89 protein-coding genes, 1 pseudogene and 5 riboswitches (2 of these 95 cut by a window edge) are annotated in these 86814 nt (G+C 46.8%); of the genes and pseudogenes, 60 read left to right on the forward strand and 30 right to left on the reverse strand.

The genetic code is table 11. The features are described from left to right. The 3 genes from MKY22_RS02085 to MKY22_RS02095 all read left to right on the forward strand — a co-directional run. Nucleotides 1-59: the 3' end of a S8 family peptidase gene (locus tag MKY22_RS02085; protein ID WP_341086236.1), read on the forward strand. The gene continues 2842 nt to the left of window position 1, outside the view; only the last 59 of its 2901 coding nucleotides appear in the window; its start codon lies beyond the left edge, outside the window; it ends in the stop codon at nt 57-59. Nucleotides 60-204: 145 nt separating this feature from the next. Then, the gene (locus tag MKY22_RS02090; RefSeq protein ID WP_341086237.1) at nt 205-2775 is read left to right on the forward strand and encodes a HAMP domain-containing sensor histidine kinase; all 2571 of its coding nucleotides are present in this window, start codon (nt 205-207) and stop codon (nt 2773-2775) included. A gap of 196 nt (nt 2776-2971) precedes the next feature. Next, complete coding sequence (locus MKY22_RS02095; RefSeq protein WP_341086239.1) at nt 2972-4510, forward strand: GGDEF domain-containing protein; 1539 nt, start codon at nt 2972-2974, stop codon at nt 4508-4510. A gap of 76 nt (nt 4511-4586) precedes the next feature. Here MKY22_RS02095 and MKY22_RS02100 read toward each other — a convergent pair whose 3' ends face one another. After that, nucleotides 4587-5225, reverse strand: coding sequence for a FusB/FusC family EF-G-binding protein (locus MKY22_RS02100; protein WP_341086241.1), 639 nt, complete (start codon nt 5223-5225; stop codon nt 4587-4589). Between the two features lie 123 nt (nt 5226-5348). On the opposite strand from MKY22_RS02100, the gene MKY22_RS02105 reads away from it, so the two are divergent. From MKY22_RS02105 to MKY22_RS02115, 3 genes are all read left to right on the forward strand, one after another. Then, entirely contained in the window at nt 5349-6083 is a 735-nt protein-coding gene (locus MKY22_RS02105) for a hypothetical protein (RefSeq protein ID WP_341086243.1), read from the forward strand. 64 nt (nt 6084-6147) lie between these two features. Further along, a complete protein-coding gene (locus MKY22_RS02110; RefSeq protein ID WP_341086245.1) occupies nt 6148-6597 on the forward strand; it encodes a general stress protein in 450 nt (149 codons plus the stop codon). 28 nt (nt 6598-6625) lie between these two features. Beyond that, the gene (locus MKY22_RS02115; protein WP_312453069.1) at nt 6626-7075 is read left to right on the forward strand and encodes a universal stress protein; all 450 of its coding nucleotides are present in this window, start codon (nt 6626-6628) and stop codon (nt 7073-7075) included. 40 nt (nt 7076-7115) lie between these two features. On the opposite strand, the gene MKY22_RS02120 is transcribed toward MKY22_RS02115, so the two are convergent. After that, on the reverse strand, nt 7116-7307 hold the full coding sequence (locus MKY22_RS02120) for a hypothetical protein (protein WP_035411129.1): 192 nt from the start codon (nt 7305-7307) through the stop codon (nt 7116-7118). A 134-nt stretch (nt 7308-7441) separates the two neighbouring features. On the opposite strand from MKY22_RS02120, the gene MKY22_RS02125 reads away from it, so the two are divergent. From MKY22_RS02125 to MKY22_RS02175, 11 genes are all read left to right on the forward strand, one after another. Beyond that, the gene (locus MKY22_RS02125) at nt 7442-7885 is read left to right on the forward strand and encodes a MarR family winged helix-turn-helix transcriptional regulator (protein WP_023466958.1); all 444 of its coding nucleotides are present in this window, start codon (nt 7442-7444) and stop codon (nt 7883-7885) included. 30 nt (nt 7886-7915) lie between these two features. After that, nucleotides 7916-10582, forward strand: coding sequence for an MMPL family transporter (locus MKY22_RS02130; RefSeq protein ID WP_341086253.1), 2667 nt, complete (start codon nt 7916-7918; stop codon nt 10580-10582). Nucleotides 10583-10627: 45 nt separating this feature from the next. Beyond that, nucleotides 10628-11476 carry an MBL fold metallo-hydrolase gene (locus tag MKY22_RS02135; RefSeq protein WP_341086254.1) on the forward strand — a complete coding sequence of 283 codons (849 nt, stop codon included), beginning with the start codon at nt 10628-10630 and terminating at the stop codon, nt 11474-11476. Between the two features lie 313 nt (nt 11477-11789). Further along, on the forward strand, nt 11790-12494 hold the full coding sequence (locus tag MKY22_RS02140) for a hypothetical protein (protein WP_035411117.1): 705 nt from the start codon (nt 11790-11792) through the stop codon (nt 12492-12494). Nucleotides 12495-12604: 110 nt separating this feature from the next. After that, nucleotides 12605-13765 carry an ROK family transcriptional regulator gene (locus tag MKY22_RS02145; RefSeq protein WP_056063838.1) on the forward strand — a complete coding sequence of 387 codons (1161 nt, stop codon included), beginning with the start codon at nt 12605-12607 and terminating at the stop codon, nt 13763-13765. A gap of 420 nt (nt 13766-14185) precedes the next feature. Then, nucleotides 14186-14668 (forward strand): hypothetical protein, encoded by a 483-nt coding sequence (locus MKY22_RS02150; RefSeq protein WP_035411111.1) that lies wholly within the window; start codon nt 14186-14188, stop codon nt 14666-14668. Nucleotides 14669-14697: 29 nt separating this feature from the next. Next, nucleotides 14698-14823 carry a YgdI/YgdR family lipoprotein gene (locus tag MKY22_RS02155; RefSeq protein WP_251137651.1) on the forward strand — a complete coding sequence of 42 codons (126 nt, stop codon included), beginning with the start codon at nt 14698-14700 and terminating at the stop codon, nt 14821-14823. Next, complete coding sequence (locus MKY22_RS02160) at nt 14820-15992, forward strand: galactokinase (RefSeq protein WP_341086260.1); 1173 nt, start codon at nt 14820-14822, stop codon at nt 15990-15992. Before MKY22_RS02155 ends, MKY22_RS02160 begins: the two co-directional genes overlap by 4 nt. Continuing rightward, entirely contained in the window at nt 15993-16991 is a 999-nt protein-coding gene (gene galE, locus MKY22_RS02165; RefSeq protein WP_341086264.1) for a UDP-glucose 4-epimerase GalE, read from the forward strand. It begins immediately after the preceding gene. 29 nt (nt 16992-17020) lie between these two features. Next, nucleotides 17021-18517 (forward strand): UDP-glucose--hexose-1-phosphate uridylyltransferase, encoded by a 1497-nt coding sequence (locus tag MKY22_RS02170; protein WP_341086266.1) that lies wholly within the window; start codon nt 17021-17023, stop codon nt 18515-18517. Beyond that, nucleotides 18514-19518: an aldose epimerase family protein gene (locus MKY22_RS02175; RefSeq protein WP_341086269.1), complete on the forward strand. Its 1005-nt coding sequence runs from the start codon at nt 18514-18516 to the stop codon at nt 19516-19518. The genes MKY22_RS02170 and MKY22_RS02175 overlap by 4 nt, the downstream gene beginning before the upstream one ends. A gap of 80 nt (nt 19519-19598) precedes the next feature. Here MKY22_RS02175 and MKY22_RS02180 read toward each other — a convergent pair whose 3' ends face one another. The 7 genes from MKY22_RS02180 to MKY22_RS02210 all read right to left on the reverse strand — a co-directional run bounded on the left by MKY22_RS02180 (nt 19599) and on the right by MKY22_RS02210 (nt 26452). Continuing rightward, on the reverse strand, nt 19599-20099 hold the full coding sequence (locus MKY22_RS02180; RefSeq protein WP_341086271.1) for a methylated-DNA--[protein]-cysteine S-methyltransferase: 501 nt from the start codon (nt 20097-20099) through the stop codon (nt 19599-19601). Nucleotides 20100-20177: 78 nt separating this feature from the next. After that, nucleotides 20178-21575 carry a dihydrolipoyl dehydrogenase family protein gene (locus MKY22_RS02185; protein WP_341086272.1) on the reverse strand — a complete coding sequence of 466 codons (1398 nt, stop codon included), beginning with the start codon at nt 21573-21575 and terminating at the stop codon, nt 20178-20180. A 1-nt stretch (nt 21576) separates the two neighbouring features. Further along, nucleotides 21577-22794 (reverse strand): dihydrolipoamide acetyltransferase family protein, encoded by a 1218-nt coding sequence (locus MKY22_RS02190; RefSeq protein ID WP_341086273.1) that lies wholly within the window; start codon nt 22792-22794, stop codon nt 21577-21579. Between the two features lie 13 nt (nt 22795-22807). Further along, entirely contained in the window at nt 22808-23806 is a 999-nt protein-coding gene (locus MKY22_RS02195) for an alpha-ketoacid dehydrogenase subunit beta (protein ID WP_341086275.1), read from the reverse strand. 1 nt (nt 23807) lies between these two features. Continuing rightward, a complete protein-coding gene (pdhA, locus tag MKY22_RS02200; RefSeq protein WP_214861397.1) occupies nt 23808-24857 on the reverse strand; it encodes a pyruvate dehydrogenase (acetyl-transferring) E1 component subunit alpha in 1050 nt (349 codons plus the stop codon). 13 nt (nt 24858-24870) lie between these two features. Further along, entirely contained in the window at nt 24871-26013 is a 1143-nt protein-coding gene (locus MKY22_RS02205; protein WP_341086282.1) for a Glu/Leu/Phe/Val family dehydrogenase, read from the reverse strand. A 37-nt stretch (nt 26014-26050) separates the two neighbouring features. Beyond that, the gene (locus MKY22_RS02210; RefSeq protein ID WP_341086283.1) at nt 26051-26452 is read right to left on the reverse strand and encodes a thioesterase family protein; all 402 of its coding nucleotides are present in this window, start codon (nt 26450-26452) and stop codon (nt 26051-26053) included. Between the two features lie 331 nt (nt 26453-26783). Here MKY22_RS02210 and MKY22_RS02215 point away from each other — a divergent pair, with 331 nt between their 5' ends. The 12 genes from MKY22_RS02215 (at nt 26784) to paaX (ending at nt 37179) form a co-directional block, all read left to right on the forward strand. After that, nucleotides 26784-28061: a phenylacetate--CoA ligase family protein gene (locus tag MKY22_RS02215; RefSeq protein WP_341086286.1), complete on the forward strand. Its 1278-nt coding sequence runs from the start codon at nt 26784-26786 to the stop codon at nt 28059-28061. 18 nt (nt 28062-28079) lie between these two features. Continuing rightward, nucleotides 28080-29051, forward strand: a complete 972-nt coding sequence (gene paaA, locus MKY22_RS02220; protein ID WP_341086288.1) for a 1,2-phenylacetyl-CoA epoxidase subunit PaaA — start codon at nt 28080-28082, stop codon at nt 29049-29051. Between the two features lie 14 nt (nt 29052-29065). Then, nucleotides 29066-29410 (forward strand): 1,2-phenylacetyl-CoA epoxidase subunit PaaB, encoded by a 345-nt coding sequence (gene paaB, locus MKY22_RS02225; protein WP_023466991.1) that lies wholly within the window; start codon nt 29066-29068, stop codon nt 29408-29410. Next, nucleotides 29407-30192 (forward strand): 1,2-phenylacetyl-CoA epoxidase subunit PaaC, encoded by a 786-nt coding sequence (paaC, locus tag MKY22_RS02230; protein ID WP_341086293.1) that lies wholly within the window; start codon nt 29407-29409, stop codon nt 30190-30192. The genes paaB and paaC overlap by 4 nt, the downstream gene beginning before the upstream one ends. Before the next feature lie 14 nt (nt 30193-30206). After that, nucleotides 30207-30701 carry a 1,2-phenylacetyl-CoA epoxidase subunit PaaD gene (gene paaD, locus MKY22_RS02235; protein ID WP_290778763.1) on the forward strand — a complete coding sequence of 165 codons (495 nt, stop codon included), beginning with the start codon at nt 30207-30209 and terminating at the stop codon, nt 30699-30701. Between the two features lie 15 nt (nt 30702-30716). Further along, nucleotides 30717-31040 carry an EthD family reductase gene (locus MKY22_RS02240; protein WP_290778766.1) on the forward strand — a complete coding sequence of 108 codons (324 nt, stop codon included), beginning with the start codon at nt 30717-30719 and terminating at the stop codon, nt 31038-31040. Beyond that, nucleotides 31018-31797: an enoyl-CoA hydratase/isomerase family protein gene (locus MKY22_RS02245; protein WP_341086300.1), complete on the forward strand. Its 780-nt coding sequence runs from the start codon at nt 31018-31020 to the stop codon at nt 31795-31797. Before MKY22_RS02240 ends, MKY22_RS02245 begins: the two co-directional genes overlap by 23 nt. A gap of 5 nt (nt 31798-31802) precedes the next feature. Then, complete coding sequence (locus MKY22_RS02250; RefSeq protein WP_058703594.1) at nt 31803-33311, forward strand: aldehyde dehydrogenase family protein; 1509 nt, start codon at nt 31803-31805, stop codon at nt 33309-33311. Nucleotides 33312-33385: 74 nt separating this feature from the next. Further along, nucleotides 33386-34252, forward strand: a complete 867-nt coding sequence (locus MKY22_RS02255) for a 3-hydroxyacyl-CoA dehydrogenase (protein ID WP_341086308.1) — start codon at nt 33386-33388, stop codon at nt 34250-34252. Then, complete coding sequence (locus MKY22_RS02260) at nt 34249-35457, forward strand: acetyl-CoA C-acyltransferase (protein ID WP_290778775.1); 1209 nt, start codon at nt 34249-34251, stop codon at nt 35455-35457. Before MKY22_RS02255 ends, MKY22_RS02260 begins: the two co-directional genes overlap by 4 nt. Next, on the forward strand, nt 35454-36221 hold the full coding sequence (locus MKY22_RS02265) for an enoyl-CoA hydratase-related protein (protein WP_290778778.1): 768 nt from the start codon (nt 35454-35456) through the stop codon (nt 36219-36221). The genes MKY22_RS02260 and MKY22_RS02265 overlap by 4 nt, the downstream gene beginning before the upstream one ends. A gap of 73 nt (nt 36222-36294) precedes the next feature. Then, a complete protein-coding gene (gene paaX / locus MKY22_RS02270; protein WP_023467002.1) occupies nt 36295-37179 on the forward strand; it encodes a phenylacetic acid degradation operon negative regulatory protein PaaX in 885 nt (294 codons plus the stop codon). A gap of 56 nt (nt 37180-37235) precedes the next feature. Here paaX and MKY22_RS02275 read toward each other — a convergent pair whose 3' ends face one another. Then, nucleotides 37236-37775 (reverse strand): gamma carbonic anhydrase family protein, encoded by a 540-nt coding sequence (locus tag MKY22_RS02275; protein WP_035399020.1) that lies wholly within the window; start codon nt 37773-37775, stop codon nt 37236-37238. 90 nt (nt 37776-37865) lie between these two features. Between MKY22_RS02275 and MKY22_RS02280 the strand changes: the two genes are divergently transcribed. The 4 genes from MKY22_RS02280 to MKY22_RS02295 all read left to right on the forward strand — a co-directional run bounded on the left by MKY22_RS02280 (nt 37866) and on the right by MKY22_RS02295 (nt 40549). Next, nucleotides 37866-38804, forward strand: coding sequence for an NAD(P)H-dependent flavin oxidoreductase (locus tag MKY22_RS02280; protein ID WP_290778783.1), 939 nt, complete (start codon nt 37866-37868; stop codon nt 38802-38804). 137 nt (nt 38805-38941) lie between these two features. Beyond that, nucleotides 38942-39370, forward strand: coding sequence for a DMT family transporter (locus MKY22_RS02285; RefSeq protein WP_058265576.1), 429 nt, complete (start codon nt 38942-38944; stop codon nt 39368-39370). Between the two features lie 15 nt (nt 39371-39385). After that, nucleotides 39386-40054 (forward strand): Crp/Fnr family transcriptional regulator, encoded by a 669-nt coding sequence (locus MKY22_RS02290; protein ID WP_341086313.1) that lies wholly within the window; start codon nt 39386-39388, stop codon nt 40052-40054. A gap of 12 nt (nt 40055-40066) precedes the next feature. Then, nucleotides 40067-40549, forward strand: a complete 483-nt coding sequence (locus MKY22_RS02295) for a DMT family transporter (protein WP_214856060.1) — start codon at nt 40067-40069, stop codon at nt 40547-40549. Between the two features lie 76 nt (nt 40550-40625). Here MKY22_RS02295 and msrA read toward each other — a convergent pair whose 3' ends face one another. Together msrA and MKY22_RS02305 are read right to left on the reverse strand one after the other, a co-directional pair. Next, nucleotides 40626-41156, reverse strand: coding sequence for a peptide-methionine (S)-S-oxide reductase MsrA (msrA, locus tag MKY22_RS02300; protein WP_056063762.1), 531 nt, complete (start codon nt 41154-41156; stop codon nt 40626-40628). Between the two features lie 94 nt (nt 41157-41250). Beyond that, nucleotides 41251-41354, reverse strand: a riboswitch (SAM riboswitch). A 62-nt stretch (nt 41355-41416) separates the two neighbouring features. After that, entirely contained in the window at nt 41417-42595 is a 1179-nt protein-coding gene (locus MKY22_RS02305; protein WP_341086319.1) for a M20 metallopeptidase family protein, read from the reverse strand. A 77-nt stretch (nt 42596-42672) separates the two neighbouring features. Between MKY22_RS02305 and MKY22_RS02310 the strand changes: the two genes are divergently transcribed. Continuing rightward, the gene (locus MKY22_RS02310; RefSeq protein ID WP_029340705.1) at nt 42673-42966 is read left to right on the forward strand and encodes a putative quinol monooxygenase; all 294 of its coding nucleotides are present in this window, start codon (nt 42673-42675) and stop codon (nt 42964-42966) included. Nucleotides 42967-43024: 58 nt separating this feature from the next. Here MKY22_RS02310 and MKY22_RS02315 read toward each other — a convergent pair whose 3' ends face one another. Together MKY22_RS02315 and MKY22_RS02320 are read right to left on the reverse strand one after the other, a co-directional pair. Beyond that, a complete protein-coding gene (locus tag MKY22_RS02315) occupies nt 43025-45379 on the reverse strand; it encodes an SH3 domain-containing protein (protein ID WP_341086321.1) in 2355 nt (784 codons plus the stop codon). A 150-nt stretch (nt 45380-45529) separates the two neighbouring features. Then, nucleotides 45530-46075 (reverse strand): GNAT family N-acetyltransferase, encoded by a 546-nt coding sequence (locus MKY22_RS02320; protein ID WP_341086323.1) that lies wholly within the window; start codon nt 46073-46075, stop codon nt 45530-45532. Nucleotides 46076-46344: 269 nt separating this feature from the next. On the opposite strand from MKY22_RS02320, the gene MKY22_RS02325 reads away from it, so the two are divergent. From MKY22_RS02325 to MKY22_RS02335, 3 genes are all read left to right on the forward strand, one after another. Then, a complete protein-coding gene (locus MKY22_RS02325) occupies nt 46345-46674 on the forward strand; it encodes a DMT family transporter (protein ID WP_341086324.1) in 330 nt (109 codons plus the stop codon). Then, entirely contained in the window at nt 46671-46988 is a 318-nt protein-coding gene (locus tag MKY22_RS02330; protein ID WP_023467016.1) for a DMT family transporter, read from the forward strand. Before MKY22_RS02325 ends, MKY22_RS02330 begins: the two co-directional genes overlap by 4 nt. A gap of 128 nt (nt 46989-47116) precedes the next feature. Next, nucleotides 47117-47860: a general stress protein gene (locus MKY22_RS02335; RefSeq protein ID WP_341086329.1), complete on the forward strand. Its 744-nt coding sequence runs from the start codon at nt 47117-47119 to the stop codon at nt 47858-47860. A gap of 111 nt (nt 47861-47971) precedes the next feature. Here the strand turns inward: MKY22_RS02335 and MKY22_RS02340 are convergent, their stop codons facing one another. Then, the gene (locus MKY22_RS02340) at nt 47972-48787 is read right to left on the reverse strand and encodes an aldo/keto reductase (RefSeq protein ID WP_214856053.1); all 816 of its coding nucleotides are present in this window, start codon (nt 48785-48787) and stop codon (nt 47972-47974) included. Nucleotides 48788-48919: 132 nt separating this feature from the next. On the opposite strand from MKY22_RS02340, the gene MKY22_RS02345 reads away from it, so the two are divergent. After that, nucleotides 48920-49945: an iron-containing alcohol dehydrogenase family protein gene (locus MKY22_RS02345; protein ID WP_341086331.1), complete on the forward strand. Its 1026-nt coding sequence runs from the start codon at nt 48920-48922 to the stop codon at nt 49943-49945. 54 nt (nt 49946-49999) lie between these two features. On the opposite strand, the gene MKY22_RS02350 is transcribed toward MKY22_RS02345, so the two are convergent. From MKY22_RS02350 to MKY22_RS02385, 8 genes are all read right to left on the reverse strand, one after another. Beyond that, the gene (locus MKY22_RS02350; RefSeq protein WP_341086332.1) at nt 50000-50962 is read right to left on the reverse strand and encodes an EAL domain-containing protein; all 963 of its coding nucleotides are present in this window, start codon (nt 50960-50962) and stop codon (nt 50000-50002) included. 178 nt (nt 50963-51140) lie between these two features. After that, nucleotides 51141-51404, reverse strand: coding sequence for a DUF1294 domain-containing protein (locus tag MKY22_RS02355; RefSeq protein WP_445298364.1), 264 nt, complete (start codon nt 51402-51404; stop codon nt 51141-51143). An 18-nt stretch (nt 51405-51422) separates the two neighbouring features. Next, nucleotides 51423-52160: a TPM domain-containing protein gene (locus MKY22_RS02360; RefSeq protein ID WP_023467022.1), complete on the reverse strand. Its 738-nt coding sequence runs from the start codon at nt 52158-52160 to the stop codon at nt 51423-51425. Then, entirely contained in the window at nt 52157-52750 is a 594-nt protein-coding gene (locus MKY22_RS02365) for a LemA family protein (RefSeq protein ID WP_058705206.1), read from the reverse strand. Before MKY22_RS02365 ends, MKY22_RS02360 begins: the two co-directional genes overlap by 4 nt. A 107-nt stretch (nt 52751-52857) precedes the next feature. Continuing rightward, a complete protein-coding gene (locus MKY22_RS02370; RefSeq protein ID WP_341086336.1) occupies nt 52858-53694 on the reverse strand; it encodes an undecaprenyl-diphosphate phosphatase in 837 nt (278 codons plus the stop codon). 357 nt (nt 53695-54051) lie between these two features. Then, nucleotides 54052-54864, reverse strand: coding sequence for a ZIP family metal transporter (locus tag MKY22_RS02375; RefSeq protein WP_290778010.1), 813 nt, complete (start codon nt 54862-54864; stop codon nt 54052-54054). A gap of 51 nt (nt 54865-54915) precedes the next feature. Continuing rightward, complete coding sequence (locus MKY22_RS02380) at nt 54916-55245, reverse strand: YolD-like family protein (protein WP_023467027.1); 330 nt, start codon at nt 55243-55245, stop codon at nt 54916-54918. Beyond that, nucleotides 55229-56551, reverse strand: a complete 1323-nt coding sequence (locus MKY22_RS02385) for a Y-family DNA polymerase (protein WP_341086344.1) — start codon at nt 56549-56551, stop codon at nt 55229-55231. Before MKY22_RS02385 ends, MKY22_RS02380 begins: the two co-directional genes overlap by 17 nt. A 175-nt stretch (nt 56552-56726) precedes the next feature. Between MKY22_RS02385 and MKY22_RS02390 the strand changes: the two genes are divergently transcribed. Continuing rightward, nucleotides 56727-57365 carry a pentapeptide repeat-containing protein gene (locus tag MKY22_RS02390; RefSeq protein ID WP_223041296.1) on the forward strand — a complete coding sequence of 213 codons (639 nt, stop codon included), beginning with the start codon at nt 56727-56729 and terminating at the stop codon, nt 57363-57365. A 68-nt stretch (nt 57366-57433) separates the two neighbouring features. Here the strand turns inward: MKY22_RS02390 and MKY22_RS02395 are convergent, their stop codons facing one another. From MKY22_RS02395 to MKY22_RS02420, 6 genes are all read right to left on the reverse strand, one after another. Continuing rightward, nucleotides 57434-58189: an MBL fold metallo-hydrolase gene (locus MKY22_RS02395; protein WP_341086347.1), complete on the reverse strand. Its 756-nt coding sequence runs from the start codon at nt 58187-58189 to the stop codon at nt 57434-57436. A gap of 60 nt (nt 58190-58249) precedes the next feature. Next, a complete protein-coding gene (locus tag MKY22_RS02400; protein WP_029340721.1) occupies nt 58250-58738 on the reverse strand; it encodes an arsinothricin resistance N-acetyltransferase ArsN1 family A in 489 nt (162 codons plus the stop codon). A 123-nt stretch (nt 58739-58861) separates the two neighbouring features. After that, the gene (locus MKY22_RS02405; RefSeq protein WP_023467032.1) at nt 58862-59398 is read right to left on the reverse strand and encodes a 1,2-dihydroxy-3-keto-5-methylthiopentene dioxygenase; all 537 of its coding nucleotides are present in this window, start codon (nt 59396-59398) and stop codon (nt 58862-58864) included. Nucleotides 59399-59414: 16 nt separating this feature from the next. Further along, a complete protein-coding gene (locus MKY22_RS02410; RefSeq protein WP_341086353.1) occupies nt 59415-60035 on the reverse strand; it encodes a methylthioribulose 1-phosphate dehydratase in 621 nt (206 codons plus the stop codon). Next, nucleotides 60032-60691, reverse strand: coding sequence for a 2-hydroxy-3-keto-5-methylthiopentenyl-1-phosphate phosphatase (locus tag MKY22_RS02415; RefSeq protein WP_058714037.1), 660 nt, complete (start codon nt 60689-60691; stop codon nt 60032-60034). Before MKY22_RS02415 ends, MKY22_RS02410 begins: the two co-directional genes overlap by 4 nt. Next, nucleotides 60688-61878, reverse strand: coding sequence for a 2,3-diketo-5-methylthiopentyl-1-phosphate enolase (locus MKY22_RS02420; protein ID WP_058714038.1), 1191 nt, complete (start codon nt 61876-61878; stop codon nt 60688-60690). The genes MKY22_RS02415 and MKY22_RS02420 overlap by 4 nt, the downstream gene beginning before the upstream one ends. 70 nt (nt 61879-61948) lie before the next feature. Further along, a riboswitch (SAM riboswitch) is annotated at nt 61949-62050 on the reverse strand. A 204-nt stretch (nt 62051-62254) separates the two neighbouring features. Beyond that, nucleotides 62255-62358: riboswitch (SAM riboswitch) on the forward strand. A gap of 78 nt (nt 62359-62436) precedes the next feature. Between MKY22_RS02420 and mtnK the strand changes: the two genes are divergently transcribed. From mtnK to MKY22_RS02505, 17 genes are all read left to right on the forward strand, one after another. Beyond that, the gene (gene mtnK / locus MKY22_RS02425) at nt 62437-63603 is read left to right on the forward strand and encodes an S-methyl-5-thioribose kinase (protein ID WP_341086359.1); all 1167 of its coding nucleotides are present in this window, start codon (nt 62437-62439) and stop codon (nt 63601-63603) included. Further along, complete coding sequence (gene mtnA, locus MKY22_RS02430; protein WP_341086361.1) at nt 63600-64649, forward strand: S-methyl-5-thioribose-1-phosphate isomerase; 1050 nt, start codon at nt 63600-63602, stop codon at nt 64647-64649. The genes mtnK and mtnA overlap by 4 nt, the downstream gene beginning before the upstream one ends. 11 nt (nt 64650-64660) lie before the next feature. Beyond that, nucleotides 64661-65743, forward strand: a complete 1083-nt coding sequence (locus MKY22_RS02435) for a sugar ABC transporter substrate-binding protein (protein ID WP_029340727.1) — start codon at nt 64661-64663, stop codon at nt 65741-65743. After that, nucleotides 65740-67248: a sugar ABC transporter ATP-binding protein gene (locus MKY22_RS02440; protein ID WP_341086364.1), complete on the forward strand. Its 1509-nt coding sequence runs from the start codon at nt 65740-65742 to the stop codon at nt 67246-67248. Before MKY22_RS02435 ends, MKY22_RS02440 begins: the two co-directional genes overlap by 4 nt. After that, nucleotides 67245-68249 carry an ABC transporter permease gene (locus MKY22_RS02445; RefSeq protein ID WP_029340729.1) on the forward strand — a complete coding sequence of 335 codons (1005 nt, stop codon included), beginning with the start codon at nt 67245-67247 and terminating at the stop codon, nt 68247-68249. The genes MKY22_RS02440 and MKY22_RS02445 overlap by 4 nt, the downstream gene beginning before the upstream one ends. Nucleotides 68250-68613: 364 nt before the next feature. Then, nucleotides 68614-69570: an AAA family ATPase gene (locus MKY22_RS02450; protein WP_035410946.1), complete on the forward strand. Its 957-nt coding sequence runs from the start codon at nt 68614-68616 to the stop codon at nt 69568-69570. Next, a complete protein-coding gene (locus MKY22_RS02455) occupies nt 69567-70649 on the forward strand; it encodes a DUF58 domain-containing protein (protein ID WP_290777980.1) in 1083 nt (360 codons plus the stop codon). Before MKY22_RS02450 ends, MKY22_RS02455 begins: the two co-directional genes overlap by 4 nt. Next, nucleotides 70646-72718: a transglutaminase family protein gene (locus tag MKY22_RS02460; RefSeq protein ID WP_341086372.1), complete on the forward strand. Its 2073-nt coding sequence runs from the start codon at nt 70646-70648 to the stop codon at nt 72716-72718. The genes MKY22_RS02455 and MKY22_RS02460 overlap by 4 nt, the downstream gene beginning before the upstream one ends. Nucleotides 72719-72758: 40 nt before the next feature. Then, nucleotides 72759-72860, forward strand: a riboswitch (purine riboswitch). A 129-nt stretch (nt 72861-72989) separates the two neighbouring features. Further along, nucleotides 72990-74510 carry a glutamine-hydrolyzing GMP synthase gene (guaA, locus tag MKY22_RS02465; protein ID WP_051353615.1) on the forward strand — a complete coding sequence of 507 codons (1521 nt, stop codon included), beginning with the start codon at nt 72990-72992 and terminating at the stop codon, nt 74508-74510. Between the two features lie 156 nt (nt 74511-74666). Next, on the forward strand, nt 74667-75608 hold the full coding sequence (locus MKY22_RS02470; RefSeq protein WP_341086373.1) for a tyrosine-type recombinase/integrase: 942 nt from the start codon (nt 74667-74669) through the stop codon (nt 75606-75608). Between the two features lie 87 nt (nt 75609-75695). After that, entirely contained in the window at nt 75696-76367 is a 672-nt protein-coding gene (locus MKY22_RS02475; protein ID WP_341086374.1) for a helix-turn-helix domain-containing protein, read from the forward strand. A gap of 213 nt (nt 76368-76580) precedes the next feature. Then, nucleotides 76581-77837, forward strand: coding sequence for a DEAD/DEAH box helicase family protein (locus MKY22_RS02480; protein ID WP_341086375.1), 1257 nt, complete (start codon nt 76581-76583; stop codon nt 77835-77837). Between the two features lie 210 nt (nt 77838-78047). Continuing rightward, nucleotides 78048-78635 carry a recombinase family protein gene (locus MKY22_RS02485; RefSeq protein ID WP_341086378.1) on the forward strand — a complete coding sequence of 196 codons (588 nt, stop codon included), beginning with the start codon at nt 78048-78050 and terminating at the stop codon, nt 78633-78635. Nucleotides 78636-78974: 339 nt separating this feature from the next. Continuing rightward, complete coding sequence (locus MKY22_RS02490; protein WP_069941017.1) at nt 78975-79766, forward strand: sce7726 family protein; 792 nt, start codon at nt 78975-78977, stop codon at nt 79764-79766. A gap of 13 nt (nt 79767-79779) precedes the next feature. Further along, the gene (locus tag MKY22_RS02495; protein ID WP_341086382.1) at nt 79780-80736 is read left to right on the forward strand and encodes a sce7725 family protein; all 957 of its coding nucleotides are present in this window, start codon (nt 79780-79782) and stop codon (nt 80734-80736) included. Further along, the gene (locus MKY22_RS02500) at nt 80733-81830 is read left to right on the forward strand and encodes an RES family NAD+ phosphorylase (protein WP_341086385.1); all 1098 of its coding nucleotides are present in this window, start codon (nt 80733-80735) and stop codon (nt 81828-81830) included. The genes MKY22_RS02495 and MKY22_RS02500 overlap by 4 nt, the downstream gene beginning before the upstream one ends. Before the next feature lie 254 nt (nt 81831-82084). Beyond that, the gene (locus MKY22_RS02505; RefSeq protein ID WP_341086387.1) at nt 82085-82873 is read left to right on the forward strand and encodes an HNH endonuclease; all 789 of its coding nucleotides are present in this window, start codon (nt 82085-82087) and stop codon (nt 82871-82873) included. A 179-nt stretch (nt 82874-83052) separates the two neighbouring features. Here MKY22_RS02505 and MKY22_RS02510 read toward each other — a convergent pair whose 3' ends face one another. Further along, nucleotides 83053-83604, reverse strand: coding sequence for a hypothetical protein (locus MKY22_RS02510; protein ID WP_341086389.1), 552 nt, complete (start codon nt 83602-83604; stop codon nt 83053-83055). A gap of 224 nt (nt 83605-83828) precedes the next feature. Between MKY22_RS02510 and MKY22_RS02515 the strand changes: the two are divergent. The 4 genes and pseudogenes from MKY22_RS02515 to MKY22_RS02530 form a co-directional block, all read left to right on the forward strand. Further along, nucleotides 83829-83906: pseudogene (locus tag MKY22_RS02515) on the forward strand (GMP synthase (glutamine-hydrolyzing)); the annotation flags it as partial. A gap of 110 nt (nt 83907-84016) precedes the next feature. Then, the gene (locus tag MKY22_RS02520) at nt 84017-85048 is read left to right on the forward strand and encodes an acyltransferase family protein (RefSeq protein ID WP_341086391.1); all 1032 of its coding nucleotides are present in this window, start codon (nt 84017-84019) and stop codon (nt 85046-85048) included. A 69-nt stretch (nt 85049-85117) separates the two neighbouring features. Then, nucleotides 85118-85219, forward strand: a riboswitch (purine riboswitch). Nucleotides 85220-85354: 135 nt separating this feature from the next. Further along, nucleotides 85355-86659 carry an NCS2 family permease gene (locus tag MKY22_RS02525; protein ID WP_341090056.1) on the forward strand — a complete coding sequence of 435 codons (1305 nt, stop codon included), beginning with the start codon at nt 85355-85357 and terminating at the stop codon, nt 86657-86659. 84 nt (nt 86660-86743) lie between these two features. Beyond that, a protein-coding gene (locus MKY22_RS02530) for a proline dehydrogenase family protein (protein WP_341090058.1) crosses the window boundary here: on the forward strand, nt 86744-86814 show its start. The gene runs 841 nt beyond the window's last position; the window shows 71 of its 912 coding nt (coding positions 1-71); it begins with the start codon at nt 86744-86746; the stop codon falls past the right edge of the window.

Genomic DNA, 86814 nt, shown 5'->3' on the forward strand with positions numbered 1-86814 from the left:
ATACACGCGGACAAGTGAGTCCTGTAACGTCTGTGACAGTGAAAAAAGCGAAAAAATAAGAGTATGAAAAGACCTTTTTTCGGGTACATTCCGAGAAAAGGTCTTTTTTTGTACATCTTAGCTGTTGCTTCGAAAGCGTTTCTATTATATTAAAAGAAACAAATGAAAAAGCATCATTCAATGAATGATGAGGAGGATACATTCATGATGAATTGGATTCGGCGACGAATCGGTCGGCAGTTGCTGACGGTTTTTTATGCGGTACTGATCGTAGTATCGATTACTTCGTTCTTTGTCTATGACTACATGGAAGGGCGAATTGAAACGTCTAAACAAAATTTAGAAACGATCAGTGAACAAAATCGCCGAGCCAACGATTTATGGGACAATTGGCAAACGGTTCAGTTCGGTTTACGAGGGTTTGTCATCTTTGGAGACCAGGAACGGTTTGACGAAATCCAAGCGCTCCGTACAGATATCAAAAGTGAGACCGATTGGTTCATGCGAAACGCAAAAACGGATGAAGAAGAAGAATTCGCGGCACAAATGACGAATTTATATGAACTGTACTATGACGTCTTATTTCCGCTGACCCAGTCTTACGTCAATGAAAAAAAGGCGAATCGGATCAATGAAGACTTTTTACAGGGGGATAGTCTATTTTCCTTACCAATTGCGAAACGACTCGTTGAACAAGGACAGTTAAAGCCAACTGCAGACGGTTCGATCGATATTACGCCAGATATTGAAAAAGCATCTGCAGCGCTTGACGAATACCGGACGAATTTAAGTCAACAGCAAGAAACCGCTGTCGGGGAATTGCGGAGTGAAGTTGCAAAATCACAATGGATTTGGATCTCAAGTATCGTTATGCTCGTCGCATTCATTCTTCTATTCGTTCACCCGTTCCTTCGCCGGATGACGTGGCAGTTGTTACGATTAGTAGACGATAATCAAAAACTTGCTCGCAAGGAACCAATTGAAATCGATAAGACGACAGAAAAACGTCCAGACGAAATCGGATTATTACGTGCTTCCTTTAATCGGATGGTCGTGACGACGAATGCTCATACGGATGCGATGCAAGGTAAAAATGAAGAATTGCAAGCGCAAAGTGAAGAATTGCTCGCGCAACAAGAAGAGTTACAGGCGCAACAAGAGGAACTCGAAGAAGCGTATCAAACGACGAAAAAGAATGAGGAAAAGTTGCGATTACGTAGTGAACTAACAGAGGCACTTGCCGTTCGCGAAACTGTCGAATCGTATCCAGCAATCGTTCAAAAGATGATCGATATCACTTCTTCAGAGTACGGTGCTCTATTACTTTATGAAGAAGGGCAGTTTATGGGTGCAACAACAAACGGCATGACGATGGACTATTTAAAAGATCTCCTGAAAGATGAGATGTCCGTCATCAATCGATCTGTTCGCAAGATGGAATTCGTTCAATCGGAGAAGCGCGTTACACGTGAAAAAGAGCATCCGTATTCCTTTAGTACGTATGAGGTGACGATTCCGGTTCAAGATCCAGAAACGCATGAATTGATTGCTGCCATCTATCTCGTTCGCTACAAATCTGCATATAAAGGACAACAGCTGACGGATATTCGCGAGTTTGCGCAACAAATGACGCTTTCACTTCTACGGACGCGTTCTTATGAAGGAATGCGTCAGGAAAAAGAAAAGACCGAGCAAGTGTTGGACTCAATTCGAGAAGCGATCATTTATCTCGAGGATGGAAATGGAGAGTTATACGTCAACCGTCCATTGTTTGACTTGATTCCAGAACTTCAAACGGAATTCACAGTAGATCGGACGTTACCTTCGAGTGAGTACGTCATTGATGTGATGCGTCAGTTGGTGGATGATGTTGAAGCCTTTAATACGTATCTGGATTTAATTCGTTCCGGTAAGATTTCACCGGACAAAGTCCGATTTGATGTTCGAAACAATACGGCGCATCTAGAAGTCTACGCGGAACGCATTGATGTCGTCGGGGGATGGAAGGGAATCATTCTCGTCTTACGGGATATTACCCGGGAAACAGAAGCCGATCGTCTAAAAACAGAACTTGTCTCGACTGTGTCACATGAATTGCGAACGCCGCTCTCATCGATTTACGGTTTTACAGAGTTGATGCTAAATCGAAAGATCGATGACTCAAAACAGCAGAAGTATCTAGCGACGATCCATAATGAGACAGAACGATTATCGAACCTCGTCACGGACTTCTTAGACGTTCAACGGATGCAGTCGGGTGGACAGTTGTACCAAATGGCACATCTTGATTTGCTCAGCCTAACTGAACAAGTGATGTCCCTGTATGACGCTTCAAGTGAACGACACGATCTTCATTTGCAATTGCTCAGTCCGGATCGTCCATTCATATTAGGAGATGAAGACCGGATCAAACAATTGATGAGTAACTTGATCAACAATGCAATCAAGTATTCTCCCGATGGTGGACGTGTAGATGTCTGGATCGATACGAAAGATGATCAAGCCATCATTGAAGTGAAAGATGAAGGAATTGGAATTCCTCACCATGCATTTGCCCACTTATTTGATAAATTCTATCGTGTCGATAATTCCGATACACGTCGAATCGGTGGAACTGGACTCGGTTTATCGATTTGTAAAGAAATCGTCAAAGAACATGAAGGCGTCATCCACGTCGAATCTGAAGTCGGTAAAGGCAGTCGCTTCATCATCGTCTTACCGCTCAGTTTAAGTGAATCGATCGAGTCGACAGAAGAGAATCGACGTTCTAGTTAAAGAAAACATGATGTATTTCTGTTAAACCGTGTTCAAATCGCTTAGGTGTGAACACGGTTTTTGCTTGTGTTTAAAAAGAGTGATCTTTTCAAAAAATTCAAGAAAATAAAAAAAGAGTGAATAAACAGCAACCGTGAACCGATATACCTACAGGACAAACGAACTATGGTTAAAAAAGGAAGGGGGGGACTCGTCAATGTATCAAAAATGGTTAGGTGTCGTCATCGGTTGGTTACTCTTTCATATCGGCTGGGTGACGTGCGTTGGAACGGATACATCCATCGGACAAGTCGTCAACAGTCTGTTCACGATTGGTGGTGTAACGATCTCCCTCTATTTGATTTGGCAGATACAACGACGTCAGACAAGACGCTCTTTTACCTATCGTTTATTTCTTCTTTTATTGTTGGCTAACGCCATGCTTGGATTAGGCGAATGTGGACAGCTTCTATATTTACTACAAGGACGAATACGAACGGAATCGTTTGACTGGATCGATTTGATCTTTAGTCTTCAAATCTTGATTTATTTGATCGCTTTTGGTTATTTTCTTCGCAATCGACGACGTGAGGTCAACTTGCGTGTTTTTTTGTTTGATGAATTCATCATTCTAGTCGTTGCAGGATCTCTCTCATGGCACTATTTAGTGACACCGTATTTAGAAGCGAATACGCTGCTGACGATCGAAACGATTTTATGGCTCCGTTATCCGATCGGCGATTTATTATTACTCGGTGGAATGATTGTCTTGTTTTTTGGTTTGATGAAGCGTGGCAATGGTGGCTCGTTGTTATTAATTTTACTCGCTTTTCATTTTCAGTTACTTGCCGACCTTCTATACGTCGTGCTAGAACGATTTGATTACCCCATCCCTTCGAGTTGGCTCGATCCGTTATGGTTAGCGACTGTCATGATCGTCGGATTAGCAGCTTATCGTTTTGATGCTGAGGAATCATTCGTCAGCTTTGATGTCGCTTGGAAATGGATCGATGTCTTGCGTTTGATTACGCCATACGTATTCTTGTTAATTCTATTCGTGACGATGGCACGGCAAACAATCAGTTGGAATGGTTTGACGATTGGTCTGATGATTGCGATTCCGTTATTAATTTCCCGTCAAATTCGGATCGTCGTTGATAATCAACGACTGCGTGAAAACCTTGAGGCGAAGGTAGAGGAACGGACGGAAGCACTAGCATCTGCCATGGAAGAGATGCGGCACATGGCGTATCACGATGCTTTGACAGGGTTACCGAATCGGTATCTGTTTGCACGATTGTTTCAAGATGCCTTGTACCGAGCGGAAGCGAGTGAAGGACAAGTCGGATTATTCTTTATCGATATCGATCACTTCAAAGAGATTAATGATACGTACGGACATCGTGTCGGAGATCAGCTCATCATCGACGTCACGGCACGCTTACAAAAGAAACTACCGCCTAATACGGTCATTTCGAGACAGGGTGGGGATGAATTCATCGTCTTATTATTTGACGTTGAACAAGAATCAGAAGTCGTGCAGTGTGGAGAGCACCTGGTTTCCTTGTTTCGACAGCCGTTTCATCATGGCATCATCCCACTTCCTGTGACGGCAAGTATTGGGGGCGCGATTTATCCTACACATGCAGCCTCTCGATCGGACTTGATCGAGCAGGCAGATCTTGCAATGTACGAAGCAAAACGTCGGGGGAAAAATCAATTTTGTATGCATGATTCGACGGTAACGAAGGTATAAATGAAATCATATACTAAAACACGCTCGTATACTGATCCAAACGGACCAGTCATACGAACGTGTTTTTTGATGCATATCATTTCTTTTGCGAACGGGCTAAGAACGTTTCAATAACGTCCGGCTTGGTCACTGCTTGATTACAAGCATCACTATCGATACACATATAATGACCAATCGTTTGATGCTGCTCAGTCGAACGGCGTGTCGTGACAGTTACGAGTGTAATATCACTATACGTATGACAAATCGCACAAATCCCTTTTTGAATCGATGGTAGATAGGTACCTTCTACGCCAATCCATTCACCATTCAAGGGATAGACGAAATATTTTTTCCGATTTCCGGTATCGTTCCAGCTTAAAAACGTCGTGTGTGTCCACTCAAAGGAGTGAAGTGGCGGAACGTGTAGCTTTTTCGTTTTTTTAAAGAGCTGTCGGATTCGTGATTCAGAGATGGTCGGAAATGGTTGGACGAACGGCTCCACACGTGTCAAATATATGAGAAGATCCTGTTCGGATTCAGCGTCACGAATGTTCGTCAGCAAGATTTCCTGTTCCGGTGTAAGTATTGGCAATAGATCAAGTATCTTTTCAGCGGCACTGTACCGAACAGCATCACGAACATCGGGGTCATGAACGGCTGCGAATTGATGTTGCAGCAGCTCGACTTGATTCCGAATGAAATTGTATTGATGGGGTAGTAAAAATGCGTCCATTCTCGTTCCTCCTTTTCCTTTCATCATACCGGAATTTGGCAACAGAACAAAGCGACATTTTAGTTTTTCGGACTCCTACAGCGGGAATTAAATAACAGACTGAATGAGGAGGTTAAAAGGGAGGTGCAGTATTTAACATTTTTACGCTTGATGAATATAGGAGCATTCCTCTTTGCAATGCTAGCACGCGTCGTTTGGCAACATCCGATGACCATTCTTAAGTTACCTCTTGTTCCTGCACCATTCTTTGACGCCATTGCCGGTGTCGTGTTTACGACATTATTGATTTGGTGTATTCGACCGGTACGTGCCTTCCCTGCGGATCGAGAACTGATTGAAGATATCGGAGGATGGCTTGCATTATCACTCGTGACGCTTGGAATCAGTAGTATGAGTGGCCCCCCTTGGGAACTCGTCTCGACGACGATTTCTTTCATCAGCCTTTGCTTAGTCTATATGAAAATTCAACACCATCCCCGGCGTTCGCCGTGGATGCGCTCTCCATTTTCAGTGTTGCTTGCCTGGATCAGTACGATGCTATTGATTTTACCATTTCGGATCTTGTCGGATTTTCAGTTCACTTCTCTATTCAGTCTTTCCGAAACCCAATGGAGCACGATTGTGCTCGCATTAGCTGTTATCGGTGGACTCCTGTTCATCGCAATCCATTCAGATTGGGTATTTGGTCTCGCACTCATCTGGTATTTAGCTGGACTATTGTTTAACGAACGTCTCATTCTCTTGCAACAAATCGTAGCGGGAATTGGCATAATGTGTATTTTACTCCTATGTTATTACGTCTTTCAGAAACGTCAACGTCTTTTTCGACAGCATTCACCTAAGTCTTCTTCGTCCTAGTTATGTTTTAGGTGAATTTGGGGTATATCCCATATAGCTGTTATAAAAGGGGGAGGCGTGCATCATGGGGAAAAAACAATGGATTGGTGTCTATCAGAATGAAACGGATTTAATTCGTAAGATCGAGGATTTACATTTTGCAGGTTATCTAGAAGAGGATCTATATATCGTGTTGCAAGACAAGACTGACATGGCGATGTTACGTGGGCAATCGGCGGCGCAACTCGTCTCTGGAAAACGGACGCTATTTGAGCGATTTACAGGCAAACCGGCTTCGGCCGAGGAAATTCAAACCGCCTTCACGGAACTCGGATTACCGGAGTCGGATATTCGTCAACATGTCTTACGTGTCCAGCAAGGCGATTATGTCCTGTTGGCAGACGAAGCAGGGGCTTCTCGTCCTGCGCCGGAACCAAAAAGTATTCTGGAAACAGAGCCAGAGGGAATCGAAGCGGAACGAAAACTTGATCACGAAAACCGTGCCCTTGAAAATGAAAATGATCGGATGTTGTAAGAGAGTCGTGCGGAAAGGATGAATCTTGATGGAGAGCCAATATCATACGATTTTGGTAGCAGTCGATGGATCAGAGACAGCAGATTTAGCATTTGAGAAGGCAGTGAAATTTGCCAAACTTGATCATGCTAAACTCGTCATCGCCCATGTTATCGATATTCAGACGTTTGCTAACGTACGTGCCAATAAACGTTTCATTGATCAAAACGTTACCGAATATGCACAAGAATTGCTCGATCGTTACGAAAAGCGGGCACGAGAAGCAGGTGTCGAGAAAGTTGAGCTGATCATCGAAAACGGCTCTCCGAAAACACTGATTCCAAAGGTCATCGCACCACGCGTTGGTGCGGGTCTGATCGTCTGCGGAGCAGTCGGGACGAATGCGATGGAACGAATCATGATTGGGAGTGTTTCTGAAAACATTTCCCGTTATGCAAAATGCGATATCTATATCGTCCGTCCGAAAACCTTGAAGTGACATAAAACAGCACACATCAGCCGATGTGTGCTGTTTTATGTCACGTTAGAAAGTAATAGAAAATGCCTAATAAAATCAGAATGATCGGGAGAAAAATGAAATACATCCAAGACATATTTTTTGCCGAAGTCTTGTGATCGTACTGCTCTTCTGCTGGTTGCTTAGCAATCCGCAACGTAAAGATGAGTCCGACGAGACAAATGACTAATGCGATCCAAAATAAAGTCAACATAAGCATGCTCCTCTCTTCCTTTATCATACAGAAATTGGTCATGTTCTGCATCGGTAAGTTGTGACAGTTTAGAGTTGACAGACTTCTAGTTGAGGGGCTAAACTAACTTCATAAGTTTAGGGGGTAAACTAAAAATGAAAGACAATTTACGTGAAGCAGTCCTCCTGTTTGAAGAAGTCATGATCCACGGAACAGAACGCGTGTTGAAGTCGGTCGAAGCACCCGTTTGGCAAATGTACTCACCGGAACAACTTCATGTGTTGAAGCTCGTCGGAAAATATGGACCGATTTCGTCCGGACGTCTCGCGGCAGTACAGGGTGTTCACAAAAGTGCCATCTCGAACCGGCTGAAAAAGTTGACGGAAAAAGGTCTCGTCATCGTCGAACGTCGAGAAGATGATCACCGAACGAAGTACATCTCTTTGACGGAAGCAGGTCGGTTAGTGGCAACTGAAGCGGAGCAAGAAATCTATACGTATTTGGAGAATTTGATTGAAGGAAAAGTCGAAGAAGAAGAAATCATCCAGTTCATTGAAACCTTCAAAAAGATTAAAGAGATTTTGCAGTTGAATGATTAAAAACAGACAGAGGGAAGAGGAGAATCAGACATGCGACAAATCGTCAAATGGCGCTGGGCAATTCTTGCATTATTGCTCATCGTCACAGTAGGTTTACTATTTACGGCACCAAACTTGGCAAAACAAGCAGAGGACGCAGGGGCGATTCAGCTTGCAAATGATGCTGATTCACAGCGAGCAGCTGATATTTTAGAAAAAGCGGGAGCAAGCGAAGAAACGATCTCGCTTGTCATTCCGCTCAAAGACAAAGTCAGCGATGCCGATCGAAAGTCGATCGGGCAAATCGTTCAGGATTTAGAAGCACTCGATCGTCCGGTCACGGATGTGCTCGATCCGTTTGAAAACAAAGAGACGGAAGGACAGCTCGTCTCAAAAGATAAAAAGACGGTCCTCGTACCGATCACAGTCGACGGTTCGCAAGAAGAGATCGTCAAACTGGCAAAACAAATCCGGACGGATCTTTTACCAAAGGATCAAAGGATTTATCTAACGGGTGAAGCGTTAATCAACGATGACGTTAATACGAGCTCGCAAGAGGGACTGAAGCGGACGGAACTGATTACCGTCGGATTGATTTTCGGACTGCTTCTGCTCGTCTTCCGTTCCATCGTCACACCGTTCGTACCACTTGTGGCAGTGGGCTTTACGTACCTGATCAGCCAATCACTCGTCGCCTTTTTCGTCGACTGGTTCGGATTCCCGGTATCGAACTATACGCAAATCTTCCTCGTTGCCATCCTGTTTGGGATTGGGACGGATTACTGTATCTTGCTACTGAGCCGGTATAAGGAAGAATTGACGGCAGGACACGATGTCGAGACAGCGATCGTCAACACGTATAAGACAGCAGGGCGTACGTTACTAATCAGTGGTCTTGCTGTTCTTGTCGGTTTCTCAGCGATTGGGTTTGCGGACTTCCCAATCTTCAAATCATCGGTCGCTGTTGCGGTTGGGATTGCCGTCCTCTTACTCGTCTTATTTACACTTGTCCCCTTCTTCATGGCGACACTCAAAGAAAAATTATTCTGGCCGTCAAAGAAGGCAGCGAGTCACCAAGATAGCAAACTGTGGTCACATTATGGTGGGTTATCGATCCGTCGTCCGTTACTTGCGATGATCATCGTTGCGATCGTCACGGTCCCGACACTCTTTACGTACGATGATGACCTCTCGTTTAATACTGTCGATGAGATTGGTGCGAAGTATGATACGGTCAAAGGACTGAATGCGATCTCGGATGGATTTGGAGCAGGTGAGTCGCTCCCGGTCAATGTCATTCTTAAGAGCGACAAAGATTTGATTACAGAAAAGACAGTTCCTTATGCGGAACAGTTGAGTCGTGAGCTCGTGAAAATCGACGGGGTCAAATCGGTTCGTTCGATTTCTCGTCCGACAGGCGAAATCATTAATGACTTCTACGTCGATCGTCAATTAAAACAAGTTGCTTCAGGCATGAAGAAAGCAACCGCCGGTCTTACGGACGTTCAGTCTGGTCTGACGACAGTTGAAGACAATCTCAACGGTATTACAGGACAACTACCGGCAGGAGACACGGCTTCAGCAGGAGCAAGTCAGTTGCAACAAGCAGCAGACGGACTTGGACAGATCAATCAACAGTTGACGCTCGTCGGTCAAGGTCTGCAATCGACTCAGAATATCCCGCAAACCATTGGGACATTAAATGCCTTGTCTGGTCAATTGAGCCAAGTTCAAGCTGGCATCAGTCAAGCAGCAAGTGGAATAGCCTCACAAGGAGCACAAGCCGGTCAACTTGGAAGTGGGCTGACACAACTTGCGGATGGTGTTGGTCAAGCAAACACAGGGCTTGCGAAAATTAGTAATGGTCTAGATGACATTTCGAATTTGTTAACCGAGATGGGACAAGCGACATCGATCCGTGGGACAGGTGTGTTCGTGCCAAAAGATACGTTATCGGACAAGGCCTTTAAGCCAGCAATTGACCGTTACGCGATTGATCAGCAAACCGGATTGAAGTTTGAAGTCATCCTCGAAGATGATCCGTATTCACCAGAAGCGATTCAAACCGTCGCTGCAATCAAAAAGACGACAGCGAATACGATTAAAGGGACACCGTTTGAAGACAGCACTGTCGTATATGGCGGAATTTCAAGCGTCAACAGTGACTTGAATGATACGTCGAAAGCCGATTTCAAGCGAACAGTGACCGTCATGTTGATCAGTCTCTTTGTGATTTTAGCGATCATGTTCCGTTCGTTGATCATGCCATTGTTCATGATTGGTTCGTTATTGCTGACGTATTATACGTCGATGTCGATCGCTGAGCTGATCTTCGTCAACGGTCTTGGATATGACGGCATCAGTTGGGCGGTTCCGTTCTTCGGATTCGTCATGTTGATTGCCCTTGGTATCGATTATTCGATCTTCCTACTCGATCGTTTCCGCGAAGAGACGATCAAGGGACTCGATACGAAGGAAGCGATGTTCCTGTCGATGAAAAAGATGGGATCTGTCATCATCACGGCAGCGATCATTCTTGCAGGAACGTTCGGAGCGATGATGCCGTCTGGTGTCTTGAGCCTCGTTCAAATCGCGACGATTGTCATCACAGGTCTACTTTTGTATGGACTAATCGTCTTACCACTCTTGATTCCAGCGATCACAGTTTCGTTTGGTAAAGGGGTCTGGTGGCCGTTTCGATCAAATGCCAAAAAATAAGTTTTTCATGACGTATACTAAGAGCAGAGTATAAGGAGGTAGAACATGCAACACTTCAAACGACTGACTTCACGGATTTGGTATCAGACACCGGTCAGCGAGACGGATCGCCCGATTCTCGCCGTCGTGCGTGGGGAGAAGCATCAATTAATGATTGACGCAGGAAACTCGTCAGCCCATGCCGCTTTGTTTTTAGAAGAAATGAAAAAACACAATCTTGGATCACCTGACTTATTGGCATTGACCCACTGGCACTGGGATCATATTTTTGGAATGAAACATCTCCGTCTGCCATCGATGGCAACACAGCAAACAATCACTCGCATGAAAGAGATGCAACCATACGCTTGGACGGATGCAGCGTTACAAGAACGAATGGATCAAGGGATCGAGATTCCGTTTTGTGCGGATGCGATCAAGCTCGAGTTTGGTACGACACGCGATATTGAAGTCGTCTTACCGACGATTGGCTTTACTGGACAATTGGAAATTGACTTAGGTGGCGTGCAGTGCCAACTGATTGAAGTCGAAAATGATCATTCTCCTGGTAGCCTACTCGTCTACATTCCGGAAGAACGCGTCGTGTTCTTAGGAGACGCGATGTATGCGGATATCTTTTCATCGAAGTGGAATTATACGGTCGAACGGACGAAGCGCTTACTCGCAACAATCGATCGTTTAGAAGCCGATTATTATGTCTGGTCGCATGGAGAAGCGATGCCGAAGTCTGAATTTGAAGAAGAGGTCAACATATTGCGTCGAGCCATTCGTGTAACGGAAGCGACCGGAGGACGACTGAAGGATATGCGGATCTTATATGCAGAAGAGACAGGACGATCGTTGACGGAAGACGAAACCGAAACATTGATCTATTTTGCAAATGGAGTGAAATGACAGATCGTAACAAGGGATAAAATGGAGGACGTTGAAATAAAAAAGTACTACGAGCTTGTTAAAGGGAGCGGTACTATATGACAAAGCCAAAATTCGAACGGGATGAAACCATCGATCGCGTCTTTTTTGGAAAAGCGGGCATCTTTTCATTTTTGGTTATCGTGGGAGGCATTCTATATCTACTATATGATTTGTACGTACAATGATCGGAACGCATGCGTTCCGATTTTTTGAATTCAGGGGAGTGCACGAAAACCAGATATTGGGTAATGACTTGCGTGAGACTGTTAGTGAAAGTGAGAGGAGATGTCGGATGAAACGAATTCAAATTGCGGATTTTGATCGACGCATGCCATCGATTGAATTGGTCGAAAAGGATGATCACTATGAAGCGATGCTTGTACCGAGTTATGACCATACGTATCCTTCGACACAAATCCGGACGATCCGCTTAGCGGATATCTCCGTCAATCTGTTTGTCACCCCGGAAGAAACACTACTTGTTTCTGCGCTTTTTCATAAACCGGTTCAAGTGACGGATATCGTTTCCTGGATGCAGTTGTATACGATTAGTTTTGCCCAGTCGGATGAGACTGGTTATTTCGTCGAACAAGCAGATGAAATTTTAGAAGTCGTCTTGTATCAGAAACATCCGATCGTCATCGCGACACGTGGTCAGGATCGATTGTATTACGATACGACGGGAGCAATCGAGGTCCGGCGGGCGACGAATGAATCGGTCGGCGAGCGTCCCTTGCTTTATTTGAACGGGGAAGCCTGGTATGGTGTCCCGCGCTTGTCGTTCAATCGAATGAAGGATGAGTTGCACGTCAATGGAACGTTTTTATATGCGGACTATATGGACGCACACCATGGAAAAATCGGTTTCTTTCGCGAGAATGATCCCTCTCTACCAATCGTTTTGCTCGTCGGTCAGGCAATCGTTGAGATTGAACTGACCGAGAATCCGGACGGTTCACGCGTCCTGATTTTAGAACAACCATATGACGAAGCATGAAAGTGCACAAAAACCGTTCAGCAGATGAACGGTTTTTAAGTGAGACCGTGAAATCCCTTACAAAATATGCGAAGATAGTAAAGAGACAGACCAAAGGGGTTGATGGGGACATGGCGAAAGAAACACCGCGTAATTCTAAATGGATGCGTTCCTATAATCGGGCACTCGTCTTGCGACTGATTCGGATGCATCAACCGATTTCGCGGGTTGAGTTAGCACAACGGACGAACTTAACGAAGCCGACGGTATCGAACATCGTCAGTGAATTGATTGCAGAACAACTCGTAACGGAGCGAGAGCTTGGGATATCAAATGGGGGACGAAAACCGATCATGCTCGAACTCGTCGCAACAGAACAGTACGTCATCGGCATCGATGCGACGAGTCACCAATTCATCGGAGTCGTCGCGGATTTAAGTGGTAATACGATTCATGAGTCCGAAGCCGTGGGACGTTTTGAGACGAATGAAGAATTGATTGAAGCGATTGGTCGATTATGCGAGACCTTGATTGCACAGACACAAGGACGGGGAACGATTCACGGTATCGGGATCTCCGTCCACGGGATGGTCAATCCGGAGACAGGTGTCATCTTGTTTGCACCACGTTTCCACCTGCATGACGTTGAGTTGAAGGTACAACTTGAAGCACGCTTTGACTATCCTGTCTTCATCGAAAACGATGTTCGAGCACTCGCTTCGTTTGAGCTATTATTCGGTGAAGGTGTTGGGGTCGAACAATTCTTTTATCTCTATGCCGGGGAAGGCATCGGGGGTGCTTATGTGCTCGATGGACAGCTTGTCGACGGACAACATCATATTACGGGAGAGGTCGGACATATGCGTCTTGATCTCGATGGACCGATTTGTTCGTGTGGGAACAGAGGATGCCTAGAAGCATTAGCAGGCGAAAAAGCATTGTTACGGGATTATGCTGTCGTGGATCCGCAAGTCATGACGATTGCTGATTTGCGCAAACGGTTAAACGAACGCGATGAACAAGCAGTTCGTACATATGAACGGGCGGGGGAATATATCGGAATCGGTGTCTTGAATACGATTCATCTCCTGAATCCACGCCGGATTTTACTTGGGGGACCGATGTTTGAGCTCGCACCCACGATCGTTGATCAAATCAAGGAACGGGTCGAGCACACGGCGTTGACCGCTGCTTCACGTGAAACCGATGTCAAGATGGTTCCGTGGGGTGAAAAACAAGGAGCACTCAGTGCGGCTGCCCTTGCGACAAATAGTTTATTTCAAACGATTTAATGAAGGCTGACTCAAAAAAAGAATGACGCGTCTTTTCACGCCCTTTCCTCAGGCGAGACACAAGCCAGTTTTCCTGCTCCGTTGAAGCAGGAAAGCGGGTCTTGTTCGTCTCTGACAGCGCATAAATGCGCTTTTCCTGTAGGAGTGGCGCGAAACGCGTCATTCTTTTTGTTACGAGATAAGGATGGCAGATCATCATTCTGCCATCCTTATCTTTGTAGAGACTGACTTTTGAGTCAGCCCCTTGTTATTCAAAAAATAATTTATTGAAACCGTTTACAAGTTAAAAACCAATGTGCTATAGTCGATATAAAGTTAGATAATAAATTTAATTTACTAAGTTCGTGGTCAACTAAGTGGAGGTGGATGCAGGTTAGCAGGGGCTAATCAAGCTGAAGCAGGAAAGGGAGGCATCGCGCAATGGAACCACACGATCCATGGGTTTCGTACCGTGAAGCTTTCGGGCGTTACGGAGCAATCCGCGGTTTTTATTTTCATCGGTCAACGCAACAGATGACAGAACAGGGTCCAGGCGATGTCCCGACAGACGAGCAGGATATCGTGCTCGTCCGACCACGACGTGACGGTGTGTTTCAATTCCGGATGTCATCGGTACAAGGGGTCCTGACGATCCGTTCATCCGAGCTACACATTCGAAAAAATGAGAGCGGATACATTGAATTACGCGCACTCATGCAACACATGCGCTCTGCCGGTTGTTTGACGCTGGGTGGAGAGTTATATCTCTTCGTGCGACCGGACGTCGATACGCTGGCATACCGTCTTCGATTGATCGCCCGTGTATTGATTCAGCTACAGGGAATGCCGATTCAGACGAAGGTGATCGAAGAATGGTGCCGACAAGCACTAATCGAAGGGGAACACGCTAGACGATACGCTTGACTACTTACACATAAAAGGGGAGCTCTTACATGAAATTCAAAAAAACGAAACTCGTTGCTGCAGCATCAGTCCTAACATTATCCGCATTCCTCGCCGCTTGTGGTGGCGAAGACGAGCAACAAACGAAAACAAAAGACGGTAAGACGATCGTATGACAAACCAGACGTTAGAAGCACAATTTGAACAGCGGTTTGGCTCACCGTCGACGCATCGCTTTTTTGCCCCGGGTCGGATCAATTTAATCGGTGAGCATACGGATTACAATGGCGGTCACGTCTTTCCGTGCGCGTTAACGTTCGGTACGCATGCGATCGCGCGAAAACGAGACGATCAACGTTTCCGCTTCTACTCGCTGAATTTTGAGCAGGACGGCATCATCGAAGTCGCACTCGAAGAACTGGCGTATGACGCGAAGCACGGTTGGGCGAACTATGCGAAGGGTATGATTTCAGTCCTACAGGAAGCAGGATACCGAATCAATACAGGATGCGACATCTTGATTCAAGGTGACATCCCGAACGGAGCCGGTCTTTCGTCATCCGCTTCACTTGAACTCGTCATCGGAGTCTTGCTCGATCGATTGTATGGATTAGACATTCCACGTCTTGATCTCGTTCGGTTTGGTCAACAGGTCGAAAACCGTTATATCGGCGTCAATAGTGGTATCATGGATCAATTTGCGATCGGTATGGGGAGAGCGGGAGCGGGATTGTTGCTCGATTGTGAGACGCTCGACTATACGTATGCCCCACTCGATTTGACGGGATATACGATCATCATCATGAATACGAACAAACGCCGTGAACTGGCAGATTCGAAATATAATGAACGCCGGGCGGAATGTGAGGCAGCACTCGCTTATCTCAATCAGTTCACATCACGGGAAACGCTTGGACAATGGACGACGTCAGAATTCACGAAAGTCGCATGGGAAGACGAAATCTTGATGCGTCGTGCCCGACACGCGATTTCAGAAAATGAACGAACACTTCAAGCACTAGCGGCACTCGAAGCGGGAGAACTGAAGACGTTCGGTCAGTTGATGAATGCGTCACACGTCTCGTTACGGGAAGATTATGAAGTGACAGGGATTGAACTCGATACACTCGTCGAAGCCGCTTGGGAGCAACCGGGCGTGCTCGGCGCACGGATGACAGGTGCTGGTTTTGGTGGCTGTGCGATTGCGATCGTTGAAGACGAGGCAGTCGACGCGTTCAAACAAGCTGTCGGCGAACAATATGAAGCAAGGATCGGTTACCCAGCGACGTTCTATACGGCGGCGGTCGGTGACGGAGCACGTGAAATCGAACGGGAGGTCATCTAAATGGCAACTTTAGTCGTAGGTGGAGCTGGTTATATCGGCTCCCATGCTGTCTATCAATTGATTGATGCCGGAAAGGATGTCGTCGTCATCGACCATCTGCAGTCCGGTCACCGTGAAGCGGTTCATCCGCAGGCACGTCTATATGAAGGAGACATACGCGATCGTGCTTTTCTCGATCGTGTCTTTACGGAAGAGGCGATTGAACAGGTCATCCATTTCGCTGCTTTTTCACTCGTTGGCGAGTCGATGACGGAACCATTACGCTACTTTGATAACAACGTTTACGGAACACAAGTGTTGCTCGAAGCGATGATTGACCATGACATTAAACAGATCGTCTTTTCTTCGACGGCAGCCACATACGGGGAACAGGAGCAGATGCCGATTCTCGAGACAGCGGAAACGCGTCCGACGAATGCGTATGGTGAGACGAAGTTGATGATGGAGAAGATGATGCGATGGTCTGAACAAGCATATGGCTTACGTTATGTCGCATTACGTTACTTCAACGTTGCGGGTGCGCGTGTAACAGGAGAAATCGGGGAAGATCATACGCCGGAAACCCATCTGATCCCACTCGTCCTCGAAGTTGCCAACCGACAACGGTCAGAAATTTCGATCTATGGCGATGATTATCCAACGCCTGACGGTACCTGCATTCGTGATTACATCCATGTCGAGGACTTGATCGACGCACATATGCGAGCACTTGATCATTTGGCTGATGGAAACGAGAGTACGGTCTTTAACCTCGGTTCAAGCCAAGGGTTTTCCGTTCGGGAAATCATTGAAGCAGCTCGTCGCGTGACGGGACATCCGATTCCAGAACGGATCATTGAACGTCGTGCAGGGGATCCGAGTATCTTAATCGCCGGATCTGCCAAAGCAAAAGAAGTTCTCGGCTGGACACCACAACGCACCGACATCGAAACGATCATCCGTGATGCTTGGAATTGGCATGCACATCATCCAGAAGGGTACCGGACGAGCGTTCGTTAAAGAGAGACAGAATGAGGAGAGTGACGGCGATGAATGAACTTATCCAACAGTTAGTAGCGCAAGCGATCCAGGAACGATTGATTGAACCGGAAGATATGATCTATACTCGGAACCGGATTCTAGCACAAGTCGGTCAAGATGACTTTGAAGAAATGACCGACGTACCATCTCGCCCGATTCCAGATATATTGGATGACATGATTGAAGTGTTGATCGTAAGTGGACAGTTACCGGCACGTCTTGAAGACAAAGAGCAGTTCGCAGCAGATGTGATGGATATCTTCGTCGCCCGTCCGTCTGACGTGACAGCGACGTTCCGTCGTCTGTACGCTGAATCACCGGTAGCGGCGACAGATTACTTCTATCAACTGAGTCAAGCGAGCAATTACATCCAAACGAAGCGGATCGCTAAAAATAAACGCTATCAAGCGGATACGGCTTACGGGACGATCGATGTCACGATCAACTTATCGAAGCCGGAAAAAGATCCACGTGAAATCGCGGCAGTTCGGACGGAAGCACCGACGACGTCGAACTATCCGACCTGTCTGTTGTGCGTCGAAAATGTCGGCTACGCGGGTCGTGCGAATCATCCGGCCCGTGCGAATCACCGGGTTGTTCCGCTGACACTGATGGAAGAATCGTGGGCACTGCAATACTCACCATACGTCTACTACAATGAACATAGCATCATCCTGTCGCAGGAACATCGTGACATGGTCATCAATCGGGATGCATTTGCAAGGCTGATTGCCTTCGTTGAGCAGTTTCCACATTACTTCGCTGGTTCGAACGCTGACCTGCCGATCGTCGGTGGATCGATCCTGACGCATGATCATTATCAGGGCGGACGCTATACGTTTGCGATGGACCAAGCAAACGCTTTAACATCCTTTACGTTCCCGGATCAGCCGACAGTCACTGGGGAGACATTACACTGGCCACTGAGTGTGTTGCGTCTGAAGAGTAAAGATGCGTCGGCATTACTCAATGCTGCGACGACCGTCTATGAGACATGGTTGATGTACACGGATGAGAGTCAAGAGATCCGTTCACATACAGGCGAGACGCGACACAATACCGTGACGCCGATCGCTCGTCAACGCGACGGACAATTCGAGCTCGATCTCGTCTTGCGGAATAACCGGACGTCAGCAGAACATCCGGACGGTATTTTTCATACACATGCCGATATTCATCACATCAAACGGGAAAATATCGGTTTGATCGAGGTGATGGGACTGGCAGTCTTACCGGCACGTTTGCTCCAAGAATTGCAACAGGTCGAACAGTTCATCACAGGCGAAGTCGACGAAGTAGCAGCCGCTCATGCTGACTGGGCACAGGAACTAAAACAAGCGTATGTCGGACAACATGTCACGACATACGTCGAGCAAGCAGTTGCTGCAAAATTCGTACGTGGTCTTGAGGACTGTGGTGTCTTTAAACAGACAGAGGAAGGTCAGGCGGCGTTCGGGCGATTCGTTCAACTCGTGACGCGCCAACCAGTGGAGGAACAACGATGACACGACTACTTGAGAAAGAGTTGATTCGACATACATTACGTCAGGAAGGTATCGAAGTGACACTCTGGAACTATGGCGGCATTATCCAGGACATCCGGACGATTGATCGGGATGGTCATTTGGAAAGCGTCGTCTTAGGTCTAGAGACGGTGAAAGACTATCAACAACACTCGCCGTACTTCGGGGCAATCGTCGGACGCGTCGCTGGTCGAATCGGGCAGGCACGTTTCGAAGTAGAGGGAAAAGTCTATCCGCTCGTCGCAAATGACGGGGCGAATCATCTGCATGGTGGAATTCACGGATTTGATCAAGCGTGGTTTGATGTCATCGAAGCGACGGATACATTATTCCATTTGCGCTTAAAAAGTCCAAACGGAGAAGAAGGTTATCCGGGAACAGTTACACTCGATGTGTTTTATCGACTAAAAGATACGACATTGACACTTGAGATGTCGGCGGTGACGGATCAGACGACACCACTCAATCTGACGAATCATACGTACTTCAACTTATCGGGAAATGCGAAGCGGGATGTGTTAGATCATGTCTTGACGTTACCAAGCGACTGCTACTTACCGGTCCAGCCAGACGGCTTACCGACAGGGGAACAACGGGTCGTCTCCGGAACCCCGTTCGATTTCCGGAACGGTCAGTCGATTCGTGACGGGATTACGCTTGAGCATCCCGAGACGATTGCTGTTGGAAACGGCTATGATCATCCCTTCGTATTACGGGATGACACACTTCGACTTGAAGATCCGGTGTCCGGTCGTTTCGTCGACGTGACAACGAATCAGCCGACGGTCGTGCTCTATACGGGAACGCAACTGCTGACCGATTATACAGTTCATGGTGTTCCTGCTCGACCGTCGCTCGGTTTATGTCTTGAAGCACAAGTGCATCCAAATGCAATCCATGAATCTGATTTTCCATCAATCCTGTTATCACCTGGTGAGACCTACCACTGGAAAACAGCTTATCATTTTAGTGTAGTATCTTGAAATAAGCCCCGCTTCCCGTGTCCAATTGGACAGGGAAGCGGGGCTTATTTGTGGTAGAACAGGGAAGGAAAAGTCTCAATTCACAGACGTTGCTCGAGCGCGAGTAGCGTCCGCTTCATATTTAGTCCGCCATGATAGCCAAGCAAATCGCCTTTTTTGCCGATAATCCGGTGACACGGGATCGCAAGCAGTAATCGATTTTTGCCGATTGCCGTGCCAATCGCGCGAGTAGCGTTCGGTCGGAAAAGACGTTCCGCGATATCGGAGTAGGTGGCGGTTTGACCGTACGGTACCGCACGTAGAGCATGCCAGACTTCAAGTTGAAACGGAGTACCGACTGGTGCGATCGGAAAGGAGAGTGTCGTCGACTGCTGATTCAAGTAGGCCAGCAGTTGCTCCGTATATGGAGCAAGCGCGGTGTCAGAAGCAATCCGATCGGCTCGGGGGAAGTGTTTCCGCGACCAGTCGTCGAATAACTCCTCCGGTTCATCCCAAGCGCCAACATAACAGAGACCATCTGCTGTAGCAGCGACCGGAAACGTATGCGTATTCCAGTGCAAACGAGTGAAGTACAGTTCCATGACATGTTTTCCTTTCTACACGAAATGAAGTGATGAATCCAAAAGAGGTGCTTCTGACGCAGAGGCACCTCTTTTGGATTACGCGCGCGAACCGACTTGTTGCCGCGGTGGAAGATGGATTGATTGACCAAATAAGGCTTCCATCGATTCCGTCAAGGCTTCGCCCCGACTCGGATGGGCCATGACAGGGAAGAGAAGATCCTCCCGTTTTGCTGTCAGTTCCAGCGCTTGGGTGAATTGTCCGACGAGACGATGGGCATCGTCCCCAATCATGTGAATACCAAGGATCAGTGATGTTTGCTCGTCAGCAATGACCTTGACGAACCCACTGCCACCTTCAATCGTCGTCGCTCCGTTTGCATTCAGCGGGAACTGTCCGCTCTGAACAGCATGTCCAGCTTCGACTGCTTCTTGTTCCGTCATCCCGACCGAAGCGATCGGTGGGAAGGTCCGTAGAACCGTCGGATAATACGGTGTCGTTGAATCGACGTCTTGACCAGCCAAGTGAGCTGCCGTTCGCTTCGCTTCATGAATCGCACGGATGGCGAGCTGTGGACCTGGTGTGACATCACCAATTGCGTAAATATGCGGTTGATTCGTTCGTCCAGTTGCGTCAACTGGAATCGTCCCGTCTTCTGCAAGCGTCACACCAATCCGTTCGAGACCGAGTGTCAAACTGTTCGGGATCCGGGAAAGAGACTGGAACAGATAGGCACCCTGATAGGCGACTTCTTCTCCGTTTTTCATGATGGTGACGGTCGCGTCCGATGAAGCCTCGATACGTGTCACGACATCCGACACGAGACGGATTTTTTGTTTTTTGAATGTCCGCTTCAGTTCCTTTTCAAGGCTTGGCTCGAGTGACAATTGATCCGCGAACAACGTCACCTCTGTCCCAAGTGCATGAAAACAGGCGGCCGCTTCGAGTGCTAGCGTGTCAGATCCAATGATCAATAAGCTCTCTGGTAGTTGCTCGAGTTGATAAAGCTGTTCGGCATTCAAGCGGCACGATTCCTCGTGCTGGATGCTGTGACTGCCGGTCGCAATGATGACGTCCTGGAACCGGTACGTATCAAACTGATGTCCCGACTCGACGCCGATCCGGTCCTCTGACAGGAAGGAGGCTGCACCAGAGATATGCTCAATCTGATTCGCCTGACAGAGGGCGACCACGCCTTGACGTAATTGTTGCACGACACGATTCCGGTAAGCATTCAGTTTGCTGAAATCATGGACAGCAGGGGCGGTGAATCCAAGGTCTTCAAGGTGCGGCAAGCGTAACATCTCTTCTGCTGCATGTGCATAGACCTTGGACGGGATACAGCCTCTGTTCAAACACAGTCCACCGAGTTCAGCTTGTTCAATCAATGTAACGTTTCGACCGCCTTGTGCTGCGCGAATCGCTGCCGTATAACCTGCGGGACCTCCACCGATGATCAGGAGATCCCGTTCTTGTGTAAGTTCGCCAACAACCATGTTAGATCAACTCCAAAAGTAGGGTAGTCGGATGTTCAATCAGTGACACGAATCGGTTCGTAAAGGCAACAGCCGTTGCCCCGTCTGCGACACGATGATCGAACGACATCGACAAATTCATCATCGAGCGAACGACGATTTGATCATTCTCATCGACACAGGCTCGTTTTTTCGTCTTATGGAAGGCAATCAGTGCTGTCTCCGGATAGTTGATGATCGGTGTTGCTCCCGTACTACCGAGTGGACCGACATTACTCATCGTAAAAGTGCTTGGTTTTAAGTCCGCTGCGCGCAAGGCACCGTTTTGAGCACGTTGTTGCAACGCGACCAATTGTTCATGCAGTTCCGTCAGTGAGAGCTGATCGGCATGACGGATGACCGGAACCATCAACCCGTCCGGTGTTTCGGTTGCCATGCCAAAGTGGAAATCCTGCTCTAATCGAATACATGCATTTGCTTCATCGAGTTTGGCATGAAAGACAGGATACTCTTTTAAGGCAACAATCAAGGCTTTAATGAAGAAGGCGTTGACGTTGATGTTTCGTCCAGCTGCTTTCCATTCGGCACGTAGTGCAAGCAAACGCGTCATGTCGACTTCCTCGAAGTGAGTGACATGGGGAATCGTGTACAGCGACTGGGTCATTTTTTTCGCGATTTGCTTGCGAATGCCGCGGAACGGAATCGTTTCCGGTGAGGTCTCTTGGTACGTGACCTCTTCAATGATCGGCGAAGCTGTCTCTTGTGGAGCAGTAGCAGTCTGGACGAAGCGAAGCACATCGTCCTCCGAGACGCGACCTGATGGATCGGAAGCCGTGACAGTTTCGATATCAATCCCGTGATCACGAGCGATTTTTCGTGTATATGGTGTCGCAAGGACCCGTTTTGCTGGAGAAACTTGAACAGGTGGGGCGGTGACAGCAACCGATGCTGGTTCAGGAGCGGGCGACGCTTCAGGTGTTACCGCGACTGGCATGTCGGAAGCGTTACTTGCTTCGATGTGCAATAACGTCGTACCGACTTGCACCGTCTGACCGACCGGGATGATGATTTCCTTGACGATTCCGGAGACGGGAGCCGGTAGTTCGGCGACCATCTTATCGGTCGCGACCTCGACGACCGGTTGATCCGTCGTGACATGGTCTCCGACTTGAACGAGATAATGGGCGATTTCACCTTCTGTCATTCCTTCACCGACATCATGCAATTTAACTTCGATCATGGCATTCAGCTCCTTAAAACTCGACCGTACGCTGAATCGTCGCAAGGACACGTTCTGGCGTCGGAATGTAATGGTCTTCGAGGGCGAACAGCGGGACCGGAACATCAAAACCGGTCACGCGGGCAATTGGTGCCCGTAAATAAAGAAACGCCGTATCGTTGATCAACGTGACGAGATCATTCCCGAGACCACCCATTGCTGCGGCTTCATGGACGATGACGGCACGACCCGTCTTTTGAACGGAAGCAGCGATCGTTTCCCGATCGAGCGGATAGAGTGTTCGTAAGTCGAGGACTTCGCAAGAAATCCCGCGTTCTTGAGCAGCCGTTGCTGCCTTTTGGGCTATTTGAACCATTGCTCCCCAGGCGATCAACGTCACGTCCGTCCCTTCGCTGACGCAGCGCGCTTTTCCGATTTCAACGGTATACGATTCGCTCGGTACGACTTCTTTGAATGAGCGGTAACTGCGCATCGACTCAAGGAACAACACGGGATCTGGATCTTCAATCGCAGCAATCAATAACCCTTTTGCATCGTATGGCGTCGCCGGGCAGACGACCTTGAGACCAGGCATCGATGTAAAGAGCGCTTCTGTGCTGTCGGAATGGATTTCCGGGGCCCGGATGCCGGCACCATAAGGCGCACGGATGACCATCGGCACACTGTACCGTCCCATCGTTCGCATCCGGATCCGGGAGACGTGCGTCATGATTTGTTCATAGGCAGGGTAGATGAAGCCGAGAAATTGAATCTCGACGATCGGTTTAAAGCCATTGATGGCAAGACCGATCGACGTACCGACGATGCCGGCTTCACTGAGCGGTGTATCGACGATCCGGTCTTCCCCGAACTCTTCTTGTAAGCCGTCCGTCGCTCGGAAGACACCACCGTTTTTTCCGACGTCTTCTCCAAGAACGAGGGTTGTCTCATCCTCCGACAATTTTGTCCGCAGGGCATCCGTGACAGCTTGAACGAGTGTCATCTCTGTTTGACGATTGATTGGTGTTGCCATCTCATTTCCCCCTTGCTAGCAGATACGCTTCTTTTTGTTGCTGGACATCAACCGGTAAGGTCGCGTACGTATGGTCGAACAGATCATTGACGTCTGGTGCCTTGAATTGCTCCATCGCAGTTACTGCCGCTTCGACTTCTGCCTGGTGCCGTTCCTGCAGCTGTTGCATCCAGGTTTCGTCAAAGTAGCCTTGATGTTGTAAGAACTGTTCAAGTCGATCGAGCGGATCGACCCGGTCACGCGAGCGGGCTTGATCACGGTATTTCGTTGGATCGTCTGCTGTCGTATGCGCACCAAATCGCCATGTGACGGCTTCAATCAATGTTGGTCCACCGCCAGAACGGGCACGCGCAACGGCTGCTTGCATCGTGAAATAGACGGCAAATGCATCGTTCCCATCGATTCGGACGCTTGGCATCCCGTAGGCGATCGCTTTTTGTGCGATCGTTTCGGAATGCATCTGTTTTTCGATCGGAACAGAAATCGCGAATTGATTGTTTTGGTTGAACAGAATGACTGGTGCTTGGAAGACACTCGCGAAGTTCATCCCTTCGTGGAAGTCGCCTTCAGACGTCGCCCCGTCACCAAAGTAGGCGACCGCGACGTTCGTCGTACCTTTTCGTTTTTCCGCCCACGCGGCGCCGACGGCATGCGGAATTTGCGTCGCAATCGGAACGGCAGGAGGGAAGATGTGTTTCTCAGACGGCACGCAACCTTCGACACGACCGTTCCAGTAGAGAAGGGTCCGCACCATGTCGGCACCGAACGTCAACGTCGCACCGTGATCTCGGTACGTCGGGAATAACCAGTCCTGCTCTGACAACGCCAGTGCACTACCGACTTGCGCTGCCTCTTGTCCTTCGAACGGTGCATAAGTGCCGAGGCGCCCTTGGCGTTGTAAGTTGATCGCCTTCCGGTCGAACGTCCGGATCCGATGCATCTGTTCATATAGGGTGAGGGCGAGCTCTTTCGTCAGATCGTGTTCTTTTGAGGCGTCGATGATACGACCTTCTTCATCGATGATGCGTTGAATCGGAAAATGTTGCTCCATGTCAGTCCCTCCTTCAGTGGTTACGGATATCCCATTTTGGTTTTGTCGTATTCGTGAAGATGTTGTTGTGTTTTGCCCGGATCTGCATCCGTTTTTCACACATCCGGTTCGCGGCTTCGACCGTCGTGATGTTTTCTGCTTGCGACTCCTTGAAGACTTCGAGCACGGCGTCATAGATGTGACGCGTCTTCAGGAGAACCCGTTCGTGATTTGCTCCGTACAGTTCGTCAGCGACTTGGATCAATCCACCACCGTTGACGATATAGTCTGGTGCATACAAGATGCCGCGATCCATCAAGACGTGCGCGAGCTGTTCATCTGCAAGCTGATTGTTCGCCGAACCGCAGATGGCTTTGCACGGTAAGAGGACGATATTTTGGGCGTGAATGACACCGCCATATGCACATGGAACGAAGACATCAGCATCCGTCAGATGAATTTCGTGAGGTGAGACGACGCGAACTGTGCCAGGTGCCATTTCGGCTTGGGTCACGATTGCTGCGAGCGCGGCTTCATTGACGTCTGAAACATAAATCGTCGCACCGGCGAGTAACAGTTGTTCGGCGACTTTGAAGCCGACCTTTCCAAGTCCTTGAATCGCATAAGTCGCGCGACTTAAGTCGTCCGAACCGAATAACGTCTCGATCGTCGCCCGCAGTCCATAGACGACACCTTCAGCCGTCGGGATCGATGAATCCCCGCTTCCGCCAAAGGCTTCCGGAATGCCGACGATGCGTGACGTCTCCCGGCTAGCATGAACGAAGTCATCCATCGTCGTGCCCATGTCGGTTCCCGTGTAGAAGCGACCACCGAGTGAATCGACGAAGCGACCGAAGGCGCGAAAAAGCTCTGGTGATTTATCTGTTGCCGGATTGCCGATGATGACGGCTTTACCACCACCAAAATCAACATCAGCGGCAGCGCATTTATACGTCATGCCACGTGACAGGCGGAGGACATCGTCAAGTGCTTCATCGACAGAAGCGTAAGGCGCCATGCGGCAACCACCGAGAGCGGGACCGAGCGTCGTATCGTGGATGGCGATGATTGCTTGTAACCCTGAGACAGGGTCGTTGCAAAAGACGACTTGCTCGTGACCCGCGATTTTTTCCATGATCGAGAGCGTTGGATTCGTAGATGGGTTTAACATGTTCATAGTAGAGTCCTCCTCTATCAAATATAAGTAAGCGCTTTCATTTTGTTGGAGCATTGACTTGCAATTTTTCTTGAATCCGGCTTTTTTCTAAAATGAATTGTGTTACTTCTCCTGTTCCAATGACCGCTTGTCCGTCTCGGACTTCGATGTCAGCGTCAACGCGACGTGCTGTGACGCGTGTTACTGTAGCGGTCACGATCAATCGTGCGCCTTCAGCTGCCATGCCAACATGCTTCAACGAAACCGCACCCCCGACACCTTCTTCGTCTGCCTCTAAGTAAGGCAGGATAAGTTGACGTGCTGCCCATTCCATATGGTAGACCATCGAAACAGTCGAGTATGCGGGATGAACCAATTGACCTTCAAATCGTGCAAACATATCTTGCGAGACGACCGCTTGAATCTCTGCTGTATCCCCGACAGCTAAACCTGGCTTCATCGTGATCCCCCTTCACTACAACGAATCCTCATTCAACCAAGTGGTCTTACCAAAAATAGTATAACACTTGTCACACGATATTTTATCAACCCGTTACAAAATGAGCAAATCATTTCAAAAATATTTTCCAAAAAAAGACTGTCTATCATGAAATCTCTTGTTTAATGTTGATTGATTTATCGATAAGGTGCGTTGAAGTGATAGAGTGAGAATCGTTTGGGAGCATTTAACAAAACAAGATTGACAACATTGTGAACGTATCGTACGTTAAATATATAACTAAAAACAAACGACCGTTTTATTATTGTATACATGATGAGGAGGTGCAGATATGTACGATCAACATCACGAAACGATGGATGCTCAAACGCGGGAGCAGCTACAAATGGAGCGATTGCGCCAAACGATGGAACACGTCACGCGCGTCCCGTTCTATCAAGAACGTCTGCAGACCTTACAGATGACGGCGAACGATTTTCAAACGATCGAGGATCTACGAAAGTTTCCCTTCACACGTAAACAAGATTTACGCGATCATTATCCGTTCGGACTATTTGCCGTCGAACGAGAAGAGGTCACCCGGATTCATGCCTCGTCTGGAACGAGCGGTAAACCGACCGTCGTCGGATATACGCAAGAAGATTTAGATGACTGGGCCGGTGCCGTGGCACGCAGTTTAGTCTTAGCCGGTGGATCACCAGCTGATTTGCTGCACAATGCGTATGGTTACGGATTGTTCACAGGTGGTCTCGGGCTTCATGCAGGAGCAGAAAAACTAGGCATGACGATCTTACCGATTTCCGGTGGCAACACGGATCGCCAAATCACATTGATCGAGGATTTCCGACCGGACGGAATCTGTGGGACGCCTTCGTATATTTTACGATTGGCAGAACGCATGATTGAACGTGGTATCGATCCGCGGAAAACAGGTATGCGTTATGGCATCTTTGGGGCCGAGCCCTGGTCTGAGGAGATGCGGCAGACACTCGAACAGACCTTTGATCTGCAGGCACTCGATATTTACGGACTCAGTGAAATCATGGGACCGGGTGTCGCAATGGAGTGTCAAGAGCAGGCAGGTCTGCATATCATGGATGACTTATTCATTACGGAAGTCGTCGATCCCGTTACGGGGGAACCGTTACCAGATGGCATGGTCGGGGAACTCGTTTTTACAAGCTTAAAAAAGAAAGCGCTTCCAATCATTCGATACCGGACAGGCGACTTAGCTTCGATCACGCGTAAAGTGTGTGCTTGTGGTCGGACGACGACACGAATGTCACGTGTCAAAGGGCGGACGGACGACATGCTGATTATCCGAGGGGTCAACGTCTTTCCGTCAGAAATCGAGCGGGTCTTGCTCCAACAACCGGACGTGACGCCACATTATCAAATCCATCTCGTACGTAAAGCCGGACTCGATGCTGTTGAGCTACATATCGAATTCGAAAATATCTCAGAACGACAAATGCGTTCGATATGTGACGCCATCAAGTCAGAATGTCTCATTTCCATTGATCTCGTCTGTCACCCGCATCAAGGGTTACCACGATCGGAAGGTAAAGCCGTCCGAGTCGTTGATCGACGCTCGACATCACTCGTCTGATTCAAAGGAGGAACTAGCATGTATGATGCAACACAACTGTTCGAACCCGTCCAACTGACGGAAGACGAAAAATTAGCACGCTTCAAGGAACGAATCGAGCAAGGTGAAAAGATCGAAGCCGATGACTGGATGCCTGCTTTTTACCGAGACACACTGATTAAACTGATTTCGATGCACGGTATCAGTGAAATCATGGGTGCACTTCCGGAAAAAGAATGGGTTCCAAAAGCACCATCGCTTCGACGAAAACTTGGCATCATGGCGAAGGTCCAGGATGAAATGGGGCACGGGCAATTGTTGCTTCGTGTCGTTGAGGATTTGATGAAGCCGTATGGCAAGACACGTGGGGATTTGATGGATGATTTATTTACGGGACGATTGAAATTTCACAACGTCTTCCACATGCCGACACGGTCATGGGCCGATGCCGGAATGATTGGTTGGCTTGTCGATGGGGCGGCAATTATCACGCAGACGAACATGCTCGGCGCTTCGTACGGACCGTACGCGCGTGCCTTGCAACGGATCTGTGCAGAGGAAGTCTTCCACGCACAACATGGGGAGTCAATCATCATGGTACTCGCAGAAGGAACACCGGAACAGCGGGCAATGATTCAAGAATCACTGGATGAGTGGTGGGAATCCTTGTTGATGTTCTTTGGACCAGCCTCGAAAGAGACGACCGGGACATCAAAACAGGACGTGACGATCGCTTATAAGATTCGGACGAAAACGAATGAAGAGCTCCGACAAAACTTCTTTACGAAGTACGTGCCACGGATTCGTTCACTCGGACTCGTCATTCCAGACCCGACGTTACGTTTTGATGAAGAGACAGGGCAATGGGAATATGCGCAGCCAGACTGGACAAAATTCAAGACAATTATCCAAGGGGGAGGACCACGTTCGAAAGAGCGACTGGATCTGCGCCGGACATCTTACGAAAATAACGCCTGGGTACGGGATGCACTCGCTGAAACGAAGGCATGAGAGGGGAAAGCACGATGAACGAGACGTTTTATCACGAATTCGAAGTCTTTAGCAAACGGACGCCGAACGCGGCGTTCACGCATCAATTCAGCTTGCTCGCTCCGAACAAGGAGATGGCACTGTTGATGGCGCAAGAAAATTTCATGCGCCGGGAACCGGTCGTCGACATTTGGGTCGTCAAACGCGAAGATATCCGTGGTTTATCACCCGATGAGAAGCAGATGCTCCAACGCCTCGATAATAAGGACTACCGGACAACGAAAGGATACGGCTACTTGAAGAAAAAATGGCGTCATTACGAGCAACAGATGCTCGATGAAAAAGAGATCATGTCTTGGCAAGGAGGCGATTCCAAATGACGGAACAAGAACGGACGGCACTCGCCTCCTTACTGTATCAACTCGCAGATGATGACTTTCTCTATGCGTATCGTGGTTCGGAATGGCTCGGGCTCGCACCGCATATCGAAGAGGACGTCGCTTCATCCTCGATCGCGCAAGATTCGATGGGGCACGCGGCGATGTATTACCAACTCCTTGAGGAACTTGGTGAAGGGAATGCTGATGCGTTAGCCCACGTCCGCTTGGCACACGAACGGAAGAACTCGATTCTTGTCGAACGTGTCAATGGACCCGGCTACTATATGGAAAAACCCGAATATGACTGGGCATTCGCTGTCGTCCGGAACTATTGCTACACGGTCGCGAAAAAGATTCGGATTGATGCCTTGAAATCGAGCAGTTACGAGCCACTCGCTACGGCTGCCGTCAAGATCAACATGGAGTTGTACTATCATTTGCTGCACTGGCAAACGTGGTTCACCCAGCTCTACCAATCGACGGAGACGGCGCGACAGAAGATGGATGCAGCCTTAGAAAAAGTCCTTTATGACTTCGGTGACATGTTCGATTATGGTGAATACGGCCAACTGATCGAAGAGATGCGGTTGATTGAAGGGCAAGGGATTTTACTTGATCGTTGGTATCAGACGATCACACCGTTACTCGTCGAATTGAACGTGACCCTCCCAGAAATGCAGATGACACGCAACGGGCGGGACGGCGATCACACGGAAGACTTGAATGACGCGCTTGCGACACTCGGAGAAGTTTACTTGATTGATCAGATGGCGACGTGGTGAAAGGAGAGGGAAGCATGACGACGACACTCCATCACGCGATCCGGGAAGCCCTGAACGGGGTGAAGGATCCGGAAATTGATAGTGTCAGTATTTTAGATCTTGGCATGGTCGAGACGATGGACGCGGAAGCGACGGAGCATGGTTACCTGGTGCGCGTCACGCTTCTCCCGACGTTCCTCGGTTGCCCGGCGCTCGAAATCATTAAAAAAAACACCGAATCCGCCTTGCAGGTGATTCCGAATGTCGAACAGGTCGACGTCCAGTTCCGGTTTGATCCACCGTGGACATCGGACCGGATCACGGAACAAGGCATGCAAGGATTGAAGGAATTCGGCATCGCTCCTCCTCGGTTTGAGCAAGGGAAGTGGGAGATTGACTGTCCGTATTGTGGATCGACGTATGTGACGATGGAAAACTTATTCGGACCGACAGCATGTCGAAGTATTCTCTACTGTAAATCGTGTAAAAATCCATTCGAGGCGATGAAACCCGTCTCTACTCTCATGTGAAGGAAGGTAATCAATATGGCAAAATTAATCGCACTGTACAAACATCCGGAAAACAAGGAAGCATTCGATCAGCATTACTTTGAGGTCCATGGTCCATTGACAGCAAAAATTCCAGGACTGCAAGAAATGATTGTCACGAAAATCGTCGGCTCACCAATGGGCGGAGACGGAAAGTACTACTTGATGTGCGAGATGATCTATGAAAGTCAGGAAGCGATGCAAGCAGGTATGCGTTCGCTCGAAGGAAAAGCGTCCGGGAAAGACTTGATGAGCTTTGCGGGGGATCTCGTCACATTGATGATTGGTGAAGATGTCCATGCCGACACAACAGTACGTTAAGACGGAAATGGTCGATCGGATCGGTCGGATTCGACTCGACCGAACGGCACGATACAATGCGCTGAACCGAACGATGGTCCGGGAAATCGTCGAGGCGATGGAGACGTTCGACCGAGACGAACGGGTGACGGTCATCGTCTTGACCGGAAACGGAAAATCGTTCTCAGCGGGCGCCGATATCGAGGAGATGCTCGAGGCGACACCGATCTCGATGGAACTCCTCGATCCGTTCGCGGACTGGGACCGGATCAGTCGAATCAAAAAGCCGATCATCGCAGGTGTCCACGGTTTCGTCCTTGGCGGCGGCTTTGAACTGGCACTCGCTTGTGATTTAATCTACGCCGATCCCGAGACACAGTTCGGATTCCCGGAAGTCGGACTCGGCGTCATGCCAGGAGCAGGCGGGACGCAGCGCTTGACGAAATGCATCGGTCGGACGCGAGCGCTCGAGTGGCTCTTCACCGGAGACCGGATGAGGGCAGAGGAAGCGGAACGACTCGGTATCATCAACCGGGTGACGGCTGATGTCGAAGCGACGGTGCTGGCGATGGCAGAGCGGTTATCGAATCAACCGAGCATGGCGTTGCGGTTGATTAAGGACGCGGCAAACAAAGCCGTTGATTTATCGTTACAGGATGGGATGGAGCACGAACGCCGTAACTTCTATCTCTTGTTCGCGACAGCCGATCAAACAGAAGGCATGCTAGCATTTCTCGAAAAACGATCACCGATTTTCAATCAACAGGAACAGGAGTGAATACAATGTCGACAGTACATGAAAAAACACTTGAAATGAAACGGTCCGTCTATCATTTGCTCATCAACGGCGAACAAGTCGAGGGTGCAACAGGCGAGACATTTAAAACATATAATCCGGCAACAGGTGAAGTGATTGCGGAAGTTGCAAAAGCGTCGAAGGAAGACGCCGATCGCGCCGTTCAAGCCGCACGCGATGCGTTTGATCACGGGAAGTGGAAGATGTGGCCGGTCGGCCGTCGGGCACAAATCTTGAATAAGATTGCGAGCATCATGCGTTCCCGCTTCAACGAAATCGTCGAACTGGAGATTCTTGATACAGGGAAATCACTGGCAGCGGCGCAAGGACAAGTCACGCAAGCGATCGAAGACTTCGAGTTCTATGCGGGTGCAATCGTCGGCCACCGTGGTGTCGTCAATAACGTACCGGGACAATTCCATAACTACACGGAAAAAGAAGCGGTCGGTGTCTGTGCACAAATCATTCCGTGGAACTATCCGTTGATGATGGCAGCTTGGAAAGTCGCACCAGCAATCGCAGTCGGTTGCTCGGTCGTCGTCAAACCAGCGACATTGACACCATTGACAGCGATCATTCTCGGTGAGATTTGTCTAGAAGCTGGCGTACCAGCAGGTGTCGTCAACGTCATCCCGGGATCCGGACGCGAAATCGGCAACCATCTCGTTGAGCATCCTCACGTCGATAAAGTCGCCTTCACGGGCTCGACGCCAGTCGGTAAAGACATCATGGGACGTGCGTCCGAGACGTTAAAACGAGTCACACTCGAACTCGGTGGGAAATCACCGAACATCGTCTTTGAAGACGCGGATGTGACAGCAGCTGTTGATGGTTCGTTATTCGGGATCTTCTATAACAGTGGTCAATCGTGTGAAGCGCGCTCGCGCCTGTACGTCCACGAAGAGATCTACGACGCGTTCATGGAACAGTTCGTCGCGAAGACAAAACAACTCGTCCTCGGTAATCCGTTTGATAAAGGGACACACGTTGGAGCGATCATCGACCAACAGCAGGTCGACGTCATCGATGGATACGTCCAGTCGGCGAAAGCGGACGGCGCAACGATCGTCACAGGTGGTCACGCGACAGCACCAGAAGGATACGAAAAAGGGTTCTGGTACGCACCGACGATCATCACGGACGTCACGCACGAGATGAAAGCGGTCAATGAAGAAATCTTCGGACCGGTCGTCGTCGTCATGCCGTTCAAAGATGAAAAAGAAGCGATTCGCCTAGCGAACGATACATCATTTGGACTCGGATCAGCCGTTTGGACGAAAGATGGCGCGAAAGCGACACGTGTCGCGAATCAAATCAAAGCCGGCATCGTCATGGTCAACTGTCCGTTCTCTGCCTTCCCGGGCACACCGTTTGGTGGCTACAAACAATCAGGATTCGGTCGAGAACTCTGTATCGAGACGCTTGATCTGTACACGGAAACAAAAAGTATCTTGTCGTATTACGGCAGTCGTCCACTCAATCCGTTCGGACTATAAGCAAGAGGGAAGGCTGGAGTTCCGTCGGGAAGTCCAGCCTTTTTTAACAGCACAGGGGATAAGGGGGAATTCAGATGGTAGAACAACTCGTCGTCGTCGGATCCGGCGTCATGGGACGTGGTATCGCTTATGTGGCCGCACACCGCGGATTTCAGGTGACACTCGTTGATATTAAAGAGGAATACGTCAAAGGAGCACTGCAAGAATTAGAACGAATCGCGGAAAAAGGCATCATCCGTGGCAAGATGACGACAAGTGAGGTCGAGGGACTGTTCGATCGACTGCATCTGTCGACCGACCTAGCTGAGGCGGCACAACAAGCGGATCTCGTCATTGAAGCAGTACCGGAACAACTTAGCATCAAACAGCAAGTCTTTGAAACGCTAGAAGCGAATGCACGTCCGGACTGTTATTTCGCGACGAACACGTCGACGATGAGTCCAACGGAAATTGCGTCCTTTACGAACCGGGCGGACCGGGTCATGGCGATGCATTTCTTCAATCCGGTCCATCTGATGCCACTGATCGAGCTCGTTCGTGGTCTTGAGACGTCGGATGAGACGGTCACAGCTCTTGAACAGGTAGCGCGTCAGATGCAGAAGGAAACGGTCGTCATCCGTGAGTTTCCTGGGTTCGTGACTTCGCGGATCAGTGCGCTCGTCGGAAACGAAGCGTTCTACATGTTACAAGAAGGACTCGGGACACCAGAAGAGATCGATAAAGCGATCAAACTCGGCTTAAACTACCCGATGGGACCATTTGAACTCGGGGACTTGGTCGGACTCGATACCCGGCTCCATAACTTAAAGTATCTGCATGAGAAGCTCGGCGAAAAATACCGTCCGGCACCACTACTCGAACAGTATGTTAAAGCGGGCAGACTCGGTCGTAAAACCGGTCGTGGCGTCTATGACTATACGAATCGCGAGGTGACATCATGAAACGGGTCGCCATCATCGATGCCGTTCGGACACCGATCGGTCGCTATAATGGCGCGTTGCGTCAGGTTCGTCCAGATGACTTAGGAGCACGCGTCATCGAAGCGTTGCTTGAGCGTAATCCACAAGTCGATCCGAAGACGATCGAGGAAGTCATTTTTGGCAATGCGAATCAGGCGGGAGAAGACAATCGCAACGTCGCCCGGATGTCGGGATTACTAGCTGGTCTACCGGTCGAAGTCGCCGGTACGACGATCAATCGCTTATGTGGATCTGGACTGGACGCCGTCATCGCGGCAGCGCGTGGGATTGCCTTAGGTGAAGGTGATATCTATATCGCTGGTGGAACGGAAAGCATGACGCGTGCACCGTTCGTTCTCGCGAAGCCGGATCAGGCCAACCCACGTGGCAACCAGACGATGTACGATACGACGATTGGTTGGCGCTTCGTCAATGATCGTTTAGCAGATCAATACGGAACGGATTCGATGCCAGAAACAGCTGAGAACGTCGCCCGTCAGTACGGAATCTCGCGCGAAGCACAGGACGACTTTGCGTTCGAAAGCCAGCAACGCGCAAAACGAGCCATCGAGGCAGAGCACTTCACGGACGAACTGGTTGCGGTCACACAAACAGACCGGAAAGGTAACGTCAGCGTCTTCGACCGCGATGAACATCCTCGTCCTGAGACGACACGTGAGAAACTGGCGACACTTCGTCCGTTATTCCCAAATGGTACCGTGACGGCGGGGAATGCTTCAGGTGTCAACGACGGTGCGTCGGCGTTGTTATTGATGAGTGAAGAAAAAGCAAACGAACTCGGTTTGACGCCGCTCGGGTATTACCGGGCGAGTGCGACGGCAGGGGTCGAACCTGCCATCATGGGGATCGGACCGATCGACGCAACGGAAAAAGTCCTCCGACGGGCAAGGTTGACGGTCGAACAGCTCGATCAAATCGAGTTGAACGAAGCGTTTGCGGCTCAAAGTCTTGCCTGTATCGAAGCACTTGGTTTACCAAGCGAAAAAGTCAACGTCAACGGCGGTGCGATCGCCTTCGGTCATCCACTCGGTGCGAGTGGGGCCCGGATTTTGACGACATTATTGCATGAGATGCGCCGGACGAACCGGACCTATGGTCTCGCGACGATGTGTGTTGGAGTCGGACAAGGGATCGCACTCGTCGTCGATCGGGAGGGACTCGTATGATTCACTTAGAACGAGAAGGCTATATCGCAATCGTCCGGATTGATCGTCCAGAACGTTTGAACTGTCTCGATTATCCGACGCTTGTCGCTTTGCAAGAACAGGTCGATGCGTTATCGGTCGACCCGGAAGCGCGGGTCGTTCTGTTTACGGGAACGGGGAAAGCATTTAGTGCGGGTGCCGATTTAAAAGAACGCGTGCATTTAAACGAAGAAGAAGTCCGGCGTAATGTCCTTGCGATCCGGAATGTCTTCACTTCGATCGCACAATTGCCGCAACCAACAATCGCAGCCGTCAACGGTCACGCGCTCGGCGGTGGGTTCGAGTGGATCCTTGCCTGTGATTTCCGTTTTCTCGTCGAGGATGCACTCGTCGGCTTGACGGAAACTAGCTTCGGGATCATTCCAGGAGCCGGTGGAACACAACGCTTGCCACGACTGATTGGGGAGACTCGGGCAAAGGAATTGATCTTCACGGCGAAAAAAATCGATGCGATGACAGCAGAACGATACGGACTCGCGACAGCCGTCGTCGCTCGGGAAGCGTTGATGACGACGTGTCTTGAGTTTGCCCATCAAATGTTACAGAATGGTCCGATTGCCTTGCGCCAAGCGAAGCGAGCGATTGATCAAGGGCGGGATGTCTCACTCGAAGAAGGACTACAGCTCGAAACGGAAGCCTATGAAGTCGTCATTCCGACGGCTGATCGTCAGGAAGCGCTACAAGCCTTCGCTGAAAAACGAGCACCACGCTTTGAAGGAAAATGAGGATGGTCGACGTTTGAAATAACCCGTATACTAACGATACACACTATGAACGACTGAAGAGAGAGTGAATACCATGAGTGCGAACACCCAATCGATGATCTTTACGATTTACGGCGATTATATCCGCCATTACGGCAATCAAATTTGGGTCGGGAGTTTAATTCGACTCGTCAAAGAGTTCGGACATAACGAGCAGGCCGTTCGGGTTGCTGTGTCCCGAATGGTTAAACAAGGCTGGCTCGTCTCCGAGAAACAAGGAAATAAAAGCTTCTATTCATTGACACCACGTGGGGTGGAACGGATGGAGGAGGCCGCACGCCGGATCTACAGATCAACACCGCACGACTGGGACGGGAAGTGGCGGACGCTGATGTACACGATTCCGGAGGATAAACGCCAGATTCGTGATGAGCTCCGCAAAGAACTGACGTGGAGTGGGTTTGGCAACTTATCGAATGGGGTTTGGATCTCACCGAATCCACTTGAAAAAGAGGCGGAACGATTGATCGCGTCGTACGAGATCGAAGAGTATGTCGATTTCTTCGTCGGTGAATACCACGGTCCGAAGCAGGATCAATCCCTCGTCGAGCGTGCGTTTCCGCTGGAGGAATTGCAGGAGCGTTACGAGACGTTCATCACGGATTACAGCCGGCAATACATCGTCCATCAAAGTCAGCTCCAACTCGGAGAAATGACGGATGAACAGTGTTTCGTCGAACGGACGATGCTCGTACATGAATACCGGAAGTTTCTATTCACAGATCCCGGATTACCGCAAGAACTGTTACCAGATGCGTGGAGCGGACATCACGCGGCGCTCTTGTTCGAACAATATTACCGATTGCTCGCACAACCAGCGAGTCGGTTCTTCGAATCAATCTTTGAAGAGACGCACGATGTGTCGCAACGCAGTGCCTCGTACGATGCGGCGGAACATCCGCTGTTTGCGGAACGGTGAGCATTTATTCGAATGAAAAGAGCGGGACGGATCAGTTGATCCGCCCCGCATTCGTGTCATTCAGATGTGTTCTGTTCAGCAGATTCTGCGAGAATGTTTCGGAAGGCATATCCTTTATCGACATAAGAATCAATCGACTCCTGAATCATCGCAAGATCCGCTTCTGTTAGTTCACGCACGACTTTACCGGGTGAGCCGATGATCAACGAACGGGGTGGGAAAACTTTTCCCGATGGAATTAACGTATTCGCCCCGATGATGCATTCTTCACCGATCTCTGCGTGATCAAGAACGGTCGCACCCATTCCGACGATCGAACGACGTCCGATTTTGCAACCGTGTAAAATTGCGTTATGTCCGACCGTTACTTCATCTTCAATGACGACGGGTGCCCCTTCATACAGATGAATCGTCGCGTTGTCCTGGATACTGCATCGTTTCCCAATCGTAATCGGTCCTTCGTCACCGCGTAAGACAGCGTTGAACCAGACGGTAGACTCGGAACCGATCGTGACGTCTCCGATCAGATAAGCGCCAGGAGCGATGAATACATCGGAGGCAACGTTCGGATGAATCGATTGATACGGAATCTTCATAACAGAATACCTCGTTTCTATAATAAGATGAACTACTATTCATTCCATGTCAGTATAGCATGTGAGTGAAGTCGAGAACGGAGGAAAGACATGTTTCCGATTTGTGAGCTCTTTAAAATTCGATATCCTTTGATCCAAGGAGGAATGGGTAACATTAGTCATGCGGCGCTGACGGCAGCGGTTTCGAATGCCGGGGGACTCGGAACGCTCGGGTGCGGGACATTGTCGGTCGATGAAGTGGCGTCGCGGATTCACGAGACACGAATGCTGACGGATCAACCATTTGCTTTGAACATCGCGATTCGGGTGTCTCCTTATACGGAAGCACTGATTGATCTCGCGATTGCAGAAAAGATCCCGGTCGTCTCCTTATCGGCAGGAAACCCGGCACCGTACATAGCGCGACTTCAAGCTGCCGGCATCAAAACGATCGCGGTTGTCGCTTCAGTCAAACAGGCGTTAAAGGCAGAACAGGCGGGCGCTGATGTACTCGTAGCGGAGGGAGTTGAAGCGGCAGGTATCAATTCACCGCTCGAGTTGACGACGCTGACCTTGATTCCGCAACTCGTCGATCGGGCCAACATTCCGGTCCTGGCAGCGGGTGGGATTGGTGACGGCCGTGGACTGGCAGCTGTTCTGTTACTTGGTGCGGCTGGTGCCCAGCTCGGAACACGATTGATCGCGACGGAAGAGGCGAAGGTTCATTCGGCATACAAGGCGCACTTAATGGATGCGACCGATACCGATACACGTATCATCGGACGTTCCGTCGGATTCGTCCGACGTGTCCTTGATGGTCCTTACGTCGAACGACTCACAGCAGAGACACCTGCTGCTTTTCTCGATCAGACGAATGAGTCGTATCATATTACGGGCGCTCTTGAGGGCGATGAGGAGAAAGGGTATGTCAACGCTGGACTGGTTGCGGGATTGATTCATGATGTGCCGACTGTTGCGGAGTTGTTTACGCGCATGATGGCGGAAGCAGAGGAACAGCTGAAACAAACGACGACTCGTTTTACGACATGAGTATATAGTGAGGGACCCGTGATGCCACTTGTGGACAGCGGGTTTTTTCATGTTTTTTTGAAAATGGGACATTTGTCCTTTTCAAGTAGGGCACGAGTAAGGTCTACTCTAGTGTAGAGATTAAAGGAGGAGATGACGTGCAAGGAGTCGTGTTTGCTTTGATGAGCGGTCTGTTCATCGCCCTGCAAGGCATATTCAATGCGCGCCTTGCGACAGGCGTCGGACCGTGGTTGTCCGTATTGATCGTCCACTTTGTGGGTCTGATGGGTTGTTTAGTCATTTACAGTTTCGTACGAGATCGGAAAATCGGTGGCTTCCGTCAGTTACCGTGGATTTATGCAAGCGGCGGTTTGATTGGCGTGCTAGTCGTCGTAACGGAACTGACAGCAATCCAAAAACTCGGGATGACATGGGCGATGTGTTTATTACTCGTCGCACAGATTTTATGTGCGTTTGTGATTGATTTAAAGGGATGGTTCGGTGTCTTAAAAAAACAAGGAAATCGTGGTCAGTGGGTTGGTGTGGGTCTCATGCTTGCAGGAGTTGCGATTTTCTCACTTGCCTAAAGGGAGGGAATAAACATGGAAACCGTCATTCAACAGTACGGACTGGATACGATTTTGACGGAAGAGACGCGCGCTAGGTTGCGTCAAGAAACCTTCCAAAAAGGGGAACTCCTCTGTACGACAGGGGCAGCGATCGACCGGATGTACTTCATCGTCGCAGGCAAGGTCAAGATATCTGCTGCCTCGTCAGAAGGGAAACAGCGGATTCTGCGATTCAAGACACCACTGACAGTGATCGGTGACGCTGAGTTCATCAACGAACGGGAAGTATTGAATACGGTCGAAGCGGTGACCGACGTCGAGGTGTTGAGCGTACCGTATGCGATTTTACGCGAGCACAATACGACGAACGTCTTTCTGCAATTTTTATTACGCACGATCACAGCCAAGTGGTATGCCGACTCGAAATCAGCGTCGCATCACGTGTTGTATACCGTCGAAGAGCGATTTGCAGGGTATTTGTTATCGATCGCTTCTGAAGCCAGTGACAGTTTGTTTTATCAGGAGATGCGGACGTCGAACCTGCATGACGTCGCTGACTGGCTTGGAACGAGTTATCGCCATCTCAACCGGATCATCACGAAATTATGTGAAGAGGAGATTCTCGTTCGACGACGCGGGAAAATCATCATCGTCGATTTGGAGCGGATTCGCGAGAAGGCGAACGGTAACAGCTATGAGTAAGGAGGAACGAACATGGTAATAGGAATCGTGTGTGCCGTGTTGGCAGGGATGTTAATCAGTTTACAGACGGTATTGAATGCTCGGATGAGTGACGCGTTCGGTGCTTGGGCGACAACGACGCTGGTCTTCTTCGTCGGTTTCATCGGAGCAAGTGTCACGTATGTTCTGTTTCGTGGTGGAACAATCGGACAGATCCAAAACGTATCGCCACTCTATTGGTTTGGTGGACTTGTCGGTGTCGGCGTCGTTTTTTGTGTCATGCGTGGGATTCAGTTGCTTGGTCCGTCCATCGCGATCTCTGTCGTTCTGATTTCGCAGTTAAGCTTTGCTCTTGCTGTTGATACGTTCGGCTGGTTCGGTTTACCACAAATTGATTTATCGTTCGGTCAGCTCGTCGGTCTCGCCGTCATGGTATGTGGGATCTTCGTTTTGAAGCGGTATCAAGTCGTCGCGCCGGAAGAGAGGGCGAAGGATCAAGTAGAACGTGTTTCATGACTTATTTTTTTCATAACAATGAAACAGGTCAGCAAACAAATGTTTACTGACCTGTTTTTTATATGCATTTTTTGAATTAGACCGTCGTCGTATCTTTCCATTCCTGTTCGATGAAGGCATCACGACCAGAAGCAGCACGATCTTTTTTGTAGTGTTCTGGATTTTTCTTATGGAAGTCTTGATGGTACTCTTCCGCTGGATAAAATTCAGAAGCGGCATCAATCCGCGTCACGATCGGTTGTTTGAAACGGTTGCTTGCAGCAAGAGCGTCACGGGAAGTAATCGCAGCTTCATGCTGCGCATCCGTATGATAGAAGATTGCTGGCGCGTACTGCGTACCGCGATCTTGGAATTGACCTTCTGCATCCGTCGGATCCGTTTGGGGCCAGTAGAGTTCAAGTAAACGCTCGTACGGGAACAGGCTCGGATCAAACGTGATTTGGACGACCTCGAGGTGTCCCGTCGTTCCTGTTTTGACTTGCTCGTATGTCGGGTTATCGACGTGTCCGCCCATGTAACCTGATACGATTCCCTCGATTCCTGGTAATTCTTCAAATGGTGTCACCATGCACCAAAAACATCCACCTGCAAATGTTGCTTTTTCCATCTGTCTCTTCCTCTCCGTGGGAAATCCCCATTGTATGTCTGACAGCGAGAAAACGAAAACGACTCCTTCGCTTGGTTGCAAAAGGAGTCGCCGCTTTTTATCAACCAAAGCTTTCGCTTTGCTGGTCGTAGCACCTTGCTATGCGCAGGTTGCTGGGACGTCATCGATCCAGATCTCTCGGTCCACTCTTGATAAGGGTATATGAAGTTGATGTCATTCGTTATCATTGTTGTGATGATACCATTCACAAAGAAATAAAGTCAATCCTTAGAATTTAAGGCACGTAAAACGGTTGCTCCAAGTGTCTTCGCACCGATCAACAACGCTTGTTCATTGATCTCGTACTGTGGATGGTGCTGCGGATAGTTGACGCGACCGTCCGTATAGCCAGAGCCGGTAAAGAAATAACTACCCGGGACGTGTGTTAAGTAATGTGCGAAGTCGTCCGCCGCCATCATTGGTGTGAGTGCCCGGACGGATGCTTCCGGTAAGAAAGCAGCAGCTTCCTGAACGAGTTTTGTCTCATCCGGGTGATTCCAGAGCGCCGGGTAACCAGTCGTGAAGTCGATTGAATAGGTAGCACCGATGCCGGCACATGTCGTTTTGGCGACAAGATCGACTTCTTGCCGGAGCTGATGCCGCAGTGTTTCATTGAACGTCCGGATTTCCCCGACGATGCGTGCTTCACCCGTGACGATGTTCGGAGCCGTTCCCGCATGGAAAGAACCAATTGCAAGAACAGCAGGCTCAAACGGATCGACCCGTCGACTAACGAGATGTTGTAAGTTGCAGACGAGTTGCGCTCCAGCGACGAGCGCATCTTTTGTTTTGTGCGGTGCTTGCGCATGACCACCTTGACCATGGACGATGATTTCGAATTCGTCGATCGCACATAATGTATGTCCTTCCCGAAACCCAATCGTGCCAACCGGTAAATCATTTTCGAGATGTGTCGCGAAAATTGCATCGACCCCTTCGAGGACGCCGGCTTCGATCATTTGGATGGCTCCACCGGGAAAGACCTCTTCTCCATGCTGGTGGATGATCCGAATCGTTCCTTGCAATTGATCGCGTAACGGATAGAGTGTAGCAGCAAGGGCCATCACGATCGCCGTATGACCATCGTGTCCACATGCATGCATGACCCCGGGATGGATCGACCGGAAGGCAAGCGTCGTCTCTTCTTGAAGTGGTAAAGCATCAAAATCGGCACGGACCGCAATCGTCGGACCAGGCTGTTTGCCTTCGATCGTCGCGACGACACCACGACCTCCGACGGCTGTTTGATAAGGGATGCCCTGCTCCGCGTAAAAGTTTGCAATTCGTTCTGATGTGCGGACTTCCTGGAAAGAGAGTTCCGGATGTCGATGAAAATCACGACGTAACGCGATCATCGTCGGTTCGAATTGTTCAAGTGCTTCAAAAAGTTGAGTTTGCATCTTCAAGCTCCTTTGACGTGTGTCTTTTCGTGAAAATGGGTACAGATACAGGTAATCACGAAAGGGGATAATGAAACATGGGAGAAATCGTCGTCAACGCTGTACTTACAATCAAAGCAGGACTTGCGGATCAAGTCTTCCCGATTCTACAAACGGTTTATCATGCCTCACAAAAAGAAGAAGGGTGCTTACGTTATTCCTTACATCAATCGATCGAGGATGAGCATCAATTCATGCTGTATGAAGTGTATCGTGATGAAGAGGCACTTGAAGCGCATATCGCATCCGATCACTATAAAGCCTACCGTGAACAGATCGAGTTATACTTGATGGATCGACAAGTAACGAAATACGTCGAGATGACATTTTAACGTATTGCGATAAGAAGAGACGAACCCGTCGATTTCGACGGATTCGTCTTTTTTTGTCTTACATCGATTTAAATCCGAGGAAATGCTCTTGCCAACGCGGTTCGTAAATCGAGTTGATTTGAAGCTGTGAACCGCCTGCATGGATGAAGTGTTCGCTATCGAGCATGATTCCGATATGCGATGGACCATCTGTATAAGTGTTCTGGAAGAAGACGATATCCGAGCGTTTACCGCTTGCAATACTCGTCCGGCGATTTGTAAAGAAAGCACCGTACCAGTAGCCACGAACGTTCGTCCGACCACCGTATTTTCCGGCCTTGTTCGTCGCGTAGTGAATCAAACCGGAACAGTCAAAACCACCGTTCACGGCATCTTGCGAACCCCATGTGTATGGTGTGCCGATATGTTGGACTGCTGCTTGGATCAGCTTTTCACCACGCGTATTATTCTTTTTAACGACCCGTTTATCGGACGTGATCGTCACGGCGGATACAGGAAGATAAACAGGTGTCCAGCCTGACTGGATGACATAGAAGTTTCCGACTCGATGACGCGGATAAACCCGTTTGCCTTGTTCAACGAGTCCGCTACCTTTTGGACTTGTCGGACTCGCAAAGAACGACGTCGTCTGTTTGACCGTATAGATTTTCGCTCGGTCGATCGCTTTTTGTGTCAGTCCCATATCGGGTTTGCTCGTGCTGATATAAGGGTTGAGGACATAACCGGTTTGACCATTTGCCAGGCGAACTTGCCAAAAGTCATCATCAATCGATTTCAGACCAATCAGTTTTGTTCCTTTCTTCAAATAGGCAGCTGGGCGACTGTAAGCAACGTCGGCAGAGAAGAGTGGCGTCTGGTCCAGGTGGACATAAAATGTCGTTCCTTTTTTTGCTTTTGCCGTCGGCTTGTTCAGTCCGATGCGACTCGAATCGACGAAACCAAAGGTGTTTTTATATTTGACGCGTGTATAATAACCGCTTTTTCCGTAGATCGAAATCGAGGCCCCTTTTTTGAATGTGCCGATTTTTTTACCCGATAGTTTTGCCTGCGAACGAATGACGACATCGTCTTCCGTCACGTAGCGTTGGCCAGTGACGTCATACAGATCCGGCTTTTTCGTGACGAGATCCGTCGTCTTGACGTAACCGTAGACCGATCCTTTTTTCAAGCGTGTGTAACTGCCGCTTGTTCCGTAAATCGTTAGCTTATCAGCTCGTTTGACGGAATACATGATTTTGCTCTTCGTCGACGCAGATGTGTAGACGGACAAGTTGCGTTTCGCGTATCGTGTCCCGGTTGATGCATAGACTTTTCCAGTACCGAGATCAGCTGTCTTGACGTAAGCATGAACTCCACGGAAGATGATCCGGCTATAGGCACCGCTTGTGCCATACACCGTCAGCAGCGTATTCGTTTGATGTTGCTTTAAGACAGGACTTGAAGATTTGGCATCCGAATAGATCGGTGTAGCACGCTGAACATAGAGGCGTGCAGTCTTCGGATAGTATTTTAACGTACCGAGATGTGCCGTCAACACATAGGCATACTCGTCGTTTCGTTTGATTCGTGTAAATGACCCCTCGATGCCGTACGTCTGAAGAGAAGTATTCACAGGAAGCGATTGTACGACTTTTCCTTTCGTAGTCGCAGTAGCATAGACCGTCGTCTGCTGTTGGACGTAACGTAGCCCTGTTTCCGGATGGTTCACGACCTGCGCATCTGCTAAATCAGTTGTCAATACGAAAGCGTAACCCGTCTTAGTCGCAACACGCGTAAAAGTACCGATCGTACCGAACGTTTCGAATGCTTGATTTTGAGTGACGGCTGTCTTCGTGCTCGTCGTCTTCGGCTCAACGAAAAGAGAAGTCGTTCGTTTGGCATAACGCGTCCCAACTAATTTCGGAAGTTGCTCGAGTTGTGCCGTCGGTACGTAGACGTATTGCTCGTTCCATTTCAGACGCGTGAACGTGTCGAAAGTGCCGTATGTATCGATTCGCTGATAGGCGGGAAGTGTCGTCACGACGGTGGGGTCAAATGGTGAAGCAACTAATGAGAGTGGACTTTTCGACATCAGCGTAGCTTGTTTTTGAAAGACAGGTGCTGTTTGCGTTAACGCGTTTGTTGCGACATAAGCAGCGCCTTCTTGCCAACTGACACGAGTGAAGTCACCGTCCGTGCCAAGTGTCTTCAATGTCGTTCCTGCTGGTAGTTGTTGAATGACCGTTGTGGAATCAGCCGTTTGTAGCAACGCAGCATCCTCTTTCAAATAAGCCGCCCCGGTCGTCTCGGTGACTGTTTGTGTTTCTGCTGTCGGTTGAGCAGGTGGCGATTCAGCGAGCGCGGGTGCGGGTAAAACCGAGCTCAACATTAACGTTGCGGCAAGTCCAGCAACATAAGCAGTCCATTTTTTCATCAAGAGGTTCACTCCAATTCTTAAAATTTGTCATTATGAATAGTGTAGCATGCGCTTGTTTAAAAATTGATAAAAATCAAAAAAATAGGAGATTGTCCATAAAAAAACGGTATGCCTTGGCACGCCGTTTGAAGTCATATGTTAGTTATCTTATTCGTGATCCACTTGCCATTCCCAGTCAAGCATGCCGTAAATCAAGGAATCGCGCCAGTGGTCTTCGAGATAGACCGTCTCGCGGAGCTGTCCTTCCTTCGTCATGCCGACCTTTTGCAACACGCGTTCGGAAGCGACGTTCCGTGGGTCACACGTTGCCGTGATTCGGTGTAGTTCTAGTTTTTCGAAACCGAATTGGAGAAGGAAAGAGGCAATCGACGTCGCGTATCCGTTCCCCCATTCATCAGGCGAGAGGACGTATCCGATTTCGGCGATTTTATTCTCAACGTCTGTGATGACGAGTTCACCGGCACCGATGACGACGTCACTTGGAAACGTCACGGCAAAGACATAACGACGTCTTGGTGTCTCGAGTTCACTTTCAAGCGCATCGTGTAGGAATTGTTTCGTATCCGTTTCGGTATTCGGTCCCCACGACTGGAATTGACTGACGATGGGTTGTGAGGCATAAGCGTGAACCGCTTCTACATCTTCTGGTGTAAAACGACGAATCCGAAGTTGATCATTGATTTTATACCGCATGCAGCATCCTCCTCTTTCAGATGAAGTCACTTTGATTCTATTTGACAGATGGGGAACGGATTCCTGTTTGACATAGGAAAAAGGGCGTGCTAGGGTGGTTGTATCGAATGGAATAGGGAGTATCCTCTAGGGTTCCGTACGGCTGGACCGAGGGAGGAACATGGACGTTTGTCCATGCAACGGAGGGATAAAAGCCCGGGAGTAAAGCGAATCGTCTCGCTTACTCCCGGGTTTTTTCATTTGAATTTACCTATCAGGAGGCAATTACTATGGCAAAGTATTGGATTGGCATCATCGTCGCATCATGTTTTGAAGTGGGCTGGGTCATCGGATTAAAACATGCGGCAACACCACTTGAGTGGGCTGCAACGATCGTCTGTATCATCGTTAGCTTTACCGTGCTAATTAAAGCGAGTAACCATTTACCAGTCGGAACGGTCTATGCTGTCTTCGTCGGTCTCGGAACAGCAGGAACGGTCGTGACGGATATCGTCTTGTTCGATCAAGCCGCTTCCGTGATGAAATTAGCATTGATTGTTGTCTTACTCGTCGGCGTCATCGGTCTGAAGTTAGTCAGTGGAGAGGAGAAATCAGCATGAGTTGGATTTATTTAATCATTGCCGGAATCTTTGAGATGTTTGGTGTCGTCTTGATCAATACGTTCAATCAAAATAAGAATGCGAAGAATCTACTGTTGATGGGAACCGGATTCGGACTCAGTTTCCTATTCTTAACGCTTGCGATGAATGGTTTACCGATGGGAACGGCGTATGCGGTATGGACGGGAATCGGAGCAGCGGGCGGTGCGATTCTCAGCATGGTGCTCTATAACGAATCAAAAGACTGGAAGCGACTGGTTTGTATCGGTCTCGTCTTAAGTGCGACGATTGGTCTGAAACTCGTCGGCGAATGATTGTTTACATGTCAAACAGATGACGTTTTAACGGAACGCATATTTTTTGGCATATTTTAACGCAAAAGAGGAAATACTCCTTATAGAAGTCACGCATGACAAATCGTGTTAATAAGGGGAGAACATCCATGAAAACAAAACAATATATCGGAACGTTCTATTCAGAGGAAGAATTGATTTCAAAAATGGACGAACTGCACATTCAAGGACACCGGGAGGAAGACTTCTACGTCATCGTCAAGGAGAAGTCGAACATCGCACTCGTCCGTAGCCAAATGGACGCAGAAATCGCGACGACGAAACCGTCTTGGATTGATCGGATTCGTGGGAACAAAGGTCGTGATCAAGAAGTCGATGATCTGTTCGGGTCACTTGATCTATCAGACAATGAAATCGAACAACGCAAAACGGAAGTCGAAGGTGGGGGCTTCGTTCTGTTACTTGAAGTCCAAGACATCCAGTTCGATCCACATTTAAATACAGACAATACGCATCCTGACGTAAAAGTCCGTTATGGTAGTGGCGAAGAGACGCATACGTCATCAGATGCGAACTCCAATGCACAGCTCGGCTCCGGTAATCCGCTTGATGTTGATAAAGATTCGAAGGAAGAGCATGCAGAGATTGATTTGCACCGTGCCGGTACGGATAAGATGCCGCAAGACGATCAGGCAATCGATCATTCAAAAAAACTCGACGGAAACCGGGAACCGGACATCGCGATGCGTCGGGATGACGATTTCCGCCGGCCGGAAACAGAACGCGAGGAAAAAGAACATGATGCAACGCAAGACGGCGAAGAACATCGTCAATCGAAACATCAATCGGATGACATCGCCAAGCAAGACCATGGAAATAATTTAGACCGCTAAAATAATAGATTAGAATCACGCATCAGGGTCATCATCAAAGAAGGTACCTTCCGGAACAATTCCGAAAGGTACCTTCTTTTTGTATGGAGATTAAACGAGAATCGTCTCGTCTTATTTATGATCCGGATTTGATCCTGTACGCACGTTGGCGTTCAATTGATCGATGGCTTGCATATCAGCGTCTGACAAGCTGAAGTCGAAGACATCAAGATTTTCGCGAATGCGGCTTGGCGTGACAGATTTCGGAATCGCGACGATATCGTGTTGCAAGTGCCAACGGAGGACGACTTGAGCTGGCGTTTTCTGATGACGATCGGCGATATCGACGATGACCGGATGCGTTAACGCGTCGCGTCCTTTCATCAACGGACTCCAAGCTTCAACGACGATACCGTGCTTGCGGCAAAAGTCTCGGATCGCTTCTTGGCTAAGGAACGGATGGAGTTCAATCTGATTGACGGCAGGAACGATTGATCCTTCGGCTAAAATTCGTTCCAAGTGCGGAATATGGAAGTTCGAAACACCGATGGCACGCGTCTTTCCTTCTGCATAGAGATGTTCGAGTGCCCGCCATGTCTCGACATAACGATCCTCTTTTGGCATCGGCCAATGAATCAGGTACAAATCGACGTAATCGACACCAAGCTTTTGCAGACTCGTCTCGAAAGCGGCAAGTGTCTCTTCATATCCGTGATCGGAATTCCAGACTTTCGTCGTTAGAAAGATCTCTTCTCGGGGAATGCCCGAGTCACGCAGCGCGCGACCGACACCTTCTTCGTTCTCGTAAATCATCGCCGTATCGATTGAACGATACCCGGCGCGGAGTGCTTCACTGACCGCTTCATATACTTCTTCTTCCGGTACTTTAAAGACACCATATCCGAGTTGGGGCATGCTGATGCCGTTATTTAACGTAATCTGTTGCATCGATTCATCGACTCCTTTGTAGTAAATTCTTCTCTTTTCTAGTGTACGCGCTCCTCCTGTAAAAATCGAATGATTGCCGAAGTGAGTTCTTTTGCGTATACTGAGCGATAACAAATATTAGGAGGCGATCCTGTGATTCGACAAGCTGTTTTACAATACATACATGAGCAACACGCACTCGATCAACTCGAAGAAGTGATAGGTGATCGTTCAGCAGTCCTGATTCATGGACGTCAAGCCTACGAAGCAGCTGCTTTTGCTTTACCGGATGTTCCCCGCTTTTTATTTGAAGGACATTGTACGGATCAACAGGTGGCATTCTTCAAACAAGTATGTGCTCCGTATGATGTGATTCTCGCACTCGGAGGTGGGAGTGTCATCGATACGGCAAAACAGGTCGCGTTTCAATTACAACGTCCTGTCATCGTCATTCCGACGATTGTCTCGAACTGTGCCCCGTGGACTCCGCTCAGTGTCATGTATAACGAACAGGGACAGTATATTCGATTTGACACGTTTCCTGTCGTGATTGAAGCTCTTTTACTCGATCATCGTATCATCGCAACGAGTCCGTATGATTATTTTGTCGCCGGACTCGTCGATACGCTAGCAAAATGGTATGAAGCACGTGCCTTGAGTGGATCTACAGCAAGCGATCCCGTCATCGAGACGGCACTCCGGACAGCTGAGCGATGCAAGGACCTCATTTTGTCGACGAATGTGACAGAAGGGCGTTTTCGTGAATATCCAGCTGAAATCCAATACCTCGTCGAGACCGTCATTCCATTAGCTGGAAGCATTGGAGGTTTTGGTGATGCGGCGACACGCGGTGCAATCGGACACGCGGTACATAACGCATTATCTCCTTATCCAGAAACACATGCGTTCTTACATGGGAGTAAGGTCGGTTACGGGTTACTCGTCCAAGAGAAGCTGCTCGGACATGATGATGATTATGAAGAGTTGCGTGACTATCTTCTTGCACAAGAACAGCCGACGGCACTCGCAGACTTCGCATTATCGCTCGATGTCGTCGAAACACTTGCTTTACGGACATCGAAAGAGGAACTGTGTCGTCTGTTGCGTCCGATCGTGTCAGTGGAACAACTAGTGGATGCTATTACACGGAACGAGACGGTTTTCGTTTCAACGACTTAACATAAAAAGACGCACATGTGCCGAATAATCATCAAACGGTCCATGTGCGTCTTTTTATTGTGCTTTCGCAAAGCGAGCATAAGGAGCTGGGCGACCGAGTAGGTATCCTTGACCAAGATCGAAGCCGAGTTCGCGGCAAAGATCGAGTTCTTCTTGCCGTTCGATGCCTTCCGCTAAGATTTGAATCCCCATTTCTCGTGTCAGATGGCGGGCTTTTCGTAAAAAGGCTTCGTTTTCTGAGTTCGTATCGCAGTGATCGATGAAGGAACGATCAATTTTAATATAATCCGGTTGAAGTAAGGACAACATATCGAGTGTCGAGAAACCAGCGCCGACATCGTCCAGTGCTACTTGAATGCCTTGCTTTTTATACTGTTCGAAGACGTGTTTCAAATGGTTGACGTCTTCAATTTTTTCCGTTTCGACGACTTCGAAGACGAGCCGACTCGGATCGACTTGATAACGTTCGACGATCTCAAACGTATGGCGCAGGCAGTACTCCGGATTATAGATCGTCGAAGGGAGAAAGTTGATGAACGTTTTTGTTGTGCCACCGATATGATGCGTCGCACGGATGGCTTCTTCACGCGCCCGCTGATCAAGACGGGAATGAAGTCCCATCTTCGAGGCCGTCGAAAACAAGACACCAGGCGAGATAGGCGTGTTATCATCTGCTGCTCGCAATAAGGCTTCGTTCGCGACGAGCACGTTGCGCTGGATATCATAAATCGGCTGTAAATGACTCGTCATGACCCCATGCTGGATGAAATCAATCGCAAACCGATGCTTCAGTTGCTCTAGAAGTTCTGAAGCTAGGATGGGTGCTGTCACGTAACGCGATTGTGTGGCGCGACACGACACCGGATAATCCGCTACACGTAAGAGCGATGTCAGTAGCTGTTCGAGCTGTTCGAACGATTGATAGGAATAGATTTCTGGCGTTGGTGATTGAATATGGAGTGCTCCCGCTTCAACAAAACGGATTGATGTCGTACATTCGGCGCAAGGATGCCACATAAAGGGATGTCCACCTCTCAGTACATCAAAAAAAATGTATTTATTAAATTGGTTAAATTCTTTACCCTAAGAGAAAAAGAATTAAACCTGTTCTTCATAATCATTGACCTCATACAAAAAAGAGAAGGGAACGACGGACACAATTCCGTACGTTCTCTCCTCTATCGGTCACATTCTTTCATTGTGAAGTGTAAACAAACCAGAAAGTGAGATGCAAGACAGCGGCTATTGGAACGAGCCATTGGAACTTCGCTTTCCGTGTCTTGTGCCGAACTGTGTACATACCGATCCAAGAACCGAGCGCACCACCGAGGAAAGCAATCGTCAATAGTGTCGCTTCGGGTGTTCGGTAAGCATGTTGTTGCGCTCGATGTTTATCCTGCCACATCGAGACAAATCCGATGAGTGTCAGGAGGAGGTAATACCCTAAGATGATCCTCATGAAAAAACGACTCCTTTTCTACCGTTCGGCACCACCACCGCCGGAACTTCCGCCACCACCACGACTGCCACCATTTCCACCGCCGCCACGCATGATCGCGGAGAAGATGTTCAAAATCGCGAAGAAGAACATACCACCGGTGAACTTCATATCGAGGAACAATAAGATCAGTAATCCAGCACCAATCAGAATCTTCGTCCAAAGCGGAAGTCCGTCGTCATTTTGTGTTTTCGGAGGATCCTGTGACTCAAGCGACTGGTCCTTTGAAATGACACTGACGACCGCTTTATATGTTTCGGATGCTGCTTTTCCATACTCACCGTTTTCCTTGTAAGGAACCGCATACTGATCGAGAATACGTCCGGCTGTGATGTCTGTCAAAATCCCTTCGAGTTTATAACCGACCTCGATCCGGAATTGGCGATCCTTTTCGTTCGGAGCGACGACGACAAGAACACCATTGTCTTTTCCTTCTTGACCGATGCCTTGGCGCCGGAACGTTTCATTGGCGTAAGAGCTTAAATCCTGTCCCTTTAAATCGGGAACCGTCTTGAGAACGACTTGTGCCGTCGTATATTGTTCGAGTTCCTGACCGAGTTGCGCGAGTTCGGCTTCTTCCGAAGGGGTGAGCAGCTGAGCATCATCCTGAATGAAGAAGGCTGCTCCCGTTCGTTCTGAAACGGCACTAGCTGTTGGAACGAAGAGGAAGAAGACGAGGAACGCGCTCAATAGAAGTCGCGTCCACCGCCGAATCATTTCGAATCACTGTTAAAGTCGACGGTCGGATTTTCCCGGTCGCTGTCTGAAATCTCGTAATATGGTTTTTTCTCGAATCCGAAGGCGGATGCGTAGAGTGTCGTTGGGAAACTCCGACGTTTTTTGTTGTAGAGGGTTACAGCATCATTGTAATCCTTGCGGGCGATCCCGAGACGATTTTCTGTTCCTTCCAGCGTGTCCATCAAGGATTGGAACCGTTCGCTTGATTTTAGTTCTGGATAAGTCGTCTGCAAGGCAATCAATCCGCGAAGCGAAGACGTGACTTGTTGGTCAGCTTCAATGCGTTGCTCGGTTGACGCAGCACGTGCAAGACCAGCTTGGGCTTCTGCGACTTTACCGTAGACTTTTTCTTCTTGACCCGCGACACCTTTAACGGTTTCAACGAGGTTCGGAATTAAATCCGCACGACGCTTGATTTGGTTGTCGACTTGCGACCATTTATTCGATACATCTTCTTCTACATTGACGAGGCTATTGTATTGTCCGATTGCTAAAAAGGCAATCACGGCAACAATAACGACTCCGATGATTAATGGGAGTTTTGATCTACTCCGACTTCTGCGTGCCATGTGGCATTCACTCCTTTAATTATGTCTCATCCCTATATACCCTTAAGCGACTGAATTAGTTTCAAAAAAATGAAAAACCGTCAGCTAAAATAGCTAACGGTTTGAACTTACATGTAGACGATGACAGCTAAGATAGCCGCTAAGACAAGACGGTAGATGGCGAACGGAACGAGTTTGATCTTGTTGATCAGCTTCAAGAAGAAGCGAATCGATAAGAGGGCAAACACGAACGACGCAACGAAACCGACAGCATAGAATGCGAAGTGGTTCGGTTGAATGTTATCCCAGTTCTTAACGAGCGAAAGGAAACTAGCACCGAACATGATCGGTACAGCCATGATGAACGTAAAGTCAGCTGCCGTCCGGTGATTCATCCCGAGGAAGACCCCTCCGGAAATCGTTGAACCAGAACGGGAGAAGCCAGGCCAAAGGGAAATACATTGGAACAGACCGACGAGTGCTGCTTGGCGATATGTAATCTGATCAAGCGATGTCGTTTTTGGTTCCTTTGGTCCGAATTTATCAGCTGCGATCATCAAGAGGGCACCGACAGCAAGACCGATGATGACCGTTTCAATCGAGAAGAGGTTCTCATCGATGAAATCTTCGAATAACAATCCGAGAACAGCTGCTGGTAGAAGACCGATCAAGACGTGACGTAGCTTTAACTTGTGTGTCCCTGATGCGTCATGTTCGCCTTCAATCTTATACAAACCGATCAAGCTGAAGAGGCGTTTCCAAAAGACGACGACGACCGCAAGAATCGATCCGAGCTGAATGACGATTTTAAAGGTGTTCGCCGAATATTTACCGAGAAAATCGGTAGTTTGCAACCACATGTCATCGACGATGATCATGTGACCTGTGGAAGAGACTGGTGCAAATTCCGTCATCCCTTCGACGAAACCAAGTAAGAGCGCTTTTAAAAGTTCAATGATTGTCATGATAATCTCCTTCTATATGATGTGCTAGTTAAAAACATATCATGTTTTATTCTTGTGAGATAGAACTAATTGGAATATCGGGCGCAGGTCTGAGAGACGATCGGACGTGTAAGACGCGTTGTCCGATTTAAATTTGTTTGAATAAGATAATAGATGGATTTAGATGTCATCGAATAGATCAGGAAATTCGATCATTTCCATTCATACTAAAACAGCATGAAGGAAAGGGAAATCTTTCTGTTAAGACACAAGGTCAGAAAAACTTCAAATCGGACGGTTTTATTAGAATATGCCTAAATTTATAAATAGAAAAACGAGCAGGAGACGATATCGTCCACTACTCGTTTTGAAACGGGCTCATCCTAAAGCGACGTCAAGAATCATCATGACCGTAAAACCGACCATCAGACCAAGTGTTGCTAAATCGGATCCGTTCTCTGCTTGTGATTCCGGAATCAATTCTTCGACGACGACGAAAATCATCGCTCCGGCAGCAAACGATAACGCATACGGTAGAAGCGGTTGAACGAAGAAGACGGCAGCTGCTCCGACCATCGCGGCAATCGGTTCAACGATTGCTGACAATTGACCGTAATGGAAGGCGCGCCGACGCGACATGCCTTCGCCACGTAATGGAATCGACAGGGCAGCCCCCTCCGGCATGTTTTGAATCCCGATACCGAGTGCAAGCGTCAAGGCACCGGCGACGGTCGCCCCGTCCATGTTCAAGGCGGCGGCACCAAAAGCGACACCAATCGCAAGACCTTCGGGAATATTATGCAACGTGATCGCAAGAAATAATAACGTCGTTTTCTTGAGTCCTGTCGAAGGACCTTCCGCTGTTTCGAGTGATGCAGATAAGTGCAAATGCGGTGTGACGAAGTCGAGTAGACGAACGAAAAATCCACCAGCGAGAAAACCGATGGCGGCAGGAATCCAAGCGATTCCACCATCTTGCTCTGTGAACTCGATCGCAGGAGCAAGCAACGACCAAAACGACGCGGCAATCATGACGCCGGCAGCAAAACCGAGCATCATGTTCATGACGCGTTTTTCAATCGTCGTAAAGACGAAAACGAGTGCCGCACCAAGTGCGGTTAACCCCCAAGTCATCATTCCGGCAAGCAATGCTTGCACGACGACGGGGAGGGAAGTAAACCAATCCAACATGACTATTCCTTCTTTCCGGGCACGATTTAAAGCATCCATCTGTATGAGAGCTTACCCGTTTTCGATCCGGACGATTCGTGTGAAGGGAATTTCAATGACTTCACGTCCGCGCAGAAAGAGAACGGAACGTTCGGGTTCTAGTCGTTCGACGAAACCGACGACCGTCACGTAGCTACTTTCCTTATAATACGTGATTTCAAGTTCGTTTCCTTCTATTAAAGCTTCTTGGAGCAGAAAGTGCCATGATTCTTGTAGCTGTTCATCAATTTCAGGCAAGTCGAGCTGATGCATCTGGACATAGTATTCCCGCAGCAATTGCAAATGTTCTGGCATGAGAAAAGGAATCCATTTTAAATTTCCCCGATCACGATACGCTGTCATGACGATCACCTCCCGGATGACCGCCGACAAAACGAAGGCGACGTTTGGCGACACTCGTATCAAGAAACGAGACAGCGAGGCGAATCGTTCCTTTTCCGTAGCGAATGTTGACGACATCCATTGCTTTTAATAACCGTCGCCGTTTCCAGAGCCGCGCATTATCCTCGAACAAAGACAACTGTAAAATGCCTTGATCGGCAGTCAAATGCCCCACTGCGACGGATAAAAATCGAACAGGTTCCCCATCGAGCCAATTCGGTTCGAATAATTGTAAGACGTGACGCAAAATGATGCGTTCATCGGATGTCGGATAAGGCAACCGTACTTGACGGGAGAAACCACTTCGGACGACGTTTCGAGAATAACGGACACCGATGTGAACGGTCCAGCCGACTTGATTCGAAAAGCGACAACGTGCGGCAACATCCTGTACCAGTTCATTGAGCACATTCCGGATGCGTTCGAACTGATAATAGTCCTGCATTAAGGTCACACCGTGTCCAATCGTCCGTTGAGGAGCTTTCTCGAACAGATGACGTGGGGGAAGCAGTGTCGGTGACGCGTCGAGTCCCCAAGCGTGATGCCACAGTTCGGCACCGATGACACCGAAGCGTTCGTGTAACTCTTCAACGGGGCGCATGGCAAGATCACCGATCGTTTCAATCCCCAACATCTGCAGATGTTGTTCCATGCGATGTCCAACTCCCCACATCTTTCGAATCGGAAAATCATGAAGACGTCGTGCGACATCAGCATATCCACATCGCGCGATGCCTTCTTTTTTCCCGATTAAATCAAGCGTCAGTTTCGCGATGACGTTATTTGGACCAATCCCGATGCGGACGTGGATGCCGGTCTGTTTCAGGATTGCTTCTTTAATTTTGAGGGCAGCTTGCAGGTCGGAACCAAATAGGCGATCGGTTCCGGTCATGTTAATGAAGCTTTCGTCAATTGAATAGACGCGGATGGCTTCAGGTGGGGCGAATTGGTGCAGGACATCCAGGACACGAATCGACGTCTTCATATAAGCGAGCATACGTGGTTCGACAAGTCGAATCGTACGACGAACAGCGTATGGCAATTGCTCGATTTCATATAATCGACCGGCTGTCTTGATTCCAAGTGCTTTTAAGGCAGGGGTGGCAGCGAGAATAACGGACCCGCTTTGTTTTAAATCGGAGACGACCGCTAGGCGTGTCGTCAAGGGTGGGAGATTGCGATACTGGCATTCACAGCTGGCGTAGAAGGACACACTGTCGACGCAAAAAATACGTTTATCTTGTGGTAAAACGACGGAAGGAAACATCTGAATCACTCCTTTACATAAAAGAACGTATGTTCTTATTTGATTTTCCTTGACTATAGCATGGTCTCAAAGTGTCTCAAAATAAAAACTGTTGAAAAAAGAGGAATTCGAACGATTTCTCCTCATATAAAAAGAGTTTGGTACACTAAGGGAGAGAAAAAAGGGGGAACCTTCATTGAAAGAGACCGTTATCCGTTTACCAGAATTACCGAAGACACTTCAGTCAGAGACGTTCGATCAAGTCGAAATCGATGACCCGTATCTGAAAGGAGCGCGTTATGAGAAAGAGTCGATGCCGAGTGAACTGACAGAACGCATCGATGCCTATCAAGTGTGTTTTCAAAATGTCTCGTTCGCGAATCTTACCTTTGACCGTGGTTCGTTCGAAGATATTCGTTTTGAGCAATGCGACTTAACCGGATGTCACTTCCAAGAAACTCGTTTTCACCGTGTGTCCTTCGCCGGATGCCGGATGACGGGTGTTCAGTTCGAAGATTGTACGCTGGACCATTTAACGATTCAGGAAGGGCTTGCGGATTACGTACAGTTCATTCGCAGTACGGTCCGTCATCAACACTGGAGCGAAACGACGATGAAAGAAGCACAGTTCTTCGAAGTGAAGCCGACCCATTGGAAACTCGAAGCGGTCCGGCTTACGGATAGTCAATGGATTGAAACACCGTTAAAAGGTCTTGACCTCCGGCAGACGGAACTCTCTGGTATTACGATCGATCCGCGATTTTTACCAGGCGCTGTCATTACGGAAGAGCAAGCAGTCGCCTTTGCTCGCTTGTTAGGTCTTGTCATTCCATAACAAAAAGAAGTCCTGCTTTCGATTGTTACTCGAAAAGCAGGACTTCTTTTTAGTGAAGGTTACTGTTCTTAAAATGACATCGTTTCGCCATCCTCTGGAATCAGGAAATGGGCAGAAAGGTGGAAGGCGGCTAAAAAGTCAGCAATCATATCACGTCGCAAGAGACAGTGGTTGACGGACTCGAGGTGCGAGACGATGATCGTCGCTTCCGCCGCCGCTTCGTGTACGGCAAGGAGATCACGCTGTGACATCGTAATCGGCTCTCCGGTCAAGAACTGGGCGGCGCCACTGTTGACGACGATGATATCGGGTGTATGTTGTTCGATTGCATGCGCGACCTCGTCGCACCAAATCGTATCACCGGCGATATAAAGTGTTGGTTCGTCCGGATGGGTGAGGACGAGCCCAGACACACGTCCCATCCGTTCGCCGATTTCACCGACACCATGCTGTCCACCTGTTCGATGGACCTGGATATCACCGATCGTTACACCAGAATCGAAGGAAGAGACGTTCGTGAAGCCGGCTTCTCGGATGTGCTGGGCGTCTTCTTCTTGCTGCGCATAGAGTGGCAAATGCTTGGGTAGAAGTTGTTTAGCAGCATCATCGAAATGATCGGCATGCAGATGCGTGACGAAGATGGCGTCAGGATCGAGCAGTGTGTTGACATCGACCGGTAAGTCGACGAGTGGATTGGCGACGGCATTTGGTGTTTGACCGAAGGGAGGCAAGCTGCTTTTTTCGCCGAGGAACGGATCAATTAGTAAGACTTGATTGGCATACGTGACAACGAGTGTTGCATTACGAATTTGTTGAATATCCATTAGGTTCATCCTCTCTCAATGACTCGGATTGACTATTCCCCGTCTGGCATTCAATGAATCCTATCGCAAGCGTTTCTCCATCGCCATGACGTCGACATATTCACCGTTCAACTGTCCTTGCTCCTTAAACGTTCCGACGATCCGGAATCCAGAGCGGATATAGAGTTTTTGTCCGATTTTATTGAATGGGAAGGTGAAGAGAATGAGTTTATGCATCTGATGATCACGGGCGTGTTGCTCAGCCGTTTCAAGCAAACGTGTGCCAATCCCTTGTCCACGATGAGTCCGGGTGATATAAACCGAAATCTCACCGACGGATGCGTAGACAGGACGCGGATTATACGGATCGAGGGAAATGAAGCCGAGGACACCTGTGTCATCTTCAGCGACATATCCGGCATATCGATCGGTGCGTTCTGCATACCACTGGGTCATGAAGGATAAGTCCTTTTGGTCGGTCTCAAGCGTTGCGATTCGATCTTCGATGCCTTCGTTATAGATGGCGAGAATCGCTGGTAAGTCGTGTTCCGTTACGGGACGAATATGCATACGCTCACTTCCTCATCGCTTTTCCTTCATTATATCGGTTACGTGTCAATGTAGTGATATGTTTGTGCGATAAGAAAAGCGCTGATTTCCTTCACATAAAGGAAATCAGCGATTATATCGTTCTTAAGAGACCGTTGACGTCTCGTTTTCATAAATCGGAACCCAGCCGTCTGTCGTGACGAAGATCCGAACAGCAACGACTTTACGATCGTCTTGAAGCGTAAAGTAGTGGCGTGTGTTAACAGGAACGGAAATCAAATCACCAGGATTGAGTTCGATGTTATAGTAGCCGACTTCTTCGTCTTTGATCGCGAAGACGCCATGACCGCTGACGATGAAACGAACTTCATCATCCGTATGGTGATGTTCTTTCTGGAAGTTGACGAGCAACTCATCAAGGTTCGGTGTCGTATCCGAAAGTGAGATGATGTCAGCTGTCTGATACCCACGACGTTCTGATACGTCTTTGATTTCTGGAGCGAACGTATCGAGAATCGTTTGTTTGTCTGCATCCGTCAGTGTGAAGTTTTCAACGAGAGGCGCTGGAAGTTTCGAAACGTCCCACTGTTCGTAAAGAACGCCGCGTGACGCGAGGAAGTCAGCGACTTCCGTTTGATCCGTATACCGTGTGTTTGTTTCTTGGAATAAGACTGTTGCCATGAGATGATTCCTCCTTTTAATGAGTGGATTGACGGCATGATTGCAACGTCAACGTGTAATTGAATAAAAACTCGAAGGCTTCGAGGTGTTTCTTTGCTTCAAAGGCGGTCGGTGCCCAGACCGTGATCCCGTGATTGCGGATCAGGACAGCACCACTGTCTGCTGTGACATGAGGTGCAAAAGCAGCGGCAAGCGTCGGAATGTCCGCATGATTCGGAATGATCGGTACCGTGACCGTCGCATCCTCTTCCCAGTGTCCGAGTGCCTTGATGATTTCTTGACCGGAAAAGGTGATACTGCCTTGATCGCCATAGAGTTCCGAAATCACATTGTTCGCAATCGTATGGACATGCAGGGAACAACCGGCGTCCGTTCGATTGAACACTTTGACATGGAGTAATGTCTCAGCGGAAGGACGCCCGGATTGCTCACCGATCAATTGACCGGTCGCATCGACATGAACGAAGTCGTCAGGAGTCGTCTGTCGCTTATCTTTCCCGCTTGCTGTCACAAGAAATTCAATCGGAATAGCAGACGTCCGAATGGCGAGGTTACCACTCGTACCAGGGAACCAATCGCGCGCCGCAAGCTCTTGTTTGATGGCGCGTAGCTCTTCATACCGTCGCATGAATGTCATGTTGTCACCTCCGCTCGTGTTAAATCATGAACGATATCGTGGAACGTCTCAAAAGGTGTATAGGCGATATCATTCTCTTCACACAACGTGATCAGATAATCACGGGCATAGACACGATCCGCTTGTTTTGCGAGTTCGAAGTCCGTCACCGAGTCACCGATGACGATGATGACGTCACCGTCTTTACGTAGTGTCCGGGCAACGGACGTTTTACAACAGCCGCACCCGTTCGTGCAATGGGCATCGCAGGCGTTTGGCCAATCGATATGGACGAATGGACCACTGAAATCGGCGACGTTACAGTAAATCTGTTCTTGGTCGAGGAATGGCGCTAAGATTGGTTCGACGAAAAAGTCCATTCCACCGCTGACGATCGAAAAATCGATGCCTTGACGACGACTGTACTGCAGTAACTCCGAAAATCCGTCGCGAATGACCGCACGCTCCAACAAAAAGTCAAGATAGGCTGTTTTTCCGTCAGACGGCAGAAGTGCGAACATTTGCCCGACACCACTCTGAATCGATAACGTCCGGTCGAGTACGCCGTGTTTCAACGGTTCGAAGTCACTCGCTGGCGCAAATGCCTGCATGAGTGCGATGATGTTATCTTGCGTCGTCACAGTACCGTCGAAGTCACAAAGAATCCGTACGGTCATGACTTGATCCCCCAAGCGTCGAGGGCGATTCGTAATTCTTCATGACGCGATGCTGCCGTCGATAGGGATTCATTTGCGAGTGCCGCATCGAGTGCCTGACGGAAAGCGATGACACCAGCCGCAGCACCTTGCGGATGACCATGTACGCCGCCGCCAGCGTTGATGACGGAATCGATCCCGAAGTCCCGTACGAGTTGAGCGACGAGTCCAGGATGAATACCGGCTGAAGGAACCGGGAAGATCGATTTCGTCTGACCAAGACGGGTCGCTTCGACCGCGATACCACGAGCGACATCCTTTGGCAAAGCGACATTGCCGTAAGGAGACGGGAATAGCGTCAAGTCTGCTCCAGCAGCACGCGGTAAAGTGCCGAGTAAGACAGGAGCTGCGACTCCGTGATTCGGGCTAGCAATCAACGCACCGCTATATGCCGGATGATTGAAGATCGGAACGTTGATTTCCGGATCACTCGCCAGTTCGCGTAAGACGTCGAGTCCGTATGTGAAGGTATTCAGCAAGAAAGCAGTCGCTCCAGCATCAATCAATCGCTTGGCTTGATCCTTGAGCGTAAAGACGGGACCACTGAGTGTGATCGCATATAACGCACGTTTACCGGTCCGTTGGAAGTGAGCATCGATGACCTCACGTCCGATCCGTGCCCGGTCAATCGTCGGTGTCAACGGATTGTCGTATAGGATCTCATCGTCTTTGACGAGATCAATCCCACCAGCGAGTTGTCCTTCGAGTTGATCACGAAGGAACGATAAATCGCGTCCGATGACTCCTTTGAAGATGCTCATTAATAATGGGCGATCTTCGACACCGATCAAGGAACGGACCCCTTCGATCCCGAATTTCGCACCTGGAAAGTCCGACGTAAATGTATCGGGTAGTAGCAATTCCGTTAATTTGATTTCACCGTCGAGTGAGAGTTTCCCGAAGACGGTCGTCAGAATCGCAGAAAAGTCGCGCGATACATTGTGTTCCGGGTAACGAATCGTGATATAGCCTTTACCATCGCGCTCTTCGGTATGTACGACTTCCCCTTTGAACGAGGCGAGTTGTTGTTGTTCGAGATGATTCAGTTCCGTCCAAGAACCGACTGTCAGACCAAGCGCGAGTTGTTCAGCGCGTTGCTCGAGTCGATCACGGGCAGTCAATTGATAAGTAGCAGTGATATAAGCCATGTCTTTCCTCCTTCAACAAAAAAATGGTCTCTCGTCAGCGACAAGAGACCATGAATGATTCGAACGTGGACTCTTATCTGTCAGCTTAGTAGCTGCAAGAATTAGCACCGTGCCAAAAGGTCGGTTGCTGCGACATCGTAGGGCTTGTCCCTCCGTCTGCTCTTGATAAGAATTGGATGAAATTGTGAAATCTAATTGCAATTTTTACATGAGAATCGTGACTTGTCAAACTTTTTTAGAAAATTTATTTTTTTGAAAATACTCTTTCTATAGATGACTTAAAAATGATGTCCGTTTCTGCTTGATTTCGATTTGACAGCGAGGAAGTCGATTGCGTAAGATTCAAATCAATATCACACACGACAACTACATACGACTCTTATCGCGAGTTGGCAGAGGGAATTGGCCCGATGACGCCGCAGCAACCGACCACTTGGCACGGTGCTACATCCAACAGACGTTTCGTCTGAGAGATAAGAGGACGCAGTGACTTTCCTGCGCCTCTTTTCGATGACGAAAAGAGGCGCTTTTTCGTGTATCACATAGGGGGAAACTGAGATGACATATAAAGCATTCACAGAACAGGACGCGATTGATCGTGTTCGGACATTAGGACTGATCGGCGATGGAGCCGTCGAAGCAGAAGAGATTGGCGACGGGAACCTCAACCTCGTCTTTCGGATTCGAGAAGGCGAACATCGCTTGATTCTAAAACAAGCACTCCCGTACGCGAAAGTCGTCGGTGAGAGCTGGCCACTATCACTCGAGCGGGCGTGGATCGAGCAATCCGCACTCCGTGAATTCGCCCGGCATGCCGTGCCGTTCGTACCGCGTGTCTTTCATGCTAGTCACGACGAGGCGTATACGGTCATGGAAGATCTTTCACATCTGACAATCGTTCGAAGCGGTTTACTCGCAGGTGAACAGTATCCGTTGCTTGCGGAACATATTGGTTCTTATCTCGCTCGGACTTTATTCCATACATCGGACTTTGCGCTTGGTCCGGTTGAAAAAAAACGTGTCGCCCGAACGTACTACAATCCGGACTTGTGCGACATCACGGAAAAATTAATCTTCACGGATCCGTTCCATGACGCGGAGACGAACGAGATTGAAGCCGGGCTTGAAGAAGAGGTGGCACGTCTGTGGGCGGACGATGAGTTGAAACGCGAAGTCGCAAAACTCGAAGCGCTTTTCATCACAAAAGGAGATGCGTTGCTACACGGCGATCTACATACAGGAAGCATCTTTGCTTCGGCAACGGAAACGAAAGTCATCGATCCAGAATTCGCCTTTTATGGTCCATTCGGATTCGATGTCGGACAGTTCATCGCCCACTTATTCTTTGCAGCATACCCGGATTATTCAGCACTTCGTGATGCCCGGATTCGCGACATCGATACGTTCTGGCTGACGTTCGCTTCGACGTTCCGCGCCTTATGGGAACGCGAAGCCGTCGAACCATTCCGGACATCGGGACTCGTCGACGATGTACTGAGCACGATTCTACAGGATGCACTCGGCTTTGCCGGTTGCGAACTGATTCGTCGGACGATCGGACTCGCACCGGTCGCTGATTTAGAAACGATTAGTTCTATGACGGAACGACTAGAACGAAAACAACATGCTTTACGTTTAGGATCGGCGTTAATCAAACGTCGGACCGAGTGCCGGACATTTGATGATTTACGAAACTTCGACGTAACGGAGGAACTTAGCCGATGAGTACATTCGTTCAAAGTATTCGTTATGAAGACCGTGTCTTGACGATTCTCGATCAGACACGTCTACCGCAGGAAGAACACTATGAAGTCATTACCGATCTTGCACAAGCGGTCGAAGCGATTAAACAACTGCGCGTCCGAGGGGCGCCTGCGATCAGTTTATTTGGCGGATTCGTACTCGTTCAAGAGGCGTACCGGTTTGAAGCAGAACTGTCGATCTATAAGCAGATTTTGCTTGAGACATCAGCGACGTTACTCGCGACACGACCGACGGCTGTTAACTTACGAAATGTCCTTGATCAATTGAATCCAATCATTCAAGACGGGACGTCGGTAGAAGAGATCCGCGAACGGCTCGAGCAGCGGACGATTGCCTTATACGACCAGGATGCGCAGACGTCACGTCAAATCGGGATTCATGCACTGGAATTGTTCCAGTCAGGCAACCGGATCCTAACGATCTGTAATGCTGGATCGATTGCGACCGCTGCTTATGGAACAGCACTTGCGCCGTTCTATATCGCAAAAGAACGCGGCATTGAATTATCTGTTTTTGCGAGTGAGACGCGACCATTACTGCAGGGAGCACGACTGACGACATGGGAGCTACAACGTGCCGGCATCGATGTCACGTTAATTACGGACAACATGGTCGCCCATACGCTGAAAGAAAAACAGATCGATGCGATCATCGTCGGTGCCGACCGCATTACACGAAACGGAGATACCGCGAATAAAATTGGGACGTTCCAATTGGCATTGCTCGCGCAAGCTTTTGGTATTCCGTTTTACGTCGCAGCACCGCTCTCGACGTTCGACTTCTCGCTCGTTTCCGGAGACGCGATCGAAATCGAAGAACGTGATCCGCAAGAAGTGACGACTGTCCAAGGTGTCGCGACAGCACCGGAAGGCGTCGCTGTCTTCAATCCGGCGTTTGATGTCACACCACACACATTCATCACGGGCATCATCACCGAACTTGGTGTCATCACGCAACCGAATGAAGAAACGATTGAACAATTAACAGGGCTTCAACCCCTCGGATAAGGAGATATGTCATGAAGAAACTAGCTTACGCCGTCCTAGCACCGGCACTGTTACTAGCGGCTTGTGCGAATGGAGAAGCCACGACGACGAAGGTCGTCAAGGATGTACCAAAAGGGGTTCAATCGGACGTCAAGATCGCCGTCATCCGCAACCTAGCATCGGATGATCATACGAAACAATTCCTTGATGGCGCACGAAGTGAAGGCGAAGCGCTTGGCTTTAAAGTCAGCACGTTCATTTCGGAAGGTAACGACGTCAAGTTCAAGGAGCTTGTCGCGCAAGCGATTCAGCAAGATTATGATGGGCTCATCATCTCGCATGGTAAGGAAGACTACGCCTATGACATGATTAAACCAGCGGTCGACAAAGGGCTGAAGGTCGTGACGTTCGATACGGTCACGAAGAAAAAAGGAACGGCGTTAAAAGGTGTGACGGAAACATTCCAAAACGATCATCAACTCGCGAAGCTATCGCTTGATGAAGTGACGAAGGTGACGGACAAAAAGCCGGTCCGTGTCATCAAACTTTGGTTCGGACCAGGTTTTGCCCCGCTCGATCGTCGTCAGGAAATCTATAAGACGTACGAAGCAGACGGTAAGATCAAAACGCTTGAGACGGTTGGACCGACAAACTTCCAAGATGTCCAAGGGGATATTGCAACGAAGATGAATGCGATTCTCGCGAAATATCCGAAAGGAAGCATCGATGCGGTTTGGGGAGCGTGGGACGAAGTCGCAAAAGGGGCTTACAAATCGCTCAAGGATAATAAACGTCAAGAAATCCCGCTAATCTCGATCGATGTCTCGAATCAGGATATCAACCTGATGCGTGAAAAAGGCAGTAACTGGGTCTCGACGAGTGCGGTGGATCCATTCTTGATTGGACAAACGGACATGCGATTACTGGCTAAGAAAATCGCTGGCGAGAAGACACCAGACAGCTTTGATCTCGACGCGAAACTCGTGGAGCAGAAGGCGTTGAAGCAGGATACGACGATGTACAATCTCGATACGATCATCAAAGGATGGAGTACATCGGACAAATTCAATGAACCGTGGATGGACCGGTTGCGTGACGTCCATAAAAAACAATGACGTCTACCAATCATCACTTGAAGATGACCGGGATTTCACTGGCGTTTCCAGGAGTGCAAGCCTTAAAACAAGTCTCGTTTGAAGTGAAATCCGGTGAAATCCACGCGCTTGTCGGTGCGAATGGTGCCGGTAAGTCGACGTTGATGAAAGTCTTATTCGGAGCGGAAACGGCGGACGAAGGAACGATCTGTCTCGACGGGAAGGAGTTGTCCATCACATCACCACGTGACGCGAAACAGATTGGAATCGACCTTGTCCAACAAGAGGTCGATGTGGCGCTTGTCCCGTATTTGACGGTCGCTGAGAATATCTGTCTCGATCTGTTGACGGACGGAACGATGACTGGCTTCGTATCCCAACGCCGTTACATACAGCGTGCCAAGGAAGCGTTAGCGACATTACAGGCGGATATTTCCGTCAAGACACGTGTCGAGGAGTTGCGGCTTGCTGAAAAGCAACTCGTACTGATTGCTCGCGCCCTCGTCCAAGAACGCCGTTTTTTGATTTTAGATGAACCAACGGCACCTCTCAGTCAGGCGGAAACAAGCCATCTCTTTTCAGTCGTGCGTCGTTTAGCCGAACGAGGGCTTGGGATCATCTTCATCTCGCATCGTTTACAGGAACTATATGAGATTTGCGACTCCATCTCGGTCATGCGCGACGGTCAACTCATCTCACGACATCTTTTGACAGACATCACGAAGGAAGCTGTCGTTGAGCAGATGCTCGGGCGTCAGCTTACGTCTGTTGCGAAAACGTCACGGGTAAATGCAACGAACGTATTGACCGTCGAGAGTGCTACGAATGCGGACGTCCACGATATCTCCTTGACGGTTCAAGCAGGTGAAGTCGTTGGTATCGCGGGTCTTGTCGGTGCCGGTAAAACGGAATTATGCAAAGCATTGTTCGGTGATCGCCCGTTTCAGGAAGGGGAGGTTCGGATAGGTGGAAAAGCCCATCGCCTTCGCAATCCACAAGCTGCGATTCAAGCGGGAATCGGTCTCGTTCCAGAAGAACGACGAAAAGAAGGAATTCTTGTTGCCGATTCTGTCGCAGAAAACCTAACAGCAGCGGCAGCTCATGATTTCGTCAACCGCTGGGGGCTGATGGATCGTCGCAAAGAAGCAGATCAGGCATCGCAATGGGTCAAGGAGCTGGGCATTAAAGTGGCAGACGTGAAACAGGAAGTAGGTCAACTATCCGGTGGGAATCAACAAAAAGTCGCCATCGGAAAATGGTTACTGACCGATGTTTCTGTACTCGTCTTGGACGAACCGACAAAAGGTGTCGACGTCGGAGCCAAACAAGATATCTATCGTCTGATTGACGGACTCGCGCAACAACAAAAAGGGATCCTTTACGCGACGAGTGAATGGGATGAACTTTTGACCGTCACGGACCGAATCTACGTCATGTTCGATGGACGGATCGTCCATGAAACGAAGACGGCGGATACATCAGAAGAAACCTTGTTGTGGTATGCGACAGGAGGAGGGCAACGATGAATGAGGTAGTATCAAAACAAACGAACCGAGGGAAGGGTTTACGTCCTGTCCTCGGATTCTTGAACGACTGGGGGATCGTCCTCGCGATCCTTGCCCTCGTCCTGTTTTTTGCGACGACGGCTCCAACATTCCTACAAGGGACGAATTTAATTAATATTTTACGAAGTATCTCCATCGTGACGATTATCGCGATCGGCTTGACGGTCTCTTTGACGGTCAATGGATTTGATTTATCGGTCGGGTCGACCGCGACGCTTGCGAGTTCTTTCGTCGTCTCGTTCTTCGTCTGGTACAGTCTACCGCTCGGTGTCTCGATTGGTTTAGCACTTCTCTTATCTCTTAGCGTTGCTCTGGTGAACATCTTACTCATCGTCTGGTTTAAGATTCCGGATTTGTTTGCGACGCTTGCGACGATGTTCATCGTCGAAGGTGTCGCGATGACGTATACCGGTGGTGGTTCAATCAGTGCCGGAATGCCGCGCTTGGACGGTACACCAACAGTCGGCACGATTCCGGAGGCATTCGCGAAAATCAGCCAGGCACCTTGGATCATCGTCATCATGCTCGTCGTCGTCGCTGTGACACACGTCTTCTTAAGCCATACGCGACACGGTCGTTTTCTCTATATCATCGGCGGGAATCCGGAAGCCGCACGACTGACAGGAATTCGTGTCAACCGCTACCGGGCACTCGCGTATCTGATTGCTGGGTTACTTGCGGCGGTCGGTGGGATTTTGCTTGCGTCACAAGTCGGATCGTCACAAATCAATGCCGGTTCCGGTTATCTGATGCCAGCGGTCGCAGCCGCATTCATCGGCTCGTCGTTCGCAGGACAAGGGAAGCCGAATGCGCTTGGCACACTCGTTGGGGCTTGTCTCGTCGGGATTCTTGAAAATGGTCTTGTCATGTTGTCTGTTCCATACTATTCGTTGAATATCATCAAAGGGCTGGTCCTTGCGGTCGCACTCGCGACGACCTATGCGCGGTATCGGAAAAAATAATTAAAATTCGACGTTTCATTTATAACATATTCGGTAATATTCAATATATGAAAGGATGGTGATGCACATGAATGATTACCAATGTAGAGGGAACGATCGCATGTCGCTTCTGAAAGAAGAGGATCACCGGACTTGACGAACGTTGTCCATTGACACGGATGTATTCGTGTTTTACGTGCAACTGCACGATTCAAGAACGGATTACGGCATGTGTTCGTTCCTGAAACAAATAAGGGGAAACGCTACGGCGTTCCCCCTTTTTCACGTGCTTGAAACTGCTCGTATTTCTTTAAAAGCATAGCGGAATATGAGATGATATAAAAAGTCAGAAAATTCAACTACTATGAGAGCAAGGGGCCTGACAATGCGAACATACACTAAGGAGATTCAAGCGATTATCGACAACGTAGAGAAAGTCATCATCGGTAAGGAAGATGTCATCACACAATCATTGGCAGCACTACTAGCGGGCGGTCACGTCCTATTAGAAGACGTACCGGGAGTCGGGAAGACGATGCTCGTCCGTGCGTTCAGCCGATCGATCGGGTTGACCTTCAAACGTGTTCAGTTCACGCCAGACCTACTTCCGTCAGATTTGACGGGTGTATCGATGTATAACCAGAAAACTAGCCAATTCGAATATAGACCGGGTCCTTTAATGGGGAACATCGTCTTAGCCGATGAGATCAACCGAACATCACCAAAAACTCAATCTGCCTTACTCGAGGGAATGGCGGAAGCGAACGTCACCGTCGATGGTGAGATTCATACGCTTCCGAATCCCTTTTTCGTCATGGCGACACAAAACCCGATTGAACATGAAGGAACGTACCCGTTACCAGAAGCACAACTTGACCGTTTCCTCGTCAAAGTCAAAATGGGTTATCCTGATTTCCAGCAAGAAATGAAGTTGCTCACGCGTTTTGAACGGGATGAACCGATCGAAACACTCGAAGCTGTGATTGGTCGCGAGCAATTGCTCCAGATGAAAGAAGACGTCAAGAACGTCCATGTCTCACAGCCCGTCAAAAAATATATCGTCCATCTCGTCCAAGCGACACGGACGAATGGATCACTCTACCTCGGTGCGAGTCCTCGTTCTTCGATCGCCTTGATGAAGGTCGCGCAAGCGTGGGCGTACATGGAAGGACGCAGTTTCGTTTTGCCGGATGATGTTAAACATCTCTTGATTCCAGTCCTGTCACACCGCCTGATTTTGACAGCGGATGCGCGTTATCACGGTCAATCGTCGGAACGGATTTTGGAACAGATCAAAAAAGAGGTTGCTGTACCCATCCAACAAGACGTGGAGTCCCTATGACGAAGTGGCAAATTGGTTGGCGTTACGCTGTATTACTTTTGACGACGGCAGCCTTATGGGCATATGCGCGCGTTGATGGCGGAAATGTCGCTTCCTTGCTGTTTTACGTCATGGCTGGTTTGACCGTCTACTGGACTCTCTTCCTCATTTGGCCCGTCACGCAGGCACTTGCGACACGCGAAGTATCGAACAAGATGCTCGTTGCTGGAACCGATATCCCGGTTTCCTTACGGGTTCGTCGACGTTTTCCGTTTCTCGTCGGAGCCGTCGAAGTGACGGAGGTGATTCCGAACGAACTCAGTGAAGAAAAACTCGATATTAGCCGTCCACTCCGAGCCCATTACCGGAAGACGGAGCAAATCGATTACACGATACCATCGATTCGTCGAGGGGTGTATCAGATTCCAGGCTGTATCGTCGAAATCACGGATCCATTCGGGTTATTCAAGCGGAAGCGGATGTTTCCGGTCGAGACGTATCTTGCGATCGAACCGGCACGACTTGCCGTTCAGCTTCCCCATGAGGAAGACCGTGGCGATGGGGGAATCTCACCGGTGTCACTTGATCTTCGCCAGTCGTCCTTTACCGTCGTCGGGGTCCGGGAATACGTCAGTGGGGATCGGATGAATCAGATTGACTGGAAAGCGACAGCGAAACGCCAAGGGTTGATGACGAAGACGTTCGAACGAGAGCAAGAACGGGAGACGACGATCGTCTTTGATGAGGGAACGGAGGCAGGTGAAGCCTTCGAACGTGTCATCTCGATGCTCGCAGAAACGACGGATCAGTTGAACAAACGACGACTGAGCTATCGGATCCATCTCGTCGGGCATGCCGTTCAATCATTGTCGTTACCACTTGAAGGAGCGAAACTGACGCATTACCTGATGACGGCGCAACCGAGTCGGACGCGAACGTTCATCGAGTCATGGGAGTATTCGTCTAAGGCGCTTCGATTGAGCGGGAACGTCCTCTTCATCACACCGGATCTTGAATCGAACAATGAACTATGGATTTCGAAGATTAATCAAGAAGCCACCGTTCATGTCTATACACCAGAACGGAGGGGAGTGCGATGATACGACGATTAATCTGGAACGCCATCGCAGCAGCCCTTTTGACTTGTTTCATGCCACCACTTCTCGAACTGACTACATTCGAGCATCTTTGGTCCTTCTTACCGATGCTGTTCCTGCCTTTACTGTTATCGCCTCTCGCGCGACGTTACTTCTTACTTGGCAGTCTCGCGGGGCTACTATTGTCGTTCTACTTGATTTTGACGCCGGGAGCAGCACCGTGGGGCATCTTTACGGAAATCAGCTCAGATGTTCAAAGTGTCATCAATGGTGAGTTACCGGGACGACCAGCCTTTGCACTCTCGATCGGACTAATCAGTTTCTTGATCGCTTATTTAGCACGGCGGACATTCCCGAATCGCGGATTTGTGTTTGGCCTTGCCTTCGGTGTCATCGGATTTATCGCCTATTGCGATACGTGGACGGATTATTCGGGAGAGACGTTCATTCTCTATCCGATCATTCTATCTTTATTATTACTCTATGCGACGGAAGTTAACGAACGACCGCGCGCTTCTTACGTTCGTCCGCTAAGTGCTTTATTCATCATGGGTGCTGTCATCGTCGCTGCTGTCCAAAGTCCTGTCATCAATGCGACATGGCAAGACAGTTGGTACGATTTGACGTCTGGTCTTGAAGGGGAAGGAGAGCCGACAAATGCGATTCAGAAGGTCGGATACGGTAACAATGATGAGCAACTCGGTGGACCGTTTCAGATGGACGATCGAGAAGTTTTCCAAGTCGAAAGTGAAGGGAACCGCTACTGGCGAGTCGAGACGAAAGATATCTATACCGGCAAGGGGTGGGTGCTGTCGGAATCGAATCCGGAAATCGATGCGCGTGGTTTCTTCTCGCATTTCGGAAAAGAGGTCAAGACAAGAAATGAGACGGCAACGTTTGAGATGGCACGTGAATTACCATTCGTGCCATATAACGGTGACAATGTAAGGGTCGAAGTGAATCAGCAACGACAAAATGTGTTGGTTGACCTCGAGAATCAAAAAATTTCGTATCTCGACGAGGCGGATCGTCAACGAAACTATCGAATCGACTATTCGTACCCACTCTTTACGGAAGAACAGCTCCAGACAGATGAACCCGTCAATTTATCGGATAGAGAAACAGAACGGTATCTCCAACTGCCGGAAGGTTTACCACAACGAGTTCGTGATTTAGCGGAACAAATCGTCGAGGGTGAGGAGACACCGTGGGACAAGGCGCGAGCGATTGAAAACTATTTCGAAGAAGAAAACTTCGAATATAATACGGAGGAAGTCGCCGTACCAGGAGAAAATCAAGATTACGTCGATCAATTCCTGTTCGAAACGAAGCTCGGATACTGTGATAACTTCTCGACGTCCGCCGCTGTGTTGCTTCGGGCAGCTGGATTACCCGCACGCTGGGTAAAAGGGTTCACGGGAGGCGAATCCGATGTCATCGGATCCGCCGTGACCAGTTATACGGTACGAAATAAAAATGCCCACTCGTGGGTCGAAGTCTACATTGAAGGACCAGGCTGGATACCGCTTGAGCCGACTGTTAGCTTCGACGGAGCAGGTCAATATACGATTGACCGAGAAACGAACAACGAGACGGAGCAAACAAATCCACAACGCGAAACAGAAAATAATACAGAGACGACGACACCAAATCGTCCGCAGGAAAATCTTCTCGACGAAGAACAGACGACTAGCGCCGGACAGACGGAGCAGAAGTTAATTCCGTTTTGGCCAATCTTCCTGACGGCACTCGCTCTCTTGTTCCTCTACCTGTTCCGAAAACCAATCATTCGAACACTCGCGATTCTCTTCTTCCGGAGACAAATCGAGCGACCAGAAGGATTCCGCCGGATGTATCGCTACCTCTTGCGACGTCTTGATAAAAAAGGATTCCATTATCAAGATGGTCGGACGCTTGCGGAACTGGCGTACGAAGTCGATGGGTACTACGAGACGTACGCGATGCGACCGTTGACGGATGCTTACGAGCGGATGGTTTATGGTGGAGAATCATTGTCGGCTGAGAAAAAACGTGAATATTTCGAAAATATCATTCGTCATGTAGAGGGTTGATATTTACGAAACGATACAGGTACAATGGGAACAACGTAAATCACACACATGCAATCTCCTTTGTATATACTCGCGAATATGGCGCGAGAGTCTCTACCGGGTCACCTTAAACGACCTGACTATGAAGGAGCAGACCCTTCGTATACATTTTTTTGTGAAGCGGCCTGCTCTTTTTCCATTTTATCCATGGGCGAAGAGCGGGCTTTTTTCATAGGGTACGCATGAAATCAGAAAGGCGGGAACAGATTTGGAAGCACATTTGGACCAGGAAATGATTCTCGTCCTCGATTTTGGAGGACAGTACAATCAATTGATCACACGTCGTATTCGGGACCTTGGTGTCTACAGTGAATTGCATTCGCATAAAATCACTGCAGCAGAAGTAAAGGAAATCGCACCTGCTGGTATCATCTTCTCAGGTGGTCCACGTAGCGTCTACGCAGAGGATGCGTACCGGTGTGACCCGGAAATCTTCGACCTCGGTATTCCAATCTTCGGGATCTGTTACGGCATGCAGCTCATGTCACAACATTTCGGCGGAACAGTGGAACGTGCGGGACATCGTGAATATGGAAAAGCCACATTGACGTTACAAGACCCGTCACCGATGTATGCGAACCTACCGCTAGAACAAACGGTCTGGATGAGTCACAGTGACCTCGTCACATCTGTGCCAAACGGATTCGTCGTCGATGGAACGAACGTGTCATGTCCAATCGCTTCGATCAAGAACGAAGAGTTGAAAATGTATGGTGTGCAGTATCACCCAGAAGTAAACCATACGGTCTTCGGAAAAGAATTGCTCAAGAACTTCCTCTTTGAAGTCTGTAAATGTGCAGGCGACTGGTCAATGGAGAACTTCATCGAAATCGAAGTAGCGAAGATCCAAGAACAAGTCGGCGATAAAAAAGTTCTTTGTGCCCTTTCAGGTGGTGTCGACTCGTCTGTCGTCGCAGCCTTGATCCACAAGGCAATCGGTGATCAATTGACATGTATGTTCGTCGATCACGGTTTACTGCGTAAGGGAGAAGCGGAAAGCGTCATGAAGACATTCGCGGATCACTTCCACATGAACGTCATCAAGATTGATGCTCAGGATCGTTTCCTCGACAAACTCCGTGGTATCTCGGATCCGGAGCAAAAACGTAAAATCATTGGTAACGAGTTCGTCTACGTCTTTGATGAAGAAGCTTCGAAGCTGACGGATATGGACTTCCTTGCCCAAGGTACGCTCTACACGGATATCATTGAGAGTGGTACGGATACGGCACAAACAATCAAATCACACCACAACGTCGGTGGATTGCCAGAAGACATGCAGTTTGAATTGATCGAACCGATCAACACGTTGTTCAAGGATGAAGTTCGTGAACTTGGGAAAGAACTTGGCCTTTCCGATGAAATCGTATGGCGTCAGCCGTTCCCAGGACCAGGTCTCGGAATTCGTGTCCTCGGTGAAATCACAGATGAGAAACTCGAAATCGTCCGCGAATCTGATTTCATTCTTCGCGATGAAATCAAAAAGGCGGGACTCGAGCGCGAAATCTGGCAATACTTCACAGTCCTTCCTCCAATCCGTTCGGTTGGTGTCATGGGCGATGAGCGGACATACGACTATGCTGTCGGAATCCGCGCTGTTACGTCAATTGACGGGATGACTTCAGACTGGGCACGGATCCCATGGGACGTGCTTGAGAAAATCTCGGTTCGAATCGTCAACGAAGTCCAGAACGTCAACCGCGTCCTGTACGATGTGACGTCGAAACCACCTTCAACGATTGAGTGGGAGTGATTTAAGAAATTAAGATTAGTAAGTGGCTATAAACCCTTTTATACCAATGGTTTTGAAGCTGTAAGCTGATTTTACCTCCTATCACCTACGACTATTGACTTCTAAAAATACTCTCTTTTATTTGTGTTATTTCGCAAATAGAAGGGAGTTTTTTTGATGGTCAAATTAATTGAACTGATTGATGATTTTCAGCTAAATCAAAGAATCGAAGGGAAAAAGCATTTTTATATTAGTCTTTGTACAACAAGACTGACACGATGGAGAACATATGTAGAAACAGAATTTCAAATAGTTGATTTAGAGGACGTGAGACCCGCTCACATCAAAAGCTACATTCAAGCATGTCAAGGTACTGGGAAAGAAATCAACAGCACGATAAACGGTAGTATAGCCACTCTAAGGGTATTCTTTAATTCATTAGTTGAAGAAGAGTATTTAAGTGAGCATGAAAATCCAATGCGTAGAATCAAAAACTTAAAAGAAGATAAGAAAGTGATCGTGACATTCAACGATGAAGAGGTGAGCCGAATATTAAACGATGTAAAAGAAAACACGTACTCAAATATCAGAGATAAGCTCATTCTAATTTTTCTGTTTGATAGCGGAATACGAGTGAGTGAACTTTGTGATATTAAAACAAACGATGTTTCTAGAAAGCATATTTTGATTCATGGAAAAGGTTCAAAACAACGTCTTATCTACATTTCAAAGCTCATGCGAAAATACATGCGCAAGTTTGAAGCAATTAAGAAAGAACGATTTAACCATAGACCTGATGATGAGGTAGGAGAGCATTATTTTCTAGACCAAAGCGCAGAGCGGTTATCGAGATCGAGGATTAACCAAATACTAAAAGAGCATTGTAGAAGAGCAGGAGTACGAAAAGAAGTGCGCTGTAGCCCACATGATTGTAGACACTATTATGCACAAAAACAACTAAGAAACGGAATTGATGTGTATAGCCTAAGTAGGTTAATGGGGCATTATGATACACAAATTACTTCAAAATATTTAAGAGGCTTGGAGCAAGAAGACATTTTGAATATTGGTCTCATGACTAGTCCTTTAAATAAAATAAAAATAGATAAAAATAAATGAAATAATTGATTGACATACTCGGTATGGCGTGATAAATTAGTTTCAAGACATACTGAGTATGTCAAATAATATTTGGAGATGAGAAAAATGATCGGTTTGGAGTACATAGTTAGAGAGTTTAGAAAAGAATACAAAGAAGTTGCGAACGATTTAGGTGTTTCTAAACAAACAATTCAAGATTGGCTAAAAGAAAGAAGAAAAATTCCAGCAAAGCGGCTAAATCAACTTTCAATAATGTTTAAACTACCTGAAGAGTATTTTCAACAAAAAGAACTTACAAGTATCGAGAAAAACAATGTAAGAATCAAATATCTTGAAATGATTTCTAAAGAGGAAATCATATTTCTTGAAGAAAATGATGAAAAGACCTTTTATCATGCTGCTTCTCCTTATCAAGATGAAATTAATATTATGAAAGAAAATAATGAGTTGACTAAAAATTTTCATGAAATTCAAAAAAAAATTAGCAGTGTCCATACGAAAAGTTTGAGTCAAGTTGGAAGTGACAAGGATGATTCAGCATTTCACGGTGGTTATTCCGATGCACATGCTATTTCGGAGATGTTGGAAACTCTAGAAAATAAAGAACTTAGTAACTATCTCAAAATTTTTGTATATCTTATAAATTCTGATAGAAGTATGTTAGGGAATGTTGAAAAAAGAGTTTCGCAAAAATATAAACCATTTACAAAAAAACTCTATCAAATTTTGAATGAAGAATTTAATGAGTCAGAAAAAGACCAAACTACAATAGAGTAATAGTCACGATTACCCAAACGTAGTTTGGGGAAGCGAAGACATTGAAACCGAGCGCAGCTCGTTTTAATGTCTAGGGTTTTGCGCTTTTAATAATTTTGTTTTTAAGGAACAGTGTGAAAAAACGTTGGTATTAAAGCATTTTTTTGACGAGTTTGCACTTTTGTATTCGGTGCGCTTTATAAACGATAGGGTAGGAGTAGAAGAAATAAACGTATGGGGAAAGTAATTGTAATTGATTCAATAATGGGTAGTGGAAAAACAACGTGGGCAAAAAACTATATGTCAGCACATAAAGATGAAAAGAAATTTATATATGTGTCTCCTTACTTAGATGAGATACAAAATAACTTATTAAAGGATTGTTCCTTCTTAATAGAACCTGATTCTAAGTTAGGGAATGGAAGTAAATTAAGACACTTTAAAAAATTATTGTCGTCAGGTGATAGCATAGTAACAACCCATGCTCTATTTAAATTGTTTGATGAAGAAGTGATAAAGTTGATTCAAGATCAAGAATACATTTTGTTTCTTGATGAAGTAGTTGATGTAGTTGAACGGATAAACGAAATTTCTAAAGAAGATATCAAGTTAATAATTGAAACTAAAACAGCAAAGGTAGAAGACGGAAAATTAAAATGGCTAAATGATGAATATGAAGGCGTATATAAAAGTAAGTACGTAAATCTTCCTTATCATTCGAAACATGGAAACATACACATACATAATAAATCGGTACTTTTTTGGACGTATCCAGTTGAAGTCTTCGAAGCATTTTCAGAAACGTTTATCTTAACATATCTTTTTAAAGGTCAAATTCAGAAATATTATTATGATTTACATAAAATTGAACTTACATATAAATCTGTACATAAAGTTGATGATGTTTATACGTTAGTAGATTATGATGTTCACTTAGAACATAGAAGTCAATATAAACAGTTGATTTCTATTTATGAAGGTTCACTAAATAGAAATTATGTACGGAATAACTCATTGAGTGGCAATGAATTATCTTCGACGTGGTTAAACGACGTTGATGAAATCACTTTATCTAGACTAAAAAAGAATATCTATTCTTTTTTTAGAAACAAAGGAAAAGCTGAACATAACTTATGGACTACAAAATTGTCTGTAAGAAATAAACTTAAAGGTAAAGGATACACTAAGGCATTTATAACTTGGAATAAACGAGCTACGAATGATTATCAAGAAACACGCAATTTGGCGTTTGTATATAATTTGTATATGAATCCAATCGAAAAATCATTTTTTTGTAGTAAAGGTATCAAAGTGGACGAAGACTTATTGGCAGTGAGTAATCTCTTACAATGGATATGGAGAAGCTCAATAAGAAAAAATAAGCCTGAACCGATAAATATATATATTCCAAGCGTACGCATGAGGCTTTTATTAAATCAATGGTTAGATAATAAAGAAATAAAATTTACTTATAAAAAAAATGGATATTAATTACTGTGTGTATCTCTATTAAGTGTGAGTAGAAGCAATAACTTATTAAACAAACCGTACCGTTAGAGTACACCTAAACGGTAATAAATACGAGGAAACAGAAACCCTTTAGTACCAAGGGTTTTCTTTATATTTTTTATTACCGTTTGACTGTTACCGATTTACCTGGGTAAAATCAAGTTAATAACTATTATTTTGGAGGTTAAGCTTATGAGGATTATTGGTTATATCAGAGTCAGTAGTGAAGGGCAGAATATAGCTAGGCAACAGAGATCTTTAAAGGATAATGGTTGTACTGAATTTTACATTGAAAAAATTAGCGGGGCTTCAATGGAACGTCCGAAACTGAATGAAATGCTAGATAGCCTTAGTATGGGCGACATGATAATTGTTCATGAAATAAGTCGATTGTCCCGCTCAACTAAAGATCTTTTAACCATAGTGGAAATAATAAAGGACAAGGGAGCGAAACTTAAATCAATTACAGATAGTTGGTTAGATTTATCCGATGATAATCCGATGAGTGAACTACTGTTTACTATTTTTTCGGGTTTGGCACAATTTGAACGGAAGATGATCAAGCAACGTCAAAAGGAAGGGATAGAGATAGCTAAAAGTGAAGGTAAGTACAGAGGTAAAAAGACTAAATTAGTCGAAGGTGGTAAAGAAGAACAGAGAATGAAAGCTATTCTTGCAGCCTATAAACAAGGGAAATCAATAAACGACATTCGCATGACGTTCAGGGTAGGTACAGGTACTATTTATAGATTGCTTGAGAGAGAAGGACTTAAAAATTAAATTATTTTGCTGATACCTTAGTGGGGGTAATTCTGACCAATTTGTTTACTTCGAGTGTGATTATACGTAATAGTACTCTTACCCCCGCATTCTTTTTATTAATATCGTTCACGTGCGCAAAGTGCTTAGAGTCCGCTTTATAGAGATGATTTTAACTGAATTACTAGATATGCTCGTGAGCAGAAATTAGAGGATAAAATTAAAGTTTTATAACAAGTATTACTTACTGAAAAAACTTTTTTCCGAGACATATGATTGTATAACTGATATATCCCGGCAAAAACCTAAATAAACGTTTCAAAAGAATAAGTAAGAATTATAGAAAGTGTGAGTATGAGAATGGGCATTAATGAAGCAAAGAAATATTTCACTAAAAAAAACTTAAGACAACAAATAGATAATGAGTATTTTGAGTATGATTTATTTGAGAGAGAGATAAACATTAATTATAAGATTTTAAAGCAAGAATATAGAAATGAATACTTTTTTAAAAATATTTTATTTAACAAAATAGTAATGGGTAAATATAGTTTGAACACTACTGGTGCATTTGAGGAAGTACCTATTAAAACATCGAAAGCAGATTTTGTTGTAGTGAATAAAAAAAAATGTATAGTTTACGAGATAAAAACTGATCTTGATAATTTAGATAGATTATCACAACAGTTATTAGATTATTCAACTGTTTTTAGTGAATTATATGTCGTTACAACTGACAAAAATTATTACCCAGTTTATAAAAATTTAAAAGAAATCATTCCTTATATTGGTATTATTGTATTAACCTCTAATGAAACTTTAAGTGTGCGTAAAAAAGCTTCAATATTCATAGACAATTTAAATCACGAAAATTTATTTAAAATTCTTAGAAAGAAAGAGTATGAAAATATATTATTTGAAGTCTTTCATAAACTACCGAATGTCACGCAAGTTGAATATTTTAGAGAATCGATGAAGTGGTTTGAGACTATTGAAATTTTAAAAGCTCAAGAATTAGTTTTTGAACAGTTAAGAAAGCGTATTCCCTTGAGTGATAACGCAGTATTTAAAAGTATTCCTATTCCCATTAGATGGTTGGTCTATTTATCAAATTTTAGTAATGCTGACTTTTCGAAAATTTTAAAAAAGTAATGGAGGAAAAAATATGTATTTCCCGATTATTCGTGGCAGACAATATGATTTGTTAGCTTTAAGAGAATTAAAAGAAAGAGATTTAATTAGTGAAAAAGTTGTTCCTATAATAGAACCAATAAAATTTAGTTCTACACTCAATTCTTTATTATCAGTATTCTTTAATAAACAAAGTAATATCATTTTTATTACTAATCCTAAAGTGGGTTCATTCAAAGATGAAATTGAAATGCCAAGTATAAAAAAAGAGTATCGAAAAATGATATCAGAAAATGAATTTATAATGATTGGACACTACTTGAATAAAAATTCTAAAACTGAAATAGAGAATCTATTTAATGAATATGGTTTTGATCATGAAGATTTAGCAATTATTCATACAGGAGAAGTTTTAGACCAAAGCTATAGTGAAATTTTTAAAGACAAAATTCCATATATTAATGTAATGCCTTATAGTATGTCTTTAAGGAGAAAATTAAGGAATCAAAATTTAGTAGCATTAAGTGATAAATTCAATAAAATGTCTAGAAATTCGGATTATATTGAAAAGCAAAATGAAGAATTTTCGGAAGATCATTTATTTTTCGAAGAAGAAGGATATATAGGCTTTTCAGATTACTCTGTTATAGGTGCGGCTTATGTAGAAGGTGGATTTGCTCCTTATGCCGTAGCGATGCATATTGTGTATCCTAATGAAAATAATGAAATTGATATAGTCCATTTTGTTTCAGATTCAAATAATGATACTAGCGATGCCGCAGGGAAATTTTCGGAAGCTTTGAATAAATTGATTCGGTGGTATAACAACGGTTTCTTAATGAATGAATTAATGGATACTTATGCAATGCGTACACTTTTAAAGCACCATGAAGAAGGGACATACCCAGGGTTACCAACTCTTAAAAAATTATCAATTATGCATCATCTTGAGCTTGTAGACAAATTACTAAATTTGGAGGGAACAGTATGATTTGTTGCGAAAAATGTTTCCTTTCTAAAGTCCTTAAAGATATTGTGAAAAGCTATCAAATTAAAGGCAGTTGTGATTTTTGTAACAGTACTAACGTTTATATCTATGATCTGAATGAAAACGAAGGTCTTGATGAAAAATTCAATGGTTTATTAGGTATATTCCGAAAGAGTGAAGAATTAGAAGAAGACAACTTTCCTGAATTAGAGTTAATTAGTATAAAAGATAACTTTGAAAAACACTGGAATATTTTTAATGAAGATTTTGATTCAAATATGATTCATCGTTTTTTGAGTAACCTTTTGCAAAAGAGATATTCAGATAAAATTTCATTATTGACTAATCAAGTCGGGATACCTCAGTGGATGGTTAAAAGATATTTGGAAGAAAACTCTGTACTAAAAGGTTACAAGTGGGAAGAATTTGTTACGCATATAAAACATAATAATAGGTTTCATAATAACTATGTTAACTATGAAGTTTTGAAAGTATATTTAGAAAGATTAGAAACTATTGTAGAGGAAAGAGTTCTTTATAGAGGTAGGATATCAAATGATGAAGAATTAGATATCGATTCAATGGGCGCTCCTGACCCTGAGTTTGCGAGTGCTGGAAGAGCTAATTCTCAAGGGATCAGCCATTTATATTTGGCTAATGATATTGGGACAGTAATTAACGAAATTCGACCTAGTTTAGGTGATGTGATTTATATAGGAACGTTTCCTGTGCCGAATGATTCGAACTTAAAAGTTATAGACTTTACTAAACTCTCAGAACTAGATGTGTTTGAGTTTGAAGATCCAACTCGTTTTTCCGTCAATCTAAAGACTTTTAAGGAAATGGGAGCAGCTATTTCTAAACCTGTTAGAAGCGGGGATAGTAAATTAGATTATTTGCCTACACAATTTATTGTTGACTTTATTAAAAGTTTAAACGATACAGAAAAAGCTGGTTATCACGGCATAATGTTTGAAAGTACTGTCAGTACAAGTGGGCATAATGTAATGATATTTGATCCTGATTTTTTAAAATGTTCTAAAGTGGATAAAAAAGAAATAAAAACATTACAGTATACGCATGCTCCTTATAGATGAATAAATAATAATTAGTAAGGGGGAGACAATATTACATCTGTTGGGAAACTAGAAAATATATTTTATAAATCTATGTTGGAACTATGTGACGAGTCTAAAAAAATTGGATACAATCCGCATAAAACTAGACGATTAATTTCTGAACAAGGTGGACTCAAAACTGCTCGACAATTAATTAATAGCTCAAAGTTATCTGATGGTTTTATCATTTTGATAGAAAAAAACGCTTAGATCTAACCATAGAAGCATTATGTTTGAATCCGAAGTTTAAGAGTCTTTTTACTGACGAGGAACTAAAAGTTTGCTCGGATAGATTAATTGAGTGGAACTATGAAGTAATCAATGAAAAAAATATCGAACTTCCTAAACTAAAGTCTAATAATAGAGATAGGGAATTTAAAAAGTATAGTAACGATCTAAAAGCCAAAGTATTGTATGAACATTTAATTAATGATAGAACGCATAGATGGTTAGATATAAACATATTAGGTATAACGAGTGGAAATACAAAAGGAAGAGACTCGGCAAATATTCTTTACTATTTAGGTATGAAAGCTGATTATAGAGGTATTTTTAAAAGGCAGGATATTAATAGTGTTATTGAAAGATTAGAAAAAAGTGAACAAGATTATGAAATTGCCATAAAACTATTGAAAACACTTAAGTATGAAGAATTGAGTAACGCTATTGATCTTGATATCGAAGCAGAAAAAACAGAAGACGGTTATGGTATTGAAGGTGGATCTCGAGATTATTATGGAAAACGCTATGAGCGAAACGCAAGAAACAGACTACTTGCTATTCAAGAACATGGTTTGAGTTGTAAAGCATGTGAATTTAATTTTGAAACAGTGTATGGAGAACGTGGGAAAGATTTCATAGAAGTTCATCATGTAAAACCATTAAATACACTAACAAAAGCAATGAAGATAAATCCTAAAACAGATTTAATCCCATTATGTTCCAATTGCCATAGAATGATTCACAGAAGAAAAGATAAGATATTAACGCTTAATGAATTAATTATGATTTTAGGAAAGTGAAAAATTGGATTTTAAATAAAAAATAGTAATGAGTTACTCAATGATTCAATTGCTTATTTCTATTAAATCCCCCCTTTGTTATTTACGAGATACTGCAAATACAGGGGGGGATGACTAATAATAATGGATTAAGAAAACTAAATAACAAGTAAAGAGATTATCTATTTTTCTCATGTTTCCTATGAGAAATTTTTTAATTTTTCTTTGTAGTAGGTAGTTACAAAATCATCAGCTAATTTATATCTATTTTTTATAAAACCAAACTCATTTTCATTGAATCTACTTAAGCGACTTCCTTTATGTATCTCATTTAACATATAGAACATTTGATAAATTTCTACTACGTTTAAGGTTTCGAGTGTGGTAATTTCCATTAATTTAAATTTACATTTTTCATACTCATCTATTTTGAAATTGAAATCAGTATGAATACTATTATGAGAATTACTACCATGCTTCTCAAAAAGAGATGGTTTTATACTATCTAATTGATTTAAATTATACTTAATTTCATTTATTAAAAACGTTTCGACTATATTTTTAGTAATTCTTCTTTTTTCTTGTCTTAAATTTTCATCTAATTCTTTTTGTCTCTTATTATTTAATTCGTTTTGTTCGTCTTGTTTCTTTATTTGTGCTCTAGTTGCCCATACTGATGTGCCAGCAGCAATAAAACCACCAATTATAGCACCTAATAAAGCGAACAAACCATTTGCTAATACTTCGCTCATAAAAATTATTCCTCCCCTTTTTTTTCATTATAATTTAGCGAATGAAGATAAACTACAAGAATGGTATAGAACTAATAAATTCTCAAAGAGATATGGTAATTTGTTGATTTTCATAGAATTGACCTGATACTATTGAAATACAAAATAATACGAATAATTGAAGCCTGTATTTATATAGAAGTTTAATGATCATATCGATAAAACGTTGATAAACCAACGTTTTCGTCAACGAAGTCCAGAACGTCAACCGCGTCCTGTACGATGTGACGTCGAAACCACCTTCAACGATTGAGTGGGAATAATAATGAATCAGCACCACGTTTCTGTAAAAGAACGTGGTGCTATTTTGTTATCTCCTGCTACACTATGAGATGGAACTTATTACTACAGAGGATAGGTAAGGACATTCGTTATGAACAAACGCGATGCATATTGGGATAATGCAAAATTCGGATTGATTACGCTCGTCGTATTCGGTCATTTGATTGAACCGATGATTTCAAAAGATGTCGGTATGACGAACCTGTTTCATTTCATATATCTGTTTCATATGCCAGCTTTTATTTTCATCTCCGGTTACTTTACGAAAGGACACATGACGGCATCTCGTCTTCTTCGACTCACACTAGACTATCTTGTACTGTTTCTACTTGTACAAACGCTATTCGTCGCAGTGACAAAGTGGATGGGAATCACACAATATGCGTTTTGGAAGTTGCAACCAGCTTATATCTATTGGTATCTGTTTGCGGTGTTTATATGGACGTTCGTGTTGTGGGTAATCGTCTGGATCAATCACTTTCTACAAGTGTCATTATGGTACTTTGTCGCGGGAAGCATCGTGATCAGTGTTTATCTCGGCTTTTTTGAAACGATTGGTTGGACACTCAGCGCTTCACGGATTATCGTGTTTTTCCCATTCTTTTTACTGGGCTATACATTCCGACGACACAAGTTAACCTTTCCGACGTCGGGTGGCGCAAAGGTTTTTGGATTAGGGGTGGGCGGAATCGCAATCATCCTACTGTTACGTTACCCAGAGATTTTGAACTTTCAATTGTTGAGTGGTACAAGCGGTTATGCTCCTATGGGTCTCGGTTTAGAAGGAGCAGGTATTCGACTTTCTTTGTATGGTTTGCAACTGCTTTTAGTCTGCGCTTTTTTTGCTTGGATACCACGACGAGATGGAATTGGAACAACACTGGGTGCTCATACATTACCGATTTATGTCGGACACGGTTTTATTGTAAAAGCGTTGGTTGCGATATCGTTTTATAATAATGTCGGGATTTGGCATGGTATAGGGGTTGGTGTGATGACGATTCTAATTTTAGTTTTACTCGGAAAATTCCCAATGACACTACAACTATCGAAATGGATCATGATAAATTCCGAACAGAAGAACGCTTACAAAACCGAACGTTCGGATAAATTAAGTGGTTAAATTTCGTTTTTATGGTTGACCCATGAATTTGACCGTGCTACGATGTGTCTGTTCTTATTTTTCATACCACTAAAAAAACATAAATAATGCCGTATAATTCTGGGGATAGGGCCCGGAAGTCTCTACAGGAACACCGTAAAGGTTCCTACTACGGCGCACACGCAGCATCGTGCGCTTATTGAAACGGCTTTTACCGCTTAGGTAAGGGCCGTTTTTTGTTTTCAAGGAGACGGCTTATTTGGAAGGAAGGCAATCATGAGCACACAATTGAAACAGCCACACCAACCGAAAGCAAAAGAAAATGCGATTGCGCGTTTCTTTGATTTCAATGGGCTTGGTACGAACATGCGTACAGAGTTCATCGCCGGCATGACGACATTCTTCGCGATGGCGTATATCTTATTCGTTAACCCGAATACATTAGCCGAAGCGGGAATGGACGCAGGAGCAGTCTTCGGTGCCACAGCACTCGTTGCGATCATCGGTTCCGTTACGATGGGATTACTAGCGAACTATCCAATCGCGCTCGCACCAGGAATGGGACTAAATGCTTTCTTCGCCTACAGCGTCGTCATCGGAATGGGTATTCCATGGCAAACCGCACTTTCAGGCGTTCTCGTCTCAGGTCTCGTCTTCATGGTATTAACAGCTTCAGGTATTCGTGAGATGATCATCAATGCGATTCCAGAACCGTTGAAAATGGCAGTTGCAGCAGGTATCGGATTGTTCATCGCGTTCATCGGATTAAAAACAGGTGGTCTCGTCGTTGCGAATGAAGCAACACTCGTCTCGCTTGGTGATTTAAGTAAAGGAACAACGCTTCTCGCGGTATTTGGTCTTGTCGTATCTGCGGTCCTAATGACGCGTGGTGTCAAAGGGGCGATCTTCTTCGGAATGATCCTAACGGCAGTCGCTGGAATGATCTTCGGTTTGATTCCGATTCCAACAAGTCTTGGTGAAGTCATTTCAGCACCACCAAGCATCGCACCTACATTTGGACAAGCATTCCTTCACTTCGATGAAATCTTCACAGTTCAAATGATGATCGTCATCTTAACTTTCTTCTTTGTTGATTTCTTTGATACAGCAGGTACACTGGTTGCGGTAGCAAACCAAGCCGGTCTGATCAAAGAAAATAAAGTACCACGCGCTGGTCGCGCATTGATCGCTGATTCAACAGCAACAGTAGCAGGTTCGATCCTTGGAACGTCGACGACGGTTTCTTACATCGAGTCAAGTGCAGGGGTTGCAGCAGGTGGTCGTTCAGGAATGACGGCGATCGTCACAGCTTTATTCTTCGGTCTCGCTTTATTCTTCTCACCATTGCTCGCAATCATCACCGCACCGGTCACAGCACCCGCATTGATCATCGTTGGTGTGTTGATGGCAGCTTCACTGCTCCAGATCGATTGGAAAAAATTCGAGTATGCGGTTCCGGCTTTCTTGACCGTCATCATGATGCCATTAACGTATTCGATCGCAACAGGGATTGCATTCGGTTTCCTCTTCTACCCGGTCACGATGATCGCAAAAGGACGAGCAAAGGACGTACACCCAATCATGTACGTATTATCACTTGGATTCCTCGGTTACTTCATCTGGTTGCACTAATTCAAACTGCGTCTTTCTTCTATATAGAAGAAAGACGTTTTTTTGTTAGGGAGAGGGTAAGGGAGAAGAGAGAGGGTGATTCAGATGTTACAGCAGATTACTGGACCTGTATTCGAGTACTTGGCTGAGAATAAGTTACTCATTCAATTCGCCAG

The sequence above is a fragment of the Exiguobacterium sp. FSL W8-0210 genome (assembly GCF_038006045.1).
Lineage (GTDB): Bacteria > Bacillota > Bacilli > Exiguobacteriales > Exiguobacteriaceae > Exiguobacterium_A.

Excerpts from the sequence above, each read along its gene's own strand:
- MKY22_RS02090 (WP_341086237.1), top strand. The coding sequence starts at position 205 with ATGATGAATTGGATTCGGCGACGAATCGGTCGGCAGTTGCTGACGGTT.
- MKY22_RS02095 (WP_341086239.1), top strand. The coding sequence starts at position 2,972 with ATGTATCAAAAATGGTTAGGTGTCGTCATCGGTTGGTTACTCTTTCAT.
- MKY22_RS02100 (WP_341086241.1), bottom strand. The coding sequence starts at position 5,225 with ATGGACGCATTTTTACTACCCCATCAATACAATTTCATTCGGAATCAA.
- MKY22_RS02110 (WP_341086245.1), top strand. The coding sequence starts at position 6,148 with ATGGGGAAAAAACAATGGATTGGTGTCTATCAGAATGAAACGGATTTA.
- MKY22_RS02115 (WP_312453069.1), top strand. The coding sequence starts at position 6,626 with ATGGAGAGCCAATATCATACGATTTTGGTAGCAGTCGATGGATCAGAG.
- MKY22_RS02120 (WP_035411129.1), bottom strand. The coding sequence starts at position 7,307 with ATGTTGACTTTATTTTGGATCGCATTAGTCATTTGTCTCGTCGGACTC.
- MKY22_RS02125 (WP_023466958.1), top strand. The coding sequence starts at position 7,442 with ATGAAAGACAATTTACGTGAAGCAGTCCTCCTGTTTGAAGAAGTCATG.
- MKY22_RS02130 (WP_341086253.1), top strand. The coding sequence starts at position 7,916 with ATGCGACAAATCGTCAAATGGCGCTGGGCAATTCTTGCATTATTGCTC.
- MKY22_RS02135 (WP_341086254.1), top strand. The coding sequence starts at position 10,628 with ATGCAACACTTCAAACGACTGACTTCACGGATTTGGTATCAGACACCG.
- MKY22_RS02140 (WP_035411117.1), top strand. The coding sequence starts at position 11,790 with ATGAAACGAATTCAAATTGCGGATTTTGATCGACGCATGCCATCGATT.
- MKY22_RS02145 (WP_056063838.1), top strand. The coding sequence starts at position 12,605 with ATGGCGAAAGAAACACCGCGTAATTCTAAATGGATGCGTTCCTATAAT.
- MKY22_RS02150 (WP_035411111.1), top strand. The coding sequence starts at position 14,186 with ATGGAACCACACGATCCATGGGTTTCGTACCGTGAAGCTTTCGGGCGT.
- MKY22_RS02155 (WP_251137651.1), top strand. The coding sequence starts at position 14,698 with ATGAAATTCAAAAAAACGAAACTCGTTGCTGCAGCATCAGTCCTAACA.
- MKY22_RS02160 (WP_341086260.1), top strand. The coding sequence starts at position 14,820 with ATGACAAACCAGACGTTAGAAGCACAATTTGAACAGCGGTTTGGCTCA.
- galE (WP_341086264.1), top strand. The coding sequence starts at position 15,993 with ATGGCAACTTTAGTCGTAGGTGGAGCTGGTTATATCGGCTCCCATGCT.
- MKY22_RS02170 (WP_341086266.1), top strand. The coding sequence starts at position 17,021 with ATGAATGAACTTATCCAACAGTTAGTAGCGCAAGCGATCCAGGAACGA.
- MKY22_RS02175 (WP_341086269.1), top strand. The coding sequence starts at position 18,514 with ATGACACGACTACTTGAGAAAGAGTTGATTCGACATACATTACGTCAG.
- MKY22_RS02180 (WP_341086271.1), bottom strand. The coding sequence starts at position 20,099 with ATGGAACTGTACTTCACTCGTTTGCACTGGAATACGCATACGTTTCCG.
- MKY22_RS02185 (WP_341086272.1), bottom strand. The coding sequence starts at position 21,575 with ATGGTTGTTGGCGAACTTACACAAGAACGGGATCTCCTGATCATCGGT.
- MKY22_RS02190 (WP_341086273.1), bottom strand. The coding sequence starts at position 22,794 with ATGATCGAAGTTAAATTGCATGATGTCGGTGAAGGAATGACAGAAGGT.
- MKY22_RS02195 (WP_341086275.1), bottom strand. The coding sequence starts at position 23,806 with ATGGCAACACCAATCAATCGTCAAACAGAGATGACACTCGTTCAAGCT.
- pdhA (WP_214861397.1), bottom strand. The coding sequence starts at position 24,857 with ATGGAGCAACATTTTCCGATTCAACGCATCATCGATGAAGAAGGTCGT.
- MKY22_RS02205 (WP_341086282.1), bottom strand. The coding sequence starts at position 26,013 with ATGAACATGTTAAACCCATCTACGAATCCAACGCTCTCGATCATGGAA.
- MKY22_RS02210 (WP_341086283.1), bottom strand. The coding sequence starts at position 26,452 with ATGAAGCCAGGTTTAGCTGTCGGGGATACAGCAGAGATTCAAGCGGTC.
- MKY22_RS02215 (WP_341086286.1), top strand. The coding sequence starts at position 26,784 with ATGTACGATCAACATCACGAAACGATGGATGCTCAAACGCGGGAGCAG.
- paaA (WP_341086288.1), top strand. The coding sequence starts at position 28,080 with ATGTATGATGCAACACAACTGTTCGAACCCGTCCAACTGACGGAAGAC.
- paaB (WP_023466991.1), top strand. The coding sequence starts at position 29,066 with ATGAACGAGACGTTTTATCACGAATTCGAAGTCTTTAGCAAACGGACG.
- paaC (WP_341086293.1), top strand. The coding sequence starts at position 29,407 with ATGACGGAACAAGAACGGACGGCACTCGCCTCCTTACTGTATCAACTC.
- paaD (WP_290778763.1), top strand. The coding sequence starts at position 30,207 with ATGACGACGACACTCCATCACGCGATCCGGGAAGCCCTGAACGGGGTG.
- MKY22_RS02240 (WP_290778766.1), top strand. The coding sequence starts at position 30,717 with ATGGCAAAATTAATCGCACTGTACAAACATCCGGAAAACAAGGAAGCA.
- MKY22_RS02245 (WP_341086300.1), top strand. The coding sequence starts at position 31,018 with ATGCCGACACAACAGTACGTTAAGACGGAAATGGTCGATCGGATCGGT.
- MKY22_RS02250 (WP_058703594.1), top strand. The coding sequence starts at position 31,803 with ATGTCGACAGTACATGAAAAAACACTTGAAATGAAACGGTCCGTCTAT.
- MKY22_RS02255 (WP_341086308.1), top strand. The coding sequence starts at position 33,386 with ATGGTAGAACAACTCGTCGTCGTCGGATCCGGCGTCATGGGACGTGGT.
- MKY22_RS02260 (WP_290778775.1), top strand. The coding sequence starts at position 34,249 with ATGAAACGGGTCGCCATCATCGATGCCGTTCGGACACCGATCGGTCGC.
- MKY22_RS02265 (WP_290778778.1), top strand. The coding sequence starts at position 35,454 with ATGATTCACTTAGAACGAGAAGGCTATATCGCAATCGTCCGGATTGAT.
- paaX (WP_023467002.1), top strand. The coding sequence starts at position 36,295 with ATGAGTGCGAACACCCAATCGATGATCTTTACGATTTACGGCGATTAT.
- MKY22_RS02275 (WP_035399020.1), bottom strand. The coding sequence starts at position 37,775 with ATGAAGATTCCGTATCAATCGATTCATCCGAACGTTGCCTCCGATGTA.
- MKY22_RS02280 (WP_290778783.1), top strand. The coding sequence starts at position 37,866 with ATGTTTCCGATTTGTGAGCTCTTTAAAATTCGATATCCTTTGATCCAA.
- MKY22_RS02290 (WP_341086313.1), top strand. The coding sequence starts at position 39,386 with ATGGAAACCGTCATTCAACAGTACGGACTGGATACGATTTTGACGGAA.
- MKY22_RS02295 (WP_214856060.1), top strand. The coding sequence starts at position 40,067 with ATGGTAATAGGAATCGTGTGTGCCGTGTTGGCAGGGATGTTAATCAGT.
- msrA (WP_056063762.1), bottom strand. The coding sequence starts at position 41,156 with ATGGAAAAAGCAACATTTGCAGGTGGATGTTTTTGGTGCATGGTGACA.
- MKY22_RS02305 (WP_341086319.1), bottom strand. The coding sequence starts at position 42,595 with ATGCAAACTCAACTTTTTGAAGCACTTGAACAATTCGAACCGACGATG.
- MKY22_RS02310 (WP_029340705.1), top strand. The coding sequence starts at position 42,673 with ATGGGAGAAATCGTCGTCAACGCTGTACTTACAATCAAAGCAGGACTT.
- MKY22_RS02315 (WP_341086321.1), bottom strand. The coding sequence starts at position 45,379 with ATGAAAAAATGGACTGCTTATGTTGCTGGACTTGCCGCAACGTTAATG.
- MKY22_RS02320 (WP_341086323.1), bottom strand. The coding sequence starts at position 46,075 with ATGCGGTATAAAATCAATGATCAACTTCGGATTCGTCGTTTTACACCA.
- MKY22_RS02325 (WP_341086324.1), top strand. The coding sequence starts at position 46,345 with ATGGCAAAGTATTGGATTGGCATCATCGTCGCATCATGTTTTGAAGTG.
- MKY22_RS02330 (WP_023467016.1), top strand. The coding sequence starts at position 46,671 with ATGAGTTGGATTTATTTAATCATTGCCGGAATCTTTGAGATGTTTGGT.
- MKY22_RS02335 (WP_341086329.1), top strand. The coding sequence starts at position 47,117 with ATGAAAACAAAACAATATATCGGAACGTTCTATTCAGAGGAAGAATTG.
- MKY22_RS02340 (WP_214856053.1), bottom strand. The coding sequence starts at position 48,787 with ATGCAACAGATTACGTTAAATAACGGCATCAGCATGCCCCAACTCGGA.
- MKY22_RS02350 (WP_341086332.1), bottom strand. The coding sequence starts at position 50,962 with ATGTGGCATCCTTGCGCCGAATGTACGACATCAATCCGTTTTGTTGAA.
- MKY22_RS02355 (WP_445298364.1), bottom strand. The coding sequence starts at position 51,404 with ATGAGGATCATCTTAGGGTATTACCTCCTCCTGACACTCATCGGATTT.
- MKY22_RS02360 (WP_023467022.1), bottom strand. The coding sequence starts at position 52,160 with ATGATTCGGCGGTGGACGCGACTTCTATTGAGCGCGTTCCTCGTCTTC.
- MKY22_RS02365 (WP_058705206.1), bottom strand. The coding sequence starts at position 52,750 with ATGGCACGCAGAAGTCGGAGTAGATCAAAACTCCCATTAATCATCGGA.
- MKY22_RS02370 (WP_341086336.1), bottom strand. The coding sequence starts at position 53,694 with ATGACAATCATTGAACTTTTAAAAGCGCTCTTACTTGGTTTCGTCGAA.
- MKY22_RS02375 (WP_290778010.1), bottom strand. The coding sequence starts at position 54,864 with ATGTTGGATTGGTTTACTTCCCTCCCCGTCGTCGTGCAAGCATTGCTT.
- MKY22_RS02380 (WP_023467027.1), bottom strand. The coding sequence starts at position 55,245 with ATGACAGCGTATCGTGATCGGGGAAATTTAAAATGGATTCCTTTTCTC.
- MKY22_RS02385 (WP_341086344.1), bottom strand. The coding sequence starts at position 56,551 with ATGTTTCCTTCCGTCGTTTTACCACAAGATAAACGTATTTTTTGCGTC.
- MKY22_RS02395 (WP_341086347.1), bottom strand. The coding sequence starts at position 58,189 with ATGGATATTCAACAAATTCGTAATGCAACACTCGTTGTCACGTATGCC.
- MKY22_RS02400 (WP_029340721.1), bottom strand. The coding sequence starts at position 58,738 with ATGCATATTCGTCCCGTAACGGAACACGACTTACCAGCGATTCTCGCC.
- MKY22_RS02405 (WP_023467032.1), bottom strand. The coding sequence starts at position 59,398 with ATGGCAACAGTCTTATTCCAAGAAACAAACACACGGTATACGGATCAA.
- MKY22_RS02410 (WP_341086353.1), bottom strand. The coding sequence starts at position 60,035 with ATGACATTCATGCGACGGTATGAAGAGCTACGCGCCATCAAACAAGAG.
- MKY22_RS02415 (WP_058714037.1), bottom strand. The coding sequence starts at position 60,691 with ATGACCGTACGGATTCTTTGTGACTTCGACGGTACTGTGACGACGCAA.
- MKY22_RS02420 (WP_058714038.1), bottom strand. The coding sequence starts at position 61,878 with ATGGCTTATATCACTGCTACTTATCAATTGACTGCCCGTGATCGACTC.
- mtnK (WP_341086359.1), top strand. The coding sequence starts at position 62,437 with ATGACATATAAAGCATTCACAGAACAGGACGCGATTGATCGTGTTCGG.
- mtnA (WP_341086361.1), top strand. The coding sequence starts at position 63,600 with ATGAGTACATTCGTTCAAAGTATTCGTTATGAAGACCGTGTCTTGACG.
- MKY22_RS02435 (WP_029340727.1), top strand. The coding sequence starts at position 64,661 with ATGAAGAAACTAGCTTACGCCGTCCTAGCACCGGCACTGTTACTAGCG.
- MKY22_RS02440 (WP_341086364.1), top strand. The coding sequence starts at position 65,740 with ATGACGTCTACCAATCATCACTTGAAGATGACCGGGATTTCACTGGCG.
- MKY22_RS02445 (WP_029340729.1), top strand. The coding sequence starts at position 67,245 with ATGAATGAGGTAGTATCAAAACAAACGAACCGAGGGAAGGGTTTACGT.
- MKY22_RS02450 (WP_035410946.1), top strand. The coding sequence starts at position 68,614 with ATGCGAACATACACTAAGGAGATTCAAGCGATTATCGACAACGTAGAG.
- MKY22_RS02455 (WP_290777980.1), top strand. The coding sequence starts at position 69,567 with ATGACGAAGTGGCAAATTGGTTGGCGTTACGCTGTATTACTTTTGACG.
- MKY22_RS02460 (WP_341086372.1), top strand. The coding sequence starts at position 70,646 with ATGATACGACGATTAATCTGGAACGCCATCGCAGCAGCCCTTTTGACT.
- guaA (WP_051353615.1), top strand. The coding sequence starts at position 72,990 with ATGATTCTCGTCCTCGATTTTGGAGGACAGTACAATCAATTGATCACA.
- MKY22_RS02470 (WP_341086373.1), top strand. The coding sequence starts at position 74,667 with ATGGTCAAATTAATTGAACTGATTGATGATTTTCAGCTAAATCAAAGA.
- MKY22_RS02475 (WP_341086374.1), top strand. The coding sequence starts at position 75,696 with ATGATCGGTTTGGAGTACATAGTTAGAGAGTTTAGAAAAGAATACAAA.
- MKY22_RS02480 (WP_341086375.1), top strand. The coding sequence starts at position 76,581 with ATGGGGAAAGTAATTGTAATTGATTCAATAATGGGTAGTGGAAAAACA.
- MKY22_RS02485 (WP_341086378.1), top strand. The coding sequence starts at position 78,048 with ATGAGGATTATTGGTTATATCAGAGTCAGTAGTGAAGGGCAGAATATA.
- MKY22_RS02490 (WP_069941017.1), top strand. The coding sequence starts at position 78,975 with ATGGGCATTAATGAAGCAAAGAAATATTTCACTAAAAAAAACTTAAGA.
- MKY22_RS02495 (WP_341086382.1), top strand. The coding sequence starts at position 79,780 with ATGTATTTCCCGATTATTCGTGGCAGACAATATGATTTGTTAGCTTTA.
- MKY22_RS02500 (WP_341086385.1), top strand. The coding sequence starts at position 80,733 with ATGATTTGTTGCGAAAAATGTTTCCTTTCTAAAGTCCTTAAAGATATT.
- MKY22_RS02510 (WP_341086389.1), bottom strand. The coding sequence starts at position 83,604 with ATGAGCGAAGTATTAGCAAATGGTTTGTTCGCTTTATTAGGTGCTATA.
- MKY22_RS02520 (WP_341086391.1), top strand. The coding sequence starts at position 84,017 with ATGAACAAACGCGATGCATATTGGGATAATGCAAAATTCGGATTGATT.